This is a genomic window from Niabella pedocola (genome assembly GCF_021044425.1).
GTDB classification, from domain to species: domain Bacteria; phylum Bacteroidota; class Bacteroidia; order Chitinophagales; family Chitinophagaceae; genus Niabella; species Niabella pedocola.
The window spans coordinates 2248821-2364163 of sequence record NZ_JAJNEC010000005.1; the positions used below are offsets into that span (position 1 = coordinate 2248821).

Sequence of the window (115343 nt, forward strand, 5' to 3'; positions counted from 1 at the left end):
GCCGGGTGGGCAGATGGTTGAGTATGGATCTCAAGGGGCGAATTTTTAAGCTTTTATGTGGCGATGGGCAATAAACCGGTGAATAAGACGGATCCAAGTGGCGGCCGCGCAAATCCTGCCGGAGCAAGTGCGGCAGACTTGCAAGTCTCTGAAAATTCTGGGGCAGAATAAGCAATATATCTTTGAATCATTTAATAAAATTCCAATTTGTGCTACGAAATATAAAATAATGGGTATTATAATTGAAAATAAAAGCATTTGTCCAATTTGTAAACTTGTTTTGAATAATGAGAAACCATATCATATATTTCCTCCGCTAATCAGTAATATTCTTGATGATCTATATTTATTTAGTGATGCCGGCGTTCATATAGACTGTCTCAATAAAAGTGTGCTTAAAACAAAATTATTTTACCATTTGAAAATCTATAAACGTCGAATGTTAAACCAAGCAGCGATATGCGCGGTTAGCGGAGAAGTTATTAGTCAGGCCGATTTGGTTTCCTTTGGTTTACTTACTTCTAATGAGGCAGATTCGTTATATCAGTATAACTATATGACTTTTAATAGAAGAAATATATCTAGATGGCCACAGAAGGAAGAGTTTATAATAGTGGCAGAGGACTTCCTGCGGCGTGGAAAATGGAGTAGCGCTTGTGGGCTTAATTATTTAGAATATGTCTTGGATGTAATAAAATAAAAAAATGAAGAAATATTATCGGCGTTAGTGCTTTCTTTTTAATTTTTGGCGCAGCCATTATTATGTCCTTTTGCGAGGAAAGGAGTTAAAAGAAAATGGAGTGTTGATCCTGGTAAAATGGCCTTGGCATTCAAGAGGCCCTACCTGTCTTCTCTCAAAACTCATGGAGCCAACAGCTTCTTATAAATACATTCAAACCTTTTTTACCAAAACACAATACAATGAAAAAGATTTTAACTGTTGTTGTTTATTACAATTGACTACAGTAGTTCTTAATGCACAAACCTGAAGCGACTCCACCCCGGTAATATTTGTTACAACCAGGGACTGTTGGTATCGGAAACAGCAGCCCGGCTTCTACTCTGTATTTTAACAAGCCAGTCTCGGGTAAAATAATTTTCAAAGCTGGTCTGGCATGGAAGCCTATAGAATGGGAAGGGTAGATCAGCAGGACCTGCGGTTTTATGTAACATATGGCACAACCGCCCCGCCCTCGGGATATAAATTTTCCGTTGCCGGCAAAGCCATTATGGAAGAAGTCTAAATAAAACTTTGGGCTTCCGGCTGGCCCGATTATGTTTTTAAACCCTCCTACCGTTTGATGCCCTTAAAAAATGTAGAACACTTTATCCAGGAGAACGGTCATCTTCCGGAAGTGCCGCCTGCTAAACAAGTGGAACAGAACGGAGTAGCAGTTGGTGCCAACCAGGCAATGCTGTTGAAAAAAATAGAAGAACTGACCCTCTATATCATTGATCAGCAAAAGCAAATAACACAGCTGCAACAGGATATAAAAAAAGTTACTGGGGGTAAAAGAAAACGCTGATAAAACGAGCAATAGATATAGTGTTGATAAAAACGGGTGTTTACTGCGGATGTCCGGAGCTGGCGGGGTCCGCAGAAAATATTTTTTGATTTTTTGTCCTTTTGCACCTACATTTATCCCCATAAATTTTGTGAGAAACAGACCCCTCATTTTGACCCCAATACCGCAATAGCCAGAGGAATTGACCCGTTAACGAAAGGAGGATGTTAAAAGAGGCTGCTGATTCCTGAAATCACCCGGGGAAATATAAAAAAAATGTTACTTTAGTTAAAAATTGATCGACTTGAAGACACTCAGGCCCAAAAAAACTGCTCGTTACCGCTACGCCGCATTTACCCTTACCGAAGTACTGGTGGTGCTGATCATTATCGGTATCCTGGTATTGCTGGCCCTGCCCAGTTTAATGCCGCTGATTTCCAAGGCCAAGAGCACGGAAGCCAAACTGCAGCTGGAGCATGTGTATACCTTGGAACGGTCTTATTTTTTCGAAAACTCTGTTTATACCAATGACCTGAACGCCATTTCCTTTGAACAGCAACAACTGACCACCAACGGCGGACAGGCCAATTATAAAATAGAAATCATGGATGCTTCTCCCAAAGGATTTAAGGCCCGGGCTACGGCTGTGGTGGACTTTGACGGGGATGGCACGTTTAACCAATGGGAAATCGATCACAACAAAAAACTGGTGGAAACCGTTCCGGACTAACGCTATGCAACTGCTAAGCCTGATTTTATTAACGGCCGTTTTTGCGGCAATGGCGGTCCGGGATTTCCGGCTCCGGGCCATTGAGGGGTATTATTACCTGCTGCTGGCTGCGACAGTAGTTTTTTATGCCGGATTACGTGCCCCGGCCGGCATGCTGGTTTCAAACCTGCTCATCAACGGATGCCTGCTGCTACTCTTAATGGCCGTGCTATGGGGCTATTTTAAAGTGCGGAAGGGTATTTCCCTGCAAACACTTTTTATGAGCAAGCTGGGCATGGGCGACCTCCTTTTCTGGGTAGTAACCGCACCTTTGTTTGCCCCGTTTCATTTTATTGCCTGGATGATCGGGTCTTTATGCACCATATTGATTGCGTATGGAGTATGGCATGTGGCGGGGAGCCGGCAACAGGCACCGGTTACTATACCGCTGGCGGGTATGCAGGCGGTACTGTTGGGGCTGCTGCTGATCCTGAACCAGGGGGTGCTCAACTATAATTTTTTTGAAGATTCATTCATCTTATCTGCCATTCAGCCATAATGCCTGCCACTACAAACATAGCAACGCTGATCACGCCGGAACTGGCCTGGAAATACCAGATGGCATTTGCTGGCTTCGAAAACGGTGTGTTACTGCTATGGGCGGATGCGGCTGCAACGGAAACGGAGCTTAGTCTGCACAAAGAGGAACTGGAACTGATCACCGGTCATCCGGTGAGGTTTGAGCAACTGGATACGGCACTGCTTACCCGGAAAATCAGCGAGGCCTATGCAAAAAAGGATACGGCCGACCAGCGCGGACAGCATAATTTTTATACTGGTCACCCCGATCATTTTTTAAACGACCTGATCGCGGAGGCTAAAAGTCTGAAGAGCAGCGATATTCATATTGAAACGTATGAAAATGATTGCCGGGTGCGTATCCGGGTAGATGGATTGCTGGTATTGCGTTACTTGATCGAGAAAAAGCAATATCCCGCCCTTATCAACAAGATCAAGATCAGCGCCAACCTGGATATCGCAGAAAAACGGCTGCCCCAGGATGGACGGATCTTTTTCCAGAAAGGCAATGATAAATTTGATATCCGGGTTTCGATCGTGCCCACCCTGCACGGCGAAAAAGTAGTGCTGCGGTTGCTCAGCAATGATGCCACCGATATCCGGCTGGAAACCCTGGGCTTTTCGGAAAATGATTTAAATAATTACCTCGAAGGATTAAAAAAGCCCTATGGCATTGTGCTGATCAGCGGTCCTACGGGGTCGGGTAAAACCACTACCCTGTATGCCACGTTGAAGCTGCTTAATCTTTCTACCAAGAATATCCTGACCATTGAAGACCCCATCGAGTATACCTTAAAAGGGATCAACCAGGTACAGGTAAAAGAAAATATCGGGCTGAGCTTTGCCGTGGCCCTGCGTACTTTTTTACGTCAGGACCCGGATGTGATCATGCTGGGGGAGATCCGGGATGCCGAAACGGCCAATATGGCCATACGGGCTGCGCTGACGGGGCACCTCGTGCTTTCCACCATTCATACCAACTCGGCCTGGGGCACAGTGTCACGCCTGATCGATATGAACATTCCGCCCTTCCTGATCGCCAATACGCTGAATACATCTGTGGCGCAGCGGCTGGTGCGCCTGCTCTGTCCGGATTGCAAACGGGAAGAACCCTTTTTGCCTTCGTTCTTCCCCAAAAATTACCGGCCGCCGCAGGCATTAAATACGCATTGGGTGCCGGTGGGCTGCAGTCATTGCTTCAATACCGGTTACCGTAAGCGGAAAGCCATTTATGAGGTAATACCCGTGGATGGGGAACTGGCGGATGAAATAAAAAAAGGCAGCTCCCGGGTAGATGGGCTTTTAAAAGAGAAACAGATAAAAACATTGGCCGATAATGCTTTTGAGTTGCTGAAAACGGGGGAAACCTCGCTGGAGGAAGTGTACCCGATGTTACTGAACTAGAGCATAAGAAAGGCGGCGAATAAATTTGCCGCCATGATTTATAAAAGAACTGAAATATTAGGCGGTATCAAAACACGCTATCGGCATGCTGAATTCATTTCAGGATCTGCTGATCGGATCATCGGACGGACCTTGATAAACTCAAGGGAACAACCGGACTTTAAAACGGCTTTTGATACGGCGCTTAGGAAGAAATATTTATGAAGCGATTCTATTTTGTACTGATTTTTTTTATGGTTTGCTGCCTGCATCAAACGGCGATGGCACAGCAGGACCGGCTGATGCAACTGCGCAATATCCTTACTACGCTGTCGATGGACCTGCCAGGACTGAACCAGCAGATACAGATGGATGTGGCCGATATTTCGATTGCTGATTTTATGCGGGGACTGGCACAGTCCTATAAGCTCAATATCAATATCGCGCCGGATGTCAATAAAAAAATGACCAATCATTTTTCCAATACCCTGGTACGGGATGTGCTGGTATTTATTGCAGACCAGTACAGCCTGGCGTATGATTTCCAGGGAACGATCATTAATGTAAAGAATTACAGGGATCCGAAGTTGGACCTGCCACCGCCGCCGAAAGTGATAAAGGCTGATTATAATACCTCTACAAAGCTGCTTTCCCTCGATCTTTCCAACGACACCTTATATGATGTAACCAAAAAGATCACCCAGTTAACCGGGGTAAACATTGCGGTAATGCCGGCCTCTATCAATAAGCTGGTATCCGGATATGTAAAAGACCTGCCGGTGGGTGAAGCACTGGGAAAGATCGCGGTATCCAACCGCATAAAAATGACCTCCAGCGGCGGTGATAATTTCATCCTGGATGCGCTGCAGGACGACGAGGAATATGTATTGAAAAACACCCGGCCGGCAACGGATGGCTATACCATTTCCCGTAAAACAGGCGCAGGCGATAAAAATGCACCCGGCCGGATGTCGATCGATGCCAACCAGGTAGGGGATGAAAAACTGCTGAATGTAAGTGCGGTAAACACGCCGTTAAAGGAGTTGGTGAAAAGTCTTTCGGCGCAGGCCGGGGTGGCCTATTTTATCTACGCGGAACTGAACGGGAACGTGACGGCCGAGGCGCATAACCTGCGGTATGCAGAAGTATTACAAAAGATACTGCTGGGAACGCCTTATTCCTTTTCACAGCAGGATGGCATCTATATGATCGGTGAAAAGAATTTTGAAGGCATCCGTGCCCAACGCCTGATCCAGCTGCACCATCGCTCGGTAGATTCATTAGTACATTTCCTGCCGGATGACCTGAAAAAAGATATTTCGGTAAAAGAGTTTAAAGAATTGAATGCCTTTTTGGCCACGGGTCCGGAGCCACAGCTCAATAAAGTAGAGCAACTGGTAAAACAGCTGGACCGCAAAGTGCCGCTGATCACCATTGAAGTGATCATTATGGATATCAATAAAGGATCGGTGGTAAAGGCCGGGCTGAAAGCGGGCATTTCCGATAGCATGCGTACCGGTGGAAATTTACTGGGTGGTGGTCTTGATTTTACCCTGGGATCCCGCTCTATCAATAATATTATCGATAAGATCGGGCTGAACAATGTATTCAACCTGGGGCATGTGACACCTAATTTTTACCTGCAATTGCAGGCCATCGAAAACCGCCAGAACGTAGAGATGCGGCAGACGCCGAAGCTTTCCACACTCAACGGGCACGCCGCATCTTTGAGTATCGGAAATACGCGGTATTATGAGATATCTACACAAAATACCCTGGGCTCTTTAAACCCAACGATCGTTTCCACGAAACAATTTAATTCCGTAGAAGCCAACCTGGAGCTGAAGATCACCCCCTTTGTATCGGCGGATGAGGATGTAACATTAAACATGGAAATGGATATTTCCAATTTCACGGCAGATACCAAGATCAATGAGCCGCCGCCCACGGCAACGAGTAAGTTTAAATCCATCATCCGGGTAAAAAATGATGATATGGTGTTGTTGGGTGGCATCGAACGTACCGAGAAAGGCGATAGTTATGACGGCATCCCCCTGCTGGGACGGATCCCCGTGTTAAAATGGTTGTTCAGCTCGCGCAATCGCAGAAATGTAAAAGTAGTGTCCGTGGTATTTATTAAACCCACCATTGTTTATAATTGATCCAGCCCATGTTCCGGAAGCTAAAAGATACCATCATTACCATCAAGGAAGCTGTTGGCGTGGAGCTGCAGATCGGTCCGGACGAGCGCTGGCAGTTCAATGGATTCCATGTGAAATTTGTTGACAAAAAATTACAACAGCTCACCGCGTATTCAGATATTGAAGACCTGAAATTATTAAAAGCCCGGCTGCCGAAACAGGTACCCCTGGTACTGGTGATCAATGGTAAAGGTGTGCTGATGCGAAAGACCGCCCAACCGGAAAACAACCTGGTGAACCAGTTATTTCCCGGTTCCAACCCGGGAGATTTTTTCTCCGTAACCTGTCCCGATGAAGCAACCGGGCAATATCATTTTATTTGCCGGAAAACATTGGTTGCACAGGTGCTGGAAGCATTGAATGCTGCGGGTCTTCAACCCCTGTCGCTTGGTATCGGGCTAACCCCGCTGGTGCAGGCCCTGCCCTTCCTGGAAGCCCCGGATGCAACGATCCACACACCCTCCTATTCGGTTGCTATCGTTCAAAAAAAGATCCATGAAATCATCTATGGCCCCCGGGACCGGCCGGATGCATCCTCATTCATGGTGGGCGGAGCGCTGTATAAAGCCCAACAGGTAAATGCATTGGGCGCAGTGCTGCAGGTGCTGTTAAAACCCGCAGATCAGTTGGAAGGAGACATTACTACAGAAGCAGTAAAAGCTGTGGGGGAAGACTATAAATACTACAAATTATTTCATTTCACCAAATGGACGGTATTGGCCGCATTGCTGGTATTACTGCTGGGTAATTTTTTTGTGTTCAATCATTATTTCGGAAAAAACAAGGCACTGGCACAGCAGGCAGACCTGGTGCGGGCGGCCACCCAAAGCAGTTTATTGGAGCAGGCCCGGTCCGACTCATCTTATGCTTTTTTTACCAGCGCGGGCTGGAATAAAAATACCCGGCATAGCTATTATGCCGATCGTATTGCGGCGCTGGCACCGGAAACGGTACGCTTTTCCCTGCTGCAAACGGCGCCTGTACAGGAATCGATAGGTGCGGGCGATCTTATTTTTGCCAACAATAAAATTATACTGCAGGGCATTTCAACCGATCCTACTGAGTTGGAAACCTTCAGCCGGGCTATAAAGAATATCCCCGGAGTGGAAGCGGTGGTCATCAATAATTATTTATATAAGCGGGATCTGCTGGCTGCAGTGTTTACCCTCGAAATTACGATACAGTCATGAGTAAAGCAGTAACAATAAAATCGCCCGTCACTTACCGGCAGCGGCTGCAATGGCTGCTTTGGTCGGTAGTTCCGCTGTTGTTACTTTGTTACCTGCTGGGATTCCGGAAAACGGCCGCCGTGATCAGCGATTACCACAAAAATCAGCGGCTGCAGCAACAGGGAGCCCTGATGGCGGACAGTATGCAGGTATTTGAGAAAAAGCAGGAGGCGGTCGATCGCTGGCAAAAACAATACCTGGTAGACAGCTCCCGGCTGGACGGCGCCATTCTTGCGTCGATCAACAGCCGGTGTGATGCACTGGGCCTGCAGTTTAAAGAGTACAAGCCGCTGGGAACAAGTGCCCAGGATATCTGGACGCGGGTGGTAACGGTTGAGGGAACGTTTCATAAGATCCTGCAATTGATCTTCCAGCTGGAACAACAGGAGCAGCTCTGCCGGATCGCATCCATAAAATATCAGCACATAAAGGAGGGCGACAGTGAGGTGTTGAATTGCAGTTTATATATTCAAAACGTAGTGAATAAAAAATGAAAAACAGCGGTATCATAATAGGAGCATTACTGGTGGGGTTGCTCATCGCATCGGCTTCCTGCGAAGAGATCTTTGATGATGATTACTCATCTTATACGGTAAAGCTGGCGTCGCCGGCAGACAGTATGTTGCTGGCCGACACCCTGGTGCAGTTGAGCTGGACACCGCTTCAGCAGCCGGCCGATTACCAGGTGCAGGTGGCCCAGCCTAAATTTGATTCCCTGGCAAAGCTGGTAAAGGATACCATCACCAGCGGCAATAGTATCCGGATCACTGCACAGGAGCGGGGTAAAAAATACCAGTGGCGCGTGCGTGCCATTGGCAAAAACACAGTGAGTCCGTATAGCAAGCCCTGGATGTTCTTTATACAAAACAATCAAAGCCTTGAAGAATAATCCCAATATGAAATACCTGCTGATCGGCCTGGTAGCGCTGATCTGGGGACTGATCATTTACAAAGTGATCCGGGGGTTGTCGGGTGATGATCCGCCGCCGGTAGCCACGAAAATAAAACCGCCTCAAACTGCGGATACATTATCAGCGTACCAGCTTACCGCGGCATCCTATCCGGATCCTTTCAGCAATGAATTGATCGAAGAAGAAGTGGTTACCGAAACCATCACACCAGGCGGTGCCAAAGCGCCTGCAGGTATAACGCCTGCAAACCCGCAACCGGCACCGGTTATGGCAGCGCCGCCGCCTCCCCCGCCGCCGGCGATCAAGTACAGCGGGTATATTTACAACCCCCAAACCCGGAAGAAGATGGCCATGATCACTGTAAACGGCCGGGGGCTGAGCGTAAGCATAAACGAAAAGATTGACGATAAAACAAGGGTGCTGGACATCACCGATCAGAAGATAACCGTGAGCTTTAACGGAAAGCGGATTGAGTATGTGATTGGGGGTTGATGGACATAAAGATGTATCAGAGGCGCGACGAAACAATCGTGTTCGGGAAATCGTTTCTGTCTAATTGTGGGAAATCGGAAGAGTTATCTAAATAAATATAGGACCTGATGACGCGCCACTAGTGACGTTGTAGCCCCATAATAAACATCACATAAAAGTGAATGTTTTAATCAGCAATTGAACAAAAAATAATACTGCTATGAAAAAAAACAATCTATTACTACATTCGAACTTTGCCCATTTAAGCCCCCGTGAGAAAGAAATACTGGAAATGATTGTTGAGGAAAAGACCAATGTCGAGATTTCAAAAGAACTGTTTATAAGCAAGCGCACCGTGGATGGACACCGCCAGAATATTTTGAATAAGCTCAACGTAAAAACAACAGTGGGATTAATAAAAGTTGTTTACGAAACATTGATAAGCGCAAATAATAATACGGAAACGCTGCAGCTCTGAGGAAACAGGTATATATACGTATTGTTTTCTTTGATGTAAGAAATTAATTTCGCAAAACTGATTTAAATGACGAACTGAAAGCTAGGAAACTGCAGATGGAGAAGTACGCGTTATCTAATGAGAACAAGCCCAGGAATTTATCGGCATGAGTCTCTTTTGTTAGAGATAGATAATAAGCAGTTCTGCCAGTAGCCCGATTTAGAACTGTATACTGCGCTTAACTCTTGAATAATGCTTTTGTATAAAGGTGTATTCATATTCATCTTCTATAATGTCGCTGCTTTTACATCTGTATACGCCTATAGCTAAAGTATTCATCTTTCTTTAAATGTTGATTGTGGATGCAGGAGCCGTAGATGATAAATTTTAATAAAAAAGGTGAATTGACTTTATGTTAATCGGAGCTGAAAAGAATGTTACCTGGCTTGGACGCCACAGCCCTACTGTGCTGAACGTGTTCATGTAGCATTGAAGTATAATTGATAGTATCAGTTTTCCAGGCAAAAAGTGTAATGAGTATAAAAGTTTAATCAAATTAAAAATGACAGTATGAGGACTTCTGAGGCATTTGTCAGAATCTATTTAACTCTGGGGTTGATAGTTGTGACTTTGTTTACTAATTCACAACAGTTGCCCAATATAATTCCCCCTGCTCCGCTCACTCGGGAACTGAATAAGTATGTCGATTTTCCTGTGGACTACAGCACTGGAGTTCCTGAAATTGCTATCCAATTATATACAATAAAAATGAAGGAACTTGAAATTCCTATTGTATTGCGATACCATGCATCTGGAATAAAGAACGGACAGGACGATGGTAATGTGGGTCTGGGGTGGAGTTTGAATTGCGATTATCGGATATCAAGGACAATTTATGGTCAGCCCGATTCTCGGGATATTGAAATGAATCCCAGTTTATATCAATCCAAAATGCAATATTTTGAAAATAATCTCTACTTCCCTCCAATAAGTTGGGATAATATAACGCTAAATGATCGGCATGCCCTGTATCCATTTCAAGATCGGGATAAATTCTTGGGTAGATTTCTAACACCAAGCGTAAAAAATGGATTGGGTCTTCAGATACCTTCTGTTAGCGAACCGTTATTAGATGGAGAATATGATCACTTTTCTTATATGAGTCCCGGAGGAAGCGGAAAATTTATTATAAGTGACCGCGTCAATAAAATAGTTAGTGAAATCAATCCTGGTAGGAACAGGTTTACCTATTTAGAAGGAACTGCTTCAAATATGACGACAAGTGGAATCATTGGATTTACAATAAAAGATGAGAATCAGAACAAATTTAGTTTTGGTGAACAGGTCGACAAACTTGGAGCGCGCGTTCTTGAAACAAACATTGGTGCGTATGATTTGAAAAATGTAACAGCATGGGCACTAACGGACATCGATACAAAATATGGAGAAAAAGTAAAGTTTCAATATGAAAGTAAGGCGGTAAGCAGTAAATATAAAAGACAGGTTTTAATAAGAATAAAAGACCCGCTGTTAAATCAAGGAGCATTCTGGAGCCATTCCATTGATGAAGAAGCAAAACGAACTGATTTTTCGTGTTTTTCCCTTTCATCAATTCATACTCCCACTGAATACGTCGAATTCGATGTTCAGAATCAAGGTTCGACATATAGGGTGAACCGGATTACAGTAAGGGATTCGCTCAACCAAGCTCAAATTAAAAGAATTGATTTTTATTACCACCCGCTATTTCTTGAAACCCATTCATACACATTCCTGGATTCTATAAGGGTTTATGGGAAAGACATGGCAGATGTTCAAACATATAAGTTTGATTACTATGATGCCGACGACTATGCACCAGGTTTTTTAAACAATTACTTAGTTCCAGACCAATGGGGATATAACAAAGTTGTGCTAAACCCACATCGGCTACTGAACATTCAATTCGGGAATGACCATGCCAGAGCAGATGGAGAAGGCCAATCCGGTAATAGGATAAGTGGAAAATTCAGTGATAGTTATCCTGGATATCTTGAACGCCGAGACGAAAATCCTACACCGGAATTATTTTCTTTAAAGCGAATAAAATATCCTACTGGAGGAAGTACTGTTTATGAGTATGAACCAAATTTAGATGCGCATGTTACTCCGCGCTATTTAGGAGGAATTAGAATTAGGTCAATTAGTCATTTCGATGGAAATATATCTTCTGGAAATAGTCTTATTAAAAGTTTGAACAGGTACTTTCTTTACGAGGGCGGGTATAGTTCGGCCCCCCTTGATTATACGGACTTCCGAAAAGAATTTCCCATCTTCATTCATGATGGTATGAGTTGGACGAGTAACCGAGGTATTCAGTATTCGAGTAACTATTTTGGTGATCGCACAGAAAGCGAGAATGTTATCAACTACTCCAAAGTGACCGAATTAGTTGCCTCAGATTATTTAGGCCTCAATGGAAAGGTAACATATAGATATAGTGGGGTAACGAATACTCCAAATCCGTTTTCTATTGAAATAAATGATCCCAATCATTTAATGGTTTATTACTTGGGAGGCCCAACGTATATAAAGAACTACCGCCACTGGCAAAAACCTGTTATTCTGGAAAAAAACACCTATGATAAAGATGGGAAACTCTTAAAGGGAGAGCAGTTTAACTATCAGGTTAGCAACCAGCAAACATTCACTGGCCTAAAAGTTATTCCATATGCATCTGTCACCGGCTCCACTTTTGATGAATATTTTCCAGTCTATTATGCTGCTATTTCTTCAATGTATAATCATGGGCTCTATTCAGTAGAAACAGGAAATGATCTTTTGAAGGAAAAAAAAGAAGTACTATATACTGATCATGATTCTATTACAACAACAACGATTTATGATTATAACAACTTGAACCAGGTTACCACGATAAAAACTTTTGATAGCAAGAATGATATTCTTGAAAAGAGTGTTATTTATCCCGCTAATATTCCTTATGATGCAAATGCAATGTTAATGCTTCAGGCAAACGATGTAAATAAGGTGCTGGAGGAATCCGGAAAAAAAAATAATACGCTAATTAGTCAAAGTAAAAATCAATACGTTGAATTGCCCGGGGGGCACTTTGTTCTTTCAAAAATACAACGGTTGAATTCCCGAAATCAAGCATTGGAAGATGTCGTTCTTTTTAAAAGGCATGATAGCAAGGGAAATGTGCAAAGCCTTTCTAAAGAAAAGGACATGACTGTAAATTATCTGTGGGGATATAATTATAGGTTTCCTATAGCTGAAATCAAGGGTGTTGAATATGAGGAGATTGAAAGTATCATTGGAGTATCGCAAATCGAACAGTTTGTTAGAAAGAAATGGCCAACGTTAAACGAAATTAATCAGTTTTTAATACCCATACGAAATGCGATTCAGAGTGGCACGCTAAAGAATGTAATACTTACATCTTTTAGCTATGACCTCAATGCTGGATTAAAAACTCAAACAGATTCAGGGGGCCGAACTGTATACTACGAATATGATGCATTTAACAGATTGTCAGCAATCAAAGATGACGAAGGCCGGGTGATAAAAAAAATAGAACATCATTACAGTAACTAGATTTCAGTCAAAATCCGTAAAGCGATTTTTAATGCCGGGATATCAAAAGAGAGTGCACGTAAAGTGGGAATGCATATATGGATAATCCAAAAAACTCAGCGATGAAGCTAAGAAAATGTTATAGAATCAGAACAAAGTGTGGCATTTTATGCTATTTAATAGGTATAATAGTTTTCCTGATTTGTTTCAAAAGTGCGGATGCACAGCAAGGGAGTACGATTAATAATCCTATTTCAATGGGTGTTTATACGGTCGATTTAAGTGAGGATTACCTTGCTTATTGCTATACGACAGGTAACGGCAATACGTACGGAGGAACCGGCGAAGATGCCTTTTATAGGTTTACTGTTAATGGTAATGCAGATTTAGATGTGATGCTGTATTATGCAATTCAAAATAAAGTTTATTTGTTGAATTCAAATGGTGTAGAAATAATGAGTCTGGATTTTACTTCCACTATCTATAACGCACAAATAAGTATTGCTCCTGGTACCTATTATATGGTTGTTGAAGGCGGGGGAACAAATACTGGAGGCGTAACGCTGGAGGTGATTTTTGGTGTTAAAGATAATTCAGGAGGGACGCTTCCTACTGAAGGAATAAATATGTCCAATGCTATTAAAATAGGGTATTATAGAGATATCGATGTTCTATACACCTTTTCAGATAGCAGGAGAAATGCACCTTCATTCGGATATGGAAATAATATGGGACAACCAAGTGATGATATTTACTATACATTAACTGTGATAGATAGTGCGGACCTTGAGATCTCACTATGTGGTTCGTCTACGCCTACATACCTTTATCTGTTAAATGATGCAGGAGGAGTTATTCATGCTGATCGTGAAAGCGGTCCGCTCTGTTTAAATCTATCATCATCTATTGTTACAAGGGTCAAGGCTGGGACCTATTATATTGTAATGGAAGGGGTAGATGATGGGTGGGGAGATCTTAATCTATCTGTAAAAACATTAATAAGAAAGCCATCACTTCCAAGATTGCCGGCCATTCAGCCGTATACGGGATATACGCCTATTAATTATATTAGAACCTGGACGGCAACTGCTCCCGTTACAGATCCGGCGAGTTTGCCGGAAAGAGGGATGCATGAGGTAAAACAAACTACTCAATATTTTGATGGGTTAGGAAGAATTCTGCAAACGGTGCAAAAAAAGGGTTCTATAGTTACCAATGAAGCCAATATTCTGGATACTGCAGGAGCAACAGATCTGGTCACGCCTGTCTTATATGATGGTTTTGGCCGCGAGCAATTCAGCTTTTCGACATATGCAGCGTCAAATTCAGATGGGTTGTTTAAGCTGAATCCTATTGCAGAACATCAGCAATTTATGACTTCAAAATATGCAACCCAGGGTGAGTCAAATTACTATGGACAGACTATTTTCGAAGCGTCTCCTTTAAACCGGCCGTTGGAAAATTTCGCTGCAGGGAAGAATTGGGTGGGCTCAATAGTTAGAGCAAGCGAAGAGAACCGGCATAGTATCAAAAGTAAATATTGGGTAAATGCAAATACAGATTCTGTAAGAATCTGGAATATAACAGACGGAGTGCTTTCTACTACTATTAACAGCGTTTATATAACAAGTCAAACCTATCCTGCTGGTGAATTGTATAAGAGTGTAGTTGTAGACGAGCATCAAAAACAGGTTATAACATTTAAAGATAAAAAGGGGCAACTAATACTGAAAAAAGTGCAATTGCTGGATAATGCGGCAGATATCGGGGATGGCCGGGGCCATACCGGTTGGTTGTGCACGTATTATCTTTATGATGATTTGGGTAACCTGAGATGTGTTATTCAACCAGAAGGCGTTAGGACAATGAATGACGTTAATAGCTGGGTACTTACAGAAACCTTACGGAAGGAACAATGTTTTCAATATGAATATGATGGAAGACAAAGAATGATCGTTAAAAAAGTGCCGGGGTCGGCGGAGGAAATAATGGTATATGATGTGCGGGACCGGCTGGTAATGACCCAGGACGGGAACCTGCGTAGCCAGGGTAACTGGAAGTATACACAGTACGATAAGCTGAACCGGCCGGCAAAAACGGGCTTGATCAATCTCCAGGACAACGATCCGAATACGCACTGGAATGCTGCAATGTCCAAAACGGGAAATGCCAATGAGGCCATACAATATCCAACCAATGACCTATTGAGCAACGCTACGATATTGACGCAGACATTTTATGACGATTATAGCTGGGTAGGCACGGAAACGGCCAGTGGTCTGAATGAAAATTACGATATGGGTTCAGACAGCTATTTCTTACCCGCATCTGATACGCAGTTTCCTTATGCGCAAGCCAACCAGAAAGACACACGTACCAGGGGCCTGGTGACTGGAACAAAGGTCAATATACTAGGTACTCCGAACTATACCTATACGCTTACGATTTATGATGATAAGGCCCGTCCGATCCAAGTAAAAACCAAAAACCATACAACGGGGTCGGATATAGTCACTACTCAATACAGCTGGAGCGGTCAGCCGCTGACGGTGGTGAGCCGGGAAAATAATGCAGGCGGTACTGCCATTACAGTAACCACGGTGACCAAAAATAGCTATGATGCTCTGGGGCGTGTGGTTAGGATCACCAAGAATATGAGCAGCAGTACGGGGCTGAGCAGCGGGGATAAGATTATTGCAGTGAATAAATATGATGAATTGGGCCAGCTGGTTGGTAAAACCCTGGGCGCCACGGATGCCAATGGTACAGCCGGAGCTGAAACACAAAGATATGAATACAATGTAAGAGGGTGGTTATTGGGCATGAACCGGGGTTATGCCAGCGGAAGTAATAATAACAGCAATTTTGGATTTGAATTGAATTACGATCAATATCCTTCTTTTGGCGGTTCGGTTGGTAACCGGTATTACAATGGTAATATCGGGGGCATGAGCTGGCGGGGCAAGACCGGAAATGCCGAAATAAGACGATATGATTTCAGTTATGATAATGCCAACCGGTTGATGAATGCCGACTTTAAACAATACAATGGCAGCAATTATACGGCTACCGGAACTTTTAACAGCCGGATGGGTGATGGTAATCCGTTGAACCCGGAAAGTGCGTATGACTACAACGGGAATATAAAGGCGATGACCCAGCAGGGCCTGGCTGGCAGCAGCTCCATATTGATGGATCAGCTAATCTACAGATATCTCCCTGGCAGCAATAAACTGGCAAAAGTAACGGACCAGGTTGGCGATACGCGGAGCTACCAGTTGGGCGATTTTAACGACGGTGCCAACAGTGGTGACGACTATGCTTATGATGCAAACGGGAACCTTACAAAAGATGAGAACAAAGGGATCCAAACAATTAATTATAATATCTTAAATTTACCACAGCAAATTGATGTTACGGGCAAGGGGACGATCAGTTATCAATACGACGCATTAGGTAACAAACTGAGCAAAACGGTAATCGAGGGTAGTGGCCAGAAGATAACCACCTATCTGGGCGGGATGATCTTTGAAAATGATGTATTGCAGCATATTGGTATGGAAGAAGGGCGGTTCCGTCCTAGTGGTACGGCCTTTACCGCGGATTACTTCCTGAAGGACCATTTAGGGAATGTGCGCTCGATGATCAATGAGAACGGAACCTTGTTGGAAGAAACGCATTATTATCCGTTCGGGTTGACGATGAAAGGAATCTCGATGCAGGGAAATGTTGCCTCTTTACAAAACAAACATCTATATAATGGGAAGGAATTGCAAGAAGATTTGGGACTGAACCAGTATGATTTTGGCGCCAGATTTTATGATCCTGTTATTGGTAGGTGGCATGCTGTTGATCCATTGACGGAGAAAACAGCGGAATGGTCTCCATATACCTATGCAATCAATGACCCGATTCGTTTTATCGATCCAAATGGTATGGAAGTTTATGAGACTGCAACAGGTCGTGCTGAAGGAACACTTCCCAATCCTCCCTTTAAATTTTACGGACCGGACAATAGACCGTTCAACATATTTAAACTATTAAATGGCGATTATGCTGAGTATGATGGTTGGAGTGGTGAGGATCCTGAAAAAAGAAAGAAAAATAGAGGCTATACCAATAAGGGAGAGGGCGGTGCCCAGTTTTGGATTCGAGAGTCTGAATATACAGAACCATTAGAAGCTACAGGGTCCGAACATTCAAAATTGGTGACATATGGAAATGAGCGAACAGTAGCAACTCCATATGAAGATGATATACTTATGACCGAAATTTTCAAATCTTCTGCCGGCATGGCTTTCGGTTATGGGATTAATTTGATGACAAAAAGTCAATTTGTCGGATCAGTGATCGGTGTTGGGGTGGGCTATGGCCTAAATGCTTTCAAGATTCAAAAAAGAATGATTGCAACGGTAGTGGATATAGGAAATTGGTATGGAAAAATTCGATTTAATGGATTTACGGGAGAGGTTTATTCACAGAACTATTATGGCTTTAAAGTAAATAGAACCGAAGTGATAAATTCTTACAATCAAGTTAGAATTGTCTCTGTGATAACAGGTAAGGTTGTTTGGGAAGCACGAAAAGGGGATCCAGGGTATGATGCAAACCCATTTTTGAGGAATAAGAAAAGTACATTGCCGCAAAAAATCGAGTTTAAAGATTTCTAAAATGAGAAATATTTTGACCTATTTTATAGGTGCAGTTACATCACTGTTTTTTCTGCGTGACTTAATAGTAAAACTAAACAGTTGGTTAAATACTGTCGATTTCGCTCTTTCGCAAATAAATGATTTCTTTCTAATCGCATCGAATTGTTTTCTATCGTATCTATTTTCGCTGGTTTTTTTTACAATAGGAGCACAAACAAGAAAAAAGGTTATAAAACTGAAAAATGCGGTAATATTTGTTCTACTTACGATCGGCGCGATTATTATTTCAAGTATTGGGTACACGGTGTGTTTTAAACTTTTAGGGCGAGCTTCCGTACGACCCGGACAAATGCTACCTCTTTGGGTGGCGGTTCCTCTTTTAATTTTTATTATAGGTACTTATTTTAGTAAGTTGGAACCCGAGGAGAAAATAATTGAACATTGATTTCAATTCAATTCCTGTTGCAAGTATGTCGTATATCCCTTCTCGGGTAGGTCTGTCAACAAGGTTTGTGCAAAGCCGGGCTGTGCGAGAACCATTACTTTTATTTCGACTGAGCTAAAAGGCGCTAATGTGACGGCTGCTTTATTTTCTTCAAGGAGCTACCTATACACCCAGAGCGCCGCCTATTTTGGGGCCAGCTGATGGGCTGACATTATTGAAAACCTAGCAAGTTGTGGCTGGACTAGTGACAACGCTAAAAAATAGTAATTTATTTATTACAATCGTGTCTCTGTATTGTTCCTGTATCCATTCTATGAATGAAAGGATTAGTAATTTCGAAGAATTGTTATCCAACGAAAAAAAAGGAGATGTATCTGTTATAATAAAATAAAAATAATATTTTTAGATTATAACTCTAAAAAACTGTTGCCGATTGCAAAGTATATGGCGGATTGTGTTAAGTATTGTATGCAAATGTTGATGTGGTAAATCAGTATTTTGGAATTTATAATAGATATCCTGACGACTCTTTGGATCTTTTAAAAGTGAACAGTATCGATGGACGGGAAATAATGAAATATTATAATCAGGCCATAAAGCTAAAGGCGCGTGACATTTTTCAATATAAATTAATAAACGCGGAAGGATTAGATTTATTTAAGTAACAGGGTATAAAAACAAATAGTAATTTGTAATGACTATGAAAGTTTTGTCAGTATTATATGCTGCGTTTTTAATTCTGTTCTGTTTACAAACAACCTTTTTAATAATGGCAACAGCACACGAGGTTGATTTGTCATTTTTAATTATTAATAGTTTATCCGTAGCCATTTTTGTAGTTACAGCATACTTTCTTTCTAAGTTTTACTTTTCAAAAGCAAGGCGATCTGTTTTATTGATTTTAATGTTTTTTGTGGTGATGATTTTTGGTTACTACTGCTATGATATTTTTAGTAAGGGGGACATAAAAAATATTTTTGCTTATCAACCATTAGTGGGGCTTTTGCTTGGGATGCTAATTTTAGCAAAATTAGCATTTCAGGGGAGAAATAGGGTAGGAAAGATATAGGCAATAAAAATTTTGAATTTCTTTGGCGGTGGTATCAATAGGACGAAATAGGGTTAATTTGTTTTTTGTTCGGTTTGGATAGAACGGGCTTCCTCGAAATTAATATCCGTTCTGCATAGCTTTTTTGGATTGTTTCTGATCATACACCGAGGGGAACTATTTAAGAAATCCATCCTGATGTACGTCTTTAGTTATTCCGTTGGGCATAGAATATTTGAAGAAATAAAAGATTACAACGATGTTCAGCGCAAATCGTATTCATTGCAAAAGAAAAACGGATGTTGGCATTAAGTATAATTAAGATAGCAGTGTCGATTGTTCTTTTACTTGTTGGGTTATTTCTGATTTACTCAGGGATTAAAAAAAAAGACAGTTTAAAAAAGAAAATGTTAGATGTAAGTATCCCTCCTTCCCCAAGAAATTTCAGTAAGCTATATCGATTTCTGGTTGGTATTTTTTGCATTTATGTGGGGATCAGCATATTTTTACTATGATTAAATTTTTATCTCCAATAATGCGGGAGTACCGCTTGCTTTTTTAATGTTCAAGTTACTGTTGGTGCCGAGAAAGGAATTATTTCTGGCGAGATTACAGTTTCAAATGGAGTAATAAATTTTCATAATATTGAAGTTGTAAGTGCAAGAGGAGGACTAGGAACTATACAGACACAGAATACAATAGGGGCATCCACATTTTTAAATTTGCAAAAAGAAATAACTGATATTTCGAGGGCGGGAGGTTATAATAAGGCGACAATTGAGTTTTCTAGACTTCGTCCTCCAGGATCTAAGTTGCCTGATACGGGCACTAGAGTTATAACTTTATTTGATAATACCAAGAAATAAATTTAAGTATGTTAATACATCCTAGAAATAAATCTCTTATAGAGGTACTTGATAGTAGTGGAATAGGCATTGAGAAAGGGAGCAAAATATTAATGTTGCTCAAGCAAAATGGTGCAACTCAAACGGAAGCTATTATCGCATATCATATAAAATTTGGAGTTCCACTTGATGATGTGGAAAAATTGGTATATCCCTCAAGTATTTGGGAAAAAGAATCTTTGCAAGAGATCGCCTATCAGACCTTTTTATATTTTAACTATAACCCTGACGATTCGGATTCTGCAGTCAATGAAAACATATAGAAGGTTGTAGCTGGGCAAGGGCAATAGCCGCCCGTGTTAAGCAGTCTCAAATAATTTCGAAGCGTGTGCCCCGCAATGTACTCCGAAAAGGGATACAATAGACGTTTTAATCAGTCCCTTTACTCCTTTTATTGCATACTTCATCAGATCATTCGCCGCGAAATTTTCATCCTGATGTATATATAATTCCCCCGGTATCAAATCCCCATAAAACCTACAACAACGCCTTCGGTTCCTTCTCCCTCGAAAACAGGTTCTTGTCGTTGCGGTAAATGTGGAAGTCCTCCTTGGTTCAGACTTGCTACAGGGATGGCCTTATCCACCCCAATCCGGGCAAAACGGATTCCAGCAAGGTTACGGACTTTTCCATTTCAAATTCATCCTGGTTAATAGTGGTTTCTTTCCGGATGATCTGTTCGTCATAATCAACGATCTCCTGGGCCACCGGGTCGGAGAGCTCACCATCAGTATGCCTTCTCGCCCTCGTCTGTAGCAGGGCCTGAGAGATGATCGAGCTGTGCGATTATGTTACTTGCACTGCCGGATAAGGACGATGCTACTGCGGAGGAAGGTACTTTCAGCAAGCACTTTATTCCAGGAAAAGCTCGGGCGGGCTTTTTTACTGTAAAAAGCAGAACGAATAATAACCAAATTGCATTCAGATAATAAACAAGCTTTAGGTTCTTTTATTAATCCAGCCATGAATTAACCATATGTTTTTTATTTTGCTCTTTTTCAGGAGAAAGTCATCGTACATCTCCGTATTTTCCGAGCGCAATAGAAAATGCGTCATTTCATGGGCTGTTGCCTTGCGTATATATTTTAAGTGCCTGCGCCCGTCAACTCTTGTGATACCGTAGATCTGTCCGTACTCCAATCCGTCTTCCCAGTCCTCAATTTTGGTGGCAAATAAAATATCACCACTTTTTATCAGGGGTTCCATGCTATCGTTATAGGTACGGAAGGCAGTACAACCGGCAAATTCAGGAATATCCATCGTATACGCCGGGGAAATAGAATTCAGGTCATCATAAAACTCCACATCATTACCTGCGGCAAAATTGGTATCATAAAATTTAATGGATCCCGTTTGGTTTGCTTGTTGCTTCCGCACCCTGCCGGCGGGAGCTTTGACCAGCATATTTGAACCGGGTATTATAATATCACTATCCAGCGTTTTCCTGTTCAAATACATCTCTCCGTCTCCGGTGACCACCCAGGTCGGATTGATTTCCGGGTAGGAAGAAAGATAGCGTTCAATATTTTCCTCTGTCAATCCCGTAGCCTTATCCAATACGCCATTTGAAATACCGGTGTGTGCGTAGAATTTTCTTTTACTAATACCTTCTTTTGCAATATGCTGAAGAATACGCTCCTTGATCTTAGAGAAATTTTGCTCCATATTCCTTATGTTTGTAGATAAATATCTATATTTGTATGGCAAATATAATCTTTTTGTTGAAATAAATCTACAGTTGATGTGTTTGCATTTAGTATGAAAGATAAAATAAGTAAAAACGATTAATTATGAGCACTACGGAAAAAATGAAAAAAGTATTAACGGGAAACACATCTAAGGAAACAGCAGAAACAGCGCTGTTTATTTTTTCAAGCACAGCGAAGCGTCAGCACAAAATTCATACGACAATGGATGCAGAGATCAATCTGATACGGCAAAAGTACCTGCAGGAATTAAGCGATCTGAATACTCAAAAGATACAGGCTTTTGAAACGCTTCAGCGATACGCAGAAAATAATCGTGACGCCTTTGCAGGAAAAAAAAGCATAGCATTAAAAAACGGAATCCTGGGCTTCAGAACCGGTATGCCAAAACTAAAAACACTAAAAGGATATTCCTGGTCATCAGTGGTAAATCTGCTAAAGATACATTTACCAGATTATGTAAGAACAGTAGAGGAACCTGCAAAAAGCAAACTGCTCGCAGACCGTCTTTTACCTGAAGTGGGCCTGAAGTTTAAAGAGCTGGGGATCTGTATTGATCAGGATGAAACCTTCTTTGTAGAATCCCAATCTGCTATATGAAGGTCTTGTACTTTCCGTAAAATTTAATTTCTGCCATTCTTGAATAAGGAACTTAAAATGATAAAAGTAAAACCATACAGCATCGGAGAATTGGCCGGCATCTATGAGGTTTGTGTGAGAACTATGAACCGCTGGTTGAAACCACATCAGGACCGTATTGGCCAAAGACAGGGTCGCTTCTACAACGTAAAACAGGTCTTGATCATTTTTGAACAACTGGGACTCCCCAAAGATTACGATCTGGCTTAAGCAGTTGTAAAAACACTTTACAGAATACCGCCGTTGTGCGGTATTTTTTTTAGAATAAAGGGTCTGCGACGATGCGATACATTTTCATTTCGGCGCCAACTGAATCTTTTCCGAACAAGTACAATATCCGGTAATTGCACATCACTGCTATATCTAACAAAAGCATCCCTAATACTACCAAAACCGGACACTGAGGCATTGTGGCAACTGTATGTTTGTATGGGGGCAATTAAAAACATAAACAATATCAATTTATAAAATTTAGAAAAATGACAAAAGTAATTACTACGCCTGCAGCACTGCAGGACCTGGCGAATACGCCTGAATTTCAAAACCTCAAGTCCCTTGTGGAGTCTGGTTTCCGCTTTTGGTACCCGAATGATGTAATGACATCGGCACCCACGGAACATGCAGGCTTCATACTGTTGCCTTCGCAAAACTGGAATGGAGCGAGCGACCTGGTATTTAATTTTAAAAAAGCAGATAACAGCACGCAGACCATTGTGGTTTTGGGAACCTCCTGGGGTCAATCTGATCCGCACAAGGTTTACTATAACGCCTCAACAGACACCTACACCTACTATGCCGTTGCAAAAATCAAAGGAGATGATTTTGCCTATGAAGATTTTACACCCCAGCAAATCGAAGACCTGAAGATTAAAGGAGACTCCGCCCGCCCATGGGCGTTAACCCTACCGTTGGACAATCAGGTTGGAACGGATGGTGATTGGGGCACTTTTGCAGAGAATGGTAAACTCTGGCTTGTTTACAAAAACAACGGAATCTGGGATGTGGGCAACAAGCAGGAAATGAATGGCGGAGTCAACAGCAGCGATTTCCTGGCGATTCCTTTTTCTGCATCTATGCAGGTAGATGTAGCAACTCAAAATAAGCATACATTAACTACATTGGATGATTGTTCATTGGAGCTGGTGAATGCGGCGCAGGGAAGGATTGGAGTAGTCCTGATAGATAATACAGACCTGTGGCAGATACAGCTCGTGGGTCATGGAACGCTAAAACTCGCGCGCAGCTATACTATTGAGTGGTATAATGTGGGAGGCTACGTAAAATATAAAATAGACGGCGATTGGATAATACCGGGAAAGGACATTTCAGGCGGCGTTATGGATGCTACAAACACTTCCTGGGGGCAGCGGAAAATGTTAAACCTGACCACAGGGGAGTATGACAACGTGTACTACCAGGCTATTTTTCCAAAATTACTGGACATGCCGGTTATTCCTGGAGTGCCTCTGTTTTTTGACATTAATTCACACAATCTGCGGTTCGTGTTCCTGGATAAAAACAAAAACTTGATAGGCTCCCCGGAAAACCATTTGGCATATCAATATGGAAGAATGTGGCCTGTTCCCCCGGCTAACGCAAAATATATGAGATGGAGTTTAAGTGATGAATGGGGGTTTGGGCTTCCTTTTTTGAAATTTACCAATAAAGTATACCTCGGATATCCTCCTAACCGGACATTTGTATTGGACGCCGACACTCCGATTCTGGCAAATGCTTCCTTTACTTCCAAGCTATACTGGGGTATCGATAGCACGCTAAAGGCGTTTGCAAAACCGATCCTCATGAAGGAAATAGCAGAAGGAGGACCATATGATTATGTGACCGCGGAGTTGATACCCGATCTAAAGGCGCCCATGTATTGCACTTTTAAAATTAATAACAACACCGATCAGAACTACACCATTCCGGCCGGCACAAAAATCACTTTTAAAATTACAGGATATGATAGTATTGACTAATGATGAAAATACAGCCATGGGAAACCGTATAAAGAAATCACTTTATGGTGAGACAATCTTCTTTTCCGGCGATTCCACTATGCCTGGTATTAATGATCTTATTGCCGTGATTTCAACGTATACGGGGAAACAGGCAAAAGTACTTCCGCCAGATACAACAGCTGGTTACGGAATCCACATAATCGCACAACCATTGGAAAGCAAGGATGGGCAGCAATTTGATATTGCAGTATCTCCACAAAAGGCAACGCTTTGGTATAATGAATACAGCGGCTACAATTACTCAATACAGAATGCGATCTATTACTTTCTGGAATTACTGGGAATAGAATGGATGAATAGTGGCGCAGATGGACTTGAAATGCCTGACCGGATAATAATTCCAAGTATAGAAAAGAAAACAATTACGTATGCTTTTCCGGATCGGATTGAATTTGGCACGGGCGGAAATCAGGCTGTTATACCAGATGGCAACGGCCTGGCGGCACCCATTGAGTTCTCCTTAGATGGACTTAGCTATGCTGAGAACTGGGAACGTTTCAAACGCAGGGTGGGTTTTGGACACGATTTCGCCACCGCGGGACATGCGGGGGGAAGTTTTTACAATCAAAATGCAGCGATATGTGATGCCCATCCAGAATGGTTTTTGAACGATACCGGCAAACGCGCTGGCAGAATAAAAATAGAAATACCCGAAGCCGTAAATACCTGGGTAAATTGGGCCGCCAGTACGTACAATGCGGCACTTACATTTAATGTGATCGGCAGCGATCCTGAAGATGGCAGAGGAGGATCTGATGATCCGCTTCCTCCCAATGGATTCGACGGCATTATTAACTGGACTCCCTCCGATAAATGGTTTTGGCTTGCAAATAAGGTAGCAGAACAGTTTGACGAAAATAACAGACACATTAAAGTTTCTATACAAGCCTACGGCGATGGTCCTTTAAATGTAGCGCCGCCACAGTTTCCATTACATAAAAACGTACTGGTAAATCTAAATGCCTGGGCTTTTCAAACCCGCTGGCCTGTAAGAAAGGATATGTTTCCCGCCTGGGCTCCTTATATTTCGGACTATGCATCTGCATACGATTATCTTAATATTACTCAATGGTCGCTTGGTCTTCCTCAGATGGAAGGCGCAATTGAATCTATAGTTTCTAAAATAGGCGTTTATCGTAATAATAAGGTAAAGGGCATTACGTTTGAAACAACTGATAGTAATTTATTGGCGCCGGTCTTTTATGTATTGACCAAGTTGCTAAGAGATCCTTCTCAAAACGCAGAACAACTGTTGGTGAATTATTTTGTCCGCTATTTTGGTAGCGCCTGGAAACCAATGAAACGCATGTATGACCGCTGGCTGAAAAAGTACTATGGCCTGGCTGATGTTGGAATGAGCCTTGGAGATATTAATGAAGCGGTATCGCTTGTTGCCAAAAACAGCAAATATTGGAGGCGCATTATGGCTTATGCGGCGTATCAGCATTTTTGTTTGCTGTACCACAAGAATGCCGATAAATCAATGTGTTTCCCCTGGATGTACAAGATCCACCATTTACAAATGATTCAGACCCCCGCATTTATTGGCCAACGGTACTTTGGCTCTGCTCCGGCTGCCAATAGCATTACCCCTGCCACATGGGCGGAGATTGAAGCTCAATTTGAAGCAGACCTGGCCGACAACCCTCAAATGTATGAAATAGTACCTTTTTCATTAAATCCGAGGAGTGCGTCATTTATTCAGCATGTTCACTCCTGGTTCTATCGAACGGGTATCGCTCCTTCGGCATTTATGAATCCAAGCCACTCGATCGTTGAGTTCGACGTGGGATTATATGATGCGAACGGAGTTATAAACTCCCAGGTTCAGGTTATAAGCTCGGACGGGTTGATTATTTTGAATGATGTGGTAACAAGAGAAAATGCTGATTATTTTGAAACAAACGGAAACGGGCATACATTCTATTATAAAAGGTTCCAGATTGTTACACAACCAGGGAAATCCTATACCATAAAAAATCCCTGGTCGGTTAAAATGATTACCAATGAATTGTTGTGGGTATATAATTATCCGAATGATTTCGATAATTATGCATATCCGGGTAAATATATCTGGGTTCCTCAAAATGCTTCTGAGATAATTGTCAAAAACGATCCAACAAATGGGCACTCTTATGGAGTTTGGGATGGAAGTTACATCGCGCAGCCTGAACTCTTAAGTGCTGGAGTTGATGGGTTCTCTATATACAGAATTCCTGTTCCGGTAAGTGAAAGAGGCAAATGTTGGCGACTTTGGTTTGGTCAGGGGATTCACGAAATTCTTAATTTACCAAATATTTGTGCGCTGCAACCTTTCAGCTATCCCGAATAGACCTGCGTTAAAATTTTAGGCCCCGGTTTTTACCGGGGCTTTTTATAAACATGTACTTTTAAATTAAAACCTGTCTTGATGTTTAATAAAATGGGCAGAATAAAACCACTGCTTGTTTTAATTAGCCTGCTTTCAGCGCCCGATCTTTCCAACATTTAAATTCCTTTTTGTCATCAATCGCGCGCAATGCTGCCTATACCGGACACTTGCCCTCTTCTTCGATAGTATGTTTGTATTGTAAAAGATATTCGCCGCATATAGGTAAGCGCAACCAGCCAAGCGGCACATCCGGCGCGTAGCCCCGTAAGGCTACCGCCTTTTTAACTCCGGTATAAAAATTAAAAGGAAGCATATGAACTGGAATTTTGAAAAACCCTTTACAATAGAGGAGATCAGCAAATACCCCAAGGCCGTAATTATTGCACTGCTTATTGGTATGCTGATGATGTTCGGCTCGGTAATAGCCGTGCTCTGGTACAGAGACAACAGTATTGATGCGCACTGCGATGAGCGTATAGAAGAAAAAAACCGGCAGATCATACAAATACACCAGGACCGCATCAAGGCGCTGGAAGCAAGAGATTATTATAAGCAGAAAGCAGAAACGCAGCAGCAAATACAAGACTCTGTAGTAAAAATTAAAACCGAATTATATGTTGAAAAGATTTTTGATAAAAAATATCAGTAAACCGTCGCTTATCATTGCGCTGCTTTGCACCGGTTTGACAATTAGCCTTACTGGAAACATACGGAAATATCAGCAGAAAAAGGCAAGTGATCGTATCATACAACAGCTCCTGGCCAACAATAAAGATTACGAAGCTCTTATTCAAAAAAAATATCGAGACGCCGGCGGTTCGTTGCATACGGTGATAAAAGAAGTAACGGTGCAAAATGAAGCAGGTAAGTTGTTGTCTGTGGGTAATGGCTACCTGGATACCGTAACCCGGGCATTAAAAATTGCAACAGCCCAGATAGATGAACTTACGAAGATCAATGGCCAGGCAACGGCCCGTATAAAGTTGCTGCAAAGCGTAACAGAACCGCCCGATGGCCAGCAAGTATCCCAGTTTGGAACGCTGAAAAGTTATGCAGATCCGCAGTTGCAAATCGCGTATGATCATACTACAGATAGCCTTTTTTTGAATTATAAAATAGACCTGAATGTAATTAAATACCATAAACGGAAAAACATTCTCGCTCCGATGCAATACTATGTTGACATCTATAGTAACAATCCGCGCGTGATGATCAATCACGTGAAACGTTTTTCCACACAGATAGTACCCAGAACCCTGCGTTTTGGTATTGGTCCGCAGATCGGAGCAATGTATAATCCGCAAACCGGAAAATTACAGGCTGCCGCAGGTATTGGCTTGCAATACAACCTGATCCGGTTTTGATAGGCCGATATCCAGATAAACAAATACGTATAATCAATAAATGATAATAATATGAAACGGGAGATAAAGTATATAGTAGTACATTGTACTGCCACACCAACAACTACAACTATTAAAAGTATCGAACGTTACTGGAAGGTGACGCTTGGATGGGCAAATCCCGGTTACCATTATATTATTGAGCGAAACGGTGTGTTGGTGAATCTTTTGCCGGAAGATGAAATCGCAAACGGCGTGAAGGGATATAATAAAAACGCGATTCATATTTCATACATTGGAGGAATAGATGCTGATGGCCGGCCCGTTGATAATCGAACCGATGCGCAAAAGAGAATCATGTGGGAGTGGCTGTTACTGCACCAGGAAAAATATCCGGGGGCAACGATCTTGGGACATAGAGATTTTCCGGGGGTTACCAAATCCTGTCCTTCTTTTGATGTGCGGGAGTGGATGAAGTGTTGGGAAAAGAACAATGGCCAGGATCTTATCGCCAAGGAATAATTTTAGATTGCATGCATGACATTACTGTCAGTCTTATTGCTGCGGGTATTTTTATACAAGATCTTCCGCTTATAGTATGGACTTCGGTTCCTTCTCCCTCGAAAACAGGTTCTTGTCGTTGCGGTAAATGTGGAAGCCCTCTTTGTTCAGACTTACCACTTGGATGGCCTTATCCACCCCGATCCGGGCAAAAACGGATTCCAGGAAGGTTACGGATTTTTCCATTTCAAATTCATACTGGTTAATGGCGGTTTCTTTCCGGATGATCTGTTCGTCGTAATCAACGATCTCCTGGGCCACCAGGTCGGTGAGCGCACGATCGGCTGGCTGCAGCAACTGGTCCCTGTCCGCTCTTAACTGGGCTACAGCCGCCTCCATCTGCTTGATATCCGCCTTTAACTTTTCATAGTTCAAAAACGCGGCAGTGATCCGGGTGGGTTGGGTTTTTGCGGGCATCACAACAATATTTTATTAAAATTAAAAAGGATTTACGGGATCGCCAAACCCGGGATCCGTTACGGGTAGCTGGCATTATAAAGAAGGGTTCCGGCACGGTATACCTGGATTAAATATGCGCAGGCTACCCCTGCCCTGTTGAACAGCGGTATATGTATTGTTTAAAGGGCATTAGCAAGCCGGGCCGCCGTTACCGGGGCCGCTTATTAATCCGCCCCTTAAACCGGCTTACGCCATTCATAAAGGCTTCTACCACAATTCTTCCTGTGGGAAGGTGGGTAAGATCGTAATTGAAAACGGCATTTTTAATGGACCTGTATTCATGCCGTTGCCAAACCACACCATCAACGGTAATGACAACGGTCATATCGCTAAGCTTATTAGACACCACACTGAGTTGTGTTTGATCCGTTACCGACCTTGGATAAAGCGAAAATGCCTGTTTTGCAATATTGGTATCCGGGGCAAAACCGGGTACGGCTTTAAAACTGAGGATTTCGCCATTGCCGCAATCGCTTTCAAATGCATGAATGAGGTTCCCCTTCATATCAAACAGGCGCAGGTACCCGTCGCCATTCCGGGGCTCTGCCCAAAACTCCAGTCCGTCACCGGCGCTGTCGGTAAGCCCCAATGTATATTTACCGGCAGCGAGACGTATCGTGTCGGTATAGAGTGTTTTGGCCTCCAGCTGTGCCGGCGCTTTCTGAAAAAGGGTATCCCGCTTGTTATTAACGAGGAAAACCCGGTTATCCTTTGGCTTATTATTGGTAAGCAGCTGTACAATAAATTCCGAAGGCAGCTTTACCGGGGCGGTAAATGAAGTGCTCCGGGCATTGTCTCCGGTCCAGGCATCTTTTTTCCCGTTGGGATTGGTTAGTACTACGCTAAAAGTATTGACCCCGTCTTTTTCGCTGATCTCGCCGGGCAGCAGGATCTCTTCCGTCTTATTGAACGAAAGAGATCCTTTCCAATGAAAGGTTTTTTTCTCAAAGCCTTCTGTTCCGTATACAATCGTAAGCGAGCGAAGGGGATCTGCGCCAAGGTTCCGGATGGATATACGCGGGTTGAAGCTTGCCGGATTCAGCCGGAAAAACCGCTGTTCATCACTGGGCACCATAATGGCTTCGAGGGCGGCATCGTTTTTTTGATGTGGTGCAGAATACTGGAATAAATAAGCTGAAATATTTTCCACCGCCTGTACATTGCCGGTAGCGGTATAAGGCTCCATCTGCAGGGCGGCCTCATGCCGGCCGGGTTTTACCGGTACGTCGATCACATCCGGTTCCTGGAGGTCGCCGGGACACCAGTAAGCCCGGTCGTAGATCCATGTGCCACCCTGCGGGTACAGGGGATTGCCGCCACAGTCCTTCCACATATTTCGGTGATCGATGATATGGCCGTCCAGCTTCAGATCCCGCCAGCGGCTGCAAAACTCACTGCACCCGCGTGGCCGGTCCATTCCATGCCCCGTATGCTGAATGCGGATGCGATTGATGCTGGCTCCGGGAGCAGTGGTATAGCTCACGGGCAGCAGGTGGTCTTCGATTTTTTCTTTGGCGTCGCCATATTTATACCCTTTGTTCCATAGGGGCACAATGCCCAGGGGTGTCATCACCGGCGGACCGGAGATGATCTCAAAATCGATGGTCAGCGCCCACCCTACCGTATTATTTTCATAGCCGGTATGTGTATACACGATCTCCACACTATCGCGCAGCCAGGGCGAAAAATCGGTAACATCTACCTGCCATTTCCAGCTCCATCCTTTATTATATACACTGCCGTAAGGTGTAAGCATCCTGCCCAGTTCATAATTCAGCTGGGGGCCATCCGTTCCGCCCTTCCGGCGAAGCACAATATGATCCAGGTAATCCCAGTGGGCGGTGAGTAAACTATCGGGGCTGCCCAGGGTAAGGTGCATGGTTACTTTGCGCACCGGAACCTTTTCCGCGGGAAATACACCCCAGGAAGGATAGGCTTTTTCTCCCTTCGACGGATCACAGATGATGGTAGCGCGGTTATGCGTAATAACATGACTTACGGCTGCCTTTTGTGCCGTGGCAACCATGGATGCTGCTGTCAGCAGCAGGAAGAATACCAGTTTCAATTTCATAAGCGGATAGATGATCATTTCAGGATACAGACCGAAGATAAAATAATCCGGTCATTTTTTACAGAGATCGCGGGCCGGCCATCTGCCGGTGTTGAAATGGTGCCCGGCAGTTACGCTATCAAAGCCATCGGCTCCAGCCTTGCTTACCCGGTAGCCGGTTGTTGGAAACGGTTATTTTTAATACATTACAATAAAATTCTTTTATTGAACAATAAACCGCTACTAACAATGATCAGGGAAGCCACCATCAACGATATACCGCAAATCCAGGTTGTGCGCAATGCGGTGAAAGAAAATGCACTTTCTAACCCGAACCTGGTAACGGACCAGGACTGTGCGGATTTTTTAACACAGCGGGGAAAGGGCTGGGTTTATGAAACGAACGGCCGGGTGGTGGGGTTTTCAATCGCAGATCTGAAAGCGCAGCATATATGGGCCCTGTTCCTACATCCGGAATATGAAAAAAAAGGAATTGGAAAACAATTGCATGATGTTATGCTGGACTGGTATTTTATGCAGACGGCGCAAACCGTTTGGCTGGGTACGGCACCCGGAACCAGGGCCGAGGCTTTTTACCGGAAAGCCGGCTGGACAGAAACCGGCACCCACGGAAAAGGTGAAATCCGGTTTGAAATGACTGCTGAAAAATGGAATTCAATAAAAGACAAAGGATCCTTACCGGATGAGGGGGATACCGCCTGAAAGCAAAAAGCGGACTCCTGATCTGTAAACAGGAAACCGCTTCTTTTCCGGAAGAAATTCTTAAATGCGGCACCTATGTGTCGGACCGGGTATATTTTTTTGAGGAAATCACTTCGCCGTTCAGGTCAGAAAGTACTACAAACAGATGCCGCTCATTGCGCAGCGAAAAAGTGTAGGTAAGCGCATCTTTTGTATAAAGCTCCGTTACGCCGTAGATCTCGCAGCCTTTGTATTGCTTCCGGATCCGTTGCCGCACAAATACCGGTAGCCCTTCTTCTTTATAATAGCGGATGGTTTGAATGAGGTTGCCGGTATTGTCGAACCGGGCTTTCATCAGTTTGCCTTCTGCTTTGAATGAGACATCGCTGTATTCCTTGCCGGAGACCCAAACTACATTTTGTACATTGCTGAACAAGGCATTAAAAGATTTCAGCGCCTGCTCTCCCACAATGGGCGTTGCTGCAAAGGCTCCGGAGGCCAGGCAGCAGAGAAGCATAAATAAAGTAAGCCGTTTCATGGTATATGTTTTAATTTTTTTTGACAGGGTGGTTCATCCGTTTACCTGTATAAAAGTAGTACCATCGCAAAAAAAAATCATCCCCCGTTAAACGTGATTTTTATGGCCCGGGCGTATAGGAAATGTTAAAATACCCCCCGGTCAGTTTTATGACAAAAGCCGTTTTTGGGCGCGGAAAATGGCCATTGCCGGATTATTACGAAAGGATGCCAGGGCTGGGATATAAAAAAGGCTGTCTTAAAGACCATTACTGATATCATGCTGCAGCAACTAAACACCATACAGCCTGACGATTCAGCGATCGTTTAAGACAGCTCTTTAAAGCAGCTGGTTTAAAAACTATTCGTTGATCCGTGAATTGTAATCAAACTCCCGGTTGGGAACCACCCAGGTCCATTTATTACTATCCTCAGGTTTAATGGTTACCGCCAGTGCTGCGGGAAAGCTGCCGCCCTGGTCGGTTGCCACCCGTTGAATGGTGGTTCCCCATCGCTTCAGATCAAACCAGTCAAACCCTTCACCCCATAATTCAACGCTCCTGTAAAATTTGATTTCATTGAGCAGGTCCGCCCCGGTTTTCGAAACGGTGTAGCTGGCATCCCTGCCGGATGTTTTATTCAACTCTACCAACAGCGCCTGAATTTCAGCGGCAGGTTTGTTCTGAAAGTATTTGGCTTCTGCTTCTATAAGCAGCATTTCCGAAGACCGGAAATGGTTCAGGTTCCCTACGCCGGGCAGGTCGTTGGCTTTAAACTTGAATTGCATATAGGCGTATATAGTGGAGTTGGACTGCAGATCAGGAAACAGGTTTTTTGCATAAGTGGATAAGGCTGCCGAAGCCTGGCCATTACCCGTATTATACGTATAGCCCGTTGGATCCAGGAAAAGACTTCTCCGGATATCCGATGCCGGTATCTTGGTAAAAAGCAGTTTATTGATACATTTAGGGGTGGTTCTTACTGCCGAGGCATTGGAGTTATAGGCAATATAAGACTGGAAGGAATAATAATATAAGGTTTCATCTGATGCGCCGTAACTGCTCCAGATCCACTCAGAAGTGGGATCTGCAAAGCCCTTGCGGTAGTCGGTATTATTCATCAGTGGATATTCCTCCCGGGCTTTTTTTGCATACTGCTCTGCTGTTGAATAATCCTGCCGGTTCAGGGCAGCGCGGGCATAAACCGCGTAAGCTACGTTCTTATCCGCATCAAAATTATGCTCCCGGGTTTTGCCGGAACTTTGATACATGCCAATTGCATCATCCAGGTCTTTGTATATCTGGGCATAACAGTCTTTAAGGGATGATCTTGGTATTTCCCCGGTACCTTGATCCAGTCTTAATACCACGGCCTTCGTGGCGCCTTCCTGTGAGTCGGACCACCGGTTGCCATAAAGTTGTAACAGCATCATATAACAATAAGCCCGGTAAGTGAGCGCCTGGGCCTTTATAAACTGCCGCTCGGCTTCGGTACCTTGGGCACCGTCGATGCGGGCAATGATCGTATTGGCATTTCCGATAACCTTATAATAGTAATACCAGGGATAGTAATCATAAATGGTAGTGGAGATTTGGGTATAGGTAGCGTTGATGATGGGCGCCCACCCGGGAAGGTTAACATAGAAGTCGGCACCGGGATAGTTCCCGTACCACATCTTTATGGTGCCCTCTCCATTGAACCCCTGCGATTCCAGGTATTGGGTGGTCATCATCTTGGCCAGCCCATTAACCGCCAGTTTGGCATTGGTAGTGGTTTCAAATACTGTTTCCGGACTGGCGGCATCGGTAGGCTTTGTATCTAAATAGGTTTTATTGCATGACGATAAAACGGCAATGGCAATAAGGAGGCCTGATATAAACTTGTTCATAATTTCAAAAATTTATAATCCTAAATTAATACCCAGGGAAAACACTCTCGGTGTCATAAAATAACTGTAGTGGGTACCGTTAAAAGACTGCTGCGGGTTCAGGCCCTGCAGCCGGGTAAACGTTGCCAGGTTTTCGATCGTGAAATTCACGAAACAGGAGCGTATGGATGCTTTTTCAAGAATCTCAGCAGGGACGCGGTACCCGAGGTTAATATTCTTTATCACTCCATAAGTGGCATCTTGTAAAAAACGAGAGGAAGTGGCATTGGATTGTGCGCTTTTGGAATAGTCGATCACCGGAACACCTTTCGGATCCAGCCGGTTGGAGGCCTCTGCGGTCATTCCTGCAGGCGCACCATTCCAGGCGTTTAAAAGATCGGTGTGTAAATTGCCGGGTGTACCAGACATGGTCATCAGATCCTGGTATGCATAGTCCATGATCTTACCGCCCAGGCTATAGGTGAACATGCCCGAGAGGGTGAGGTTCTTCCAGTCTATCTTCAGCGTAACACCTCCAAATGCTTTCGGTATGGAACTTCCGCTCCAGTTCCTTTTGGCATAGGTGATATTGTTTACATAGTTCTTACCATTAATGGTTACCAGGTTGGCCGCAGGTATGGCGGTTCCGGGCTGGCTGCTAACGCCCCCGTTGTATACCACATCATCCGCAATATAAAGCGCGTTTCCGTTCATCTGATCAACGCCCGCGTATTGATACATCCAGAAGTCGTAGATACTATGGCCTTCGAACAACTTTTTTGTACCGCTGATGATACCATCCTTCCGGTTTTGCTCAGGCAGCCGCAGGATCTTATTCTTCATAAAGGTAGCATTGGCGCCCAGGTTCAGGCGGAGGTCTTTGTGGTCGATGATATAATAGTCGGCACTGAATTCCCATCCCCTGTTAGACAGGGTTCCCAGGTTTTTTAATACGGTGGCTTCTGCGAGGTCTCCGTTCGTAGCGCCGGCGGAAAGTGGCAGATTCAAGGGAAAGATCAGATCAATGGAACGTTTGTCAAAATATTCCGCAATGAAATTCAGCCGTTTAAAAAGCTGGCCTTCCAGGGCCGCGCCCCAGGTTCCTACTTTCTCCCAAACCAGGTCTGTAGCGCCGATCTGCGACAGGTACACGGCCGCTATATTGGCATTCTGATCGATGGTGTATAAGGACTGCCAGGCATAACGGGTGGCGCTGGCATCGTTACCTACTTCTCCATAACCGGCTCTCAGCTTCAGGTTACTGATAGCCTTTACGGGCTGCAGGAAGGATTCTCCCGTAAGCACCCAGGCGCCGGAGATGCCCATAAAATTGCCCCACCGGTGATCGGGATTAAAACGCGATGAACCATCTCTTCTGAACGATCCTTCCAAAAAGTATTTCTGATCATAATTATACCGCACGCGGCTTAAATAACTTTCACTGCGTATGACGTTATCAAATTCGCCAAAGGAGATCATATTGGTAAAATTGTCCAGGTTATCCAAACCGGTGAAGGTTTGTGTGCCTTTCATACCGGAAAGGTTGCTGTAAAAGTTATTATAGTTTTCATGACCGGCCAATACATCCACATTGTGTTTGCCAAAGTACCGTGTCCAGTTCAGTTGTTGCTGAAAGGTATAGATCATATACCGGTACAGATCCCGGCCGGCGCGCCCCTGGTTGCCATATCCATCCCCGATGATGGGGTTATCATACCGCCTGAGTTTGGTGTTTTTGGTATACAGATCCCCGGTAATGGTAAACGAAAAGTCTTTAAGGAATTTGATGTTTGCAAACGCCTGTCCCTGCAGGGAGCTGATATCGGTCCTTCTGCTATTGAGCTCATTTTCCCAGATCGCATGACGGCCCACATTCTGCACGCGGTTGTATTGGGTACCATCGTCATACTGTTTATCGCCATTGGCGTCGAGGATGTATTCACCGGTGGTCATATCATGCAGGTGCACGGGAAATACGGGAGCAATAGTGCGGGCAAACTCGATGGGATTTACAAATGATCCATCCTCATCGGTGTAATTGTTGTTGATCTGGCTGGTACCATTAATGACCATACCGGCCTTAAACCATTTTACCGGGGTTATATCCGCATTGATCCTGCCCGAAAAACGCTGGAAGCGGGAGCGTTTAAAGAATCCTTTTTCATCAAGATAGCCTGTTGAAAAGAATAAGCTGCTTTTATCGGTGCGTATCCCGCCATTTACCGTATAATCCTGCCGGTGCCCGGTTTGGAGAATGGGCGAAAACCAGTCCAGGTCGCCCTTGTAGCCGTCCCTTACCGTAGCCCCGCTTACAAGCTTGCCGTTCTGATCAAAAAGCTGGTCGTCTGGTTTATTGTAAAGATTGTAGTGGATATTGTCTGCAATCACCGACTGTGTAGCCTTGGCGTTGGCTTTTTCCATCGTATTGTACACACTGCTTGTTGATAAAAGATTGTTGCGGTATCCCAGCCACATCGCTTCCATATATTGATCGGGGCTCATAGTTTTATACTCCCGGATGCCACGTGTATACAGCCCCTGATTTACCACAGCATTAAAAACGGGTTTATTGGAGCCTGCCTTTTTTGTGGTGATCAGCACTACCCCGTTCGATGCTTTATTCCCGTAAAGCGCGGCTGCAGCGGCATCCTTTAATACGGACACACTTTCGATATCATTAGCGTTCAGATCCGAAATGCTGCCGCCGAAAATGACCCCGTCCACCACATACAGCGGATTGTTGTTCCCGTTAACCGAGGAGAAGCCTCGTATGCGCAGCAGGGGGTCTTCACCCGGCTGTCCGTAAGTATTATTCACCATCACGCCGGCAGCAGCACCTTCCAGAACGCCGGTAACGCTGGTAAGGGCGCGCTTCTCAATATCCTGTGCATTGATGGAAGCCACAGCACCGGTGATCGATTTACGGGTTTGCTTACCATAGGCCGTAACAATCACCATTTCCATGGCTTCTTTGGCCTGCGACAATACCACGCTCACATACGATTCATTGCCGGGCACGGTAACCTGCCTGGTGGTCATACCAATGGACGATACCTCAAGTGTGCGCTTACCCTGGGGAAGCGTAATGGAAAAGCTGCCGTCGGTTTTGGTAGAAACGCCCGTATTTGTTCCTACGATTACAACGGTTGCGGCAATAACAGGAGCTCCGTTTTCTCCTGTAACAACGCCTGTAACTACCCGTTCCTGTGCCATAGCTGCACTGTACAGGCTCATTACAAACAAAAAAAGTAATAGGATCCTTCTCATGTACTTCTTTTTAGTTAAACAATAATTTTTACAATAAGGGAGCAGGCGTTTATGCCTGGCATGCTGACAGCAGCAACGTGCATTGTTATAAAAGCAATGGTTTTTAATTAAGGCAGGCGGGTAGAGCGAATGTCTTTCTTTTCTCCGTAGCTAATATTATACAGATACATCATCATTTTATTACTACTTACAGCAGCAACACAAAGGAAAATATTTGTTAAATTTTGAACGTCACCCCAAAAGGGGGATTGCCTTGTAACATAGATCCAGAGCGGGTTTCAAAACATATGTCAAAAAAAATCCCCCTAAACGGGGGACGAAAAAGAATGTACGAACCGGCTGTCCGCCATCAGTTGGGGTTAGATATACCGGTCTTTACGGGCCACCTTAATGGCTTCATCGCGGGAGTTCACATCCAGCTTGTGGTAAATGTTTTTAATGTGCGACTTTACGGTTTCAAGGTCGATAAATAACTGCGCTGCAATTTTCGACCGGCTCTTTCCATCCGCAATACATTCCAGGATCTCGGTTTCTCTTTTTGTTAACGGGGTGTTCAGGTTTTTTTGAAAGTGCCGCATTACCTGCATCGCAATGCCGGCGCTCATGGCACCACCTCCCTTTACCACCTCCCGGATATGGTCTTTTATTTTGCTGAACGGTGTGTTTTTGGTAAGATAACCCGATGCTCCGTTCTTTAATGCTGTGAAAATGAGGTCTTCGGTTTCATGAACAGTAAGCATGATAATCTGTACATGGGGAAGGATTTTTTTTATTGCCGGAAGGGCATCCACGCCTTTGATCCCCGGCAGCTGGATATCCAGAAGGATCACATCCGGCTGGTCTTCCTCCAGGTGCTTCAGCGCCTCCTCCGCAGCAGCATATGCGCCCGATGTAAAAAATCCTTCATCCGATTGCAAAAGGCTGATATATCCTCTCCGGATGACCTCATCATCTTCAATAATACAAACGTTAATGATTGCAGCTGTGTCAGACGTAAATGGTTTGTCGGCGTACATAAATTTTCTTTTATTGTTCCTTTATTTTTTTAGACTAAAAATCAAACTGCAGGAGGTTCCCTCGTTCGGAGCGGAATGGAGCTGCAAAAGCCCCCCGATTTTCTCGGCTCTCCGCTGGATATTGTTCAGGCCGTTTCCTCTGATATGCGCCTTGTTAAACCCGATACCATTATCTGTAAAGCAGATGCCGATCGCATCCGGCCCTTCTTTCCGGCAGGCGATCATCACCCGCGTGGCACCTGCATGCCGCATACTGTTGCTCAGCAGTTCTTTAAATATCATAATGATATGGCGGTTATAGCCCGGGGGTATTTTGATGGCGGCGTCTGTATCCGGAAGTCCTGTAAAAACAAACTGAACCGCTGTGTCGCTGAAAAGCTCCACACCCGTTTGCCGGATTGTCAGGAGCACCTCGTTCAGGTCATCGCTTTCTTTGGATAAGGACCAGATGATTTCCTTGGTACCGGCGTAAAGACCGAGGGCATTGGTTTTTATCTGCCGGATGATTTTGTTTTTTTCTTCATCTGCCGGATCCGTTTTATGCTGCAGTACATCCGCAAGTATGGAGATCCGGGTTAATTTATTCCCCAGTTCATCATGAAAATCAGCAGCCGTTTGTTCGCGTATCTTTTGTTGTTCCTGCTCCTGGATTTTCCGGATCTCTTTACGCCGCCTGCGTTTTTGATTGGTATGAATCAGCTGTGTTACCCAGCCGATGCCGATCAGGGCCAGCACCAGCAATCCTTTGAACCAGGTGGTTTTGTAGTAAGGGGTAATGATCGTAAACGGATATTCGGCGATATTGGCGGCAGCAATGCCGTCGTTGGTTACCGCCTTTACTTTAAAAACATACCGGCCGGGAGGCAGCCCCATATAATTTAAGGTGGTTTCGTGCTGAAGCCGGGAGAACGCCGTATCGTAGCCTTCCAGTTTATATGTATACAGGAGTGACGCCGGATCGCGCAGGTAGATGCCCTTAAAACTAAAAGCAATGCTGTTATTGGCAAATGCTATTTTTGGATACGGGGGCAAATGCTCCCATGCGGAAAGCTCCTGCCCCGTTGTTGTTTCCGCTCCGGGATAATCAACCGATTCTATTACGGTGGCGGGTGTTCCAACCGTTCTTTTGCGGTCGGCGGCAGCATCATAAATAAATGCCCCTTTCGTGGTGCCGATCCATATGGAATGATCATCACCTTCAATCATGGCATTCAGATTGGTTTCCGAAGATTCATATCCGTCTGCTATATTAAACTGCCGGATGCTGATATGATCGGTAGCGCTATCCAGGTGTACCTGCTGTATTCCCGAACTGGTGCCCACCCACAGGTTGCCGCTGAAATCTTTCATTATGGCAAAAACATTATTGTCTGCAAGTCCGTTTTCCCTGTTATACGTTCGCACCCGGTTACGGGCGCGGTCCCAGAAGAAAAGACCTTCATCAAAACTGCCGATAACAATATACTTACCTATCTTTTCAAAACAGGAAATATTTACATCTTCCAGTCCTGGAATGTGCACCGGTTTTGCAGCGCTTTTGTAAGCATAGGTAAAGCATCCTTTACTGCCTCCTGCCAGTATTTCATTACCGTTTAGTGCAATGGAATTCACCACTCCACTGATTCCATCGATCTTCTGTGCCCGGTTTCCTTCAATCCAGTAACTGCCCATAGTGGTATGCACACAAACAAGGCCATCGTAAGACTTGATCGTATAAATGCCTGGCCGGTGTTCCTTTTCAAGCGGAATTTCAGACAGCTGGCCATCATGGATCTTTAACAGGCGGTTCTCCATCGTGCCTACATAGATATTTCCCTGAGGATCCGAGCCCATACAGTTTACACCGTTGATCGCTTTTTTTAATGGTGCGCTTGCCTGGAACGTTTTTTTTGCGGCATTGTATTTCAGCAGCGTTCCCTCCCGTGTACCGGCGAACAGCTCCCCGTTTTTATCTTTTGCAAACCCCATCACCACATTGCCTATAAGCCCGTTGTTTTTATCGTATCGTATAAATGGACCACCGGAATATTTGAACAGGCCATCCCCATCGGTACCAATCCAGAAATTATGATCGGTATCTTTAAAAACAATATTGACCATGTTATCCGAAAGACCGGTTTGGGCATTCAGCTCCTGCTTCAGCAACAAGGTGCCGCTGTCAATCAACAGTGCTCCATGTGCCGTTGCAACCCAAAGATTGTGATCGTCATCGATGTTGATCGATCTGAAAGTGCCCTCATATCGTTTGCGTTGAATGACGGTGCCTCCCTGTATCTTTAAAATTGTTCCCTTATTGGTAATCGCATAATAAATGCCGTTGCTTTCGGTCATTGATCGTACAAACTCCCGGGGCATTAACCCCGTGATCGCGATCGTTTTTGTCCAGATGCCGTTCAACAGTTCATAAAATCCCTGCTGGTAAATATATACCCAAAGCCTTTTTTGCTGATCCCGGTAAGAGCAGGTTGCACTCCTGCCCTCCGAGGGAAGCGGTACCTTTGCAATGGAGGTTCCTTTTACAACAAATAACCCGTTCCAGAAATCATATGCGTAAATGTTTCCATTGGCATCTTCTGTGATGACACTGAAATCAAAACTCATTTTTTGCGCCGGCATTTTGAGGTTCTCGAACCGGTAGCCATTGTACCGGGATAGGCCCTTGGCAGTACTGATCCATACAACTCCGTTGGAAGCACCATACAGGGCCATGATCACATTGGACTGGAGCCCGTCTTTCTTGGAAAAGGTTTTAAAACGAATCCCGTCAAAGCGGTTCAGGCCGGCAATGGTGCCCACCCATAAATAGTTGCGTACATCCTGTGTGATACTGGTAACCTGCGACTGGCTTAACCCTTTGTCCACATTAAAATTTTCAATAGGAAGGCGCTGCGCTTGTATTGTTTGACTAACAAGGCAAAAGGAGAGAATGAAACAGATGCGCTGCAGCAATTTTATCATTTGAACCCATTCCCTATAAATATAAATCACGAAATCCTGACTTAAGTGTTAATTTTTACATATATTTATACAACAAAAAGGGCAGGTAGTGAAAACCACCTGCGTTGCAGATAACAAAAATCTACATGAGAAAATTCTTCGTTTATATCTTTTATGCGAACAATGCGCCTTGTTAATTACTTGTTGAGCATTGCCGCAGTCGAATCATATTCACGCTCAAATGTAAACCCGTTTAAAGAAAAATGAATCCCCCGTAAAGGGGGATTATTTGTAATATACTCCGGACCCGGTAGATAACGGGATACCCGCCATACGGTTATTTACTTTACAGACGGAATTAAAATGCGGCACTTAAACAAAAGCAGGGCTCCCAGGCGTTGCTATAAGCGTCCTGCTTTTATGTTAGAAAAGAGATACAGGTTGCTTGCTTGAACGGTGTAGTAATAATAATGCGCCCGGAAAATATTATACGACCGGATTTTTATGCTTACGCATACTTTTCTTAATGGTTTCCCGGTGCATCCTGCCCCAGGAGGAAAGTGCATCCAACACTTCTCCCAGTGTTCCGGAATATTCGGTTAACTCATAGCTGACCACTACGGGCGTACCGGTAAATACCCGGCGATGCACAAATCCGTTCAATTCAAGATCTTTCAATTCGGCTGCAAGCGCTTTGGCAGAAATGCCTTCAATAGACCGCTGCAGCTCATTAAAACGTTTGCTGCCGGTTTTTAAAGCTACAATGATCCGTAGTTTCCATTTTCCGCCAATGGCATATAACGCATCTCCAACAGCCATTAAATTGGCACTGCATGCTTCGGGCGAAAGAAGTTCCGTACAGTTATTTATTTTAGCCATGATCCGATTGTTTTAGAAGCACAAAGATACCCACTTACATCTTGTATAGTGCTTACCTTTTGTTAAGTGCTTACTTTTTGAAAGCAGACCGAAATACCTTTGTGTTCTTAAACAAAAAATAAGTTATGGCACAAACAAAATGGGTATCGGATCTTACACATAGTGAACTGGGTTTTAAGATCCGGCATTTAATGATCAGCAATGTAACCGGTTCTTTCCGGGATTTTCAGGTAGCGGTAGAGGTACCCGGAGACGATTTTAGTGAGGCTCAGATAAAACTTACGGCCCGCATGGATTCCGTATCCACCAATAACGAGCAACGGGATGCCCACCTGCGCAATTCCGATTTTTTTGAAGTGGAAAAGTATCCCGAACTGGAATTTGTATCAACCGGTATTACACGCGAAACGGCCGATACCTTCGATTTGAGGGGCAACCTGACCTTAAAGGGCATTACCCACCCGGTGCAGCTGAAAGTAGAACATAACGGCACAACCAAAGATCCCTGGGGCAATGAGCGGGCTGGCTTTTTTGTAACCGGTAAAATTGAACGCAGCCTGTGGGGGATCAATTTCAACTCTGTGCTGGAAACCGGCGGTATTGCGCTGGGTGAGGAAGTGAAGCTCCAGAGTGAACTGGAACTGGTAAAACAGGCGGCAGCTGTTCCCGCATAAAGCAGCCGTTATGAAAGCCGAAAGAACGATTATAAGAGTTGAAACCCCGGAGGCCCGCCCGGGGTTTCTGGGTACCGGTCATATGGCCCGTCAGCTGGTAGGCGCCGATTTTACGGCCTCCGATCCGTTTATTATCCTGATGGATGATGTACTGGATAAAACAGATTTTCAACCTGCGGGTGGTGCGCATCCGCATGCGGGTTTTGAAACCGTGTCCTTGCTCCTGGAAGGGGAGATCGGTGATGAGGCCCATAAAATGCAGCGCGGCGATTTTCAACTGATGACGGCCGGCAGTGGTGTGGTGCATACCGAAACCATCGACCGGCCCATGCGGTTGAGGTTGTTGCAGCTATGGCTGAATCTTCCCAGCAAAAACAGGAATGCCACGCCCCGGGTACAGGACCTGCCCCTGGAGCATGTGCCGGTACTGAATAAGGATGGCGTACAGATCCGGTTATACAGTGGCTCGCTGAATGGATTGACCGCACCGGTGCTCCATTATGTACCGCTGATCGTTGCCGATATTACGCTGGAAGCGGGTACAACGGCCCTGCTGGATCTTCCTGCAACATACAACGCATTTGTATATATACTGAAGGGAAGTGTTAGCGCCGGGGCAGATGCACAGGTATTACATACGGAACAGGTAGGATGGCTGGATCTGCAACACACGGCGGGGGCAAGTATATTAAAGGTTACTGCACAGGAAGGGGATGCCCGGTTGGTGCTTTATGCCGGTGCACCACAGCATGAAAAGATCGTGGCGCATGGCCCCTTTATTGCCGACAGTGCGGATGCGATCCCTGACCTGTACCACCGGTACCGCTCCGGCCGGATGCCGCACATTGCAACCGTTCCGGCGGCGCAACGGATCCTGCTGTAACAGGCCCGGCGGCCAGCCCGTGTTGCCACATGTTCGGAACGATCATACAGGAAATGACCGCTGGGGCAGCCCCGGAAAACCATCCTGTGCATCAGCACTGGCCGGAGCTGCAGCAGACGGTGCAATGATGCTATACCTGGGTTTTTACTATATCTTTTAAACCACTGGAAGGTTTCCCTGCCGGATCCTTTTTTGTATCCTGTTTTCCGCTTTTCGGTTGACCCTCCCCGGATGATGCCTGTTGGGCCATATGTGAGGATTCAAACAACGGATTGTGCCCCGAAGTGCCGCCCTGTTCAAATAAGGGATTACGGGTCGTGTCGGCCGGCGCGGTCCGCTGTTGCTGCTTGGGTACTGTTACATCATAGAAATCCGCGACGGCATTCCGGAACCGGTAAGGCTCCGGGTGCTATTATCCTGTGCAAACCCGGTATGGATCCATACCAGGATCATATAAAGTGTAAGCGCTGTTTTCATTGTCTTAATATTTAATGTTACCGGTATATCAGGCCGGGGTATTATTTGTTACCCGGCAAGAACCATTTGCCGGCCGCAAAAAAATTAGCAAATAATTGCTAAATATATTAGTAAATGATTGTACCTTAGCATTGGCTGCTGGCGGCCCGTTTATATGACAAAGGCGCTGTTTCATACCACCCTTTTCAGGCAACTGCAGCAGGAGCTGCTGTTACTGCAGGGCCTGCGGGCTCCGCTGGATCCGGAGCTGCAGGATCCGGGGCTGGGTATTATTAACGAGTCGTTTCCGCACCGGGCATTTCCGGTAGGCGCCGTACATGAATGGATCAGCAGCAGTGCAGAAGATGCTGCAGCTACCACCGGTTTTATAGCGGGCATACTGGGTACACTTATGCGCAAAGGCTCCTGTCTTTGGGTAAGCAGGCACCGGAATCTTTTCCCGCCCGCCCTGAGTATTTTTGGAATTACACCGGACCAGGTCCTTTTTGTGGAGGCTCCGGATCCTAAGCAGGCCCTCTGGGCTATTGAAGAAGGACTTAAATGCGAAACCCTTGCTGCTGTAGTAGGCGAAGTGCCGGAGCTTGGCTTTACCGCGTCCCGCCGGTTGCAGCTGGCCGTCGAAAAAAGTCGTGTAACCGGTTTTATTCATCACCGTACAAATCGTGTAGCTGAAAACGGGGCCTGTGTTTCCCGCTGGCGGATTAAGCCCATTACCAGTACGCTGCCCGGGGGGATGCCGGGCGTGGGTTTTCCAAGCTGGAATGTAGAATTGTGTAAGATCCGCAATGGCCGCCCGGGAACCTGGAAGGTGCAATGGACCCCGCAGGGCTTTTTCGTGCTTCCGGAAAAAATTACGGAGCAGGCATTGATTATAAAAAAAGCAGGATAGCATGCGCCGGTATTTGTCCATATGGTTCCCGGCGCTTCTTGCCGACCGGGCGTTACGTCTCCGGCCGGAACTGAAAGACACGCCTTTTATTATTGCTGCACCGCAACGGGGCCGGCTGATGGTAAAAGCGGTCAGTCCCCCGGCTTTAAAAAAAGGAATTGTACAGGGTATGGCGGTGGCCGATGGAAAGGCATTGCTTCCGGAATTAAAGGTATTTCATTATAAGGCCGGCGCAGAAGAAAAATTATTAAACCGGCTGGCGGAATGGTGTCTTCGTTTTACACCTGTTGTGGCGGCGGATCTGCCGGATGGCATTTTACTGGACATCAGCGGTTGCCCCCACCTTTGGGGCGGAGAGCCGTCTTACCGGGATACGATTATCAGTAACCTAACAGCTTCCGGATACCAGGTAAGGGCCGGCATTGCAGATACTGTGGGTGCCGCATGGGCCATCGCCCGTTTTGAGACAACCCATTTTATAGCAGCTCCCGGGCAACAGGAAGCGGCGCTGAACGCCTTACCCCCTGCTGCCTTGCGGCTGGATCCTTCCGTATTGGAACGGTTGCAGAAACTGGGGTTTGCACATACCGGGAGTTTTATGGCCATGCCTGCAACAGTATTGCGCCGGCGTTTCGGGCAGCAACTGCTTACCCGTATGGGACAGGCCCTGGGTCATCTGCCGGAAGCGCCGGTACCCTTGCAACCCGCGGCTGTTTTCCGGGAACAGCTATCCTGTACAGAGCCGGTACATACACGGGTGGCCATTGATATGGCCCTGGAAACATTATTGGAGCGGCTTTGCAACAGTCTTCAGCAAGCTGGCCGCGGGTTGCGTTCTGCCGTTTTTAAGATCGATACGGTGGAAGGCGGATCCCAGCAGATTTTCATTGGAACCAACCGCCCGGTACGCAATACCGGTCACCTGCTGAAACTGTTTGAACCAAAGATCGCAACCATCGCTCCGGGTATGGGCATTGAGGTGTTTACACTGGAAGCCCCGGCCGTGGAAGCACTTTCGGGCCGGCAGGAGGCCATCTGGAATACGCTGGGTGGTGCAGATACGGGTACGGAGCTGGCGGGTTTGCTGGACCGGATCGCCGGCCGCATGGGGGATGCCGCCATAAAGCGGTACCTGCCGGCCGAACATTACTGGCCGGAACGTTCCGTGGTTCCGGGCGGTTTATTTGAACAAACCGGAACCTCCTGGCGCAGCGACCGGCCGAGGCCTGTTTACCTGTTGCCAAAACCGGCACTGGTAGTTGTTGCGGCACCGGTGCCGGATTATCCGCCCATGCTTTTCCGTTACCGGGGGAAGGTTCATAAAATAGCAAAGGCCGATGGCCCGGAACGGATCGAACAGGAATGGTGGCTGGAGCAGGGCCTGGTACGCGATTATTATGTGGTGGAAGATGAGGAGGGAGCCCGGTACTGGCTGTTCCGGTCTGGCCATTACGGAGAAGAAAAGCCCCAATGGTTCCTGCACGGTTTTTTTGCTTAAAGGAGGTATGGATGCGCTATACAGAATTACAGGTAACCACCAATTTTACATTTTTGCGGGGCGGATCCCACCCCGAGGAGCTGGTGCAACAAGCCCTTCAGCTGGGCTATACAACGCTGGCCATTACAGACTGTAATACCCTGGCGGGAGTCGTGCGTGCTCATGCTGCCGCAAAGAACACGTCCCTGCGGGTCATACCCGCCTGCCGGCTGGACCTGGCAGATGGCCCCAGTCTGCTGATTTATCCAACCGGCAAGGACGCCTACAGCCGGTTATCGGCTTTATTAACAGAAGGAAACCTACGTACAGAAAAGGGAAAATGTGTACTGTATAAAGCGGATGTATACCGGTATGCAAAAGGCATGAAATTTATTGTGATACCTCCGCCGGAATTAAACGCAGCTTTTGACCTGGACCAGGCGTTTAAGGATGCGGTAAAGGAATACAAAAAGATGTTGGGAAAACAGCTGTACCTGGGGGCGGTATGCACTTACCAGGGAAATGATGCAAAGAAGTTATTTCGTCTTGCACAACTAGCAGAATTATACGATATACCGCTTGTTGCCACCAATGATGTGCACTATCATGAAGCCGCAAGAAGGGAGCTGCAGGATGTGCTTACCTGTATCCGTGAAAAATGCACGATACACACCGCAGGCTACCGGCTTTGCCAGAATGCAGAACGGCATTTAAAAGAGGAGAAAGAAATGCTGCGCCTGTTCCGCTTGTACCCGGATGCCATTGCCCGTACACAGGAAATTGCGGAAGCCTGCCAGTTCTCCCTGGGTATGCTGAATTATGTATACCCCGAGGAGCTTACCACAGAAGGACGTACACCACAGCAGGAGCTGGAATACCTGGCATGGAAGGGTGCAGAGGAAAAATTTGACAAGGCTAAAATGAAGCCGGAGAAATGGAAAGAAATCAACACCTCTATTAAAGAAGAACTGGCTTTTATGGAACGCAGGAACTATGCTTCCTACTTCCTGACCGTTTATGACCTGGTGCGTTTTGCACGCAGCAGGGAGATCCTTTGCCAGGGCCGGGGCTCTGCGGCCAACTCTGTGGTTTGTTACTGCCTGGGTATTACCTCGGTGAGCCCGGTAGAAATTAAATTGCTTTTTGCCCGGTTTATGTCGGATGACCGGGACGAGCCACCCGATATTGATGTGGATTTTGAGCATGAGCGACGTGAGGAGGTGATGCAATATATTTATGAGAAATATGGCCGCGACCGGGCCGGCATTGTGGCTACTGTAACCCAGGTGCACTGGAAGGGCGCCGTACGCGATGTAGCCAAAGTGATGGGCCTGTCGGCCGATGCGGTAGATCACCTGGCAAAATCGGAATATGAATTTACGCAGGAATGGGCCGCGGGAAAATCAAAAACGAGCGGGGGCTTTATGGCCCATGATCCGCATCTGTTGAAAACACTGGAACTTACCCGGCAGTATATCGGTTTTCCCCGGCAGCTGGGCCAACACACCGGGGGCTTTGTGATCACCCGGAATAAATTATCGGACCTCTGCCCCATCCTGAATGCACGTATGGAAAACCGTACCTGTATTGAATGGAACAAAGACGATATTGATGCCCTGGGGTTTTTAAAAGTAGATGTGCTGGCCCTGGGTATGCTCACCTGCCTCCGGAAGGGGTTTGACCTGATCAAAGACCATCACGGGCGGGCGCTGACGCTGGCTACGGTGCCACAGGATGAAAAAGAAGTATATGAGATGATCAGCCGGGCCGATACCATTGGTGTGTTCCAGATCGAAAGCCGGGCGCAGATGTCGATGCTGCCCCGGTTGCGACCAGAGAATTTTTACGACCTGGTAATCGAGGTAGCCATTGTACGCCCCGGGCCCATACAGGGCGATATGGTGCATCCCTATTTGCGCCGGCGGAATGGAGAAGAAGATGAAGACTATCCTTCTGCGGAATTAAAAACAATACTGGAACGCACCAAAGGAGTGCCCCTTTTCCAGGAACAGGCCATGGAGATTGCCATTGTTGCGGCCGGGTTTACACCTGCGGAAGCAGATGGCCTGCGCCGCAGTATGGCTACATTTAAAGCCCCCGGCCAGGTAACAAAATGGCGTACCAAGCTGGTGAGCGGCATGATTAATAAAGGGTATAAAAAGGAATTTGCGGAGCGGGTATTTAAACAGCTGGAAGGGTTTGGAAGCTATGGGTTCCCGGAAAGCCATGCCGCCAGCTTTGCCCTGCTGGTGTATATCTCTGCCTGGATCAAATATCATTACCCCGACGTGTTTTGCTGCGCATTGCTCAACAGCCAGCCCATGGGCTTTTACCGTCCGGCGCAGATCGTGATCGATGCCCGTAAACACGGAGTGGAAGTGTTACCTGCGGATGTAAACCATTCCTGCTGGGATAATATCCTTGAAGAAAAAAAAGGAGTGTATTGCCCGGTGCGCCTGGGTTTCCGGCAGGTAAAGGGGCTAAAGGAAGATGAAATGCAAATATTGACGGGAAAAAGAATACAACCGTATCGCAGTATTGTACAGTTGTCAGATGCCGGCATCTCCCAAACAGCCCTGGAACATCTTGCCGATGCGGATGCGTTCCGTTCCCTGGGACTGGATCGCCGGCAGGCCCTTTGGGAAGTGGCGGCGCTGGCCGACAAACCTTCCGGCGTATTTGAAGGACAACCTTCTGAAAGTATTGCAGAACCTGCGGTTCAGTTACCGGTATTGAGTGCCGCCGCACATGTGCTACAGGATTATAACAGTACCTCCCTGTCGCTAAAAGCCCACCCCGTAAGCTTTGCACGTTCCGGGCTTCAGCAACGGAATATTGCACCTACCCACATGCTGGAGCAATGGCCGGATGGCGCTTTTGTCCGGATCGCCGGCCTGGTGCTGGTGCGCCAGCGGCCACAAACCGCCACGGGGGTCTGCTTTATTACGATTGAGGATGAAACCGGCATTGCCAACCTGGTGGTGTTTCATAAAGTATTTGAAAGATACCGGAGAGAGATCTTACAATCGAAACTGCTGATGGTTTCGGGAAAAATACAAAAAGAAGGCGAAGTGATCCATGTAGTGGTACGTCGTTGCTATAACATGAATATCCTCCTGCAGGACATGGCCGCACCGGGCACGGATGATCTCCGGCTGCCCGTAACTTCCTATATGGGTGAAACCGATTCTACCGGTAAGAAAAAAGATATCGGGCAAAAAGCAGTACAGGGTGAGTTATTTCCGTCGAGGAATTTTAAATGAACAGATGATTGCGTTAGACGGTTCCTGTTTTTATGAGCCAACCATGGGACTCGAACCCACGACCTGCTATTTACGAAACAGCTGCTCTACCAACTGAGCTAGGATGGCATACCCCTCGGGACTGTAAAATTAACGAATAAAAAGTTTAAAATTAAGGGATGAAGCACTGCTGTTTGGATGTGCGGGCCTCATATGTGAAAATGAATCGCACTCCTCCTCTTTTTTTTAGGATGCTTCATTTTACATTTTCTCCAGAGTCTTCCTGCGAAAGCTCATGGTTGACCATGGCTCCTGCAAGATGCCCGCCTGCCTGAAAAAAAAGTACCGTTTTTTTTACGATCAGAAATCCGGCCTTCTGTTTATTACGTATATTGTATTTCTGATGCCTGTAATACTTGAATAAGGAACATACATACCGTGAGGATGAGCTGGTGCTGCTTTTAAAACAACGGGATGCCCAGGCGTTCGGGTACCTGTATGATCATTATGCCGCATCATTGAATGGAATCATCTGTAGCTTTGTTACAGACGAACAGTATGCCCTGGATGCATTGCAGGAGTGTTTTGTAAAAATATGGAACCAGGTGCAGGCATATGATGCTTCCAAAGGCCGCCTGTTTACATGGCTGGCTGCGGTGGCACGGAATACCGCAATTGACATGCTGCGCAGCCGGAACTGGAAAAATACCCAGCAGCATAGGGAGCTTTCAGGAGCGGCGCATACAATTCCCGCAACATCCGGATGGAATATGGATACCATCGGCTTAAGGGGAGCGGTAAAAAATCTACGGGAAGAATACCGCCAGGTGATTGAATTGGCGTATTTTGAAGGTATGAGCCACAGTGATATTGCCGCCGAAACCGGCATGCCGGTGGGTACCGTAAAAACAAGGCTACGGGCCGCGTTGATCGAACTAAGAAAATTTATTAAATAAAAGGTGGATATTCAGGAATACATAAAGAGTGGTATTATTGAGAGCTACGTGCTGGGCCTCGCGGATCCGGAAGAGATGGCTACGCTGGAGCGGATGCGTGCTCTATATCCTGAGTTGAATGCCGCAATCCTGGACTTTGAACAGGAGCTGGAATTGGCCGCCCGGAAAAATGCGGTTCCTGTGGACGGCGGAGTCAAAGAACAACTATTTAAAAAGCTACCCCTCCATCCACAACCGGCTATTACCGCTGATACGGCTGGCGGCAGAAAGGTCATTAGATTTTCGAAACCGCTGGCAGCGGCGGCAGCAGTACTGATCATTGCCAGCGTGGGGTATAATATTTACGCGTATCAACGGGTAAAAATACTGGAACGGGAAAACAAAGATCTTGCAATGGAGCGCAGCCAGCTGTATACGCAGAACGGTACACTCCGTACAAGGGCCGAAGAACTGAATACCGGCTTGCAGCTTTTTTCCGATCCGGCCTCATTGAAAATAGCATTAACCGGTATCAAAGAAACGGCCTCTACCAAAGCCGTGGTGATATGGAATAAAACCAATAAGGAAGTACACCTGATGATAAAGGGCCTGCCCACGCCCCCCCGTGATAAGCAATACCAGCTTTGGGCCCTGGTAAACGGAACACCGGTAGACGCCGGCGTTATCGGTGATTGTGCCACATTCTGTTTGCTGAAACCGATTGACAATGCACAGGCCTTTGCCATTACATTGGAAAAAACGGGCGGTAATCCCACTCCGTCCCTTGACCAGCTACAGGCAATGGGAAAGGTTCCCGGATAAAATAAGGAGAATGTAAAACCAAATGCCTTCCGGATACGTATCTATTAACGTTATATTCAAGTAACATATATTCAGAAAAGGAGCTGTAGTAATACGGCTCTTTTTTTATGGGCATGATTTGCCGTCTGTTCAGCATCCTCACAAAAAATAGTTGCATTACGCAATCCGGTTGCTAAAAGTATGCGTATATATCTATATTAAACCGTTCCTCACAACATCTAAAAATATACAGACATGAAAAATGATTCCATCCGTTTACAGCCGGCACTTCCTGGAGAAGAAGCGGCATTCAATAAAACTGTAAGCCGGAAAAAATTCCTTTCCGCACTGGGTATCGGCAGTCTGGGTATTGCCGCTATTGCTTCCTGCAACAAGGACGATGATGGTATGGGCAACAGGGTACCTCCGGGCAGCATTGATCTTGGAAAAGGCGATACCGGCATCCTCAACTACGCCTATGCACTGGAACAATTGGAGGCCGCTTTTTATACAAAGGTTGCCCAATCGCCGTATTCCGGAATAACGGCTGCCGAAACGGCGTTGCTTACAGATATCCGGGATCATGAAGTGGCACACCGGGAGTTTTTTAAAAAAGCACTTGGGGCGGCCGCCATCCCCGCACTAAATGTAAATTTCTCAGGGATCGATTTTAGTAAAAGGGATGCAGTGCTGGCCACCGCAAAAGCATTTGAAGACCTGGGCGTGTCGGCCTATAACGGTGCCGGAGCACTCATTGATGATAAAAATTATTTGTTGCTGGCGGGAAAGATCGTTTCCGTTGAAGCCCGCCACGCAGCCTATATACGTGATCTTATCAGCAACGGCTCATTTGCCGACAATACCATTATCGACGCCAATGGTATGGACCAGGCAAAGACACCGGCCGACGTATTAATGATCGCACAGTCTTTCCTTACTTCCAAACTATGGGGCGGCAATTTACCTAAATCCTGATCGTTCATTTTTTAAAACAAATCGTATGAACCTGTATCAACTATTCAGCAACATGGAAAAAATAGATCCGGATATCTACGGCCGGATAGACTCCCGCCGGAAAGCGATCCGCAATTTTGCCGGCATTGGGGGAAAGCTTGCACTGGCAGCGGTGCCACTGGCCCTGGGCGGACTTTTAAATAAGGCTTACAGCCAGTCCGCTCCGGCGGATATAACAGGCGTGTTACAATATGCCCTTACCCTGGAATACCTGGAGGCAGAATTCTATACCAAGGCAGTGGCTTCGGGTATCATACCGGGCGGAGCGCCTACGGGTGCTTTGACTACCATCCGCGACCATGAGAACCAACACGTGGCTTTTTTAACAGCAGTGATCAAACAACTGGGTGCAACACCCGTGTCCAAACCCACCTTCGATTTTACCGCGGGCGGACATTTTGCAACGGTATTTTCAAACTACGATGTATTACTGGCGGTGGCCCAAACCTTTGAAGATACAGGGGTGCGCGCCTACAAGGGACAGGCTGGTGTACTCATGAGCAATAATACCGTACTTACTGCTGCACTGAATATTCATTCGGTGGAAGCACGGCACGCATCACATATACGTCAGATGCGGCGTGCGCGAACCAACGATGCAACCATCAAACCCTGGATCACGGGAAAGAATCCCGGGGGAATTGATGATGATGCGGTACAGAAAAGCTATAACGGGGAGGAACTTACTACCCAGGCTGGAATTGATCTCACCGGCTTTGTAAGCGCCAATGCGGCATCTGAAAGTTTTGACGAACCGCTTACCTATGACCAGGTAATCGCCATTGTACAACCATTTATCAAACAATAATGCATTATAAATTTTAAAAACAGAAATATGAAAAAAGGAATATTGATCGTTGCCTGTTTTATGCTAAACAGTGTATTGATAAACGAGCTGAACGCGGGCAATGCCGTTTCTTCAGCGTACAGTTCAAAAAAGGCCGGGTGGAAAAAAGTAGCGAACCAGGCCTGGCCGGGAGTAAAGGATGGCACAACCTACTGGTATAAGATCGATAAGATGGCCAAACTCTGGTGGAGTACCGATGGTAAGCAATGGGCGGCTGTTGAAGACGGAGCCTGGATGGATAAAGACGGCAAATGGCTGAAGATCTACAAAGGCAAACTGGTGTGGAGTACCGATGGTAAGCAATGGGATGCCGTTCCTGAATGGAAATGGCAGGGCTCCGATGGTAAATGGTACAAGTTCGACCAGCATTGGACATTGTGGGTGAACGACTAAAAACGGAGATAAAAAAAGAGGCTACTGCCTCTTTTTTTTATGATGCCGGTATTATAAAGTCTTCCTGCGAAAGCTCATGGTTGGCCATGGCTCCTGCAAGATTACCGCCTGCCACGGCATTGGCTACAGAACGCATGGGTGATACCGCATCCCCGCAGGCAAAGACTCCGGGAACCGTGGTCTTTTGCATACCGTCTACCAGGATATGCCCTTGCTCTGCAAAGGAGCAGCCGAGTGCTGCAGGCAAGGGTGTTTGCTGTTCAAACGCTACGCGGGCATATAAAGCCTTTAAGGGTATGGCCACGCCGTCTGAAAGGATCACCTGCTGTAGTTGACCGCCTGAGTGCTGCAGTTCCCTGATTTCCGTTTGCACTACGGCAATATTCCGTTGCAGCAACCGTTGTGCTTCTTCCGCGGTAAATTGGGGTGTTCCATTTGTAAATACCGTTAGGTGGTCTGTAAGGTTGCAAACCAGCGTTGCCAGGTGCAGCGCAACGGATCCGTTTGCAAGGATGCCCGTTTTTTGGTTGCGGTATTCATAACCATGACAATACGGACAATGAATCACCGATTTTCCCCAGCAGTCAGCAAAACCTTTGATAGCAGGTAGCAGGTCCTTGATCCCTGTTGCAAAGATCAGCTTCCGGCTTTGAAACCTTTGCCCCGATTGCGTTGATACCGCAAAATGATGACCGGATATAGTTGCCTTTGTTGCGGGATCGGTACGGAACTGCACCGTATCGTACCGCGCCACCTGTTGCCGGGCAAGTGTAGCTATTTCAGCCGGCGAGCTGCCATCCTGCGTAAGAAAGTTGTGTGAATGTGGCGTAACGGCATTACAGGGTGTGCCGCTATCCAGTATGAGTACATTCTTTAAAGACCGGCCCAGCGCCATTGCTGCAGAAAGACCGGCATAACTGCCTCCTATGATTACTACATCAAAGTTGTTGTTTGCGTCCATAAAAATAATTTAAGCGGTTGATTGCAGAGCGGATCCGTTTATCAACTTCCCATCCCTGCTTAAAAAGCAAAGCTACCATTTATTATTCATTTATGCAACATTGTTGCAAATCAATTAAGCGGAGGCTGGTCGTTGAATCGATAAACGAATGTTACCGCGATGTGCCGGAAGCTGCAATGCTGCATTGCCAGGGGTGCGTATCACCGGGAGGGCTTAAAAAAAAATAAAGATGAAGAAATAGTCTTTATAGTTTGTAAGGTCTTGAGCCACCTTGCTACCTGCGGTTTTATAATGATTCTAAAATGTGGAAGCACTGCAATGAATAAAACCTTTTTAATAACCAGGAGGCTGCTGTGCCGGTGCCGGAAACAACAAGCCCCCCGGTAATCGCTTACACGGGGGGCTTGCATGCAACAGGAGTTGCGCTGGTCTATCGCCGGATCACGGAAGGTGCTGGCGGTAAACCGGCCTCTATTATTCCTGTACGGCTTGTATTACTTTACTGAAGCTATATCCGCCATCTTTATCTACCTGTTTGATGCGGATGAACAGCTTGGTATTATTATCGATGGATGTTGCTTCCTGTTTTTTACAGGAGGTAGCGCCAAAGATACCGGTGCCCAGCATTACAGCAAGCATCAGCATCCATTTGTTCCGGCGGTTTACCAGCAGTGCGGCAAAGGCCAGTACGGCAACAGACATACCCAGCAGTCCGGTAGCGGCGCTCTGGCTCATGTTAAAGTTGTAGCTGATTGGCATATTGGAGCTTCCGTTGATTGCAGTGCTTTTTACTTCACCAATTTTTACAAATTCCTTACCGTCTTTTGAAGCTTCAATTTCAAAGTGACTGTTGTTCTGTTCTGTAAGCGTGGTAAAGTTTACCTGGAGCTGACTTCCCTGGATGCTTGCACTTACTTTATCAAATGTTGCCGGTAAAAAGATATCCTCAGCTTTGATCGTGATCTCAGAAGAAGTGGTACCGCAATCTCCGGTGGCCGTATAAGTTACTTTAATACCTGCATTCTTTCCGGTGATGGTCAGCAACCCGGTTTGTGTAATGGTTGCAGGACCTGTTACCGTAAAGGTTCCGCCGGCTGGTGAATAGTCCAGTTGGAACTGGTCGCCGATATGTACGGTACCCTGTGGAGGGAATAAGGTAGTGGCTCCGGAGCTTGCTCCGCAGATATCCATTACTGCAGTTGCAGAGAAGTTGTAAGTCGTTTCGTTTTCGTTTGCATCAGAACCATCGGCCATGCTGCCATGTACCCTGTGCCCTACATAACCATAACGTCCGCTACATTTTTTAACCACCATGGATGTATGTCCACCGGTTTCAACTGCCACAATCAGGTCAGAACCGCTAAGTCCGCCGGGAGGCGTGGTAGGATTATAATTGCTGTTCGCATCTCCCAGTCCCAGCATATTCCGCTCATTGCTGCCCCAGGCCCATACTGCTCCGGTATTGGTAATCGCATTCACGGCACTTACACCATAGTTGTCATGTTCGTTAGGACTGATCCAGGCGATGTTTCCAAGGTCGGTATTGCTGCCTGATTTTACGCGTACCCAGGATTTTCTTTCACTGGTGCTGCGATCTCCCAGCTGCCGGTAGCTGTTATCACCCAGGCTGTAAATATAACCGTCGGTACCCAGGATGTAATGGCTGCTTCTGCCGGTGGTACCGGTCATCCCGATCATTTTGGGCGTGAAGGTATTGCCGGAGTAGGTCAGGGTCATTTTGGCGGCACGGTTGCGGCTGTCAACATCGCTTGCGTTACCCAGGTACACATCCCGTCCCCAGGTCCATACGGTACCGTCCCCTTTCTGCGCCATTAAACCACCGGGAGCGCCACGTACAGCAACTACATTGCTGAGCACGGGGTTTCCGCTTCCGGATTCAGTTACCTGGTACCAGGTAGAGGATGAGTTAGCACCGTTGCCGGCTCCACGCATATCGTTGTTTTGTGATAATACCCATACATTACCCGAGCAGGTAAGAAGGGCCAGGGTTTGATAGGTACCAAACAGCATCTTAACGTCTGCAGGGTTTACACCGGAAGGCAGGCCTCCGTTCACTTTTGCAAAGCTGGTTCCGCTTTTGAAGGAGCTGCTTACAAGAGCACCTTCATCACCCCAGATAAAAAGACCAGTGGTTGTTAAAACGGCGAACTGTGCGTAGTTCTGACTGTTACTACCGCCGGCAATTTTTAAAATATCTCCTGTAAGTCCTGAATAGTTGGCATTGTTCAATTCGGCCGGTACCAGGTTGCTACCGGTGCCGTTGCTCTTTGTACGTTCACCCCAAACCAATACTTTGCCGCTGGCTTGTTTGGTAAGCGTGCTGTGAAACAGGCTCACCATGTTATCATAATCGATGGAGCTGATATCTGTAACGTTCAGATAAGAGTTACCGCAATTGGTACATTGGGCTTTGGCAGCAGAGCTGTAGAAGCCCGAAAGCAATACACAGAGCAGTGCGGATAATGCTGTGGTTGTAATTTTTCTTCGTGTCATTTTCAAATTCAGTTTTATTTTTTAGAATCTATGTTGAACCGGGTGATGACGGGCAAGACAGGGCGCAGTAATCGGGCGGAGCTGTATATGCCAATCCGTATGAACTTTTTGCAACAGCATTCAGCATAAGCTCAAAGCCATTGCCACTCCATCTGTTCCGGCAACAGGGAACCAGTGTTCCTGCTTCAGGATGCAGACAGTGCCTTATGTTTGATTAAAGGCGGTAAGTTTTCAAGAGAGCCTGCCTTTAACCCATTTAAGCGCTCGGGTACGGTATTGCGATATAGCGATCGCATAGGGGTCCTGTTCATAGTTGCGCTATGATCCATACCGGATCCAAAGCTTGCTTGGAGGGTATAAGCCTGGCAGATATCCGATGGGGTCACAATTGGCCGGATTGATCATCCATAAGATGTCTATAACAGATCAAAAAGGTATAAGGAGCACCAGCGTCCTGATGTAAGATCCTCGCGTAAGCATTTATTTTAGCGTTATCCGGGGTTATTTATCAGCATCGTTTTTGCTACAATGTTGATCGTGTTATTTCCGGCAACTGTTCGTTCATATGAAACAGTTTTAGGCTAAAATTCCTGTTTGTTGTTAATCGGATGCGAAAATAAATGGATTGTAATTCTGGTGCAAGAGAATTCGATGAGTGCCATTGTTTATTCGATAAGTCCGATTAATTATTGGATGACTCATTACCGGGTTTGAAAATTTTAATGTGCTGTATTTTTGAAAAATCGGCTGAAATGCAGCAGGGACAAGGCTTTCAGGCGTTTTATGCGAGTAGGTAAGGATTTTTTAAGATCTTTTATTGCGGGCGTGATCGTTAAAGCAGGCAAAGGCATACCTGTATTACCGTTCGTTATTGCCGGTTTAGAGGCCATGCTGTTATGCAGGAAGGGCGGCGTGTATTGATTTGAATGGGACCGCTTACATTTCGATTCCCCTGAGCTTTCGGTATAATTTTAAGGCATATACATCTGTCATGCCGGAAATAAAATCAAGGATATGCATCACCTTGGTGTAAGGGCTGCCGGTTTCATCAAACGTATATTGCGTGGGTAGCAGCTCCAGTATTTTCTGATGCTCTTTTTCCCGCAGTACGGCCGGGGTTAAGGCCGCTGTAACAAAGTCTTCTACCAGGCCAGACATGATCCGGAAACCGGCGATCTCCAGTTCCACTACCTTGCGGGCATTATAGATCTTTTGCCGGGAGATTGCAGCAATTTTTTTCAGCGGCTGTTCCAGTTCCGGAATCGCATCGATCAGACTCTTTTCAAAAGTTCCGGCCAGGATGGCCTCCCGGTTTTGCCAGAACACACCGGTACATTTATAAATCAGGGTTCCGATGGACTTCGCCCGTAAATAGGCAATGGATTCATTGGGGTCGCCATGCAGATCATCGGCTACTCTTGTTACCGAATCCATCTTCGCTTTGGGGTCTGCGGCAATAATGGATAAAAACTGTTCCCGCACTTCATCATAGCTCAGGATGCCCAAACGGTGGGCGTCTTCAAAATCAATGATATTATAACAGATGTCATCTGCGGCTTCAACAAGGAATACAAAGGGGTGGCGCTTATACGTTACTTCTGCACCTGTTTCAGTATCGCGGATCATATGCAGCTCCTGTGCGATATCAAGGAATACGGCTTCATCAATTTTAAAATACCCGTATTTTTTCCGGTGTGTGATGCCTTTTACAGAAGCCCGCGACTCACAGGGATACTTGATGATGGAACCCAGGGTACTGTAGGTGAGCCGGAAGCCGCCCTTCATACGGCCGCTTTGTTTCATGGTAAGGATGCGAAGCGCATTCGCATTGCCCTCGAAGGTAATGAGGTCCTTCCATTCAGCGGGGCTGAACAATTGCTTAAAGGCGATATCATCGGGCTGGTTAGACCGGTCTCGTTTTTTAAAGTATTTGGAAATGGCATCTTCTCCCGAATGTCCGAAGGCAGGATTGCCCATATCGTGTGCCAGGCAGGCCGCAGCGATCACGTATTTCAGATCGTTTGTATAAAAAGTGGCGGCATACGGATCTTTTTCCACATCTGGCAATGTGGCGATCTTTTCGCCGATCAAACCTCCCAGCGAACGGCCAACGCTGGCTACTTCCAGCGAATGGGTAAGGCGGTTATGCACGAAAATTTCTTCCGGCAGGGGAAAGACCTGTGTTTTATTCTGCAGCCTTCTGAAAGGGCTGGAAAAAATAATGCGGTCCCAATCGCGTTCAAAATCGCTGCGGATATCCTGGGTTGCCTTATCAATCCCATACCGGTTCGAAGAAAAACAATTATTCCATGTCATTGCCATAATCGCAAATTTAAGCCTTGTTGCGATAATCCTCCTGGATGGCAAACACTGAGAACTGTTTTGGGGCTCTGAGGCTGTTGCCGTTCCTGTGCATTTTTTTTGTGTACGATCTAACAGAAAGGAGAAGGAAAAGTAAAAACCGGCATTCCGCGGTAATGATGCAGCCATAAAAAAAGCATGACGCGCCGCCATGCTTTTTTTATTGGAACCGGTTGTATTAAACAACAGGGAGGTATGTTGGCACTTTTAAATGCGGGTACTGTTCGCCCAGCTTGTTTAAAAAATAATTGCCCACCACAAATTCCTGTACCTGTTTATTGGCATTCATAGACAGGAAGGCAGCGTTGTTGGGACTTACATTTACAAGACCGCTATATAGCAGCAGGGTTACCGGTTGCTGATCGGTATTCAGTTCCAGTTTATAGGACCGGAGTGCATAGTCGCCGTATTTTATATGTTTCCAGGAGCTGCCAGATAGCGGTATTTCGGAGAGGGTGGACTGCTGCAGGCGCAACCGGTCAAAAACCAGGTGTTTGTCGATATCCCCGTCCTTATTGGTATCAAATAAATGCAATTCGTCTCCGCTCAATACAAGGTATTTGGGTGTGGTTACGGTAGTGAACTTTACGGTACCCAGGGTGGCCAGGCTTTTCAGGGCATCTTTACCCAGATCTTTTGCACGGTCTGTTGCGGTATATTCGCTGGCGGCCGTAGTAAATGCATCAATGGGCAGGGTGTTCATCTGCTTTTTCAGAAAGGCATAATCACCGTTCATCAGTTCCTGCTGGTATTGCGGGGCACTGCGGGCTTCGCGGGAAAGATCCAGGTTGGCAAAGGCATTCTTCGATTTGTTGCGTTGGGATCTCCACCAGAAGATGGCCACCGCATAAAAAATGACAAAGAAAATAACTACGTAGATGATGGTTGACATGGTATGTTGTTTTAATGAATAGAATCAAACACGTTGAGGTGTGATCGTTTTTGGTTTGGATGGCAGGAACCCATAAATGATCAGTGAAAGCAACAGCAGTCCTACCAGCTTTCCCCCGTAACGGGTGTAAAAGCCCAGGCGCAGCAGTTTTTTTTCTTCCAGCTTGTTTTCCGATAAAATCTCCCGGAGCTGTTCACCGGTGAGCTCATAAAACGTATCGCTCTTTTTATCATAGCCCACCAGCCGCGGTTCTTTGGTGACCCATAACGGAAGGATGTAGGCGATATTATATTCTTCGTGCAGCACACCCAGGTCCAGATAGTGTTTATTGTCCGGCAAAAGATAGGCATCGGTATCCGGCAGATCGGCGGCTGTTTGGAGTACTTCCCGGTTTCCGAACGGAATTTTAAGGCGGGCCTGGGCCGGATGTGTGTTCAATATAAAAAAAGCAGCAAGAAAAAAAGGTGCAAGGCGTTTGATGAATAGCATCGGTGTCGTTTATTCCTTTCAAAGGAATGGAAAAGGGCGGAGCTGTCCAAAAAAATATACAGATCCGCCCGGGGTATTAAAAAAAATAACCGGGGTTAAGCGGTGGCTATATTTTGGGTAGCTGGTAGCCGTTATGATAAGGGGCCATAAAATAAGACGCATTCAGCTTGCTGTCTGTAAAACGGTTGGTGGTTTTATCCCAGGTAACCTTCGATTGACTGCGGAAGGCAATATTACCCATCTGGCAAACGGTGGCAATATGAGCGCCGGTTTGAATGGGGCAATTAAGATCGGCCAGTTTGCGCGAGCGCACCACGTTGATAAAATTCTGAGTATGCTTGTCCAAACCATTGTCAGAAGGACCTTTGCGCTGTATGCTTACTTTTTTATCGCTGCGTTTTTCCTCCAATACCTCCCATCCGCCACGGTCCAGTTCCAGGGTGGCATTGTTGCCAATAAAGGCAATGCCGTGATCCTTTCCATACAGCCCGTTATCGATGCCCATAGCATGATCCCAGATCAGGTTAAAATTGTCAAACTGGTAAAGCGCCGCCAATGTATCCGGTGTTTCCTGGTAAAGATCCGGATAGGCAAAATCACCTCCGAGCGCAGAAACGGTTTTGGGCACCGGGGCATCCATACCAAAGATGGCATAGTCCATCAGGTGCACGCCCCAATCGGTCATGAGTCCACCGGCATAATCCCAAAACCAGCGGAAGTTAAAATGAAACCGGCTGGAATTAAAGGGCCTTGTTTTGGCCGGGCCCAGCCAACGTTTATAATCCACGCCGGGAGGCGGTGCACTATCTGCCACTTTTGGACCGGGTTTCATCCATCCCTGGTAACACCATACTTTTACCGTACGGATATTTCCCAGCTGACCGGAGCGGATAAAGTCCACGGCATCGCGGAAATGCTGCTGGCTGCGCTGCCATTGTCCCGCCTGTACCACCTTATTGTATTTTTCCTGTGCCGCTACCATGGCCCTGCATTCGGCAATGGAGTTACCTACCGGTTTTTCCACGTATACGTCCTTTCCTGCCTGTACAGCGTGGATCATGATCAACGCGTGCCAGTGATCGGGAGTGCCAATGATCACGGCGTCGATATCCTTACGGTCCAGCAACGAGCGGTAGTCGGTATAGGTTTTGATGCTGGACGTATCGATATTCATTTTTGAAAGCTCACGCATCCGGTTATCCAGCACATTTTTGTCCACATCGCAAAGCGCGGCAAGTGTTACCCCAGGGTTTTTGAGCATGGAAAGGGTGTCCGCCCATCCCATCCCGTTGATACCGATGGCGCCGATCCGGATCTGGTCGGCGGCGGTTTTATGAACGCCGGAAAAATTCTTTGTGTTAAATGATTGCAACGCCAGGCCTCCCAGCGCTAATACCGAGGAGTGGGCAATAAATTTTCTTCTTGAATGCATGGCAAACGGTTTTATTCGGTCAAATATACAAATAATGTAATCGATTACAATAATCTTTCTTTTCTCATGATTTCATCAGAAGAAAGCGGTGTATCCGACCTTATTCAAACCTGTTCGAACCGTTTTCAAGTCGGGATTCGAAAAACAACGGAAAATGCTGTTGTTTTGTTGTAAGATTGAAGACATGTTAAAAGGGATTCATTTTTTTATTTTTCTGACGGTATTTGCCATAAGTTCCACGGGACAAATCGTGAATATTGATTCTGTGCACCCGCTGTTCAGAGGAAAGTTGAACGGCGATGACATAAGAAGCCGGTTTGAAACCTTTGAACTGCCGAAGCCTTCTGGAATAAAACATAAAGGGCCTTATAACAATATTATTTTATCTGTTTTTCACTCCAACGCGCTGTATGTAGGAACCGCCTTAAACCTCAAGGAACGGCTACCGGAACTGAAGGGCTTTAAATTTACCAACCCTATAAACGGGGGTATGGAAAGCCGTGGCGGCTTTTATAATGTAACGGCTGTACCGCTGTATGATTCTATGCCAATGCTGGTGGCCGCGTATGGCATTAATCCTTCCAATAAATCCTTGTATCAGTTTAGAGTAATACAGGATAAAAATAAGGTGGTACTGCCCTGGCAAGAGGTCCGGCTTTTTTCACGGGTGATGACCTATTATCGCTATAATGCCGATGGTACAGAACAAAAGGAAATGGCCTTACTTGGAGAATTTGTTGCACCTGTTGGCAGCAGTTTAACGGTTGAGGTACGTAATATAAAGATACCGGATACGGCCTACGCCATTTCGGCTGTGTGGATAAAACGCAGCCCATCCGTTATTTCCGTTTTTACCTCAGCAACAATTAAAGAATTTCTTGAAGTATATAAATATCAGTGGAAGCATGATTTTTATAAGCCCAATCAGTTAACCTATTACGGTGATATTAAAATGAACCCGGTAGACAGTCTGTTAAAAAAGCCGGACGTTTTTAAGCACCAGGACAATACGCTCTTTTTTTATCTGAAAGACAAAGTGAAGTATGATAGTTTGGTAGAGTATAATTTAGTAAAAGGAGCGGATAGTGCAGGATGGAAAGGAAATCGTTTTGATCCAAGTGTTATTCGTTTTCAGCAACTGCCGCCAGGTAACTATACCCTGCTGCTTCGCTATGCGTTTCAACGGCAAAGTATTTCCCGCTACCCGTTTACCATTCTTCCGGCCTGGTACCAGACCCTTGGGTTTAAAATACTTACCGGCATTATAGCAATGATCATCGTTGCGTTTGTGATCATCCTATATATCAACTGGCTTCAGCGTAAAAAATTAAAAGCGGCTGCTTTACAAAAGCAACGGGTTTCTACGGAATTGAAATCCATCCGGTCCCAGTTTAATCCACATTTTGTATTTAACGCGCTGAACTCGATACAGGGCCTCATCACCAAAAATGATACGGCAGGCGCACATCAGTACCTGTCGGAATTCAGTACGCTGATGCGTGAATCCTTAAACGGTAGCGACCGGGAAATGATCAGCATTGCTCATGAAACGGAGATCCTGCAAAAGTACCTCAACCTGGAGCAACTGCGTTTTGGATTCAGGTATCAGATAGCGGTGGATGATGCGATTGATCGCAATGCGGTGGAAGTACCCGCACTGCTGCTGCAGCCACTCGTAGAAAACGCCGTTAAACATGGTATTGCCGGGTTGCAGGAGAAAGGCTGCCTGCAAATTGATTTTAAAAAGGCAGCAGATGCGCTGGTTGCAACGGTAACAGATAATGGAAAAGGCTTTGATGCAGTGAAGGAAACAGCAGGCTTTGGCCTGAGACTGACCAGGGAGCGGATTGCATTACTGAATGAAACCCTGCACCAGCAACAGATCCGGCTTTCATTTGATAGCGGCGAAAAAGGAACAACGGGCACCATTTATTTTAAAAACTGGCTACTATGATACAGGCTGTCATTATAGATGACGAACGGAATAATATTGATAACCTGGAAGGGTTACTGCACCAATATTGCCCACAGGTGCATATTGCGGGCATTGCAATGAATGCGGATGACGGAGCTACGCTCATCAGAAGCCTGAAGCCGGACCTTGTTTTCCTGGATATACAAATGCCGGGCAAGAACGGGTTTCAGATGCTGCAGGAACTGCCTACCCATTTCTTCGAGATCATACTGATTACCGCTTATGACCAATACGGCATCCTGGCGATTAAATTTTCGGCCGTGGATTACCTGCTAAAGCCGCTGAATATAGAAGAACTAAAAACCGCCGTACAAAAAGCGGGGCATCGCATCAGCGAAAAAATGCAGAACCGCGAACTGGAAAACCTGCTGCAGCTGATCCGTAACCGCGAGGAGCGATCAACACATAAACTGGCATTGCCAACGGCCAAGGAAACCCGCTTTGTGCATCCAAAGGAAATTGTACGTTGCGAATCGTCCAATGTGTATACCAGTTTTTACCTGTCCAACAAGGAAAAAATAATGGTCTCCCGCCCCATTTATGAGTATGAAGAGCTTTTGTCCGACTTTGGCTTTTTGCGTTGCCACCAGTCGCACCTGGTAAATAAGGCCTATATAAAAAGCTGGGTAAAGGACGACGGGGGCTACCTGGTATTGGATAACGGAGAGGAAGTACCGGTTGCAAGAAGCAAGAAAGAGATCCTGGCAAGCATACTGATTCACCTTAAATAAACAATGTTATGAAAATCCTGACTACGTTGGCGGTATGGGCTATATCCGTATCGTTATTTGCGCAAAATGGTTCCCGGCCGCTGCCTGTTGAAGACGAACGGATGGACCATTATCTCCGGGCAAGAAAAACTCCGGAATTGAAGATCAGCATTGTGCACGCTGCTAAACCGTTAAGCGGTACTAAGGTAAAATATACGGCAGTGCATTTAGGCACTGCAACACAAACAACCTATTATACCACGCTTGACGATAAGGGGCGGGCGGTTATAAAAATGAATGAAAACCTGCCCTATCAACAGGTTTGGCTGAGCATTGAAGGGTATCTGTACACAGGTGTTCTGGTAAATACCGGCCTGGAGATCGCAATTGATGCCGGCGAGCTTAAGGGAGAAGCATATCTATACGGAAAAGGTATCTTATTTAAGGGAACTGATGCAGCGCTGAATGAAGCACTGTGTAAAAGAGTGCTGTTTCGCAAGGAGGAAGCCGACGGGCTGTCGTCCCGGCTGGTACAGGTTTGCCTGGATGCAGCGAATAAAATAATTCCCCAGCCGTCGTTCATGAAAACAGCCGATTCCATTTACGCGGCGATGAAACAACTGGATGATGCCTATATAAAAGATCAGCCGGAATATGAGTGGGCGATACGGAATGAAACCGATTCCCGGTTTTACTGCTGGACGATCGTAGGTTTAAAAAGACGCGACAGCTCATCGCAGCATCTGTATCAGAAAGCCATTGCACACAAACCGTATTTTATGAGTAATGACGGAACGGGTTTTTATAGAAGTCTTTCCCGGTACTATGCCTTTTCGGATGATAAAGCATTGCCTGGTTTACAGGACTTGCTCTACCTGAACTACCAAACGTATAACAGCGCACAAAAGGCTGTTTTGGATTCCATAAAGGAATGGGAGGCCACCACGGCAGAGCACAAAACGGCAACGCTTAAACGCTTATATCTGCGCCGGTACCAGCTGCTGAAAAACGAGGTGCAGGCGGCTAATTTTGAACAGTTCGTTCAGCGTGTGGAAAAAAACAGCGTTCAGCCACAAACGGATATTTTAAAACTATCGTTAATGGAACTGGGGAAAGACGATTTCAGTACTGCCTTTCCACGGCTGCTAAGCGCGATGCAAACAGGATGGACAAAGCAAGCGGTTCAAAACGAATTGAAAACATTTGCCTCCAGTCAAAAAGAAATGCAGCAATTGTTTACATCGTCCGGGCCGGCCAGCCCCGATGATTATTTTATTGGCAAACCGGTTGCAAATCTTCCCTTTGGAGCGCAGTTATACCGGCTGGACAGTATTGCCAGTATCGACGGGTTGATTACCAACCTGAGATCGAAATTTAGCGGCAAGGCATTGGTGCTCGATATCTGGGCTACCTGGTGCGGCCCCTGTATTTCCGATATCACCAATAGTAAAAAACTCCATGAAGACAGCAAGGACCTGCCGGTGGAATATATTTATTTGTGTACCACCTCCGGCTCAGATGAAGCTACCTGGAAAAACAGGATCGGAACACTAAAGCCTGCCGGTACGCATATTTTTATCAATGAAGAACTGGAAAACGCACTCCGTAAAAAGCTGAATGCAAATGGCGGGTATCCTACGTATATAGTCATCGATCAAAAGGGCAATATCAGTTCGGATAAGATCGCCTTTATGCGGGAGCTGAACCGGGAGAAATTTGCAGAGGCAATAGGGGTAAAGTAGCAGCTTTGTTTGAGCTCTTGAGAAAAGAATTCCGCCCGCACAAATAAAATGGGATCACGTTGCCTGGGATCCGGCGCAGGTGTTTAATGCGCTGCTTTGTGGTGATAACTCACCACCCGCTTCAGCTTCCAGGCGTTGTTTTCCATGAGCCATAGATGAGAGAACCGAGCCACGCCTACCTTTTGCCACTGCTGCTGCTCAAACACATGAAAGGTATGCGCTCCTTCCTGCAGTACACCATACAGGGTTCCCTTTTTGAAAAGCGGATAAACGGTCAGACTTCCCGGAACCAGCTCGCGTTTAATTTTATTGGGGCTGCCACAGATATTGTTTTTTACGGAGGTGATAAACGCTGTTTTTCCCCTGGTAATGCCGGCCAGGTCATGATAAAATTCCAGGTCTTCAGCAACAAGACTGTCATACGATGAGAGATCGCAATGATTAAATCCCCGTTCAAAAAGCAGGCTGTCGTATTGCTGGAACTGTAAGAACAACGCTGATTGAGGAGCTTCCTGCGCCTCTGTTACGCCCGCGCAGATGGCCAGGGTCAATACTAAAAAGATTTTTTTCATTGTATCGATTTTTTAATTGGCTACATCGTTGTTGTTAATACCCCGTTTGCCCCGTTTGATATCCTGCTTCAGTTTGCCAAATTTGTAGTTGACACTGATACCGGCTTTACGGAAGTATGTTTCGGTAAAGTCGGCTTGTGTAAAGTTGAAACCGGATATTTCCGTGCGGCTGCTGCGGTATTTGGTAAAAGGGTTGTTGATATAGGCGGAGAACGCCAGCTTATGATTCAGTACCGTTTTACTGAGGCTGAAGCTGGTGGCAATAAAACCGTTAACCGTGCCCTGTACCTGTGCGGGCGCAATGTTTTTACCATAAAAATCGGCAGCGGCGCCGGCCACCCAGTTTTTAGGAAAGGTATAGGTATTATTGAGGGAAGCGGAGTAGATAAAGCGGGTGAGCTTTTGGGCCTGGGCATCGGCATCGGACTCAATCCAGAAATGCGCCAGGTTCCCGTTGATAACCGTTTTCAGTGCCTTGGTAACCGCCAGGTTCAGGTTCAGATTCAGCACGAGCGCCGAAATATCACCGGAATTGGAATAGGTGATATAGGTAATACGTGTGGCGGGGTCATACCGGGAATACCGAAGATCGAAATTGTGCGCAAAGGCGTAATTGAGGCCTATATTCACCGACTGTTTCCGGTTAAAGCCATAGCTCAGGTCGAAATTATGGAGCAGGGTGGCCCTCAGATCGGGATTACCGCTTTCTTCAAAATCGGGATTGGAGCGGTTAACAAAGGGATTCATGCGGTTGATACCCGGCCGTTTAAGGCGCTGGCTGTATCCCAGGTTAAGATAGCTACCATCGGTATTGTTCCGGTTGATTACAACGGTTGGAACCAGGTTGAAATAAGTTTTGTTTACCTGCGTATGGGTAGACTGGAAGTTGATCTGGTTGATGGTTTGCTCCAGCCTTGCGCCGGCTTTAAAACTCCATTGTTTTAATGCCAGCTGATAGGAATTGTACGCAGAAAGTACCGTTTGATGATTGGTAAACACATTTTGCTGCTCCGGGTCTTCCTGGAACGCGTTGTTTACATATTGCAGGGTATGAAAATCACTTCCGTTCTGCCGGAAAATAGCTTTTACGCCTGCTTCCAGTTTTATTTGCTTCAGGTTTTGAATATAATCGGCCTGACCTGTGTGTTCCTGTGTGGACGTGTTGTTCAGTTGGTTAAAATCAAAAATATCATAGTGCACCCGGTCGCTGAATGTGTTTTCAGAACGGTTTTCTGCTTGATACTGCATAAAGCGGTAAGAAGCGGTGAATATTTTTGATTTGTCTTTTTTAAAACCCAGCTGGTAATTCAGCGCGCCGTCAAAACCGTTGTTGCTTCCGCGGGCGGTATTTTGCTGGCGGAATTGTTGCAATAGTGAAGACGTACCTTCCAGCATGGAAAGCCTTGAAACGGATCCGTTGGAGTTGAAACCATTAAGATTGAGCTGGGCTGTAAGTAACTGCAGGGAATCGATCTCGTAACTGAACTGTGAACCGATATAACGTCCGCGATTATTACTTTTATTAGTGCCTGAAACCGTCAGTTCTGTAGGAACATCGCCGGTAGTGCTGCGGCTGGTGCCTGTGTGCACTAATGGATTGCGGGATGCATTGGCTCCGCCGTACAATTCCACCCCAAATTTTTCATGTGTGGCCGTAAAGGAGAAGCCTCCGCCGGGCCCGCCGGTTGGAGTACTTCCATTGAGGTTAAGGGTTCCTTTATAACCCGCGCCTATTTTCCGGGTGGTAATGATATTAATGATGCCTGAAAGTCCTTCTGCATCATATTTTGAAGGAGGTGTGGTATACACTTCAATGCTTTGAATCGTAGATGCCGGCAGGCTTTTCAATATCTCCATGGCATTATGGTCCATCATACCGGAAGGCTTTCCATTGACCAGGATCCGGTAGCCGGACTGCCCTTTTAATAATAAATTGCCTTGTGCGTCCAAAGAAAGATAAGGCACTTTTTTCAGGATCTCCAGCGTGCTGCGGAACTTGCTTTCGGGGTCGGCTTCTGTATTATAGATGAGCTTGTCTACTTCACGCCGGATCAGCGGCCGGGCAGCCGATACCGTTACCGTTTTCAATTCCTGCGATTGTGGTTTCAGGAAAATGACAGATCCGGGAAATAACAGCACCGTATCTGCCGCAACAGTTTTTTGATGATAGCCCGCTGCGGTAACAACCAGCCGTTGGGCGGCGGGCCGCATCACTTTAAAAAAGCCCCGCTCATCGCAGTGGAAGATGGTGTCCGGAACCGGAGCATTTGAAAAAACGGAAATAGTGGCAAATGCCACGGGCTCTTTTGAAAGACTGTCTTTTACGAAACCCGAAAGCATTGCGGGCTTTTGCGGGGTCTGTGCCCGGAGACGGGAGGGGTAACAAATGATAAACAGTACTGGCAAGGCAAGGAGGCGGATGGCAAGGTTCATACTGGTAAAGGTTAGGCAATAGGCATCCCATACGGGAGCCTGCCCGTTTTTGAAGCAGCGGGGGCGATGGCGCCCCGCCGGTATGGTGAATAAATATGGTTTTAACAGCACCGGAAGAAGGACTCCGGCGTAGGTATGTTTACTGTGTTACTTTTTTGCGCAGGTCTTCAATCTCTTTTTCCTTTTGTTGTAATAACCGGTTTAACTCTTCCTTGGAAAGATTCACGGGTTTATCAGTGCCCCCGTTATACCGGTACGATCCTGAATCGGGCGCGGCTGTTGCAGATGGATAGCGGTAGGTTCCGGATGCCGGTTCTTTTGCTGCTGTATCAGTGCTCACTGCGGGCTCCCGCCATCTGTAGGAAGTATCTGTTCCTCCCGTCGTGGTGCTGCTTTCCACGGGACCGTTTTCGCTTTCAAGACTGCCGTTCTCCATCATGGTATACGCAATGTTGGGACTGTAAAAGCGGTAGTTTCTTCTTTCCCGGATACGGCGGATACCGGATGTTCCCGATTCCACATCTATATCAAGGGTATTGAGTTTTTCGTTTACAGAAGGATCCAGTTGAACTTTTTTGCCCACCGGCACCTGTACCACTACCTGAACCCGCTGAAGCCGGTACTTGCTGGTTTTGTCTACCGAAAAACCACTGGCCAGGTCCAGTATGCTGTCTGAAGATTGAACGGTATACTGGATCTTATTCAAACGGGCCAGGGCGTCTTCATCGGTTTTACCAAAGCTCTGGCGTATCACAGAAACGTGGTACAACGAATCGGTGCTCTTATCAAAGCGGATGGAAATATCAGACAGCTTTAAGGTGTCTTTATTTAGGCTGAATCCCGAAACCCGGTCGCCGCGATCCTGCATCCAGGTAAAATCTCCGTTAAACTCCAGTTCAGGCTGGGAAACGGTAAGGATGAGTTTATTGTTTTTGGGTTGGGTGATAGACACCGGCAATTCTGCTGTTTGCGCCCGTTTAAAATCTTTTGAAATGCTGCTGATAAACAGCACCAGGAATATCCATCCAAAGGCCCAAAGCCCGCCAAACAACCAGTTCAGGTAATTACCGGGGGTGGTTACATTCAGGATCATGCGGAAGAGCCAGATCACTGCGCCAACGATTGGTGCGCCAATAAAAAGCAATACCGTAGCCCAGGCCAGGAACTGCTGATTTTCGCTGGTCCAAAGGAAATTATTGAAAGGTGCAAATACATATCCGCTGAACAGCAGGGCCATCAACCCGATAAAGAGCGAAAAAATAATGGTTCCGAAAACGATCAGGAAAAAGGCCTTGATTACTACTGCGATTCCATGGCCCACGCCCCGGGCACCCTTTCCTGCAGCATTCCCAAATTCCCGGCCGAAATTCCTGCTATAGGTTTTGCTGGAATTGCCCAAACGTTCTGCCGACTCCTGTACTTCCTTTCCCCAGTTTTTTAACCGGCTGGAAACATCGCCCATCGAATTCTGTACATTGTTCTTAATCGAATTAAGATCAACGGGCTGGCCATGCATTTCCATTTTTTCATAAGGGCTGATCGCTTCCGGCAATACGATCCAGAGAATAATATAAACAGTAAGGAAGGTTCCGCTCAGAGAGCTGAAGAACACGCCACGGAAAGGGTCAAAGTCTCCGTGACTGAAAATACCATTAATGATACTCAGGATGAACGGAAGCACAAAGATCAGGCGTACGGTATTGGCCTCTTTTCCGAAGTAGGCGGCAATACCGCTGGCCACACCACCGATCTTTTTATCATCCGGATTGCGGAACAGGCGTTTGCCTTTATAACCTTCCAGGTTCCGGGAAGGTAAAAAGATCCACAGCAGGATATAGATCAGGAAGCCGGCGCCAAACCCGCCAAAGGCAATAATTGCAAACAGCACCCGTACAATAGAAGGATCGATATTGATCCAGTTGGCCACACCGCTACATACGCCACCCAGCACTTTGTTGTTGGCATCCCGGTATAATTTCCGGCTGCCTGCGGCAAACGCAGTATAGCCACTATTGGATCCGGTTGTTCCGGCGTCTTCCGCAAAATCCTCCGGCCGGCCCATGGTAGCAATCATTTCATCTACATCCTCATCGGTAATATGCGGAGCGCCCTTCCGGAGCTTTTCAAACATCAGTTCGGAAAAACGGGCTTCAATATCGGAAATGATCTCCTCCTTGCCCGGTTCTTTCGAAAAGTGAAACCGCAGGCTTTCCAGGTACTGTTGCACCTTTTGCGCAGCAGAATCTTCAATAGCTATGCTGCGGCCGCCCAGTTGTATGTTGATGATCTGTTTCATTATCGTTGTTTTGTAGTTATAGGGGTTTTGTACTTAAGGTATTCACTGCGTTTGATAATTCGTTCCAGGTTTGTTCCAGCTCTTTATAAAAATCTTCGCCTTTACCGGTAAGCGAAAAATATTTCCGGGGCGGTCCGCTGTTACTTTCCTCCCAGCGGTAGGTAACCATTTCCGCGTTCTTCAGGCGGGTAAGCAGGGGATAAAGAGTCCCTTCCAGGATCTGTAAACCGGCTGCCCGCATCTCTTCAATAATATCACTCGGATATACCTCACCTCTCTTAATAACAGAAAGGATGCAAAATTCCAGGATCCCTTTCCGCATCTGGCTCTGTGTATTATCGATATTCATTTTTAGGGGTTGTTGCACAAAGGTATTGGCAAAATTTAGTATTTGGCAATGCATAGTACCTTGTTTGGTGCTTTTTGCCGGTTGAAGAAGATAAAATGTCGGTGAATAACAGTAGCTTCGTTGAGGTCAATCGAGAACAGGCAATCGTCAATGGTGAATAATTAATTATAAAAAGCTGGATGCTAATCACCGGAAGCCGGATGCTCAATTCAAAATCTCAGATCTCAACCCGCACACATGAACGTATTCATTACCAAACAGATTCCCCAGGCAGGCCTCACGCTTTTGCAGGATGCCGGTATATCATACACCATTGCTGAAAAAACATTGCCGCAGGAAGAACTGATCGCCCGGGTAAAATCCTTTGATGCGCTGCTGAGCGCCGGTTTTGTAAAGGCAGACGCGGGCTTCCTGGAGGCCTGCAACCATTTAAAGGTGTTATCCCTGTTTTCCGTTGGGTATGATAATGTAGATATTGCCGCAGCTACCCGTTTGGGGATCCCGGTTGGCAATACGCCCGGGGTGCTGAGCAGGGCTACAGCCGATACTGCTTTTTTACTGATGCTTGCGGTATCGCGCAAAGCCTTTTACAACTATCATAAAATTTTGGATGGAAAATGGCAGGAATTTGAGCCGGTTGCCGATTTAGGGGTCGAACTGTATGGAAAAACCCTGGGGGTGTTTGGGCTGGGGAAGATCGGCTATGAAATGGCAAAGAAATGCCGGGCCGCTTTTGACATGCAGGTGATCTACCACAACCGGAAACCCAACCCCGAAGCCGAAGAAGCACTGGATGCCCGGTATGTTTCTTTTGAGGAGCTGCTGGCACAAAGCGATGTGCTTTCCGTACATGCCAACTTTTCGCCGGAAACAAAAGGCCTTTTTAATAAGGAGGCATTTGGGAACATGAAAGCCGGGTCCATCTTTATAAATACCGCAAGGGGTGGCCTGCATAACGAGGCCGACCTGAAAGGAGCCCTGGATCATCAAACGATTTGGGGCGCCGGCCTGGATGTAACCAACCCGGAACCGATGGACCCCCAAAACCCGTTGCTCAAAATGCCCAATGTATGTGTGCTGCCGCATATCGGCTCCGCTACGGTAGAAACCCGCGATGCGATGGCCGTAATGGCGGCAAAAAATGTGATCGCCGGCTTAAAGGGTGAGCCGTTGCCAACAGTGGTGAATGCAGCGGTTTACGAAAAATAGGGCTGCCCGCTGCATGGCGGGATACCGGCTCTTTTAAAATCATCGGCGTTTTGGGCAGGTGGCGGGCTATATATAGCCGTCCCGGACCAGGCGTTAGCTGCATATTTTACTAAAACCAATTTTTAAGATTCACGGGCCGCGTTTATTTAAGCGCCGGTTATTTTTATCATATTTCTGTTAAGAAAATACATCTTTTGTTAATAACTGTCTAAAGCCGACCCGGTTATGGTCTGTCCCGGGGCAATGCCGGGTAAAAACTTGCAAACATTTGTTGTATGTTTGAACGCTTGTTTACAAGACAATAATGTCTATTTACGTATTAAAAAATGTATGATCGAATGAAAAAAAGTTTTCTGTTGCTGCTGGTTTTGGTTACCGCAGTATTCCGTTCCCATGCGGATGAAGGAATGTGGCTGCCGCAGTTACTGGGCCAGCAGGTGTATAACGACATGGTAAAAAAAGGCCTGAAGCTTAGCAAGGAGCAATTGTACAGCATTAATAAAAACTCGTTAAAGGATGCCATCATCATTTTTGGCGGTGGATGTACAGGCGAAATTGTGAGTTCCGAGGGGCTGATCTTTACCAACCACCACTGCGGGTATGACGCTATCGCCACTGCAAGCACGGTTGACCATAATTACCTGCGCGACGGTTTTTATGCACGTAATAAAGGAGAAGAAATAAAAACCAAACTAAGTGTGCAGTTCTTATTGCGTATTGAAGATGTAACCAAAGAAGTAACTGAGGCCCTGGGTACCCTGAGCGGAAAGGCACGGGCCGACAAACAGACGGAGGTGCTGGCGGCGATCAATAAGCGGATGAGTGATGCAGCAGCCAGTATTGAAACCCGGGTGAGTCCCCTGTTTAAAGGCAACCAGTACCTGGCTTTTGTGTATGAACGGTATAGCGATATCCGCCTGGTAGGAACGCCTCCCGAAGCTGTTGGTAAATTTGGCGGTGATACGGATAACTGGGAATGGCCCCGCCATACCGGCGATTTTTCCGTGTTCCGTGTGTATGCCAATAAACAAAATAAACCGGCTGGCTATGACCCGGCCAATGTTCCCTTAAAACCCAAATGGTTCCTGCCCGTTTCTTTAAAAGGCGTTAAAGAAGGCGATTTTGCCATGATCTGGGGATATCCCGGCGGAACCAACCGGTATGAATCCTCCTACGGGATCAAACTGGCTACGGATGTAAACAATCCTACCCTGGTGGAATTAAGGGATGTGCGTTTGAAATATATGTTTGAGCAGATGAAAAAGGATCCGGCCATAAAGTTGAAACTGGCTTCCAGCTATGCCGGTATTGCCAATTACTGGAAATTTTTCGATGGAGAAACCAAGCAACTGCTGAAGTATGATGTGTACGGACAAAAGAAAGCCGCAGAAGATCGATTCAATGCCTGGGCAAAAGGAAAACCCGAATACCAGGATATTTTTTCAGACTGGGCCAGGGCCTATGAAGACTGGAAACCTTATGCAAAGGCAAGGGTGTATCTGAATGAAGGCATTATGGGCTCTCCGCTGATCGGCTTTGCTGCATCGCTTACTGCGTTAAGAAATGCACTGGCAGCCGGTGCGCCTAAAGCGGATCTCGTTAAAATGGCGGCCGGTTTATCCGATGCGCGGGACGAATTCATAAAGGAAGAAGACAAGCCTTCCGACCAGAATATCCTGGCAGCCGTTACCCAGATGTATTATGAGCATGTAGATAAAAGCCAGCAGCCCGAAGCGTTTTACAATGAGCTGCAAACAAAATATGGCAATCTTGCGGATGCCGCTACCTATAAAAAATATGCAGCGGATGTATTTGCCAACAGCTTTTTATTTGATGATGCAAAATGGAAGGCATTTGCAGAGAACCCGGAACTGAAAACACTGGAGGCTGATCCGGCATTTGCACAGGCGGGGGCATTTATCCGTAACTACCAGCAGGGCGTAGGTCCCAAATACCAGGAATTTACGGCAAAGAATAATGATTATGGCCGTTTATACCTGAAAGGGGTAATGGCCATGAACCCAACAACGGCAAAAATGATGTACCCGGATGCCACTTTTACCATGCGGGTAAGCTACGGACAGGTAAAAGCATACAAGCCCCGGGATGCTGTATTTTATGATTATGTAACCACTTCAAAGGGAATACTGGAGAAATATAAACCCGGTGATTACGAATACGACCTGCCGGCAAAACAGATCGAGCTATTGAAAAAAAGAGATTTTGGTCAATATGCCGACCCCGTACGCAAAGACCTGGTAATAGGCTTTATTACTACCAACGACATCACCGGCGGTAACTCCGGGTCACCGGTAATTAACGGCAACGGAGAGCTGCTGGGCCTGGCCTTTGATGGTAACTACGAGGCCCTGAGCCACAAACTGGCTTTTGACAAAGACCTGAACCGGACCATTAACGTAGATATCCGCTATGTACTGTGGTGCATCGATAAACTGGGCGGGGCCACCAATATTATTAACGAATTGAAACTGGTACGGTAAACCTGTAATGATTTTTTGAACGTTATTGATGGATAGAAAGCGGCGCATAAGCGTCGCTTTTTGTATTTTTAGCACATGCAATCACTCGTTATTACAAAGATCGATCTCAACAAACTGTTCATTCCCTTAAAGGAACCCTTTATCATTTCGCTGGGGCCGCTGTACAATGCGGAAAGCGTTATTGTAAAAATAGAAACCAATACCGGTATCACGGGTTGGGGAGAGTGCAGCCCGTTTATGAGCATCAACGGAGAATCGGCAGATACCGGGTTGGTGGTGGGGCGGTACTTTGAAAAAGCCCTGTTGGGAACGGATCCCCTGGCGATTGGCGACCGTATCGCAGATATGGACCGGATCATTTACGGGAACAAAAGCATCAAAAGTGCGTTTGATATGGCGCTGTATGATATTGCGGCAAAGCATGCCGGCCAGCCGCTTTACAGGTTCCTGGGCGGAAAAAAGGACAAGGAGATTGCCACCGATTATACCGTAAGTGTGGGAGCGCCGGAAAAAATGGCGGCGGATGCCTTGAAAATAAAAGAACAGGGATTCCCGGTGATTAAGGTGAAGATCGGTAAAGGCGGTGCGCAGGATGTGGAACGGATCCGGGCGATACGGGCGGCTGTGGGTAATGAGATTCCGCTACGGGTAGATGCCAACCAGGGCTGGAGCAAAGAGGAAGCCATAGAAACCCTGAAAGCCCTGGCACCTTTTAACATCCAGCATTGCGAAGAGCCTATTCCCCGCTGGCAATTTACGGAGCTGCCAGACATAAAGGCGCAAAGTCCCATTCTCATGATGGCGGATGAAAGCTGTTGTGACCAGCACGACGTGCAACGGCTCATTAAAATGGGGGCCTGCGATCGCATCAATATCAAACTGGGAAAAAGCGGCGGTATTTATAATGCCCTTGAAATGATCCGGCTGGCAGAAGCGGCCGGCATGGAAATACAGATCGGCGCCTTCCTGGAATCGCGGCTGGCTATGACAGCCTTTGCGCATCTCGCGCTTTGCAGTCCGAATATTGTTTATTTTGATTTTGACACCGCGCTGATGTTTAGCGAAGATCCTGTAACGGGCGGTATGGTGTATAAAGAAAAAGGCGTAATAGAAGTGCCGGATGCTCCGGGGATCGGGGCGGTAATAAAGGAAGACTTCCTCAAGCCGGCATAACAGATATAAGTGATCAGCATTTAGCCATCAGCGTCTCAAATCTGCAATCTGCAATCTGAAATCTCAAATCTGCAATCTGAAAACTAAATGCTGATCGCTGTTATTACTGCGGCTCTTTGGCCAGCTTCTGCTCCCACTCCCAGGCGGTACGCATCATGTCATCCAGGCCATATTTGATATCCCAGCCCAGGCTTTTTACCGCATGGTCGTTATTGGCATAGATGGCGATCACATCACCGGGGCGGCGGGGACCGATTTCATAATTCAGTTTGGTGCCGCTTACTTTTTCAAAAGACTGAATGGCTTCCAAAACCGTAACCCCGTTTCCGGTACCCAGGTTGAAGATCTCGTAATTGCTTTTATTTTTTACTTCTTCCAGGTATTTTATGGCCAGGGTATGCGCATGAGCGATATCGCTTACATGGATAAAATCACGCAGGCAGGAACCGTCGCGGGTATCATAATCGGCCCCATGAACCGTCATTTTGGGCAGCTTGCCAATGGCGGTTTGCGTAATGGCCGGAACCAGGTTTTGTGGCCGGCCAATGGGCAGTTCCCCAATCTGGATAGACGGGTGCGCTCCTACCGGGTTAAAATACCGCAGCGCGATCACATTGGTGTCAAACACTTTTGCAAAATCAGACAGGATCTGTTCGCCCATTTGCTTGGTAGCGCCGTAAGGAGACTCTGCAGGCTTGGTAGGCGTGGTTTCCACTACCGGTATAGAATCGGGATTGCCGTAAACGGTACAGGAAGAGGAAAAAACGAAATAAGGGGTATCAAAATCCCGGGCACATTTTAATATGTTGATCAGGGAATTCAGGTTGTTTTCATAATAAACCAGGGGCATTTCCACCGATTCGCCCACCGCTTTATAGGCGGCGAAGTGGATAATGCCGGTAATATCCGGGTTTTCTTCAAAAATAGCATGGGTATCGTCAAAATTGCAGAGGTCTACTTTATAGTTCTTTACATTTTTGCCGGTAATTTTTCCAACATTTTCCAGCACAAAGGGCTGCGAACGGCTGTTGTTATCTACTGAAATGACCTCATACCCGTTTTCAATTAAATCAACGATTGTATGCGACCCGATATAGCCACAACCACCTGTCACCAAAATCTTACTCATATAAATTTTATTGAGTTACAAAGGTGCGGATTTTTTCGTTAGGTTCAGGGCGCCGGCCCGATTCCGGATGCAATGCCGGTTGGTTGAGACCGCAGATGCGCTACCAGCTTTACTGGTATTCAAAAATATTGCAGTGGAAGCGCCACAACCGCCATCAGCGTATCTGCGCCAGATAAAAAAATCGCTTACATAAACGGCATTGATTCTGAGTTTGAAAAAAGCAGGATAGATCAACATACAAAAAAAGTACCCGGATCCGGGTACTTTTTGTATTTAAATATCAATGCTTCTAAAATGTTACTGGATACCCGGCACCACCAGTTTCATAATGAAATAAACAATACTCGCCAGTACGGCGCTTACCGGAATCGTGAGAATCCAGGCCCAGATGAGGTTAATGGTTACCCCCCAGCGCACGGCCGACAGGCGCTTGGTGGCGCCCACGCCCATAATGGCACCGGTGATGGTATGCGTGGTACTTACCGGGATCTTCATGGCTTCGGTGGCAAACAGGGTAAGCGCTCCGGCTGTTTCCGCGGCCACCCCTTCAAAAGGCGTCACCTTGGTGATTTTGGTTCCCATGGTTTTTACAATCTTCCAGCCGCCGCTCATGGTACCCAGGGCAATGGCGGTATAACAGGCCAGCGGTACCCAAACCACCATGTGATTCAGGTTGTAAGAGCCGGGATCATAGGCCACCAGGGCCGCCATAATGATACCCATTACCTTCTGGGCATCGTTTCCGCCGTGCCCAACGCTGAAAATAGCCGAAGAAACCAGCTGCAGCCGTTTAAACCAGATATTGGCACGATGTGCATTAAGTCCACTCAAAAACAGGGAAAAAATGGCCATGACGATCAATATCAGCCCTAATAGGATGTATTTGAAGTTATGGGAGTAAAAGATGACCTTTAAAAAATAAGACTCATAATGCGATTTAAGTTTCTCAGGATCGGTTTCCAGAACAAAACTCAGGAATACCAATACGGCGACGATTATAAGAAGAGAGAAAAATTTTACCCGCCATCCTTTTTTAAAGGAGTTGATAAACCAGATGGAGAAAAGGAAGGCCACAATCATCCCGATGATGGGTGCCAGGAATATAAACGCGGCAATGGTCAGGATAACACTTGAGTTTACCGCAGTAAAGGGATTGCCCTCCCCCATTCCGATGGCATGGGAAATACCGGCTCCGGCAAAACCGCCGATAAGGGTATGCGATGAGGATGAGGGAATACCCCGCCACCAGGTAAAAAGGTTCCAGATAATTGCCGCAATGAGCCCGGCAAAGATCACGTTAAGATCGATAAAGTTTTCTTTCACCGTTTTTGCGATGGTATTGGCTACGCCATGATCTTTAAAGATAAAGTAAGCTACAAAGTTGAACAGGGCTGCCCAGATTACCGCCTGAAAAGGCGTGAGGACCTTTGTAGATACAACGGTAGCAATGGAGTTGGCTGCATCATGAAACCCGTTAATATAATCAAAGATCAATGCCAGGGCTATGATAACAACGAGGTAAGTAAACATAATTAATGTGCTAATGTGCTGATTTGATAATAAGTCAGGGATGAGCCGTTTGTATCGGTATACAGGAGGATCACCGGTAATGACCTACGAACCGTTCTTATGCATATTTAATAATAATGGATTCGATTACGTTGCCTACATCCTCACATTTATCCGTAACCACTTCCATTGCCTGATATACTTCTCTTTTCTTGATCACTTCTTTTGCATCGGCCTCCGTATCAAATAAATATTCGATACTTAAGTCAAAAACGTCGTCTGCCTGGTTTTCGATGCTGTTTATTTTTACCAGGGCTTCCGTGATATTACGTACTTTTTTCATATCCCGGAGCTCCATCACTGCTGCCTGCACCTGCTCGGCCGCCTGTACGATCAGTTCGGCCATTTTCTGTATGCCGGTTTCATTCGGGTTTACCCGGTAAGTAGTGATCTTTTTAGCGGTGGCGTAAATATAGTCGGCAATATCATCCAGCGAAGTGGCCAGATAATGAATGTCTTCACGATCGAAAGGAGTGATGAAATTCCGCCCCAACTCCGTAAAAACGCTGTGGGTCAGCTCATCATTACCATGTTCCATATCAATAATGGACTGGGAAAGGGAATTCCGTTTATTGATATCGGTTTCATTGACCATCTGCTTTAAAAGTTTCCCCATAGAAGTCACATTGGCTGCTATTTTTTCAAACAATTCAAAAAAAACGGTATTGCTGGGGGTAAAGATTTTGAGAAATGAGTTAAGTCCCATGGTATGTTTTTAAAATTGGTGGCAAAATTATCCCGTTCGTTGAAGTATCACCATAAAATTACAGGAATTAATAATTCCTTAATATAGGAATTGCGGTTTCATTTGGTTTTTAACTTACAAAACCCGTATTTATAGCGGAAAACAGGCTGGGTTTTCAACAGGAAATGCATAGCGGCGCTGCGGCTTAATATTAAGGTAATGTTGCGATGACGATTTGGTAACATCGGGGTAACGGTGAGATAACAATGCGATTTGACTTTTGCAGCAAATATTCTATATGCAAATTAGGCTGCTGTTTGTTACGCTCCTCGCTTTTGTTTCTCATATTGCTTTTTCTCAGGGCAAGCTTTCAGGAAAAATCACAGATGGGGAGACCGGTTCACCTATTGTGGGCGCATCCGTAACAATAACAGGAGAACAAAAGGGAGTAACAACTGACGTAGATGGCGGATTCTATATATCAATAAAGAAAAATGTCAAATACAGCCTGACCGTTTCGAGTGTTGGTTATCAAACAAAGGAAGTTGCTGATATACAGATTTCAGATACAGAAATTCCTGTAGTTAACATCACATTGGATAAATTCAACCAACAATTGCAGGAGGTAGTGGTAAAATCAAGTGCTAAAAGAGAATCTGTTGCTTCTCTTTATAATGTACAAAAATTAAGCTCCTCTATTTCCGACGGTATATCGGCAGATATTATTAAAAAATCTCCTGACCGAAATACGGGAGACGTATTAAAAAGGGTAAGTGGGGCCTCTATACAAGATGACAAATTTGTTATTATAAGGGGGCTCAGTGAACGCTATAACACCGCATTATTAAATAATGCAATTTTACCGAGTACTGAGCCGGATAAAAAAGCCTTTGCTTTTAATATTCTGCCTTCTTCTATAGTGGATAATATTGTTGTTTACAAATCTGCTACACCTGATCTTCCGGGTGATTTTGCGGGAGGGGCTATAAAAATAACGACCAAACAATACCCTACAACAAAATTAAGCGAACTTTCTCTTTCGATAGGATATAACACCCTAACCACATTTAAGGAAACGAAAACATCAGAACCGAAGGGCAAGCTGGACTTTCTTGGATTTTTCGATTATTCCAGAGATCTTCCAAACTCATACTATAAATACCGGAATAACTTTATAGGACTTCCCAATGACTACAAAATTGCAGTTACTAAGTTATTCTCTAATAGTTACGGGTATAAAAATGGCCCCAGCGCCTTGCCCAATTTAAGTCTGAGCTATACAGGCGGCAACTCCAAATTGTTTTCCGGAGCAAAGAAGCTGGGCTATATTTATTCAATTGGATATGGAATAGGACAGCAATTTAAACCTTCGGAACTAATAGAATATGATATTGCAAAAACAGGATTATTTAACTATAATACGGATGCGCATATTCAAAAAAGAAATCTAAACGCCCTGGTGAACCTTACCTATTCGTATAACAGTAATAATACGATTTCATGGAAGAATCTCTTTAATAATGACTTTTCTGTTACAACAGCGGCGAGAAGCGGGGTCAACACTTCCAATGGTGCAAACAACGCCATTTATTTTAAAAGCTCCCAAAATGAGGCTCGTCAGGATGGAATATTCAACTCTGTTTTTGAAGGTAAACACAAGATGAATAAAAGTGTTATAGACTGGAATGCGTCTTACTCTTTAACGTACAGAAACGAGCCGGATCAGCGTATTCTCACGTTTACTTCTACAGACAACAGCAATTTCGTTCGCAAAGTATCAAATGAAAACTCTCCGTCGATTCAAAATGCAGGACGTATTTATTCTAATCTGAAAGAGAACATTTTCGGTGCAAATTTAAATTACCAGTATCCCTTCCAGTTGTTTAACAACGAACAGAAATTTAAGGCGGGATATGCAGGATATTTCAGATTAAAAGACGTAGAGGTAAATGCATTGGGATATGCCTCTTTATATGCAGGAGGCGCAGAGCTGCCGGCAGGAACGGGCAGCAATCCGTTTGGCATTTTTTCACCTGAAAATATTGATGAATACCAACTTACTGTTGCTAATATTGGTAATAACTCTACCAATTACCAGGGTAAGGGGTATTTGAATGCAGGTTATCTGATGTTGAATAACCGGTTTTCCAATAAATTGAAATTTGACTGGGGAGTACGCGTGGAAAATTATGATCAGCAGCTTATACCGGTTAGCGGTAGTTTAAAAGTACAAAAGCAGGATCTGGACTTTCTTCCTTCCGGTAACCTTACTTACGAAGTAACGCCGAAATCCAATATCCGGTTAGCAGGCTCTCAATCTGTAAACCGACCTGAATTCAGAGAGATTGCTTCCTACAGTTTATACGACTATACTACGGACTTTATTTACCGCGGTAATCCGGACCTTGTAAGGAGTAAAAATACAAATGGAGATCTGCGATATGAGCTTTTTCCCGCTGCTGGAGAAATCATTTCAATTACTGGGTTCTATAAATACTTTAAAAATCCTATTGAGCAGGTAAACCAGGGTAATTCAATACTCTCCTATCAAAATGCCGAACACGCAAAGGTCTATGGCGCTGAAATGGAAGTTCGGAAAAAACTGAGCTTTATTGATGGAAACTTTTTTAATGCCTTAACCTTTTATACAAATCTTTCCTATATCAAAGGATCTATAAAACTGCAAAATTCCAATATCAATAACGGACTTATGCAAGGCCTGTCGCCATATCTGATCAACGGGGGCTTAAATTATGCAAATGATGATTTTTCCGTTAACGTGTTGTTCAACCGGATCGGTCCCAGGTTAGCGTTCAGAGGCCAGGGTGATGCAGGTGTAGATATTTACGAAAAACCGAGAAGTGTTCTTGATGCACAAATCAGCAAAAAGTTCGCCAGAAATAAACTGGAATTGAAGGCAACAATAAGTGATATCCTGGCTCAGCCCTTCGTTATGTACTATCGGTTTGATAAATCGAAAACAAACCCTGAATATGACAGTGAAGGCGACCGGGTTACACGGCGCTATAAGCTGGGAACATCGGCTAATTTATCTCTGAAGTATAATTTTTAAAACAAAAAAAGCAAACATGAAAAATTTAAAGATGATGTCCGTAATTGCTCTTGCAGCAGTTGTATATTCATCATGCGGCAGTAAAGGAGAAGATCTTCCCCCTCCTGTAACACCTCCCGGACAGGCAGGAACTGTTGATATTCGTGGAAGTATTTCATCCAGCCAAACATGGACAAAGGATAAAAAATATCGGTTAAGAGGGTATGTGTATGTTGAAAGTGGAGCAACACTTACCATTGAAGCGGGTACACAAATTATATCTAACAAGGATTCTGCGGGGGTACTGGTTGTTTATAAAGGAGCAAGAATAAACGCTATTGGTAAAAATAACGATCCCATCGTCTTCACATCGGCCGAGACAACCCCGGCTCCGGGTGATCTGGGCGGTCTTGTGTTAGTGGGTAATGCTACAGGAAACCGTAATCACCAGGAAATTGAAGGCGGCGTTGATGCTGCGCATAAAGCCTTCGGAGGTACAAATGATGCTGATAATAGCGGAACATTGCAATATGTTCGGATTGAATACGCGGGCAAGGCGGTAAATCCCGGTGACGAGGTGAATGGTCTTTCTTTATATGCTGTGGGAAATGGCACAACCATTGATCATATTCAGGTTGTTAACGGATTGGATGATGCCTATGAATTTTTTGGAGGAACCGTAAATTGTAAATACCTGATTGCTTACAACAGCGCAGATGATGATTTTGATATGGATGATGGATACCGTGGTAAAATCCAGTTCGCTGTTTCTGTTAAAGCACCTGGTTTTACAGATGATAAGGGTACTTCCGGAGATATTTCCAATAATTTTGAGGTGGACAATACAAACGGGAAAATTCCTTATACAACAACACCAATTACGCACCCGGTGCTTTCAAACTTCACGGCGATCGGACCGAATAACGCCGCAGGTACTTCTGCGGACTATGGTTATGGCATGCGTTTCAGAAGAGGAAGCCAGGTTGTGTTGGCAAATTCAATTGTAATAGGAGGCCAAAAAGCCGGGCTGGTAGTTGAAAATGCAGAAACGCAGCAAGCGTTTGTTGATGGTAATGGTATGTTCTACAACAGTCTGCTGCATTCCGTAACACAACCGTTCTTTGCCAAAGACGCTACAATCCTTACGGATGCTTCGTTGCAAACCCTTGCCTTGGGAACTTATGCAAGCAAGTTACTTGCATCTGGAACAGATGCAGGATTAACGGATCCGTTTAATGCTGCTACACCAAACCTGCAGCCAAAATCGGGAACAATGGCTTTGACTACTGCCGGTAAATTTGATAAGTCGGATCTGAATGATGCCTTTTTTGTAAAGACGAACTATATTGGTGCATTTGACGGAACAAATGACTGGACGCAAGGATGGACTGTATGGGGTGCAAAATATAATATTACAAAAAAGTAATTGATATTTCTTTTGGAAATAAAAAGCGCTTCTTCGGAGGCGCTTTTTTTGCATACAGAGGACAGCCTTTTGCCTTTGAAGTGCTTGTGGAGCCTTAATAATGGAGAGAAGGGCTGCGCTTGGTAATAAGGGCTCTTTTCGGGGACGAAAAAAGATCCCTCTTGCCGGGCATCAGTGCCTATGAATAGAACCGGGATCTAACGGTCAATCAACCGGTTTTTTACAAATTCATCAAAGAAAAATGCCCGGTACGCATCGCCGATGGGTAGCTCGTGTTCGCGGATGCGGATGCTGTTATTGCTGAAAGAAGCAATATGCTCCACGTTGATGAGATAGGACTTGCTGATGCGTACAAAAACCTGCTGCGGCAATTGCTCGTGGATGGTTTTTATATTCATGGCGGTAATGAGCTTCCTGTTTTCCAGGTAAAGCACTACATAATCCTTTAGGCCCTCAATAAACAACACCTCCCGGAAAAGGACCTTATAATACTTCCGCTCCGATTTTATAAACATATAATGGGCGGCAACCGATGCAATGGTATTATGGGTTGGTTGGTGCAGCAAACCATGGTAGGCGATGGCTTTTTGTACCGCTTTCAAAAACCGGTCGTGATGGATGGGCTTTACCAGGTAATCGATGGCCGACAGCTCATAACTGTCAATGGCGTACGTTGTATGGGCCGTAATGAAAATCACCAGGGTGGTGCCGGAAAGTGCCGCCGCCAGCTCCAGCCCGCTCATGCCGGGCATTTCAATATCCAGAAAAACCAGGTCTGCAGGATGCTGTTGCAGGAACAGGAGCGCCGATGCCGCATTATTGAAACTACCCGTAAGCCTTAATTCCGGGATACCGGCTATCAGCAATTGCACCCCTTCACGGGCCAGTGGCTCATCATCAATAATAATGCAGTTCATAATGGTAAAGTTAATACAACCTGGTAATGATCCGGAGCCTCGTCTATCTGAAGATGGTGCCGGCCCTGGTACAGCAGCTCCAGTCGCCGGATCACATTTGCCAGGCCCAGTCCGCCCTCTTTAGGACGGATGCTGGCCATTGCAGGACGGGAGTTTTTGCAGGAAAAATAAAGTTCGGTGTCCGTGGTTTTAAACAGCAGGTGCACCTGCGATCTGCCGCTCGGATCCGCGCTGTGCTTAACGGCATTTTCAACAAAACTGATGAATAAAAAAGGCGGCACCATCCGGTTTTCAGAAAGCTGCGCTGCAGTGATGCTGAATGTAAACTGATCCCGCCGGAGCTGCTCCAGTTCCAGAAAATCATTCAGGAAGCGGATTTCTGAAGCCAGCAATACGGCAGCGCGTGCGCTATCGTATAACTGGTAGCGCAACAGGTCGGAAAGTTTTACCAGAACGGTTGCGGCCAGTACAGGATCTTTCTGAATAAGAATATGGGTATTATTGAGCGTATTAAATAAAAAATGCGGGTTTACCTGGCTTTTAAGCTGGTTGAGTTCCGATTGCAGTCTGGCCACTTCTATTTGCCGGAAACGGTCAGCATCTTCGATCCAGCGCTGGAGTAATTTAATACTGGTAGATGCTGCCAGCAATACACAGAGGGCAAAGAGAAAGGAAAACACCGTATCCAGGGTAATCGTCTCGTCTTTTGGCGGTATGATCCGGTAGGGAGCAATCAGTTGCCGGCCACCTTCAAAGATGAGAAAAAAACAGCCGATGGCGGTAAGAAATACCAACAGGAAATAACTAAAGTAGCGGCGCCGGAATAAAAAACGGGGTACAAAGTAATACATATTCAGATAAGGGAGACCCGTAAGCCAAACCAGCAATACCACTTTCATAATGACTGCTCCTGCCAGGCTGTACTCATCATTTTTGCTTTTTACCACCAGCAGCCCGATCAGCAAAATGCAAAGCAGGTGCCGCCAGGGGCGCCATTGAGGACTCATAAAAAAACGCAGCCACAGGTTGTTGCTCCGGTCCTGAGCCAGCTCGGTATAAGGGGTTGCCATATCTGCAAATTAGGATTTTTAAGCGATTGAAGAAACGCGCGTGCAACGCTGTGCCCGGGCTTTTTTAAAAGTATAAGTGCCGGGAGGGTTGGTATAAAAAACAGGAGGGTTGGTATAAAACCTGCCGGTTGCGTAATAGCGGCTGATACATTTGTTTTTTATAATGAGGCAGTCTTTTTATTTTCCGATGAGGCAGCAATACCGGAAGTGTATGTACCTGGCGGCTTTATTGCTGATAGCGGTCGGGGCCCGGGCATACAGCTATGGAGAGCATAAGGAAATCGGGGACCAGGCCTTTGCACTGTTCCTCAAACAATATGGTTTCAGGCAGAACGATTCGCTCCTGTACTACTATTGGGGAATAACAGCAACGGATAAAACCGGTTGCTTTTTCCCGGAGCTATCCGGTGATGATGCGCTTCAGGTTACCTATGGTATGTTGAACGCATTGAGCGGTGATCATGAAAGCGATCCGTTGTTACTGGAAGAACAATTGCGTAGCCGCCATTCGGTGATCCGTAAAATTGCTGCCCTGCATCAGCAATATCTTGCCATGGGGTATGCCGCGGCCCCGGATGGAAAACTAACCCGGGTAGACCTGCGTTATGCTTTGCTGGCGGCGGTGAATCTTGCCCATTTTTACGAATACGGGAAAACCTTCCGGCAACAGTTCCGGCATTTTAGTAAGACATTTATCCGGGATTGCCAGAACCCTTCGGCAGTGCCGGCTGCTTTTAAAAAACTGGGGAAGACGAATACGCTTAACATGTATGTATCGCTGCATATACTGGCCATGGACCTGGCAGAACAGGGCGGACGGCTGGCCCGGGACGGCAACGGGGAAGGTGCCCGAAAATTGCTGCTTTACGCCCTGCTTTTTAACGGGTTTGCCGATCATTTTCTGGAGGATGCTTTTGCTGCCGGGCACCTGGTAGTAAACCGGAGCATACTGGCCACTATTACAAATAACAAGGCCTTGCATGATTTTTATTCCGAGCATGGCTGTACGGTTGTAAACAGCAAGGGCGAACGGTGGCATGCCTATGGCGACGGCCAGTTTAACCGCCACCATCACCGCTGGCAACACCAGGCCACATTGGGTGCCCTCCGTTATGAGTCGTATACCTCCGAAGCCCGTCGCATTATTGAAGCGGTGCGGCTTTCATTGAATGATGTGGCCAACGCTTTTTATGCGGCTTACCACAATGAAACAGCCATACCGTTCCTGCAAACCATTCCCGATGATCCGGAAATGCAACCCGCCTTTTTCCTGGAGCATCTTTCTGCGCTCCGGCTGGTGCCCCTTCCCTTTGGATCTGATCTTTCTGTATGGATTGAATCTGCATCCCTGCTGACCCCTGAAAACCGGCAGGCCGTGCAGCCATTACAGCATCGCAATTTTATCCGCAACCGGGTCGCCAATTCTTTTATCATCACCACAACCGGGGCTTTTGCCGATCATCAGCTTAAAGGGGCAGGCCTCCGGTTCAATGCCGGTAATTTCAGCCGGAAATTTGAGTATAACAGCGGCGGAACAAAGAAGGGCATGCTGGATTACTGGCATGGGTATACCGTTAGTTACGACCTGCTGGATATAAAGCCCGTGCCGGAGTCATCCGTATTTCAGCGGGCACAACTGCTAAAGGCCGGCATCCGCAGCAATGTAGATTATTGGGTCAGCAACCGCAAATTTGTAGGCTTGTACAGTTATATGGAGGCAGGCCTGCAATTTTCCGCAGGCAGTACGTCTTTTGTATTTGTTCCTTCTGCCGGTATCCAGTTTGCATCGCTCTTTAATCTGAATTATTACAATATGCCGGTTTGGGCAAGGGTGCCCCTGCAATACCTGTTGCCGCTCAAGTTCCGGGCGGGCAGCATCATCGCCCCGCGTAATAAACCCCGCTTTTTTTCTTCCCTGGATCTGGACCTGTTTTTTTGAGTGTACGGTGCTGTGAGGTCTGATAAAAGCGAGCTGCAAACCCCACAGCACTGTTGCTTTTTGTAATAAAAAATCTGTGATAAAATTTCTTATTACAAAATCCGTATCACAAATCTGTAATAAGGATTTTGTAATAGTAAAAAATATTACAAATATTTTATTACAGGCACATCGTAAATTTGAACTGGCTAAAACATAACATATGAAATACTTCAGAGCGCAACTGCACCTTACCCAACAGGAACTGGCCGTCTTTTTAGGTGTTTCACAATCCCTTTTGAGTATGTATGAAAAAGACCGGCGCGAACTGCCCACACAGGCATCACTAAAGCTGGCCCGGTTAGAATCGGAGCTTCATCAATTTCAGCAGCAAAAAACAGTACCGGATCCCAAAGAAGCGCAGCGCGAACAAAAAAGAATGCAGCAGCTGGAAAAGCTGCTGGACCGGCAGGCCCGAAAAGCGGAGGCGGATCTGCTGCGTTTAGGCGAGGCGCTGGATAAAATGAAGCAGCAGCAAAAACAACTCAGCCTGAAGCGGAAGTTTATAAAAAAGCTGATGATACCGGGAAGTTCCTGGCTGGAAGATAAGCCCTTGCTGCAGAACATGGAGCTTGATGCGGAAGCGGCCCTGGATGGTTGTAACCTGGTCAGCCAGCAAAAGGCCGCGTATCAATTGTTGTTGTTAAAAGCCCGGATAAAGGCGGCGCGGCAGGTACAGCAAACAGTAAGGCAATCGCTGAAGCGTTGGCCGGGGAGTGAGGGCTGATAACCAACTGCTGCTACGGATGATAGGCATAGGCCACCTCGTACCGCATATTTTTCAGCTGTGGCAGTAGCCGGCCCATGGGCAGGTCGTCCTTCTGGGGGGTGGGTTCGCAAACGGAGTATTGTTCCCCGTTAAAAACAATGGAAGTACCTACGGGTTTTTCCAGCTTCACGGCGATGGTAACATGTTGCGGATACACCAGCACGATCATGGGCCGGTTGTAAAGTTCTTTTACCAGGTAGAAAAAGAACAGCACCCGGTCTTCACAATCGCTGCCTTCGTACAGCAGGGTTTGTTCCGGCGTCAATCGCTTTTCCCGGCCAAACTGGCGGGTGTCTTCCTCAAAAGGAAATGCATACCGTGTAAAGCGCATCAGGTAATCGATGCCATCTTTTACAGAACGGCCTTTCAGTTCTTTTTTCAACATAGGAATGAGCGATGCATGGGTGGCATTGCTCACCGGTATGGAAAAATACGTACTGTAATCTACGGTCGGATAGTTGGCAAACAAGGTTTTGATCTTGGGATTTACCTTTACCTGGTAATCATAATCCTGGTTATAAACGGTAAACTTAAGATCCCGGGTGATATAATCTCCGGTTTCGAAACGGGGCAGTTTGGTAACCTTATAGGAAAAAGACCGCTGCTGTGGAACAACAGGAAGCTCCACTTCCTTAAAGGGCGTTTTTTCAAAATCAATATTGCTACCATAGTCGTGATAGTTGAGGCATACATATTGTTTGTCCTGCTTCATCCGGTAGGGAATATTGTATATGTTTTCATCGCTTTGGATATAGAACAAGAGCTGCCGGCCATGCAGGCTGAGCATCGGGTTAAAGCCGGATTGCAGCATAAAGTACCACTTGTACAGGGTATACCGGATATAGTTCTGCTCTTTCGGGCTGATTTGCTGCACTACGGCACGCACCAGCTGGTAATACAGCCAGTCGTCTGCACCCTCCGCTGTTTCGTATTTTTTTAAAGCAGCCAACACCCCGGAATAATCCTTTTGCCGGATGGTGGTGTAAAAATTAAGAATGCTGGAGTCGGATAAGGTGTTTTCATCAATCTCTACCCGTTGCGCTTCGTTGCAAACAAATTGAATACTGTCGCCATAAAACAGGAATTGCACTGTTTTAGGGCCGCTACCCGCATATATTTTTGAAATCGACAGGATACAGCACCATATAAGCAACACTTTTTTCATTGCACCGGAATCTATCCAAGTTACAAAATTTAATGATTATTTAATATTAAATTTTGGAAGATCCCGTATAAGACATAAAAAGGAGTGCAGTGTCATAGGGCTCCGCTGAGAACGTAGACCATAGATACTGAAATAAATTCAGCATGACAAAAGAGGCTGCCTTTCCTTCCTCCCGGTGTCTCCTGAAAGGGACGCCGGGACGTACCGCCACAAGAAAGCGGGGCGCTCTTTCGAGCAGCCCCGCTGAGAAATGGGAACCTCTGGCGTAAAACGCTTTAATACCCGGGATTTTGTACCAGGGCTGTATTTTTATTCATCTCATCCCGGTTGATGGGGGCGTAGTACATTTTATTGACCCATTTCCGGTTTTCGTGGGCTTCATTCACCACCGGCGTATAGGTATAATTATAAATGGTTTCATCATGCCGGTAAATATCGGCCAGTTGCTTTCCAGACTGAAAGGTTCCCACTACATTGATAAATGTAAGTTTGCGGCCCAGGGTTTCCTGGGGAATCATCCAGCGCCGCACATCAAAATACCGTTGTTCTTCAAAAACCATCTCGATCCGTTTTTCGTTCCGGTACCGGTTTTTAAGAGCGGCTCCTGCGTCGGTAACAGCGGGCATCCCGGAACGGAAACGGATCCGGTTGAGCCATAACCGAGCTTCGGCTTCTTCACCCAGCTCTATACAAGCCTCTATATAATTAAACACGGCTTCCGTATACCGGAAGAAGGGCCAGGGCACCAGTTGTTTGGTATTGGCATCTACAATTTTGGGGTCGGGGTCGGTAAACTTACGCATATAATAACCGGTGCGGCTGCCGTTCCAGTCTTCAATAGCACTGCTGCGGGTGTCCAGCCCGTTAAACGTGATCTTTTTGCCACCGACTACCAGGTCGTATTGTCCGGTCTGGATCTGGTTGGCGGGGTCTACATTCCCGGAGATCAGGTCCCGGGGCTTCCAGGGAGCACCGTCATAGAGGATGGTAGCGTAAAACCGGGGATCGCGTCCAACATAGGGCTTTGCCTTCTGTGCCGGATTGCTCCAGCTGAACGGTGTGCCATCTGCCATTTCATAATCGTCTGCCAGCAAACCGATGGGCGTGTTGCCGGCCCAGTTATGGTACCCGTTGGGGCCGTTGTACAGGTTAATGCTTACCCCAGCGCCTGTATTTACATTCAGGTTGTAGTAGCGGCCAAAGATGACCTCCGACCCGGCATTGGCGTCCATACCCAGCGCCTTGCTGTAGCCGCTCATGGCAATGGACATATAATTGGTTTTGCCTTCTGTGGCCGAAACCGGCGCGCCCAGGCTGAGCTTGTACCCGCCTCCGAGATCCATAACGGCCTTAGCGGCTGCTTTTGCTGCCGTCCAGCGCGCCTTCCGGTCGCCACCGGCATAACCAAACAGCTCCGGTTTGGGATGGCTGGCCAGCTCGGGGAGTTTTGTTTTGGCCAGCGGCAGGTAATTCAGATCACTGGCGGCATATAAGAGTACCCGCGACTTGAGCGCCAGTGCTGCCCGTACGCTAGCCCGCCCTTTATCCATGGTGCTGGTGTTCATCAGCCAGATGGCGCTATCGCAGTCGGCCGTGATAAAATTGACGCATGCTTCAAAATTGTTCCGCGGCACATTGTAATCCTGGTTTAAATCGTATACCTGGGTAATAATGGGAACGCCACCGTAATAGCGCAGCAACTGGTGGTAAAAATAAGCCCGGAGAAAATGTGCTTCGCCTTTGAGCCGGTTGGCCAGGACGGTATCGATCTTCGGAGCCGCCAGTTTTTCCAGTGTAAGATTGGCTGCCCGGATATTGTCGTACAGGTTTTTCCAGCTGTAGCTTTCGGGGATCCATCCCACGCCGCTGGGACTGGCACTGCCTTCCATTACGGTGTTGATGTTGCGTCCTGTGTGGGTAAACGTGGCTTCGTCGGTAAGGGAGGCCAGCATCTGTTCGTCAAAGCCGCCTACGCCCAACCCGTATACGCCTGTTCCTCCGCTGTAAATGCCGGTAACAAAGGCCTGGGCCAGTGCGGGGTCCTGCCAGGCGGTTTCTTCGGGTACCTGTCCTGTGGGATCGATGTTCAGAAACTCCTTACTGCAGCTGATAACTGCACATGAAATGACCATAAGGATCAAAAATGGCCGGTATGTATATGTTTTCATTTTTATTGGAATTAAAGGATGAGGTTAAAAACTTACAGTGGCGCCGATGTTAAGGATGCGCGACTGGGGATAATACTGTCCGTTGCCGCTGGTAGATTCGGGATCCCAGATCTTCATTTTATCCCAGGTGATGAGGTTTTGGCCGTTGGCAAAAATGCGGACACTGCTGATAATATTCCGTACCCGTTCCGGCATGGCCAGGTTGTAACCGATCTCCACATTCTTCAGCCGCAGGTAGTCGCTGCTCCGCAGGAAATAGGTATTAAAACGGGCTGCGCCTCCGGTGTAATAGGTATTGCCCCTGCTGGCAATCCGGGGATCCACACTGCTGGGATTGTCAATCGTCCAGCGGTTGTCGAATGAATATTGGAGATAGTTACCGATATCGCCGGACTCCGTGCCGAAAAACAGCAATCCGCCCACAGCGCCCTGGAACATAAAGCTGAGGTCAAGGTTCTTATATCCTACGCTACCGTTAAAACCACCGGTGAAATAGGGGTCGCGGGTTTTGTCGAGGGCCACCATATCATCTCCGTCGATCTTATTATCGCCGTTATAATCTTTTATTTTCATATCGCCGGGCCGGAGCGCACTTGTGAGGGCACTGTAATCCACCTTATTGGCATTAATTTCTGCCTGGTCTCTGAATACGCCGTCATACTGGTAAGCCACGATGGTAAACCCGTTGGTGCCATAGGGTTTACCGGTGGTACGCTGCCATTCCGGTACGCCCGCCGGCTCGCTGGAGTAGAGCACTTTGTTTTTGGCATACCCGCCGTTCAGGCCAAGGGAATAACTTACCTGGCCAATATCATCACGCCAGCCGATCTTAAATTCACCGCCACGGTTCAGCATTTTTCCTTTGTTCACCGGCGGCAGTTTCCCGGAAATACCGCTGCTTTGCGGTACCAGTCCGGTTTCTGCGATCAGCGCTTTATCCCGCAGGTTGCGGAAATAATCCAGCTCCAGAGTAAGGCGGCTGTTTAAAAATGCGGCGTCCAAACCAATATTCATGTTATTACCCACCTCCCAAGTGAAGTTCTGATTGGCCACCCGGTTTTCAATAAGGGTTTGCACTACGGCGTCATTCAGCACATAGGTACTAAAGGGATAAGCGGGAATGAACTGGTATTCGGCCAGTATGCCGCCAAAATAGGGCTCAGCCCCCATCTGCCCCCAGGATCCGCGCAGCTTCAGGCTGTTTACAAAAGAAACGTTGTTCTTGAAAAAGGGCTCTTCAGATACCCGCCAGCCGGCAGTGATCCCCGGGAAAAAGCCAAACCGTTTGGTGGGCGGAAAGATATAAGAACCATCATACCGCCATAAAAACTCGAACAGGTATTTTTCGGCATAGTTATATCCCACGCGGCCAAAATAGCTCAGGCGTGCCCGCCGGTACGATCCTCCGCCATTGTTCTTCTCGAGGTCGCCGCCCACATCCAGCACATCCAGGGCATTGGAAAGATAGTACCGCCGGAATGCACGGAATCCTTCATAGTCTTCGGTTTCCCGCTGTACTCCTGCCAGGAAGGCCACCGTATGTTCCCCGAATTTTTTATCATAGTTCAGCAAGCCGGAAAGATTGATGTTCAACGTGTTTTCCGTCCATTGATTCAGCCTCGGGTCGGTAAATGTAGAACGCAGTTCCCGGGTCAGTTTGGGAGTAACCCCATCCGCTTCATAAGAGCTGCGGTCCCAGGAGTACAGGTACCAGGGCGTTTCGAACCGCTTTTGATTTTTGATGTATTTATCAATGGCCGCTGTACCGGTGATCTTCAGGCCTTCCACACCGGGGATGAGGATCTCCAGTTTTCCGTTGGTTTGTATATAATCCCGCTTGTCGCGGTCGTAACCCGTTTGATTGGTGGCGATCACCACCGGGTTTTGCCCGTATTCGATATCTCTTCCGGGCAGGCCATTGGGCCATACGGCGGGTTCATTGGGCTTGCCGCGCATCAGCATGCGGAAAATTTCCCCGGCGGTTTCGGTGGGAAAGTACCGGTATTCTTCCCGGGCAGCGATGCCCATGGTAAGGTTCATATACTGGTTCAGTTTGGCATCGAGGTTTAAACGGAGGTCGTATTGCTTATAGCCGGTAGCCGAGTTCTTATAATAGGCGTCCTGGTTCTGGTAGCCGATGGAGCCCAGGTAACGGATATTTTCCGATCCTCCGGTGAGCTGGATATTATGCCGCACCTGGGGCGACCATTTTTTAAAAGTAGCGCCAAACCAGTCGGTATTGGGATGCCCCCAGGGGTCGGATCCGTCGCGGTATTGCTGCATATCGTCCGGGAAAAAGCCAACGGGAGAACTTACGGTGGCGCCATTGTCGGTACGCTTATAGGTGCCGGTGGTGGTAAGTGCCTTCCATGCTGCGTTCCATTGATCTACCGGCACATTTTCGTAAACGGCCAGTTCATTCCGGAGGGTGCCGTATTCCACGGCATCGGACATTTTCGGAATACGGGTAGGCTGGGCCCAGCCCTGGTTAAAGGTATAGGACAACAACGGTTTACCGCTTTTTCCTTTTTTGGTAGTGATGAGGATTACCCCATTGGCGGCGCGCGACCCGTAAATGGCGGCAGACGCATCTTTTAATACGGAAATGCTCTCAATATCATTCGGGTTCAGGCGCTCCATACCTCCTTCCCTGTCGGGTACCCCGTCGATTACTACCAGTGCACTGGAGTTGCCCAGGGAGTTGGTACCCCGGATGCGGATCGTGGAACCGTCGTACCCGGGTTCGCCACCAGTATTAATGGCCGTAATTCCCGGAAGCCGGCCGGCCAGGGTATTGGTGAGGTTGATGGTAGGTGTTTTAGCCAGTTCGGCACCTTTTACATCCGCTACGGCGCCGGTAAGCGTTACTTTCTTTTGTGTGCCATAGCCCACCACTACCACATCGGTCAGCTGTTCGGTGGCGTTGCTTTTGAGCGTTACCTGGATGGTTGCCTGGTCGCCGATCACCACTTCCTGCGACTGATAACCCACATGGGAAATGACCAGCGTGCCTCCGGTATTGGGTACTTTTATGGTAAAGTTACCGGATGTGTCCGTAGCAACGCCGGTGGCGGATCCCTTTAGTAAAACGGATGCTCCGCTAATGGGGGCACCGGTTTCATCGGTGATTTTGCCGGTAATGATCTTTTCCGGAGGAGCGGTTCGGGTGTTGCCGGCAGCACTTCCATACAAACCGGGCAGTAAAAAAATAATCAGGAACAGGAACAGGCGTTTGAGCGGAGGCCGCTCAAACAGGGTTGCATAGCCGGCATGGCTACGCAATTGCTGCGTGTACATAGCATTTCTGGTTTAGAGGTTTACATTAAAAAACGGTTGATGGCAAAGACAAGGGCTTACGATCGTTACAGGCTTTGATCAACGGTTACATTTCTCAACCTCTAAAAACGAAAAAAATGAAAAATAATTGTAGAAAGTACAAAATAAAAAACAGGCGGCATCAAAAGACGCCTGTTTGTTGTGCCGGGTTCTTTATTTGCAAGGTCACCCAGCCACCCCTGATTTTCTTTCAAGGTCTATTTCTGCTTTAGGATCTTATCAATGATATATAGATACCGAAACAATCCCGGTTTATCAGGACGGCATGACTATGGGCGACTTTGGTCAGCACCAATCGAATCAAACCCTTTGCGGGTTATCTTGAAATATATTACGGGCTGTAAACAGGAATTGCAATTTCCCCTGAAAATGGTAAAGAAGGGTAATGATATCGTAGGTATCTGTATGGCACCAAGGTTTCCCCTGCATCACCATTGAACCCCTGCCGGCTATTTCTTTTTGTCGAACATCAGTTCTTTAACCTTCTCTTTATCTTCTTTCTCTCTCTTCAGGTCGAACATAGTGCCAAACACATGGTCCCAGATGGTGCTGCTTACGCCAAAGCCCTTATGCTCATCCTTGTAGTGGTGCAAGTGATGATTCCGCCATAATCCTTTCATCCACTTGAAGGGCGGATTCCAGGCGTGAATGGCATAATGCATGGTACCATACATCAGGTAGCCGAGCATAAAGCCAGGGAAAAACATCAGGGCCAGTTTTCCCAGGATCAGGTAAAAGACACCCAGTAACACAGAAGCAATAATGATGCTGGGAACGGGAGGCATAAACAGGCGCTGCCGGTCTCTTGGGTAATGATGGTGGTTGCCATGCATTACATACGCAATTTTTTGTGCAGCAGGATTATCGCTCACCCAGTGAAAGATAAAACGGTGGGCAATATATTCAAAAAAGCTCCAGAAAAAGATACCGATAAAAAAGATCAGCAGCACATAGGCTACAGAATAGTTGTAGGCAACATGACTGTAATACAACATGTACACAATAACCGGAATATACATGCCCCAGATGACCAGCGGGTGTGTCTTCGTCAGCATCTCCAGATAATCGCTCTTAAAAAGTCTTGCCTGCCCCTTGTTGTGTATTTTATCAAACTGCATAGTGCAAAATTAAATCAAAAAAAACAGATACCTCTCTTAATACAACCAATTGGCAAATAACCCCTATGGTTTGTTGAATTAATTGATTAAAATGTTGCTTTCGATCAATGCGTATATACCAACACATGGATCAACGAATGGTTTTAGAGGTAAGAAAATAAATCGTACAAACAAATGTTTGTGTTATTTATAAATCAATTTCCACTGGCTTAGATCCGGGATCACTGTTCTTTTTTTGTTTCGTTCATAGTTATAAATGGTTTGTCCCACTTCTTTAAAAAACGGGTACCCGGTTTCTTCATATTCATATTTATTGTCATTCAGAATGCCGTCCTTATTTACATAGATGGTAGCGCTGAGCATAAACTCAACGTTGTTTTTAAAATCAACCACATAACAATAATCGGTCAAAAAACCATAACTCCAGCCGGCTTTATTAAATACCCGGATATGATCCGGAAGGGGGTCTTTGCCTGCCCTGAAAAAGAAAAATTTGGTATAGCTGTTAAAAAATTCCGCCGTATCATAAGCGGGGAAACGGCTCTCATAGGGCAGCTCCGACATATAAGTGTACAACATGCGATAGTTGTCTGCTGTTAAATGAAACCGTTGTTCGGCTGGTACAGATTTGGGGAACAAGACACTGCGCAATAAGCGATGTCCGTCTTCCAGCGGAAGATTATTGTGTTCTGTAAAGTCCATGGGCTCGTTGATGAGGCTGTCGTTTTTATCCCAATGTCCGTTGCCCACCAGTATTTTGGTAGCGGGAAAGCGGAATTGAAGGTCGCTGTAAGCCGCCGGTTGTGTAAACAGGGTTTTTCCATCCTTTACAAACCGGATGGGATTGGTGTGCCGGTTTTCTTCGGAAGTCATGGGCACAAAACGGCGGGTGATGCGGATATCCTTATATCCCTTTTCCCAAAGAGTTGCATTCAATGTTTTTTGACCCACAAATTCATACAGCCGGTTATAGGCGTCATTATCACTTACAAGAAAGATCTTCTTAATATAATGTTCAATGGAAGGAAAACCGTTTTCAGCAGTTGCATCTTTTGTTACAGCGGTTTGTCCGCTGAAGGCGCTGTCTGTAAGCATGGATGTTTGAGCGGTAACCGTTTTTCCCATGCGGTTCAGCTTTTCCAGCGCAGCAAAGGCTACCGGCATTTTTACGGTAGAGGCAGGATTAAAATAACGGTTACGGTCTACATTCAGGTAGTGATTGATAAAGCTTGGCTGCTGCTGCGCATCCCGCTTTATTTCCGTGTAAATCAACTGGTACTGATATATTTCGGGTTGCTCAAGAATAGACTGTAATAAAGGAGATGCATGCTGCTGCAGCAGCTTCATAAGCCAGGGATCATTTTTTACCTGTGCATCAGTTTTGGACATCAGGGTGCATATGAAAATGGTGAGAAGAACGGGTTTCATTTTGTTAAGATAGGTCATTTGGATCAAATACCGCCATTGCCCAAAGGCCGGGCTGAAAGGCTATTTGCAGGGGGTATTCAGAAATTTCAGGGTTGTTTTGTTGTAATCGCTATACATATGATGATCAGAAACCGCCAGGCTTATTTGTTGAAAAACGAACATTCGCTGGTCAATACTCAAATTGTTCAGTTGCGGGAATGCGGCTGGGTTCGCCTGGTAATCTGAAAGCAGGGCATCGGATGTAGAAAGAAAATAATTTTTAGTGTTGAGGTACCCTTTTTGTTTTAATTCGTTAAAGACGGCCGCAGATGCAGGAAGGCTCAGCTGGCCGCTCCGTGCAAACCGTTCGGAGTACAGGGGCGAACGCTCTTTTACCAGGTATCGGCTGCAAAGGCCGCGGCCGGCAATGGTTTGCGCGTTGCTCAACGCGGCAGCATTGCCCGCAGGTCCCACATTGGGGTTCTGGTCAAAGCGGGCCATGCAAAACTGAAGCGGGGTGCCGGTTATTTGTGCGATCTGGTCGCCGGAGGGAGCACAATAGCTAACGCCGGCCTGGAACCTGTAAATCGTAGAAAGGGCTGTTGCAAAATTGCCGCCGTTGCTCATACCCACCGCATATTGGGGCAGCCCGGAGGGCAGCAGTTGCCGCTGGCAAAAAGTTTGAGTGAGCACACGGATATTGGCGTAGTCTACATTTGTGACGGTGTCCCAGGGAAGAACGTTCCACCGGATGGAACCGTCCCCGTTCAGGTCTGTTTCCGTAGTGGCCTCTTCTGCTTCGGTAATGATTACGGCAAAATGGTCATGCACCAGGTCTTTGATCAGCTCCTGCCATTCGAAGCCGGCGACCAACGCCTTCGCACTGCCGCTGGTTCCGTGCAGCAGATAAACGATCCCTTTGGGCTGGGCGGGAAAATAATAGTACACCGGTTTCATCCGGTCCCGGCCCCGTAGTTGCTCCCATTGCAGTGTAAAAGCTGCCGCGGGTTCAGTGGTTCCGGTAAAATGAACGTCTTTCCCCGGCATGATAAACCAGGTATGCCATTCATCCGGTGCAGCCAGCAACGCAGGGTAATCACTACTCCAGCCCGCAAAGACCTGATCCTGTGTTAAAGCCTGGCTGAATACATGTACCGTATCGCCGGTTTTGTACCGGCCGCTTCCGTAACCATTGGTGATGGTAACCGTAAAGCTATCCGTTTTTGCCGGCGCCCCGGCCGGAGCCGATTGTTTGCTGCAGGAAAAACATGCAGCAGACAGGTAAAGCACTCCCAAAATAGTAAGTAGCATCTTCATATCACCTGTTTGTTTGTTTTGACGGCAATCTGCGGCAGGTGTTTAACCAATACCGTCTGGTGCTATAAAATTGTTTTTGAAATTTCTCCCCGGCGATCCCGTAAATTTGCAGCCAAAATTTTGTATATATGAAGGAGACTCCTTTTACCAAAAAGCACCTGGAGCTTGGAGCCAAAATGGCTGAATTTGCAGGGTATAATATGCCGATCAGCTATTCCGGGATCAATGAAGAGCATCAAACGGTAAGAAAGAATGCCGGTGTATTTGATGTAAGCCATATGGGGGAGTTTATCCTGAAAGGTCCCAAAGCGCTGGACCTGATACAGCGGGTTACGACCAATGACGCTTCCAAACTCAGGAACAATCATGCACAATACAGCTGCTTTACCAATGAGCAGGGAGGTATTATAGATGATCTGATCATTTACTGTATCGAAGAACACAATGTATATATGATTGTGGTAAACGCCGCCAATATCGACAAGGACTGGAAATGGCTGAGCGACCATAATACAGATGGCGTTGAAATGCACAATATTTCCGATAAAACGGCCCTGCTGGCCATACAGGGACCAAACGCAACAGCCATATTGCAACCGCTGACAGATACCGATATCCTGAATTTAAAATACTATACGTTTGAGAAAGGCCGGTTTGCCGGTGTGGATAATGTGCTGATCAGCGCTACCGGGTATACCGGTTCCGGCGGGGTGGAGATCTATTTTGAGGACAAGGACGGTGCCGCAGATAAGATCTGGGATGCCATTTTTGCGGAAGGTGGTCCCAAGGGCCTGAAGCCGATCGGTTTGGCCGCCAGGGATACCCTGCGACTGGAAATGGGGTATTGTTTATACGGCAATGATCTTAATGATACCACCACGCCACTGGAAGGAGGGCTGGGCTGGATCACCAAGTTTACCAAGGAATTTACGGCAAGTGAACTGCTGAAAAAACAGAAGGAAGCCGGGGTTACACAGAAACTGGTGGGCTTTGAACTGGAAGACAAAGGTATTCCACGCAACGGATACGAGATCTGCGATGAAAACGGAACCCGGATCGGTACGGTTACTTCAGGAACCCAATCCCCTTCCCTGGGAAAGGCCATCGGGCTGGGGTATGTGCAAACAGCTTTTGCAGCTTTTGAGACCCCCGTTTTTATTAAAGTGCGCGATAAATTATTAAAAGCCAGGGTGGTGAAACTGCCCTTTGCCTGATTTTCAGGGGCAGTAACATTCGCAGCTGCTGGTTCTTTAAAATGACAACATTGTTGCCGGGGTGATTGTCAGCCGACGCCTGACGGGGCTGACAATCACCCCGTATTGTTTTATTTTTATCAAATGAGTAATCAACCGACCCTTTATACATCGCTTTCGCCTGCGCTGATCCATCTTTACGACCTCAACAATACCGTTGTGGTGGTCATTGATGTATTCAGGGCTACTTCCACTATTGCAGCTGCCCTGTACAACGGCGCTCAGTACATCATTCCCGTTGATTCGGTACCCAAGGCTATTGAAATCAGCAAATCGGTAAAAGGAATTGCTGCCGGTGAGCGCGACGGGAAACTGGCCGATGGCCTTAGTCATGGGAATTCGCCCATGGAATATAAACGCGACTTTATTGAAGACCAGGTGCTGGTGCTGACGACTACCAACGGAACACGTTTATTGCATATGGCCCTGGAGCAGGGGGCAGACGATATCGTTACAGGGTCTTTTCCCAATCTTTCATCCGTATGCAATTATTTAATTGCCCAGGGTAAAAACGTGGTGCTGGCCTGTGCGGGGTGGAAAGATAAATTCAACCTGGAAGATACGTTGTTTGCCGGGGCGGTCATCAGCCAGGTAAAGGCGCATTTTTCCATTCATTGCGATAGCTCTTTTATGGCGGAATACATGTACCAGCACAACAAGCACGACCTTTTAGGTTTTGCAAAACAACTAACGCATTACCACCGCCTGGTAGACCGGTTTGGATATATTGATGACATTGCATTCTGTTTACAGGAAAATGTAGCTGATGTATTACCGCTTTACAGGGAAGGCCGGCTGATCCGGCAGGAATAACCTATAAAAATAGCATATTTTTTATAAACAACAGAATATAAATTTTCTCAAAATCTTGCGTAAATACTAGGAAAAGCGGATAAGATTCTTTTATTTTTGCCGATTGTCCTTTTTGTAGCCCAACCGGCAATAGATGGGTAGCTGAAACCGTAAAATACCGGAATAACCGGCCGGGAACGGATCCCGGGAATCCCGGTAACTACAGGTACGCAGCAGGAGGATGATGAGTAATTATTAATTAAGTATAATAACAGCGGTTTGGCATTACCACATTTATTAAAACACGTTTATACCTTCGGTACCGATGAGGTGATCCGCCGGGGTAAAAAAACATTTGCACTCGGATTTGTAGAACTGATCGAATATGATAAACTCACCGGAAGCATTTATTTCAGGGTAAAAGACGATTCTTACAGCACGTTTTACAAAGTACATATTCAAAAGTTCAATGATCCGAAAAACCTGGCATTGAAATGCAACTGTCCGTATAACCTGGGCGATGTATGTAAGCATGAGGTAGCAGCATTATTCCAGTTGCAGGAGCTGATGGATAAGGGGCAGCTTGAAGATGAGGAAGTGTACTATGATCAGCGGCATACCGTGGTAAAGATCCGCAACCTGGATATACGCTCGATCCGGCACCTTTGTGCAACGGAAACCTTTAATGAAGCAGAAAAGTTTCTGCAGAAAAAAAAGGCGAAAATCGTTTATGCACAGGATGAAACCGTAAGGGCTGTAGTAACACTTGACGGAAAAGAGTATAAAGTAGCCATCAAAAAGAACGAAGAGCGCAACTTTGACACCAGCTGCGATTATGACGATACCGATCACCCGCTTTGTTTGCCCAAAGTGATCGTTTTCCTGCAGCTGATCAAGCAGCATGGCGCCTTTTATTTTGATACCATCCGTAACCGCGATGTGGAAAAGAATAAGTTGCTGGAAGCCTACGGTTACTCGCTGAATGATGATCTGAAAGGGAAATTTGAGTTTGTATTTAAGGATGGCAAGCCGTTTTTACGGGTGCTGGATCCGAAGATCAAACGCATCAATACCCTGAGCACTGCTGAAAAACCGGCGGCATCCGCCATTAAACAACAGGCTCAAACCATTGAAAAAGAAGAATCCGTAGCAGTAGCCGAACAACCGGCAAGAAAGCTGGGGATCGTCTTTGATTTTAATAAGGCAATATATCCCTATTTCCAGGTGCATGTGGTATCCGGAGAACTGAATGAAAGCGGATCCGGTTTTGCAGGAAAAGCTGCGACTCTTGATATCAGTCATTTTATTGATACGGCCGATTTCAGTGAGGAGGATATCAGCCTGCTGAATACCGTCCGGAAACTGCAGGATGCGGAGATCAATAAATATGTAAACCGGAATACACCCTTTAATAATCTTTGGGAGCAGGAAGAGCCTGCTATAGAAATGAACACCGAAACCCGGCAACTGGTAAATGAGTACATGTTGCCCCGGCTACGGAAACTGCTTGTGGATGCAGGTGAAGAAGGCCTGGCCTTTATCCTGGCCAAGGGCAAATCGTTTATTACCAACCATCTTGAACAGATCGATATTTTTACAGAACCGGCGGTTACCGAGTTCTTTGTAGATAAAGAAGATGATGAGCGCTTTAGCTGCGACTGCCTGGTGCGGTTGCGGGGCATGGTGCATGGCGTGGAGCAAAATGAAAGTCCCTGCCCGCTGTTGTTCCTGTACAATCATCAGTTGTTCCTGTTCAGCAATGCAGAAAGCATCAGCCTCATCGAAAAATTCCTGCCTGCGGGAAAAATGATCATTGATCCCGATCAGTGGGCCGAAACCCTGCATGAGTTCATATTACCGCTGGCGCGGGAATATAAGGTAGACTTTGATGCTTCCATGCTGCATGTAATGAAGAATATTGTACCGGAAGCAAAACTGCTGTTGATTGAAAAAGGAGACCACCTTATTTTCAAACCGCAATTTTCCTATAAGGGTTACGAAACGGACCTGCTGGGAAAGGAAATTTTCCTCATCCCCGAAGGAGATAAGATCCTGTCGATACACCGGAATAAGGAAAAAGAAAATGCGTTTGTAGACCGGCTGAAGAACCTGCACTCGAACCTGGTGATGAACGAAGAAAACGGTACGCTTTCCCTGAAAGGTACGGAGATCCTCAAGGATAACTGGTTCTTCCTGTTTGTAGATGCCATGAAGGAAATGCAGGTGCCTGTGTTTGGTTACGATGCATTGCGGAACTTCCGCTTCAATACCGCCAAACCGCAAACCAAGATCTTTATTTCCAGTAATACGGATTGGTTTGATGCCAAGGTAGATATCGTTTTTGGCGATCAGCAGGTTTCCATTGCTGATGTAAAGCGCGCACTGGCAAATAAACAGATGTATGTGCAGCTGGGCGATGGCACCCTGGGGGTATTGCCCGAAGAGTGGCTGAAAAAATATGCCCTTTTGTTCCGGGTGGGTGAAGGCGCCAATAACAACCTCAAACTTTCCAAATACCACAAAAGTGTGGTGGATGAGTTGTTTGAACTGAAGAATGAAGAAGAGCTGGTATTTGAGCTGGAAGAAAAATACAACCGTTTAAGAGATTTTGATAAGATCCATGAAATTGAACCGCCGGCGCACCTGCGACCGATCCTGCGGCCTTACCAGGAAGCAGGGTTCCAGTGGATCAACTATTTGAAAAATGTAAACTGGGGTGGTATCCTTGCGGATGACATGGGTTTGGGTAAAACCGTTCAGGCCCTGTCTTACCTGGAGCATCATAAATCCCAGAATCCTGACGCACGGATCCTTGTTATTTGTCCCACCACGCTGATCTATAACTGGGAAAATGAAATCAAGAAATTTACGCCGTCCTTAACCTACCGGATTCATCATGGACCCTCGCGTACCCGCAATACCGAAGATATTTTAAAACAGGATGTAACCATTACCACCTATGGTACCCTGCGCAGCGATATCAAATTGTTTGTGGGCGTGCCTTTTGATTATGCGGTACTGGATGAAAGCCAGGCCATCAAAAACCCTTCCAGCAAGGTTACCAAGGCGGCTTACCTGATCAATGCAAAGCACCGGCTTTGTATGAGTGGTACGCCGTTACAGAACAATACGTTTGATATTTATGCGCAGATGAACTTTTTGAACCCGGGCATGCTGGGCAGCATCGAGTTTTTCCGGCAGGAATTTGCAATTCCCATCGATAAGCTGGGAGAGGCCGACCGGAAAGAGCATTTGCGGAAAATCCTGTATCCGTTTATCCTGCGTCGCACGAAAGAGCAGGTGGCCAAGGATCTGCCGGAAAAGCAGGAAATGATTCTCTGGTGCGAAATGGAAAGCGAGCAGCGTTCTATTTATGACGCCTACCGGAATGATTACCGGGATAAGATCCTCGGTAATATTGAATCGCAGGGTATTGGCCGTTCACAGATGACGATCCTGCAGGGCTTGATGAAGCTGCGGCAGATCTGCGATTCGCCGGCCATATTGAATGAGGAAGAGGCCTTTGAGAACCATTCTATAAAAATTGAAGAACTGGTGCGGGAGATCACCGAAAACATGAGTGATCATAAGGCGCTGATCTTTTCACAGTTTCTGGGAATGTTGGGCCTTATCCGGCAGAAACTGGAAGCCCTGGGTATCAAATACGAATATTTTGATGGAAGTACTTCGGCCCCGGATCGCGAAAAAGCCATCCAGAGTTTTCAGAAAAATGAAGAAGTACGGGTATTCCTTATCTCTTTAAAAGCCGGGGGTGTGGGTTTGAACCTTACAGCGGCAGATTATGTGTATATCGTAGATCCCTGGTGGAACCCAGCGGTGGAGCAGCAGGCCATCGACCGTACGCACCGTATCGGGCAAACCAAGAGTATTTTTGCCTACCGCATGATCTGTAAGGATACGATCGAAGATAAGATCCTCAAACTGCAGGAGAAAAAGAAGGCCCTGGCAAAAGACCTTATTTCGGATGAAGCCGGGTTTGTAAAATCGCTGACAAAAGAAGATGTAGAATATCTGTTTAGTTAATAATGAACAGGGAGTGGCGGGCTGCAAATGTTTTACCCGCTACTCCCGGTTTCCCGTTCGCTATTCTTACAAATAATTTAAAATATGAAATTCAGAAGGGGTATTTTATTGTTCATCATTGGTGTGCTCCTCGTAGCCTATTTTACCAAACCGTCTAAAGATGGTTTTATCAAATGGATGCAGCCGGTGGTGAGCCGCACGCACAACCCTCCTGTAGTGGATTACCAGGATAAATTCCTTTATGCGCTGGTAACCGCAACCTATGTGGACGCAGGTAACCCGGTTAAAGAAAATAACCGCGTGGTGGCGCCTTCCAGTAAAGAAACCTATATTGGTGTTTTCGGCCGTTACTGGAAACAGTAGGCGTATCAGCAATCAGCTATCAGAGGTCAGCTTTCAGCCTTCGGTGATCAGTTGTTTACATCTGTGATCGATGATTTGGCATTGCATGAGAAAATGAGAATAGGGAATTGGATGCCATATCAGGTACTAACCGCGACCCAATCTGGAACTTTAAACGTTAAACCTGAAACCGCCCTCACCCCCTCGGATGCCGCTCCCGGTAATGCTTTGGCGACTGGCCGAACTTTTTTTTGAAGATCCGGGAAAAATAAAAAAGCGTATCAAAGCCCGTTTGATCGGCGATCTCCCGTACAGGTAAGCTGGTAGCACGCAGCAATTCGCTGGCTTTGCCCAGCCGCAACTCCAGGTGGTATTGATTGGGCGACAGTCCCGTTACGGCTTTAAAATCTTTTCTGAATTTGGAGTAGCTAACCGTGAGTTGCTGCGCTACATGCGTCATGCTTACATCACTTTCCAGGGCTTCCTGTAACAGGAACTTTGCTTTGGAGATGTATTGAAACGCATCGCCGGTATTTTCTTTTTTGTAAACCGATGCATTATAAACCAGCGACAGCAATTGTACCACAAAGCCGGCGATCAGTTGGTGGTATCCCGGGGTGGCATTTTTGATCGTATGGATCAGGTTATGAAACGTGGCCAGTAGCTCTTCGTGCAACCCTACATGGATCACCGGGTTTTTTTTGCTGAAAAAGCCGGATTTCATCAGCCGTTGCGGGTAGTAGCCGTTAAAGCCGATCCAGTATTCTTCCCAACCGATTTTGGAGATGGGTTTATACCGGTGCCAGGTACCCGGAAACAACAGGAAGCAGCTGCCTTCCTGTATCGTACTGGAAGCCTGGTGCGCTGTTTCAAAAACACCGCTTCCCTGCGAGATGAATACAATATAGTAATCATTCAGGATCCGTCCTTTGTTCCAGGTAAAGCGATGGGTGCTGGGATGTTCGCGGCTTAGCGGATAAGGCTGGTGTTGACCGATTTTGGTATAGCCCACCGTGGTAACATACAATCCCCAGTTGTCTTCAATCGTTGTTTTTGCGAGATATTTATGAAAATTCTTCACTTCTTAAATATACATGAAATATCAGAAAGTGTAAATTAAAAGCGGGATAGTGTATGTGTTTTCGGCTTAAGCAGGTGTAAATTTGGAACAGAAGCCGTTGATGAAAAGCAGGATTGGATCCTACTCCGGCGATGATGATTGCTTTATTAACAAAAGGTAACGATTGATGATTTGGGTAAATAATAGCCGGGATCGGAGTTGTTGTACGGTCCCGTATCTGGTACAAAAAACGTTCATGGGAGCCGGTATTAGAAATATATTTTTTGAACAGATCAGAAAATGTAAATTTAATGCCCGGTGACAGCCATAGGAAAAACGCACCGGTAGCCCATTCAATATTTAAACAAGCCAATTATGATGATGCTCAAACTGCTAAAAAGATCGCTGCTGCTAAGGCAGGGCGCACTGTTTCTGTTGCTGCTTTTGTTTCAGGAGGCGGCAACCGCCCAGGGAACGCAATCTACCATCCAGGGGGTGGTAACCCTTAGCCGCTCCGGTGATGACCCGGCGGGTACTTCTATTAATGTAAAAGGAAAGATAGAGGCCACCGCCACCGACAAAAATGGAAAATTCAGTTTAAAACTCCGGCTGCCGGCCACCCTGGTCATTTCAAGGGTCGGTTACGGTACAATGGAAATACCGGTAGTATCGGATGAGCCGGTAACCGCATTGCTTACGGAAACCAGCAATAATATGAACGAGGTGGTGGTCGTAAGCTATGGTACCCGGCTGGCAAAAGATATTACCAGTGCGGTAAGTACTTTTAATGCGGCAAAGGCAAAAGATATTCCGGCTGCAGAATTCGGGCAGCGCCTGCAGGGACGCGTGGCGGGGGTACAGATCAATATGGCCAATGGCCGGCCCGGACAGGGTATCGATATGCGCATACGCGGTGCGGCATCATTGGGTAATGGTTATCAGCCGCTGATCGTAGTGGACGGTCAAATCCTTTCCGGGTCCAATACCCGGTCTGGGGATATGAGCGTGATCAACCCCGATGATATAGAAACTTTCACTGTGCTGAAAGATGCGGCAGCAGCGGCGCTTTATGGTTCCCGTGCGGGAAACGGGGTGATCTTAATTACCACCAAACAGGCAAAAGCCGGACGTACCAGCATCAGTTTTGATACCTACTACGGCTGGCAGAAAGCGCCCCAGAAGGGACGGCCGGACATGATGAATGCCCGGGAATTTGCCACCTATATGAAAGGTTTTTATGAAGATAAGATCAAATATGAAGGATATACCAAGGGTATTCCTGATGAATATGCTAATCCCGATCAATACGGCGAAGGTACTAACTGGTATGATGCCTTGTTAAGAACAGCCCCAATGAAGAACTTTTCCCTGAATCTTTCTTCAGGTACGGAAAAACTGTCGTCTTCTTCTACCATGTCTTATTTTGACCAGGACGGCTTATTACTAAATACCAATCTGAAACGCTTCTCCTTCCGGAGTAATAATGAATACCGGCCAGGGGATGCTTTTAAAATTGGGCTGAACCTCGCCCCTTCCTACCAGGTGGAACATAATACAAGAAATTTTACCGATGGAAACCGCCAGATCATTGCCAATGCCACAGCAGCTTCGCCATTGCAACCTATCTACAACGCGGACGGCTCTTTCAATAGCAAGGCTTCTTCATTTGGTATGTTGAACCTAAACAACCCTGTACAGCAATTGCTGCTGGCGGATGCCAATTACAAAACGCTGCGGTTACTGGGAAATGCTTATGCCGATATTGCAATTTTAAAGAACCTGCATTTTAAAACAACCATTAATGGGGATGTTGCCTCTTATCAGCAGGACTGGTACCAGGGTACCATGTATGGTATTGGTTTGAGTGCAACACCGGTACCTCGTGCGGCCTCCAGCTCTTCAGCAACACATGCTTCATATGATTATGTTTCCTGGTTGAATGAAAATACATTGAACTATAACCTGAAAGCGGGGGATCATCACCTGGATCTGCTGGCAGGTTACAGTGCTCAGAAATGGAAAAGAGAGTATCGGAATATATATGGGTCCAACTTTGCGAATGATATAATTCCCTGGATCTCAGGAGCTGCTGTAATCGGAGGCGCCGGCACCGGCGGAGCAAACACATTTACAAATGCAGAGGCCTGGAGCATGGCCTCCAGCTTTGGACGCCTGAGTTATGATTATAAAGGGAAATACCTGTTATCTGCAACCTTCAGAAGAGATGGTTCTTCCCGTTTTGGGTCTGACGTTAAGTATGCTGATTTTCCCTCGATATCGGCAGGCTGGATTGTAAGTGATGAAGGGTTTTTTAAGAAAAAAAATACAGTAAGCTTTTTGAAATTACGTGCCAGTTATGGTAAAACCGGAAACTTCAATATTGGAAACTATCAGTTCGTTACAAATGTCAATGCTGCAAACTATGTATTCGGAGGCACACTGACCCCTGGTTTTGCCTTGAGTCCTACATTGGGTAACCCGGAAGTTACCTGGGAAAGCTCAGCGCAAACCGATATTGGAGCGGATATAAATTTCCTGAAAGACCGGATCGTGTTCTCCTACGATTATTACGATAAAACCACCAGCAAAATGCTGTACCTGGTTTCCCTGCCTTATCAGTCGGGTTATTCCAATATACAGCTAAATGTGGCTAAGTTCCGGATGTGGGGACATGAGTTTACTCTTAGTTCACGCAACCTGGTAGGCAAATTCGAGTGGACTACCGACTTTAATATATCATTCAACGATAATAAACTGCTGGAATTGCCCCCCAATACACCATTTATTGGCAATAACACAACCTATGCGGGTTATAACCGAACGGTTAAAGACGGCCATATCGGAGAGTTTTACGGATATGTATTCGATGGGGTGTACATGAACCAGGCGGAGCTCAACAGCCAGCCAAAACATTCCACTTCAACCGTAGGATCGGCCCGGATGAAAGATGTGAAAGAAGATGGGGTTATTAACGCAGATGACCGTACTCTGATCGGTAACCCCAATCCGAAATACAATTTTGGGATCACAAATACCTTCCGGTATAAAAATTTCGATCTGAACATTGTGGGCTATGGCCAGGGCGGAAACCAGATCTTAAATGCTAACCGTGCAGACTGGACCAACCTGGATGGTGTAATGAATGTGGCTTCCGATATGATGAACCGCTGGAGATCAGAAGATAATCCGGGCAATGGTAAAGTGCCCAGTACCCGCAACGGAACCACTGAATTATACCGTTTGGCTAACTCTTCCTGGGTGGAAAGTGGTAATTTCTTTACGATTAAGAATATCGCGCTGGGCTATACATTCCGGCAGGACCTGCTGAAGTATGTAAAAGCCGCCCGGGTTTATGCCAGTGTGCAGCAGGCCTTTGTGTTTACAAAATATACAGGGATGAACCCCGAAGCAAATTCCACAAAGGATGACGCAACGGGCACATATGGGCAGGACCTCAGTACCTTCCCGATCCCCCGCACATTTATGATCGGAGCCAATTTTAGTTTTTAAGTCTTAAAGAAATTTACAATGAACAGCAATAAATATATTTATGGGTTTTGCATCTTTGCTGCAGTTGCACTTGCTTCTTGTTCCAAAGATTTTTTGACGCTTTATCCAGAAGGAAATCTGAATGAAGGCATCTTTTATAAAACACCACAGGATTTTCAGCAGGCCGTTGTGGGAACATATACACCCTTGCGCGATATTGCCGCCAACGCATTCTGGATGGATGAAATGCGATCTGATAATGCAACCTACGACTACTACGCAAAGGACCGGGGAAGTGCTGCCCGTGAAAACATTTCTTCGTTTATGGACGATGCCACAAACGGTGTTACCCTGGTGCGTTACCAGGCGGCTTACACCGGAATCGGCCGAGCCAATGCCATCCTGGATCATTTGCAGGAAAACAATACATTATCCGACTCGCTAAAGAAGCAGATCTCCGGGGAGGCTAAAGCATTAAGGGGCCATTATTATTTTGACCTGGTACGCAATTTTGGAGGCGTGCCGCTGCACCTGCATGAAGTGCTTCAGGCGGCCGATGCCTACCTGCCCAGGGCCACTGAAGAAGAAATATATACGCAGGTAATCAATGACCTGAAAGATGCAAAGGACCTGCTTCCGATGCCCTCTTTTAAAGTTGCCGAAACCGGAAGGGTAAATAAAGGCGTAGTGACTGCGGAACTGGCTGCTGTTTATATGCAACGCAAGGATTATGCGAGTGCGTTACCACTGCTGCAATCGGTTACCACTATGGGATATAGCCTTATGTCTAGCTTCAGTGCGGTGTTCAACCCCGCCAATAAAAATGCAAATGTCAACAAAGAGCTGATCTTTGATGTACAATACCAGTCGGGAACTACGGGACAATCCAGCTCCTTTATCTATCGCTTTATTCCGCATATGCCCAATACTACCAATGTGTTGGGAGTGAACTTCAGTACCATCGGTTTTGGAGGCTGGGATGTTCCTTCAGACGATCTGATCGGACTGTTTGAGCCTGGGGATAGCCGGTTTAATGCTTCTATCGGAATCGTGGCGGGAAAGATCAATGATGCGCAGGATTTTACAGCTGATAGCGTCGTTAGCAATGCCGTGGGCTATACACCCAAACCTGGTGTAACTGCAAAATATTTTTGTAAAAAATATTATTTCCTTCCGGTGCCCAATATCAATCAAAATACTGATCAGAACTGGCCCCTGTATAGATATGCCGATGTATTGCTGATGCTGGCAGAATGTTTAAATGAAACCGGAAAACCGGGTGATGCGCTGCCTTTTCTGAACCAGGTGAGGGCCCGTGCGTTTGGGGATGGCAACCACAATATCAATACGGCCGACCAGGGACAGTTACGTACCGCTATTGCATTGGAACGGAGGCGGGAGCTGGCGTTTGAAAATAAAAGATGGCAGGACCTTATCCGGACGGACCAGGCGATTCCGGTAATGACAGCCTACGGCATTACTGCCAAACAGAAATATCCCTATATGTTGCCCCAGTCCTTTACGGTAACGCAAAACAGATTGCTATACCCGATTCCACAGACCGAGATGAATCTGAACAGCCAGTTAACTCAGAACCCAGGGTATTAATTCCTTTTAAACACATACGAATGAAAAATGAACTCTCACAGGAGCAGATCGGTTACTACCAGGAAAACGGATTTATAGTAATTGATGATTTTTTGTCGCCCGAGGAGCTGCAGGAATGGCGGGAAGCAGTAACGGAAGCAATTGCAGAACGGAACGGCATCAAGATCCCCGGCCAGGATATCAAAGTGGGCATGGATGACGGCATCAATGAAGATGCGGAATATTTCTCCAAGGTATTTGACCAGCTGCTGAACCTTTGGCAAACCAATGGAAAGGTTAAAAAGATCATGATGGACGAACGCATTGGTAAAATGGCGGCGGAACTGGCGGGCGCAGACGGTATCCGGATCTGGCATGACCAGGCCCTGTTTAAAAAACCCTGGGCCAATCCTACTTCCTGGCACCTGGATACCCCCTTCTGGTCTTTTTCCGACCGCAAAGCGCTTTCCATCTGGGTAGCCCTGGATGATGCCACACTGGAAAACGGCTGCCTGTACTTTATACCGGGATCGTTTAAGGAAACGACCTTTGAAAATAAAGGGATCGGTAAAAATATGGATGGCATCTTTGACGTATACCCACAGTTTAAAAAGGTAAATTCCGTTGCCGCAAAAATGAAGGCCGGCAGTTGCTCTTTTCACAACGGACTTACCATTCATGGTGCGGGCGCCAATATGACGAGCGGTTATCGCAGGGCCATGACCTGTGCCTATATGCCGGAGGGGAATATATTTAACGGGCAGGCGAATATTTTGCCAGACGCCTACCTGAAAACACTAGCGATCGGTGACCCCCTGAACAGCGACGAGCAGAACCCATTGATCTATCATAAATAAACAGTCTTGAATATACGATTTCTTTGCCCGCGCTGGGGCGCGGAACAGGTGGAGTGGGCACCCTTTCTAAAGGAGGTGAAAAAGGCCGGCTATGCGGGCATTGAATGGTTTCCCTTTGGGGAGCCGGGCGATCCGCTGGCAGTGCTGCCGCTGCTGGAGGAGCTGGGGCTTGACTTTTCCATCGTTATGCAGGTAACCAGCGCGTATTCCGGTTTTGAAACATATATCACCGCATTAAAGAACGACCTGCAAAAACTGGCGGCGCTGCGTACGGCGCAAAAGCAACCCCTGTTCATCAGTGTGCAATGCGGCCGGGAATATTTTACCAGCGAACAGATCCTGGCATGCCTGCAGGTTTGTGCAGAGGTAGCAAACGCAAGCGGCACGGCTATTTACCAGGAAACCCACCGCAATAAATGGTCCTACGGTGCACACACGGTATACCCGCTGCTGCAACAAAAACCGGAACTGGCGCTTACGCTGGATGTATCGCACTGGTTCTGCGTTTCCGAAAGCTACCTGGAAGATCAGCAGGCAGCGGTGGAAGCGGCCATCCGGCAAACCTTCCATGTGCATGCGCGGGTGGGGCATACAGAAGGGCCACAGGTAGTTGACCCGGCCTTCCCCGAATATACATTGGCACTGAATGAACATCTCAGGATCTGGGATCAGTGGGTGGCGCACCGGCGACAGCAGGGATTTACGGAAAGCACGATAACGCCCGAGTTTGGCCCCCCGCCCTATCTGGCACGCGCCAACCGGGATATAGATCTGCAACAGGAGCAATGGCGGCTGAACTTATGGATGAAAAATCTTTTGAACGAACGGTATAATAAAACGGAACATGAAGCGTAGAACCTTTCTGGAGCGTGGCAGCCTGCTTACGGTGGGTGCCCTGATGTATGAAAATATAGCATGGGCCTCTCAGAACGACCGGGTGCAGGTGGCGGCAAAAGACCAGCTGTATGAATTATTTAAAACACCGCAGGCGGTTTACCGGCCCTTTGTGCGCTGGTGGTGGAACGGTGATAAAGTGGAAAAAGGAGAACTGTTGCGGGAGCTGAAGCTGTTAAAAGATGCCGGCATTGGCGGCGTGGAGATCAATCCCATTAAGTTCCCGCAGCGTACCGATGATATGGGTATCCGTTCGCTGACCTGGCTCAGTGATGA

Annotated in this window: 85 protein-coding genes and 1 tRNA gene (2 of these 86 cut by a window edge); 53 read left to right on the top strand and 33 right to left on the bottom strand. The window is 46.3% G+C overall.

Translation table 11 applies throughout. The features are described 5' to 3' along the window. The 17 genes from LQ567_RS16880 to LQ567_RS16955 form a co-directional block, all read left to right on the top strand. On the top strand, nt 1–74 hold the final stretch of the coding sequence (locus LQ567_RS16880; protein WP_231006380.1) for an RHS repeat-associated core domain-containing protein. Its footprint begins 178 nt before the window's first position; the window shows 74 of its 252 coding nt (coding positions 179–252); its start codon lies beyond the left edge, outside the window; its stop codon occupies nt 72–74. Nucleotides 75–229: 155 nt separating this feature from the next. Further along, nucleotides 230–700, top strand: a complete 471-nt coding sequence (locus LQ567_RS16885; protein ID WP_231006389.1) for a hypothetical protein — start codon at nt 230–232, stop codon at nt 698–700. Nucleotides 701–1115: 415 nt separating this feature from the next. Continuing rightward, the gene (locus tag LQ567_RS26075; RefSeq protein ID WP_262909621.1) at nt 1116–1244 is read left to right on the top strand and encodes a hypothetical protein; all 129 of its coding nucleotides are present in this window, start codon (nt 1116–1118) and stop codon (nt 1242–1244) included. A 57-nt stretch (nt 1245–1301) separates the two neighbouring features. Beyond that, a complete protein-coding gene (locus tag LQ567_RS16890; RefSeq protein WP_231006391.1) occupies nt 1302–1526 on the top strand; it encodes a hypothetical protein in 225 nt (74 codons plus the stop codon). Between the two features lie 283 nt (nt 1527–1809). After that, nucleotides 1810–2235 carry a prepilin-type N-terminal cleavage/methylation domain-containing protein gene (locus LQ567_RS16895; protein ID WP_231006393.1) on the top strand — a complete coding sequence of 142 codons (426 nt, stop codon included), beginning with the start codon at nt 1810–1812 and terminating at the stop codon, nt 2233–2235. Next, entirely contained in the window at nt 2171–2773 is a 603-nt protein-coding gene (locus LQ567_RS16900; RefSeq protein WP_231006395.1) for a hypothetical protein, read from the top strand. Before LQ567_RS16895 ends, LQ567_RS16900 begins: the two co-directional genes overlap by 65 nt. Continuing rightward, entirely contained in the window at nt 2773–4197 is a 1425-nt protein-coding gene (locus tag LQ567_RS16905) for a GspE/PulE family protein (protein WP_231006397.1), read from the top strand. Before LQ567_RS16900 ends, LQ567_RS16905 begins: the two co-directional genes overlap by 1 nt. Before the next feature lie 200 nt (nt 4198–4397). Continuing rightward, nucleotides 4398–6338 carry a type II secretion system protein GspD gene (locus LQ567_RS16910; protein WP_231006399.1) on the top strand — a complete coding sequence of 647 codons (1941 nt, stop codon included), beginning with the start codon at nt 4398–4400 and terminating at the stop codon, nt 6336–6338. A gap of 8 nt (nt 6339–6346) precedes the next feature. After that, complete coding sequence (locus LQ567_RS16915; protein WP_231006401.1) at nt 6347–7567, top strand: hypothetical protein; 1221 nt, start codon at nt 6347–6349, stop codon at nt 7565–7567. Further along, nucleotides 7564–8100 carry a hypothetical protein gene (locus LQ567_RS16920; RefSeq protein ID WP_231006412.1) on the top strand — a complete coding sequence of 179 codons (537 nt, stop codon included), beginning with the start codon at nt 7564–7566 and terminating at the stop codon, nt 8098–8100. The genes LQ567_RS16915 and LQ567_RS16920 overlap by 4 nt, the downstream gene beginning before the upstream one ends. Beyond that, complete coding sequence (locus LQ567_RS16925) at nt 8097–8495, top strand: fibronectin type III domain-containing protein (RefSeq protein ID WP_231006413.1); 399 nt, start codon at nt 8097–8099, stop codon at nt 8493–8495. The genes LQ567_RS16920 and LQ567_RS16925 overlap by 4 nt, the downstream gene beginning before the upstream one ends. Beyond that, nucleotides 8485–9009 (top strand): hypothetical protein, encoded by a 525-nt coding sequence (locus LQ567_RS16930; RefSeq protein WP_231006414.1) that lies wholly within the window; start codon nt 8485–8487, stop codon nt 9007–9009. Before LQ567_RS16925 ends, LQ567_RS16930 begins: the two co-directional genes overlap by 11 nt. A gap of 199 nt (nt 9010–9208) precedes the next feature. Then, the gene (locus tag LQ567_RS16935; protein WP_231006415.1) at nt 9209–9466 is read left to right on the top strand and encodes a response regulator transcription factor; all 258 of its coding nucleotides are present in this window, start codon (nt 9209–9211) and stop codon (nt 9464–9466) included. 549 nt (nt 9467–10015) lie between these two features. Then, on the top strand, nt 10016–13039 hold the full coding sequence (locus LQ567_RS16940) for an RHS repeat domain-containing protein (protein ID WP_231006417.1): 3024 nt from the start codon (nt 10016–10018) through the stop codon (nt 13037–13039). A 101-nt stretch (nt 13040–13140) separates the two neighbouring features. Further along, on the top strand, nt 13141–17688 hold the full coding sequence (locus tag LQ567_RS16945) for a DUF6443 domain-containing protein (protein WP_231006419.1): 4548 nt from the start codon (nt 13141–13143) through the stop codon (nt 17686–17688). A 1121-nt stretch (nt 17689–18809) separates the two neighbouring features. After that, entirely contained in the window at nt 18810–19184 is a 375-nt protein-coding gene (locus LQ567_RS16950; protein ID WP_231006422.1) for a hypothetical protein, read from the top strand. Between the two features lie 853 nt (nt 19185–20037). Further along, complete coding sequence (locus LQ567_RS16955) at nt 20038–20331, top strand: hypothetical protein (protein ID WP_231006424.1); 294 nt, start codon at nt 20038–20040, stop codon at nt 20329–20331. A gap of 301 nt (nt 20332–20632) precedes the next feature. On the opposite strand, the gene LQ567_RS16960 is transcribed toward LQ567_RS16955, so the two are convergent. After that, entirely contained in the window at nt 20633–20776 is a 144-nt protein-coding gene (locus tag LQ567_RS16960) for a hypothetical protein (protein WP_231006425.1), read from the bottom strand. 231 nt (nt 20777–21007) lie between these two features. Beyond that, nucleotides 21008–21733 carry a S24 family peptidase gene (locus LQ567_RS16965; protein WP_231006427.1) on the bottom strand — a complete coding sequence of 242 codons (726 nt, stop codon included), beginning with the start codon at nt 21731–21733 and terminating at the stop codon, nt 21008–21010. Nucleotides 21734–21858: 125 nt separating this feature from the next. Between LQ567_RS16965 and LQ567_RS16970 the strand changes: the two genes are divergently transcribed. The 6 genes from LQ567_RS16970 (at nt 21859) to LQ567_RS16995 (ending at nt 28670) form a co-directional block, all read left to right on the top strand. Next, nucleotides 21859–22374, top strand: a complete 516-nt coding sequence (locus LQ567_RS16970; protein WP_231006429.1) for a host-nuclease inhibitor Gam family protein — start codon at nt 21859–21861, stop codon at nt 22372–22374. Between the two features lie 518 nt (nt 22375–22892). Next, complete coding sequence (locus LQ567_RS16975; protein ID WP_231006431.1) at nt 22893–24392, top strand: hypothetical protein; 1500 nt, start codon at nt 22893–22895, stop codon at nt 24390–24392. Next, the gene (locus tag LQ567_RS16980) at nt 24376–26766 is read left to right on the top strand and encodes a DUF4838 domain-containing protein (protein WP_231006432.1); all 2391 of its coding nucleotides are present in this window, start codon (nt 24376–24378) and stop codon (nt 26764–26766) included. The genes LQ567_RS16975 and LQ567_RS16980 overlap by 17 nt, the downstream gene beginning before the upstream one ends. Before the next feature lie 352 nt (nt 26767–27118). After that, nucleotides 27119–27454, top strand: coding sequence for a hypothetical protein (locus LQ567_RS16985; protein ID WP_231006440.1), 336 nt, complete (start codon nt 27119–27121; stop codon nt 27452–27454). Further along, complete coding sequence (locus tag LQ567_RS16990; protein ID WP_231006442.1) at nt 27420–28169, top strand: hypothetical protein; 750 nt, start codon at nt 27420–27422, stop codon at nt 28167–28169. Before LQ567_RS16985 ends, LQ567_RS16990 begins: the two co-directional genes overlap by 35 nt. A gap of 51 nt (nt 28170–28220) precedes the next feature. Then, the gene (locus tag LQ567_RS16995; RefSeq protein WP_231006553.1) at nt 28221–28670 is read left to right on the top strand and encodes an N-acetylmuramoyl-L-alanine amidase; all 450 of its coding nucleotides are present in this window, start codon (nt 28221–28223) and stop codon (nt 28668–28670) included. A gap of 69 nt (nt 28671–28739) precedes the next feature. Here LQ567_RS16995 and LQ567_RS17000 read toward each other — a convergent pair whose 3' ends face one another. Both LQ567_RS17000 and LQ567_RS17005 read right to left on the bottom strand, forming a co-directional pair. Then, nucleotides 28740–29126 carry a hypothetical protein gene (locus tag LQ567_RS17000; RefSeq protein WP_231006570.1) on the bottom strand — a complete coding sequence of 129 codons (387 nt, stop codon included), beginning with the start codon at nt 29124–29126 and terminating at the stop codon, nt 28740–28742. A gap of 190 nt (nt 29127–29316) precedes the next feature. After that, nucleotides 29317–31239 carry a peptide-N-glycosidase F-related protein gene (locus LQ567_RS17005; protein WP_231006588.1) on the bottom strand — a complete coding sequence of 641 codons (1923 nt, stop codon included), beginning with the start codon at nt 31237–31239 and terminating at the stop codon, nt 29317–29319. A gap of 204 nt (nt 31240–31443) precedes the next feature. Between LQ567_RS17005 and LQ567_RS17010 the strand changes: the two genes are divergently transcribed. After that, complete coding sequence (locus LQ567_RS17010; RefSeq protein WP_231006597.1) at nt 31444–31941, top strand: GNAT family N-acetyltransferase; 498 nt, start codon at nt 31444–31446, stop codon at nt 31939–31941. A 73-nt stretch (nt 31942–32014) separates the two neighbouring features. On the opposite strand, the gene LQ567_RS17015 is transcribed toward LQ567_RS17010, so the two are convergent. The 6 genes from LQ567_RS17015 to LQ567_RS17040 form a co-directional block, all read right to left on the bottom strand. Beyond that, nucleotides 32015–32458, bottom strand: coding sequence for a hypothetical protein (locus LQ567_RS17015; RefSeq protein ID WP_231006599.1), 444 nt, complete (start codon nt 32456–32458; stop codon nt 32015–32017). 339 nt (nt 32459–32797) lie between these two features. Beyond that, nucleotides 32798–34324 (bottom strand): RagB/SusD family nutrient uptake outer membrane protein, encoded by a 1527-nt coding sequence (locus LQ567_RS17020; protein ID WP_231006607.1) that lies wholly within the window; start codon nt 34322–34324, stop codon nt 32798–32800. A 12-nt stretch (nt 34325–34336) separates the two neighbouring features. After that, nucleotides 34337–37570, bottom strand: coding sequence for a SusC/RagA family TonB-linked outer membrane protein (locus LQ567_RS17025; RefSeq protein WP_231006608.1), 3234 nt, complete (start codon nt 37568–37570; stop codon nt 34337–34339). Nucleotides 37571–37929: 359 nt separating this feature from the next. Then, on the bottom strand, nt 37930–38586 hold the full coding sequence (locus LQ567_RS17030) for a response regulator (protein ID WP_231006609.1): 657 nt from the start codon (nt 38584–38586) through the stop codon (nt 37930–37932). Nucleotides 38587–38607: 21 nt separating this feature from the next. Next, on the bottom strand, nt 38608–41448 hold the full coding sequence (locus LQ567_RS17035; RefSeq protein WP_231006610.1) for a ligand-binding sensor domain-containing protein: 2841 nt from the start codon (nt 41446–41448) through the stop codon (nt 38608–38610). A gap of 561 nt (nt 41449–42009) precedes the next feature. Then, nucleotides 42010–42402, bottom strand: a complete 393-nt coding sequence (locus LQ567_RS17040) for a winged helix-turn-helix transcriptional regulator (protein WP_231006611.1) — start codon at nt 42400–42402, stop codon at nt 42010–42012. Nucleotides 42403–42527: 125 nt separating this feature from the next. Here LQ567_RS17040 and LQ567_RS17045 point away from each other — a divergent pair, with 125 nt between their 5' ends. The 5 genes from LQ567_RS17045 (at nt 42528) to LQ567_RS17065 (ending at nt 50065) form a co-directional block, all read left to right on the top strand. Then, nucleotides 42528–43076: a YceI family protein gene (locus LQ567_RS17045; RefSeq protein ID WP_231006612.1), complete on the top strand. Its 549-nt coding sequence runs from the start codon at nt 42528–42530 to the stop codon at nt 43074–43076. A 10-nt stretch (nt 43077–43086) separates the two neighbouring features. Beyond that, the gene (locus LQ567_RS17050; protein WP_231006613.1) at nt 43087–43959 is read left to right on the top strand and encodes a pirin family protein; all 873 of its coding nucleotides are present in this window, start codon (nt 43087–43089) and stop codon (nt 43957–43959) included. A 631-nt stretch (nt 43960–44590) separates the two neighbouring features. Continuing rightward, nucleotides 44591–45325, top strand: a complete 735-nt coding sequence (locus LQ567_RS17055) for an ImuA family protein (RefSeq protein WP_231006614.1) — start codon at nt 44591–44593, stop codon at nt 45323–45325. Nucleotide 45326: 1 nt separating this feature from the next. Then, on the top strand, nt 45327–46823 hold the full coding sequence (locus LQ567_RS17060) for a Y-family DNA polymerase (RefSeq protein ID WP_231006615.1): 1497 nt from the start codon (nt 45327–45329) through the stop codon (nt 46821–46823). Between the two features lie 11 nt (nt 46824–46834). Next, nucleotides 46835–50065 carry an error-prone DNA polymerase gene (locus tag LQ567_RS17065; RefSeq protein WP_231006616.1) on the top strand — a complete coding sequence of 1077 codons (3231 nt, stop codon included), beginning with the start codon at nt 46835–46837 and terminating at the stop codon, nt 50063–50065. Nucleotides 50066–50100: 35 nt separating this feature from the next. On the opposite strand, the gene LQ567_RS17070 is transcribed toward LQ567_RS17065, so the two are convergent. Next, nucleotides 50101–50173 (bottom strand) — tRNA-Thr (locus LQ567_RS17070). Between the two features lie 287 nt (nt 50174–50460). Between LQ567_RS17070 and LQ567_RS17075 the strand changes: the two genes are divergently transcribed. The 5 genes from LQ567_RS17075 (at nt 50461) to LQ567_RS17095 (ending at nt 54034) form a co-directional block, all read left to right on the top strand. After that, entirely contained in the window at nt 50461–51000 is a 540-nt protein-coding gene (locus LQ567_RS17075; RefSeq protein WP_231006617.1) for an RNA polymerase sigma factor, read from the top strand. A 3-nt stretch (nt 51001–51003) separates the two neighbouring features. Then, nucleotides 51004–51801 (top strand): anti-sigma factor, encoded by a 798-nt coding sequence (locus tag LQ567_RS17080; RefSeq protein ID WP_231006618.1) that lies wholly within the window; start codon nt 51004–51006, stop codon nt 51799–51801. 234 nt (nt 51802–52035) lie between these two features. Further along, nucleotides 52036–52755: a ferritin-like domain-containing protein gene (locus tag LQ567_RS17085; RefSeq protein ID WP_231006619.1), complete on the top strand. Its 720-nt coding sequence runs from the start codon at nt 52036–52038 to the stop codon at nt 52753–52755. 25 nt (nt 52756–52780) lie between these two features. Beyond that, nucleotides 52781–53602 (top strand): ferritin-like domain-containing protein, encoded by an 822-nt coding sequence (locus tag LQ567_RS17090; protein WP_231006620.1) that lies wholly within the window; start codon nt 52781–52783, stop codon nt 53600–53602. 27 nt (nt 53603–53629) lie between these two features. Further along, nucleotides 53630–54034 carry a hypothetical protein gene (locus tag LQ567_RS17095; protein WP_231006621.1) on the top strand — a complete coding sequence of 135 codons (405 nt, stop codon included), beginning with the start codon at nt 53630–53632 and terminating at the stop codon, nt 54032–54034. 37 nt (nt 54035–54071) lie between these two features. On the opposite strand, the gene LQ567_RS17100 is transcribed toward LQ567_RS17095, so the two are convergent. From LQ567_RS17100 to LQ567_RS17125, 6 genes are all read right to left on the bottom strand, one after another. Next, nucleotides 54072–54995 (bottom strand): NAD(P)/FAD-dependent oxidoreductase, encoded by a 924-nt coding sequence (locus LQ567_RS17100; RefSeq protein WP_231006622.1) that lies wholly within the window; start codon nt 54993–54995, stop codon nt 54072–54074. 474 nt (nt 54996–55469) lie between these two features. Further along, a complete protein-coding gene (locus tag LQ567_RS17105; protein WP_231006623.1) occupies nt 55470–57509 on the bottom strand; it encodes an RCC1 domain-containing protein in 2040 nt (679 codons plus the stop codon). Between the two features lie 936 nt (nt 57510–58445). Then, complete coding sequence (locus LQ567_RS17110) at nt 58446–59831, bottom strand: deoxyguanosinetriphosphate triphosphohydrolase (protein WP_231006624.1); 1386 nt, start codon at nt 59829–59831, stop codon at nt 58446–58448. Between the two features lie 217 nt (nt 59832–60048). After that, nucleotides 60049–60762: a hypothetical protein gene (locus LQ567_RS17115; protein WP_231006625.1), complete on the bottom strand. Its 714-nt coding sequence runs from the start codon at nt 60760–60762 to the stop codon at nt 60049–60051. Between the two features lie 24 nt (nt 60763–60786). Next, nucleotides 60787–61251: a hypothetical protein gene (locus LQ567_RS17120; RefSeq protein ID WP_231006626.1), complete on the bottom strand. Its 465-nt coding sequence runs from the start codon at nt 61249–61251 to the stop codon at nt 60787–60789. 106 nt (nt 61252–61357) lie between these two features. Beyond that, nucleotides 61358–62683 carry a Gfo/Idh/MocA family protein gene (locus LQ567_RS17125; protein WP_231006627.1) on the bottom strand — a complete coding sequence of 442 codons (1326 nt, stop codon included), beginning with the start codon at nt 62681–62683 and terminating at the stop codon, nt 61358–61360. Between the two features lie 250 nt (nt 62684–62933). Here LQ567_RS17125 and LQ567_RS26205 point away from each other — a divergent pair, with 250 nt between their 5' ends. From LQ567_RS26205 to LQ567_RS17140, 3 genes are read left to right on the top strand one after another with little or no spacing between them, the layout of a single operon-like run. After that, entirely contained in the window at nt 62934–64637 is a 1704-nt protein-coding gene (locus LQ567_RS26205) for a sensor histidine kinase (protein WP_231006628.1), read from the top strand. Next, on the top strand, nt 64634–65389 hold the full coding sequence (locus LQ567_RS17135; RefSeq protein WP_231006629.1) for a LytR/AlgR family response regulator transcription factor: 756 nt from the start codon (nt 64634–64636) through the stop codon (nt 65387–65389). Before LQ567_RS26205 ends, LQ567_RS17135 begins: the two co-directional genes overlap by 4 nt. An 8-nt stretch (nt 65390–65397) precedes the next feature. Then, nucleotides 65398–67110 (top strand): TlpA family protein disulfide reductase, encoded by a 1713-nt coding sequence (locus LQ567_RS17140; protein ID WP_231006630.1) that lies wholly within the window; start codon nt 65398–65400, stop codon nt 67108–67110. Between the two features lie 83 nt (nt 67111–67193). Here LQ567_RS17140 and LQ567_RS17145 read toward each other — a convergent pair whose 3' ends face one another. From LQ567_RS17145 to LQ567_RS17160, 4 genes are all read right to left on the bottom strand, one after another. Then, on the bottom strand, nt 67194–67682 hold the full coding sequence (locus LQ567_RS17145; protein WP_231006631.1) for a nuclear transport factor 2 family protein: 489 nt from the start codon (nt 67680–67682) through the stop codon (nt 67194–67196). Nucleotides 67683–67694: 12 nt separating this feature from the next. Further along, complete coding sequence (locus LQ567_RS17150) at nt 67695–70115, bottom strand: outer membrane beta-barrel protein (protein WP_231006632.1); 2421 nt, start codon at nt 70113–70115, stop codon at nt 67695–67697. Between the two features lie 139 nt (nt 70116–70254). After that, nucleotides 70255–72411, bottom strand: coding sequence for a PspC domain-containing protein (locus LQ567_RS17155; RefSeq protein WP_231006633.1), 2157 nt, complete (start codon nt 72409–72411; stop codon nt 70255–70257). Between the two features lie 16 nt (nt 72412–72427). After that, complete coding sequence (locus LQ567_RS17160; RefSeq protein ID WP_231006634.1) at nt 72428–72760, bottom strand: PadR family transcriptional regulator; 333 nt, start codon at nt 72758–72760, stop codon at nt 72428–72430. Between the two features lie 237 nt (nt 72761–72997). Here LQ567_RS17160 and LQ567_RS17165 point away from each other — a divergent pair, with 237 nt between their 5' ends. The 3 genes from LQ567_RS17165 (at nt 72998) to LQ567_RS17175 (ending at nt 77643) form a co-directional block, all read left to right on the top strand. Further along, on the top strand, nt 72998–73969 hold the full coding sequence (locus tag LQ567_RS17165) for a 2-hydroxyacid dehydrogenase (RefSeq protein ID WP_231006635.1): 972 nt from the start codon (nt 72998–73000) through the stop codon (nt 73967–73969). A 338-nt stretch (nt 73970–74307) separates the two neighbouring features. Beyond that, nucleotides 74308–76470, top strand: a complete 2163-nt coding sequence (locus tag LQ567_RS17170; protein WP_231006636.1) for a S46 family peptidase — start codon at nt 74308–74310, stop codon at nt 76468–76470. A 75-nt stretch (nt 76471–76545) separates the two neighbouring features. Beyond that, nucleotides 76546–77643: a mandelate racemase/muconate lactonizing enzyme family protein gene (locus tag LQ567_RS17175; RefSeq protein WP_231006637.1), complete on the top strand. Its 1098-nt coding sequence runs from the start codon at nt 76546–76548 to the stop codon at nt 77641–77643. A gap of 103 nt (nt 77644–77746) precedes the next feature. Here the strand turns inward: LQ567_RS17175 and galE are convergent, their stop codons facing one another. The 3 genes from galE to LQ567_RS17190 all read right to left on the bottom strand — a co-directional run bounded on the left by galE (nt 77747) and on the right by LQ567_RS17190 (nt 81047). Then, on the bottom strand, nt 77747–78772 hold the full coding sequence (gene galE / locus LQ567_RS17180; protein ID WP_231006638.1) for a UDP-glucose 4-epimerase GalE: 1026 nt from the start codon (nt 78770–78772) through the stop codon (nt 77747–77749). A gap of 297 nt (nt 78773–79069) precedes the next feature. Then, nucleotides 79070–80302, bottom strand: a complete 1233-nt coding sequence (locus LQ567_RS17185; RefSeq protein ID WP_231006639.1) for an inorganic phosphate transporter — start codon at nt 80300–80302, stop codon at nt 79070–79072. 97 nt (nt 80303–80399) lie between these two features. Next, a complete protein-coding gene (locus LQ567_RS17190; protein WP_090392017.1) occupies nt 80400–81047 on the bottom strand; it encodes a DUF47 domain-containing protein in 648 nt (215 codons plus the stop codon). A gap of 277 nt (nt 81048–81324) precedes the next feature. Here LQ567_RS17190 and LQ567_RS17195 point away from each other — a divergent pair, with 277 nt between their 5' ends. After that, nucleotides 81325–84099 carry a TonB-dependent receptor gene (locus tag LQ567_RS17195; RefSeq protein ID WP_231006640.1) on the top strand — a complete coding sequence of 925 codons (2775 nt, stop codon included), beginning with the start codon at nt 81325–81327 and terminating at the stop codon, nt 84097–84099. Between the two features lie 16 nt (nt 84100–84115). Beyond that, the gene (locus LQ567_RS17200; RefSeq protein ID WP_231006641.1) at nt 84116–85504 is read left to right on the top strand and encodes a hypothetical protein; all 1389 of its coding nucleotides are present in this window, start codon (nt 84116–84118) and stop codon (nt 85502–85504) included. 197 nt (nt 85505–85701) lie between these two features. Here the strand turns inward: LQ567_RS17200 and LQ567_RS17205 are convergent, their stop codons facing one another. Both LQ567_RS17205 and LQ567_RS17210 read right to left on the bottom strand, forming a co-directional pair. Beyond that, entirely contained in the window at nt 85702–86421 is a 720-nt protein-coding gene (locus LQ567_RS17205) for a LytR/AlgR family response regulator transcription factor (RefSeq protein WP_231006642.1), read from the bottom strand. After that, complete coding sequence (locus tag LQ567_RS17210) at nt 86418–87491, bottom strand: sensor histidine kinase (protein WP_231006643.1); 1074 nt, start codon at nt 87489–87491, stop codon at nt 86418–86420. The genes LQ567_RS17205 and LQ567_RS17210 overlap by 4 nt, the downstream gene beginning before the upstream one ends. Nucleotides 87492–87678: 187 nt before the next feature. Between LQ567_RS17210 and LQ567_RS17215 the strand changes: the two genes are divergently transcribed. After that, the gene (locus LQ567_RS17215; protein WP_231006644.1) at nt 87679–89430 is read left to right on the top strand and encodes a hypothetical protein; all 1752 of its coding nucleotides are present in this window, start codon (nt 87679–87681) and stop codon (nt 89428–89430) included. Between the two features lie 202 nt (nt 89431–89632). After that, nucleotides 89633–90196 (top strand): helix-turn-helix domain-containing protein, encoded by a 564-nt coding sequence (locus LQ567_RS17220; RefSeq protein ID WP_231006645.1) that lies wholly within the window; start codon nt 89633–89635, stop codon nt 90194–90196. A 13-nt stretch (nt 90197–90209) separates the two neighbouring features. Here the strand turns inward: LQ567_RS17220 and LQ567_RS17225 are convergent, their stop codons facing one another. From LQ567_RS17225 to LQ567_RS17250, 6 genes are all read right to left on the bottom strand, one after another. Next, nucleotides 90210–91403 carry a hypothetical protein gene (locus LQ567_RS17225; RefSeq protein ID WP_231006646.1) on the bottom strand — a complete coding sequence of 398 codons (1194 nt, stop codon included), beginning with the start codon at nt 91401–91403 and terminating at the stop codon, nt 90210–90212. Between the two features lie 275 nt (nt 91404–91678). Next, nucleotides 91679–93571: a RagB/SusD family nutrient uptake outer membrane protein gene (locus tag LQ567_RS17230; protein ID WP_231006647.1), complete on the bottom strand. Its 1893-nt coding sequence runs from the start codon at nt 93569–93571 to the stop codon at nt 91679–91681. Between the two features lie 24 nt (nt 93572–93595). Next, nucleotides 93596–96868: a SusC/RagA family TonB-linked outer membrane protein gene (locus tag LQ567_RS17235; protein WP_231006648.1), complete on the bottom strand. Its 3273-nt coding sequence runs from the start codon at nt 96866–96868 to the stop codon at nt 93596–93598. 488 nt (nt 96869–97356) lie between these two features. Beyond that, a complete protein-coding gene (locus LQ567_RS17240; RefSeq protein WP_231006649.1) occupies nt 97357–98025 on the bottom strand; it encodes a sterol desaturase family protein in 669 nt (222 codons plus the stop codon). Between the two features lie 183 nt (nt 98026–98208). Further along, nucleotides 98209–99414, bottom strand: a complete 1206-nt coding sequence (locus tag LQ567_RS17245) for a serine hydrolase (RefSeq protein WP_231006650.1) — start codon at nt 99412–99414, stop codon at nt 98209–98211. Between the two features lie 99 nt (nt 99415–99513). Continuing rightward, nucleotides 99514–100749, bottom strand: a complete 1236-nt coding sequence (locus LQ567_RS17250) for a hypothetical protein (RefSeq protein ID WP_231006651.1) — start codon at nt 100747–100749, stop codon at nt 99514–99516. A 128-nt stretch (nt 100750–100877) separates the two neighbouring features. On the opposite strand from LQ567_RS17250, the gene gcvT reads away from it, so the two are divergent. From gcvT to LQ567_RS17270, 4 genes are all read left to right on the top strand, one after another. After that, entirely contained in the window at nt 100878–101963 is a 1086-nt protein-coding gene (gene gcvT, locus LQ567_RS17255; protein ID WP_231006652.1) for a glycine cleavage system aminomethyltransferase GcvT, read from the top strand. A gap of 123 nt (nt 101964–102086) precedes the next feature. After that, complete coding sequence (locus LQ567_RS17260; RefSeq protein ID WP_231006653.1) at nt 102087–102815, top strand: 2-phosphosulfolactate phosphatase; 729 nt, start codon at nt 102087–102089, stop codon at nt 102813–102815. Nucleotides 102816–103073: 258 nt separating this feature from the next. Then, a complete protein-coding gene (locus LQ567_RS17265) occupies nt 103074–106838 on the top strand; it encodes a DEAD/DEAH box helicase (RefSeq protein WP_231006654.1) in 3765 nt (1254 codons plus the stop codon). A gap of 84 nt (nt 106839–106922) precedes the next feature. Further along, complete coding sequence (locus tag LQ567_RS17270; RefSeq protein ID WP_231006655.1) at nt 106923–107201, top strand: hypothetical protein; 279 nt, start codon at nt 106923–106925, stop codon at nt 107199–107201. Between the two features lie 175 nt (nt 107202–107376). Here the strand turns inward: LQ567_RS17270 and LQ567_RS17275 are convergent, their stop codons facing one another. Further along, entirely contained in the window at nt 107377–108261 is an 885-nt protein-coding gene (locus LQ567_RS17275; RefSeq protein ID WP_231006656.1) for an AraC family transcriptional regulator, read from the bottom strand. A 354-nt stretch (nt 108262–108615) separates the two neighbouring features. On the opposite strand from LQ567_RS17275, the gene LQ567_RS17280 reads away from it, so the two are divergent. The 5 genes in view from LQ567_RS17280 to LQ567_RS17300 are tightly spaced (at most 20 nt apart) and all read left to right on the top strand, a layout consistent with a single transcriptional unit that may run on beyond the window. Then, entirely contained in the window at nt 108616–111750 is a 3135-nt protein-coding gene (locus LQ567_RS17280; protein WP_231006657.1) for a SusC/RagA family TonB-linked outer membrane protein, read from the top strand. Nucleotides 111751–111768: 18 nt separating this feature from the next. Continuing rightward, the gene (locus LQ567_RS17285) at nt 111769–113337 is read left to right on the top strand and encodes a RagB/SusD family nutrient uptake outer membrane protein (RefSeq protein WP_231006658.1); all 1569 of its coding nucleotides are present in this window, start codon (nt 111769–111771) and stop codon (nt 113335–113337) included. Between the two features lie 20 nt (nt 113338–113357). Continuing rightward, nucleotides 113358–114173: a phytanoyl-CoA dioxygenase family protein gene (locus LQ567_RS17290; RefSeq protein ID WP_231006659.1), complete on the top strand. Its 816-nt coding sequence runs from the start codon at nt 113358–113360 to the stop codon at nt 114171–114173. 6 nt (nt 114174–114179) lie between these two features. Next, nucleotides 114180–115028 carry a sugar phosphate isomerase/epimerase family protein gene (locus LQ567_RS17295; RefSeq protein ID WP_231006660.1) on the top strand — a complete coding sequence of 283 codons (849 nt, stop codon included), beginning with the start codon at nt 114180–114182 and terminating at the stop codon, nt 115026–115028. Then, nucleotides 115018–115343 carry the beginning of a glycosyl hydrolase gene (locus LQ567_RS17300; RefSeq protein WP_231006661.1) on the top strand. 2521 nt of this gene lie beyond the right edge of the window, so 326 of the gene's 2847 nt are visible here — the first part of the coding sequence; the start codon lies at nt 115018–115020; its stop codon lies beyond the right edge, outside the window. Before LQ567_RS17295 ends, LQ567_RS17300 begins: the two co-directional genes overlap by 11 nt.

Bases quoted from the DNA above. Each gene is read 5' to 3' on its own strand.
- LQ567_RS16885 (WP_231006389.1), top strand. From the start codon at position 230: ATGGGTATTATAATTGAAAATAAAAGCATTTGTCCAATTTGTAAACTT.
- LQ567_RS26075 (WP_262909621.1), top strand. From the start codon at position 1,116: ATGGAAGCCTATAGAATGGGAAGGGTAGATCAGCAGGACCTGCGGTTT.
- LQ567_RS16890 (WP_231006391.1), top strand. From the start codon at position 1,302: ATGCCCTTAAAAAATGTAGAACACTTTATCCAGGAGAACGGTCATCTT.
- LQ567_RS16900 (WP_231006395.1), top strand. From the start codon at position 2,171: ATGGCACGTTTAACCAATGGGAAATCGATCACAACAAAAAACTGGTGG.
- LQ567_RS16905 (WP_231006397.1), top strand. From the start codon at position 2,773: ATGCCTGCCACTACAAACATAGCAACGCTGATCACGCCGGAACTGGCC.
- LQ567_RS16910 (WP_231006399.1), top strand. From the start codon at position 4,398: ATGAAGCGATTCTATTTTGTACTGATTTTTTTTATGGTTTGCTGCCTG.
- LQ567_RS16915 (WP_231006401.1), top strand. From the start codon at position 6,347: ATGTTCCGGAAGCTAAAAGATACCATCATTACCATCAAGGAAGCTGTT.
- LQ567_RS16920 (WP_231006412.1), top strand. From the start codon at position 7,564: ATGAGTAAAGCAGTAACAATAAAATCGCCCGTCACTTACCGGCAGCGG.
- LQ567_RS16925 (WP_231006413.1), top strand. From the start codon at position 8,097: ATGAAAAACAGCGGTATCATAATAGGAGCATTACTGGTGGGGTTGCTC.
- LQ567_RS16935 (WP_231006415.1), top strand. From the start codon at position 9,209: ATGAAAAAAAACAATCTATTACTACATTCGAACTTTGCCCATTTAAGC.
- LQ567_RS16940 (WP_231006417.1), top strand. From the start codon at position 10,016: ATGAGGACTTCTGAGGCATTTGTCAGAATCTATTTAACTCTGGGGTTG.
- LQ567_RS16945 (WP_231006419.1), top strand. From the start codon at position 13,141: ATGAAGCTAAGAAAATGTTATAGAATCAGAACAAAGTGTGGCATTTTA.
- LQ567_RS16950 (WP_231006422.1), top strand. From the start codon at position 18,810: ATGACTATGAAAGTTTTGTCAGTATTATATGCTGCGTTTTTAATTCTG.
- LQ567_RS16955 (WP_231006424.1), top strand. From the start codon at position 20,038: ATGTTAATACATCCTAGAAATAAATCTCTTATAGAGGTACTTGATAGT.
- LQ567_RS16965 (WP_231006427.1), bottom strand. From the start codon at position 21,733: ATGGAGCAAAATTTCTCTAAGATCAAGGAGCGTATTCTTCAGCATATT.
- LQ567_RS16970 (WP_231006429.1), top strand. From the start codon at position 21,859: ATGAGCACTACGGAAAAAATGAAAAAAGTATTAACGGGAAACACATCT.
- LQ567_RS16975 (WP_231006431.1), top strand. From the start codon at position 22,893: ATGACAAAAGTAATTACTACGCCTGCAGCACTGCAGGACCTGGCGAAT.
- LQ567_RS16980 (WP_231006432.1), top strand. From the start codon at position 24,376: ATGATAGTATTGACTAATGATGAAAATACAGCCATGGGAAACCGTATA.
- LQ567_RS16985 (WP_231006440.1), top strand. From the start codon at position 27,119: ATGAACTGGAATTTTGAAAAACCCTTTACAATAGAGGAGATCAGCAAA.
- LQ567_RS16990 (WP_231006442.1), top strand. From the start codon at position 27,420: ATGTTGAAAAGATTTTTGATAAAAAATATCAGTAAACCGTCGCTTATC.
- LQ567_RS16995 (WP_231006553.1), top strand. From the start codon at position 28,221: ATGAAACGGGAGATAAAGTATATAGTAGTACATTGTACTGCCACACCA.
- LQ567_RS17000 (WP_231006570.1), bottom strand. From the start codon at position 29,126: ATGCCCGCAAAAACCCAACCCACCCGGATCACTGCCGCGTTTTTGAAC.
- LQ567_RS17005 (WP_231006588.1), bottom strand. From the start codon at position 31,239: ATGAAATTGAAACTGGTATTCTTCCTGCTGCTGACAGCAGCATCCATG.
- LQ567_RS17015 (WP_231006599.1), bottom strand. From the start codon at position 32,458: ATGAAACGGCTTACTTTATTTATGCTTCTCTGCTGCCTGGCCTCCGGA.
- LQ567_RS17020 (WP_231006607.1), bottom strand. From the start codon at position 34,324: ATGAACAAGTTTATATCAGGCCTCCTTATTGCCATTGCCGTTTTATCG.
- LQ567_RS17025 (WP_231006608.1), bottom strand. From the start codon at position 37,570: ATGAGAAGGATCCTATTACTTTTTTTGTTTGTAATGAGCCTGTACAGT.
- LQ567_RS17030 (WP_231006609.1), bottom strand. From the start codon at position 38,586: ATGTACGCCGACAAACCATTTACGTCTGACACAGCTGCAATCATTAAC.
- LQ567_RS17040 (WP_231006611.1), bottom strand. From the start codon at position 42,402: ATGGCTAAAATAAATAACTGTACGGAACTTCTTTCGCCCGAAGCATGC.
- LQ567_RS17045 (WP_231006612.1), top strand. From the start codon at position 42,528: ATGGCACAAACAAAATGGGTATCGGATCTTACACATAGTGAACTGGGT.
- LQ567_RS17050 (WP_231006613.1), top strand. From the start codon at position 43,087: ATGAAAGCCGAAAGAACGATTATAAGAGTTGAAACCCCGGAGGCCCGC.
- LQ567_RS17055 (WP_231006614.1), top strand. From the start codon at position 44,591: ATGACAAAGGCGCTGTTTCATACCACCCTTTTCAGGCAACTGCAGCAG.
- LQ567_RS17060 (WP_231006615.1), top strand. From the start codon at position 45,327: ATGCGCCGGTATTTGTCCATATGGTTCCCGGCGCTTCTTGCCGACCGG.
- LQ567_RS17065 (WP_231006616.1), top strand. From the start codon at position 46,835: ATGCGCTATACAGAATTACAGGTAACCACCAATTTTACATTTTTGCGG.
- LQ567_RS17085 (WP_231006619.1), top strand. From the start codon at position 52,036: ATGAAAAATGATTCCATCCGTTTACAGCCGGCACTTCCTGGAGAAGAA.
- LQ567_RS17090 (WP_231006620.1), top strand. From the start codon at position 52,781: ATGAACCTGTATCAACTATTCAGCAACATGGAAAAAATAGATCCGGAT.
- LQ567_RS17095 (WP_231006621.1), top strand. From the start codon at position 53,630: ATGAAAAAAGGAATATTGATCGTTGCCTGTTTTATGCTAAACAGTGTA.
- LQ567_RS17100 (WP_231006622.1), bottom strand. From the start codon at position 54,995: ATGGACGCAAACAACAACTTTGATGTAGTAATCATAGGAGGCAGTTAT.
- LQ567_RS17105 (WP_231006623.1), bottom strand. From the start codon at position 57,509: ATGACACGAAGAAAAATTACAACCACAGCATTATCCGCACTGCTCTGT.
- LQ567_RS17110 (WP_231006624.1), bottom strand. From the start codon at position 59,831: ATGGCAATGACATGGAATAATTGTTTTTCTTCGAACCGGTATGGGATT.
- LQ567_RS17115 (WP_231006625.1), bottom strand. From the start codon at position 60,762: ATGTCAACCATCATCTACGTAGTTATTTTCTTTGTCATTTTTTATGCG.
- LQ567_RS17120 (WP_231006626.1), bottom strand. From the start codon at position 61,251: ATGCTATTCATCAAACGCCTTGCACCTTTTTTTCTTGCTGCTTTTTTT.
- LQ567_RS17125 (WP_231006627.1), bottom strand. From the start codon at position 62,683: ATGCATTCAAGAAGAAAATTTATTGCCCACTCCTCGGTATTAGCGCTG.
- LQ567_RS17135 (WP_231006629.1), top strand. From the start codon at position 64,634: ATGATACAGGCTGTCATTATAGATGACGAACGGAATAATATTGATAAC.
- LQ567_RS17140 (WP_231006630.1), top strand. From the start codon at position 65,398: ATGAAAATCCTGACTACGTTGGCGGTATGGGCTATATCCGTATCGTTA.
- LQ567_RS17145 (WP_231006631.1), bottom strand. From the start codon at position 67,682: ATGAAAAAAATCTTTTTAGTATTGACCCTGGCCATCTGCGCGGGCGTA.
- LQ567_RS17150 (WP_231006632.1), bottom strand. From the start codon at position 70,115: ATGAACCTTGCCATCCGCCTCCTTGCCTTGCCAGTACTGTTTATCATT.
- LQ567_RS17155 (WP_231006633.1), bottom strand. From the start codon at position 72,411: ATGAAACAGATCATCAACATACAACTGGGCGGCCGCAGCATAGCTATT.
- LQ567_RS17160 (WP_231006634.1), bottom strand. From the start codon at position 72,760: ATGAATATCGATAATACACAGAGCCAGATGCGGAAAGGGATCCTGGAA.
- LQ567_RS17165 (WP_231006635.1), top strand. From the start codon at position 72,998: ATGAACGTATTCATTACCAAACAGATTCCCCAGGCAGGCCTCACGCTT.
- LQ567_RS17170 (WP_231006636.1), top strand. From the start codon at position 74,308: ATGAAAAAAAGTTTTCTGTTGCTGCTGGTTTTGGTTACCGCAGTATTC.
- LQ567_RS17175 (WP_231006637.1), top strand. From the start codon at position 76,546: ATGCAATCACTCGTTATTACAAAGATCGATCTCAACAAACTGTTCATT.
- galE (WP_231006638.1), bottom strand. From the start codon at position 78,772: ATGAGTAAGATTTTGGTGACAGGTGGTTGTGGCTATATCGGGTCGCAT.
- LQ567_RS17185 (WP_231006639.1), bottom strand. From the start codon at position 80,302: ATGTTTACTTACCTCGTTGTTATCATAGCCCTGGCATTGATCTTTGAT.
- LQ567_RS17190 (WP_090392017.1), bottom strand. From the start codon at position 81,047: ATGGGACTTAACTCATTTCTCAAAATCTTTACCCCCAGCAATACCGTT.
- LQ567_RS17195 (WP_231006640.1), top strand. From the start codon at position 81,325: ATGCAAATTAGGCTGCTGTTTGTTACGCTCCTCGCTTTTGTTTCTCAT.
- LQ567_RS17200 (WP_231006641.1), top strand. From the start codon at position 84,116: ATGAAAAATTTAAAGATGATGTCCGTAATTGCTCTTGCAGCAGTTGTA.
- LQ567_RS17205 (WP_231006642.1), bottom strand. From the start codon at position 86,421: ATGAACTGCATTATTATTGATGATGAGCCACTGGCCCGTGAAGGGGTG.
- LQ567_RS17210 (WP_231006643.1), bottom strand. From the start codon at position 87,491: ATGGCAACCCCTTATACCGAGCTGGCTCAGGACCGGAGCAACAACCTG.
- LQ567_RS17215 (WP_231006644.1), top strand. From the start codon at position 87,679: ATGAGGCAGCAATACCGGAAGTGTATGTACCTGGCGGCTTTATTGCTG.
- LQ567_RS17220 (WP_231006645.1), top strand. From the start codon at position 89,633: ATGAAATACTTCAGAGCGCAACTGCACCTTACCCAACAGGAACTGGCC.
- LQ567_RS17225 (WP_231006646.1), bottom strand. From the start codon at position 91,403: ATGAAAAAAGTGTTGCTTATATGGTGCTGTATCCTGTCGATTTCAAAA.
- LQ567_RS17230 (WP_231006647.1), bottom strand. From the start codon at position 93,571: ATGAAAACATATACATACCGGCCATTTTTGATCCTTATGGTCATTTCA.
- LQ567_RS17235 (WP_231006648.1), bottom strand. From the start codon at position 96,868: ATGTACACGCAGCAATTGCGTAGCCATGCCGGCTATGCAACCCTGTTT.
- LQ567_RS17240 (WP_231006649.1), bottom strand. From the start codon at position 98,025: ATGCAGTTTGATAAAATACACAACAAGGGGCAGGCAAGACTTTTTAAG.
- LQ567_RS17245 (WP_231006650.1), bottom strand. From the start codon at position 99,414: ATGTCCAAAACTGATGCACAGGTAAAAAATGATCCCTGGCTTATGAAG.
- LQ567_RS17250 (WP_231006651.1), bottom strand. From the start codon at position 100,749: ATGAAGATGCTACTTACTATTTTGGGAGTGCTTTACCTGTCTGCTGCA.
- gcvT (WP_231006652.1), top strand. From the start codon at position 100,878: ATGAAGGAGACTCCTTTTACCAAAAAGCACCTGGAGCTTGGAGCCAAA.
- LQ567_RS17260 (WP_231006653.1), top strand. From the start codon at position 102,087: ATGAGTAATCAACCGACCCTTTATACATCGCTTTCGCCTGCGCTGATC.
- LQ567_RS17270 (WP_231006655.1), top strand. From the start codon at position 106,923: ATGAAATTCAGAAGGGGTATTTTATTGTTCATCATTGGTGTGCTCCTC.
- LQ567_RS17280 (WP_231006657.1), top strand. From the start codon at position 108,616: ATGATGATGCTCAAACTGCTAAAAAGATCGCTGCTGCTAAGGCAGGGC.
- LQ567_RS17285 (WP_231006658.1), top strand. From the start codon at position 111,769: ATGAACAGCAATAAATATATTTATGGGTTTTGCATCTTTGCTGCAGTT.
- LQ567_RS17290 (WP_231006659.1), top strand. From the start codon at position 113,358: ATGAAAAATGAACTCTCACAGGAGCAGATCGGTTACTACCAGGAAAAC.